Annotated in this window: 108 protein-coding genes, 2 tRNA genes and 2 pseudogenes (1 of these 112 running past the window's edge); 34 read left to right on the top strand and 78 right to left on the bottom strand. The window is 53.9% G+C overall.

The window, feature by feature from the left end:
* Positions 1–670 carry the 3' portion of a class Ia ribonucleoside-diphosphate reductase subunit beta gene (nrdB, locus tag HA51_RS11380; RefSeq protein ID WP_084934618.1) on the top strand. Its footprint begins 461 nt before the window's first position, so 670 of the gene's 1,131 nt are visible here — the last part of the coding sequence; the start codon falls outside the window, past its left edge; its stop codon occupies positions 668–670.
* A 2-nt stretch (positions 671–672) separates the two neighbouring features.
* Positions 673–933 carry a class I ribonucleotide reductase maintenance protein YfaE gene (gene yfaE, locus HA51_RS11375; RefSeq protein WP_039328349.1) on the top strand — a complete coding sequence of 87 codons (261 nt, stop codon included), beginning with the start codon at positions 673–675 and terminating at the stop codon, positions 931–933.
* Positions 934–1,005: 72 nt separating this feature from the next.
* Here the strand turns inward: yfaE and HA51_RS11370 are convergent, their stop codons facing one another.
* On the bottom strand, positions 1,006–2,202 hold the full coding sequence (locus tag HA51_RS11370) for a nicotinamide mononucleotide deamidase-related protein YfaY (RefSeq protein WP_084934617.1): 1,197 nt from the start codon (positions 2,200–2,202) through the stop codon (positions 1,006–1,008).
* A gap of 275 nt (positions 2,203–2,477) precedes the next feature.
* Positions 2,478–2,786 carry a stress response protein ElaB gene (gene elaB / locus HA51_RS11360; RefSeq protein ID WP_084934616.1) on the bottom strand — a complete coding sequence of 103 codons (309 nt, stop codon included), beginning with the start codon at positions 2,784–2,786 and terminating at the stop codon, positions 2,478–2,480.
* A 290-nt stretch (positions 2,787–3,076) separates the two neighbouring features.
* Between elaB and HA51_RS11355 the strand changes: the two genes are divergently transcribed.
* Entirely contained in the window at positions 3,077–4,735 is a 1,659-nt protein-coding gene (locus HA51_RS11355) for a glucan biosynthesis protein D (RefSeq protein WP_084934615.1), read from the top strand.
* Positions 4,736–4,763: 28 nt separating this feature from the next.
* Here the strand turns inward: HA51_RS11355 and HA51_RS11350 are convergent, their stop codons facing one another.
* The 16 genes from HA51_RS11350 to lrhA all read right to left on the bottom strand — a co-directional run bounded on the left by HA51_RS11350 (position 4,764) and on the right by lrhA (position 24,141).
* Entirely contained in the window at positions 4,764–5,222 is a 459-nt protein-coding gene (locus HA51_RS11350; RefSeq protein WP_211282928.1) for a GNAT family N-acetyltransferase, read from the bottom strand.
* A 128-nt stretch (positions 5,223–5,350) separates the two neighbouring features.
* Positions 5,351–6,697 (bottom strand): HdeD family acid-resistance protein, encoded by a 1,347-nt coding sequence (locus HA51_RS11345; protein WP_084934614.1) that lies wholly within the window; start codon positions 6,695–6,697, stop codon positions 5,351–5,353.
* A 691-nt stretch (positions 6,698–7,388) separates the two neighbouring features.
* A complete protein-coding gene (nuoN, locus tag HA51_RS11335) occupies positions 7,389–8,852 on the bottom strand; it encodes an NADH-quinone oxidoreductase subunit NuoN (protein ID WP_084934613.1) in 1,464 nt (487 codons plus the stop codon).
* A gap of 6 nt (positions 8,853–8,858) precedes the next feature.
* Positions 8,859–10,379, bottom strand: coding sequence for an NADH-quinone oxidoreductase subunit M (gene nuoM, locus HA51_RS11330; protein ID WP_084934612.1), 1,521 nt, complete (start codon positions 10,377–10,379; stop codon positions 8,859–8,861).
* A 213-nt stretch (positions 10,380–10,592) separates the two neighbouring features.
* Positions 10,593–12,428 (bottom strand): NADH-quinone oxidoreductase subunit L, encoded by a 1,836-nt coding sequence (gene nuoL / locus HA51_RS11325; RefSeq protein WP_084934611.1) that lies wholly within the window; start codon positions 12,426–12,428, stop codon positions 10,593–10,595.
* On the bottom strand, positions 12,425–12,727 hold the full coding sequence (gene nuoK, locus HA51_RS11320) for an NADH-quinone oxidoreductase subunit NuoK (RefSeq protein ID WP_034825057.1): 303 nt from the start codon (positions 12,725–12,727) through the stop codon (positions 12,425–12,427). The genes nuoL and nuoK overlap by 4 nt, the downstream gene beginning before the upstream one ends.
* Positions 12,724–13,275: an NADH-quinone oxidoreductase subunit J gene (gene nuoJ, locus HA51_RS11315; protein ID WP_084934610.1), complete on the bottom strand. Its 552-nt coding sequence runs from the start codon at positions 13,273–13,275 to the stop codon at positions 12,724–12,726. Before nuoJ ends, nuoK begins: the two co-directional genes overlap by 4 nt.
* A gap of 10 nt (positions 13,276–13,285) precedes the next feature.
* Positions 13,286–13,828 (bottom strand): NADH-quinone oxidoreductase subunit NuoI, encoded by a 543-nt coding sequence (gene nuoI, locus HA51_RS11310; protein ID WP_084934609.1) that lies wholly within the window; start codon positions 13,826–13,828, stop codon positions 13,286–13,288.
* A gap of 11 nt (positions 13,829–13,839) precedes the next feature.
* A complete protein-coding gene (nuoH, locus tag HA51_RS11305; protein WP_084934608.1) occupies positions 13,840–14,817 on the bottom strand; it encodes an NADH-quinone oxidoreductase subunit NuoH in 978 nt (325 codons plus the stop codon).
* Positions 14,814–17,537 (bottom strand): NADH-quinone oxidoreductase subunit NuoG, encoded by a 2,724-nt coding sequence (nuoG, locus tag HA51_RS11300; RefSeq protein WP_084934607.1) that lies wholly within the window; start codon positions 17,535–17,537, stop codon positions 14,814–14,816. Before nuoG ends, nuoH begins: the two co-directional genes overlap by 4 nt.
* A gap of 104 nt (positions 17,538–17,641) precedes the next feature.
* Positions 17,642–18,982, bottom strand: coding sequence for an NADH-quinone oxidoreductase subunit NuoF (gene nuoF, locus HA51_RS11295; protein WP_211282932.1), 1,341 nt, complete (start codon positions 18,980–18,982; stop codon positions 17,642–17,644).
* A gap of 2 nt (positions 18,983–18,984) precedes the next feature.
* Positions 18,985–19,500, bottom strand: coding sequence for an NADH-quinone oxidoreductase subunit NuoE (gene nuoE, locus HA51_RS11290; RefSeq protein WP_084934605.1), 516 nt, complete (start codon positions 19,498–19,500; stop codon positions 18,985–18,987).
* 2 nt (positions 19,501–19,502) lie between these two features.
* Entirely contained in the window at positions 19,503–21,302 is a 1,800-nt protein-coding gene (gene nuoC / locus HA51_RS11285) for an NADH-quinone oxidoreductase subunit C/D (protein ID WP_084934604.1), read from the bottom strand.
* 116 nt (positions 21,303–21,418) lie between these two features.
* Positions 21,419–22,099 (bottom strand): NuoB/complex I 20 kDa subunit family protein, encoded by a 681-nt coding sequence (locus tag HA51_RS11280; RefSeq protein ID WP_007889318.1) that lies wholly within the window; start codon positions 22,097–22,099, stop codon positions 21,419–21,421.
* A gap of 15 nt (positions 22,100–22,114) precedes the next feature.
* Complete coding sequence (locus HA51_RS11275) at positions 22,115–22,558, bottom strand: NADH-quinone oxidoreductase subunit A (RefSeq protein ID WP_034825074.1); 444 nt, start codon at positions 22,556–22,558, stop codon at positions 22,115–22,117.
* A gap of 659 nt (positions 22,559–23,217) precedes the next feature.
* Positions 23,218–24,141 (bottom strand): transcriptional regulator LrhA, encoded by a 924-nt coding sequence (lrhA, locus tag HA51_RS11270; protein ID WP_084934603.1) that lies wholly within the window; start codon positions 24,139–24,141, stop codon positions 23,218–23,220.
* A gap of 965 nt (positions 24,142–25,106) precedes the next feature.
* Here lrhA and HA51_RS11265 point away from each other — a divergent pair.
* Together HA51_RS11265 and yfbR are read left to right on the top strand one after the other, a co-directional pair.
* Entirely contained in the window at positions 25,107–26,324 is a 1,218-nt protein-coding gene (locus HA51_RS11265; protein ID WP_039336479.1) for a pyridoxal phosphate-dependent aminotransferase, read from the top strand.
* 69 nt (positions 26,325–26,393) lie between these two features.
* Entirely contained in the window at positions 26,394–26,993 is a 600-nt protein-coding gene (yfbR, locus tag HA51_RS11260; RefSeq protein ID WP_084934602.1) for a 5'-deoxynucleotidase, read from the top strand.
* Positions 26,994–27,019: 26 nt separating this feature from the next.
* Here the strand turns inward: yfbR and HA51_RS11255 are convergent, their stop codons facing one another.
* The 3 genes from HA51_RS11255 to yfbV form a co-directional block, all read right to left on the bottom strand.
* On the bottom strand, positions 27,020–27,679 hold the full coding sequence (locus HA51_RS11255; protein WP_084934601.1) for a sugar phosphatase: 660 nt from the start codon (positions 27,677–27,679) through the stop codon (positions 27,020–27,022).
* A 14-nt stretch (positions 27,680–27,693) separates the two neighbouring features.
* On the bottom strand, positions 27,694–28,188 hold the full coding sequence (locus tag HA51_RS11250; protein ID WP_084934600.1) for a YfbU family protein: 495 nt from the start codon (positions 28,186–28,188) through the stop codon (positions 27,694–27,696).
* A gap of 150 nt (positions 28,189–28,338) precedes the next feature.
* On the bottom strand, positions 28,339–28,791 hold the full coding sequence (gene yfbV, locus HA51_RS11245) for a terminus macrodomain insulation protein YfbV (RefSeq protein ID WP_084934599.1): 453 nt from the start codon (positions 28,789–28,791) through the stop codon (positions 28,339–28,341).
* A 339-nt stretch (positions 28,792–29,130) separates the two neighbouring features.
* Here yfbV and ackA point away from each other — a divergent pair, with 339 nt between their 5' ends.
* On the top strand, positions 29,131–30,333 hold the full coding sequence (ackA, locus tag HA51_RS11240) for an acetate kinase (RefSeq protein WP_084934598.1): 1,203 nt from the start codon (positions 29,131–29,133) through the stop codon (positions 30,331–30,333).
* 73 nt (positions 30,334–30,406) lie between these two features.
* Positions 30,407–32,551, top strand: a complete 2,145-nt coding sequence (pta, locus tag HA51_RS11235; protein WP_211282927.1) for a phosphate acetyltransferase — start codon at positions 30,407–30,409, stop codon at positions 32,549–32,551.
* A 203-nt stretch (positions 32,552–32,754) separates the two neighbouring features.
* Here pta and yfcD read toward each other — a convergent pair whose 3' ends face one another.
* Positions 32,755–33,300 carry an NUDIX hydrolase YfcD gene (gene yfcD / locus HA51_RS11230; protein ID WP_084934596.1) on the bottom strand — a complete coding sequence of 182 codons (546 nt, stop codon included), beginning with the start codon at positions 33,298–33,300 and terminating at the stop codon, positions 32,755–32,757.
* 111 nt (positions 33,301–33,411) lie between these two features.
* Positions 33,412–34,053 carry a glutathione transferase gene (yfcF, locus tag HA51_RS11225; protein WP_038645717.1) on the bottom strand — a complete coding sequence of 214 codons (642 nt, stop codon included), beginning with the start codon at positions 34,051–34,053 and terminating at the stop codon, positions 33,412–33,414.
* 202 nt (positions 34,054–34,255) lie between these two features.
* On the opposite strand from yfcF, the gene HA51_RS11220 reads away from it, so the two are divergent.
* A complete protein-coding gene (locus HA51_RS11220; RefSeq protein WP_084934595.1) occupies positions 34,256–35,152 on the top strand; it encodes a TIGR01777 family oxidoreductase in 897 nt (298 codons plus the stop codon).
* Positions 35,153–35,184: 32 nt separating this feature from the next.
* Here HA51_RS11220 and HA51_RS11215 read toward each other — a convergent pair whose 3' ends face one another.
* From HA51_RS11215 to dalD, 3 genes are read right to left on the bottom strand one after another with little or no spacing between them, the layout of a single operon-like run.
* Positions 35,185–36,465: an MFS transporter gene (locus tag HA51_RS11215; protein WP_084934594.1), complete on the bottom strand. Its 1,281-nt coding sequence runs from the start codon at positions 36,463–36,465 to the stop codon at positions 35,185–35,187.
* 27 nt (positions 36,466–36,492) lie between these two features.
* Positions 36,493–37,962, bottom strand: a complete 1,470-nt coding sequence (xylB, locus tag HA51_RS11210; RefSeq protein WP_084934593.1) for a xylulokinase — start codon at positions 37,960–37,962, stop codon at positions 36,493–36,495.
* A gap of 2 nt (positions 37,963–37,964) precedes the next feature.
* Positions 37,965–39,353, bottom strand: a complete 1,389-nt coding sequence (gene dalD / locus HA51_RS11205) for a D-arabinitol 4-dehydrogenase (RefSeq protein WP_084934592.1) — start codon at positions 39,351–39,353, stop codon at positions 37,965–37,967.
* 194 nt (positions 39,354–39,547) lie between these two features.
* Between dalD and HA51_RS11200 the strand changes: the two genes are divergently transcribed.
* Positions 39,548–40,495, top strand: coding sequence for a sugar-binding transcriptional regulator (locus tag HA51_RS11200; RefSeq protein ID WP_084934591.1), 948 nt, complete (start codon positions 39,548–39,550; stop codon positions 40,493–40,495).
* 190 nt (positions 40,496–40,685) lie between these two features.
* Here the strand turns inward: HA51_RS11200 and hisP are convergent, their stop codons facing one another.
* The 15 genes from hisP to HA51_RS11125 all read right to left on the bottom strand — a co-directional run bounded on the left by hisP (position 40,686) and on the right by HA51_RS11125 (position 54,925).
* A complete protein-coding gene (gene hisP, locus HA51_RS11195) occupies positions 40,686–41,459 on the bottom strand; it encodes a histidine ABC transporter ATP-binding protein HisP (RefSeq protein WP_084934590.1) in 774 nt (257 codons plus the stop codon).
* An 8-nt stretch (positions 41,460–41,467) separates the two neighbouring features.
* A complete protein-coding gene (locus tag HA51_RS11190) occupies positions 41,468–42,184 on the bottom strand; it encodes an ABC transporter permease (protein WP_084934589.1) in 717 nt (238 codons plus the stop codon).
* Complete coding sequence (locus HA51_RS11185) at positions 42,181–42,867, bottom strand: histidine ABC transporter permease HisQ (protein WP_084934588.1); 687 nt, start codon at positions 42,865–42,867, stop codon at positions 42,181–42,183. The genes HA51_RS11190 and HA51_RS11185 overlap by 4 nt, the downstream gene beginning before the upstream one ends.
* A 192-nt stretch (positions 42,868–43,059) precedes the next feature.
* The gene (gene argT, locus HA51_RS11180; protein WP_084934587.1) at positions 43,060–43,842 is read right to left on the bottom strand and encodes a lysine/arginine/ornithine ABC transporter substrate-binding protein ArgT; all 783 of its coding nucleotides are present in this window, start codon (positions 43,840–43,842) and stop codon (positions 43,060–43,062) included.
* A gap of 276 nt (positions 43,843–44,118) precedes the next feature.
* Entirely contained in the window at positions 44,119–44,688 is a 570-nt protein-coding gene (locus HA51_RS11175; RefSeq protein WP_084934586.1) for a UbiX family flavin prenyltransferase, read from the bottom strand.
* A 115-nt stretch (positions 44,689–44,803) separates the two neighbouring features.
* Positions 44,804–46,324: an amidophosphoribosyltransferase gene (gene purF, locus HA51_RS11170; protein WP_084934585.1), complete on the bottom strand. Its 1,521-nt coding sequence runs from the start codon at positions 46,322–46,324 to the stop codon at positions 44,804–44,806.
* A gap of 36 nt (positions 46,325–46,360) precedes the next feature.
* Positions 46,361–46,846 (bottom strand): colicin V production protein, encoded by a 486-nt coding sequence (gene cvpA / locus HA51_RS11165; RefSeq protein WP_034825265.1) that lies wholly within the window; start codon positions 46,844–46,846, stop codon positions 46,361–46,363.
* Positions 46,847–47,093: 247 nt separating this feature from the next.
* Positions 47,094–47,855 carry a cell division protein DedD gene (dedD, locus tag HA51_RS11160; RefSeq protein WP_084934584.1) on the bottom strand — a complete coding sequence of 254 codons (762 nt, stop codon included), beginning with the start codon at positions 47,853–47,855 and terminating at the stop codon, positions 47,094–47,096.
* Positions 47,845–49,113 carry a bifunctional tetrahydrofolate synthase/dihydrofolate synthase gene (folC, locus tag HA51_RS11155; protein WP_084934583.1) on the bottom strand — a complete coding sequence of 423 codons (1,269 nt, stop codon included), beginning with the start codon at positions 49,111–49,113 and terminating at the stop codon, positions 47,845–47,847. Before folC ends, dedD begins: the two co-directional genes overlap by 11 nt.
* 190 nt (positions 49,114–49,303) lie before the next feature.
* Complete coding sequence (gene accD / locus HA51_RS11150) at positions 49,304–50,212, bottom strand: acetyl-CoA carboxylase, carboxyltransferase subunit beta (RefSeq protein WP_084934582.1); 909 nt, start codon at positions 50,210–50,212, stop codon at positions 49,304–49,306.
* 132 nt (positions 50,213–50,344) lie between these two features.
* On the bottom strand, positions 50,345–51,007 hold the full coding sequence (locus tag HA51_RS11145) for a DedA family protein (protein WP_034825120.1): 663 nt from the start codon (positions 51,005–51,007) through the stop codon (positions 50,345–50,347).
* Positions 51,008–51,043: 36 nt separating this feature from the next.
* Positions 51,044–51,850: a tRNA pseudouridine(38-40) synthase TruA gene (gene truA, locus HA51_RS11140; RefSeq protein WP_139810668.1), complete on the bottom strand. Its 807-nt coding sequence runs from the start codon at positions 51,848–51,850 to the stop codon at positions 51,044–51,046.
* Positions 51,850–52,860 (bottom strand): aspartate-semialdehyde dehydrogenase, encoded by a 1,011-nt coding sequence (locus HA51_RS11135; RefSeq protein ID WP_084934581.1) that lies wholly within the window; start codon positions 52,858–52,860, stop codon positions 51,850–51,852. The genes truA and HA51_RS11135 overlap by 1 nt, the downstream gene beginning before the upstream one ends.
* A gap of 102 nt (positions 52,861–52,962) precedes the next feature.
* On the bottom strand, positions 52,963–54,087 hold the full coding sequence (gene pdxB / locus HA51_RS11130; protein ID WP_084934580.1) for a 4-phosphoerythronate dehydrogenase PdxB: 1,125 nt from the start codon (positions 54,085–54,087) through the stop codon (positions 52,963–52,965).
* A gap of 58 nt (positions 54,088–54,145) precedes the next feature.
* Positions 54,146–54,925, bottom strand: a complete 780-nt coding sequence (locus tag HA51_RS11125) for an AraC family transcriptional regulator (RefSeq protein WP_084934579.1) — start codon at positions 54,923–54,925, stop codon at positions 54,146–54,148.
* Between the two features lie 95 nt (positions 54,926–55,020).
* On the opposite strand from HA51_RS11125, the gene HA51_RS11120 reads away from it, so the two are divergent.
* On the top strand, positions 55,021–55,926 hold the full coding sequence (locus tag HA51_RS11120; RefSeq protein WP_084934578.1) for a DMT family transporter: 906 nt from the start codon (positions 55,021–55,023) through the stop codon (positions 55,924–55,926).
* A gap of 114 nt (positions 55,927–56,040) precedes the next feature.
* Positions 56,041–57,072, top strand: a complete 1,032-nt coding sequence (gene flk, locus HA51_RS11115; RefSeq protein WP_084934577.1) for a flagella biosynthesis regulator Flk — start codon at positions 56,041–56,043, stop codon at positions 57,070–57,072.
* Position 57,073: 1 nt separating this feature from the next.
* On the opposite strand, the gene HA51_RS11110 is transcribed toward flk, so the two are convergent.
* The gene (locus tag HA51_RS11110; protein ID WP_084934576.1) at positions 57,074–57,517 is read right to left on the bottom strand and encodes a rhodanese-like domain-containing protein; all 444 of its coding nucleotides are present in this window, start codon (positions 57,515–57,517) and stop codon (positions 57,074–57,076) included.
* Between the two features lie 86 nt (positions 57,518–57,603).
* On the opposite strand from HA51_RS11110, the gene pdxR reads away from it, so the two are divergent.
* Positions 57,604–59,040 carry a MocR-like pyridoxine biosynthesis transcription factor PdxR gene (pdxR, locus tag HA51_RS11105; protein WP_084934575.1) on the top strand — a complete coding sequence of 479 codons (1,437 nt, stop codon included), beginning with the start codon at positions 57,604–57,606 and terminating at the stop codon, positions 59,038–59,040.
* Here pdxR and HA51_RS11100 read toward each other — a convergent pair.
* Positions 59,003–60,184 (bottom strand): MFS transporter, encoded by a 1,182-nt coding sequence (locus HA51_RS11100; RefSeq protein WP_084934574.1) that lies wholly within the window; start codon positions 60,182–60,184, stop codon positions 59,003–59,005. The genes pdxR and HA51_RS11100 overlap by 38 nt on opposite strands.
* Positions 60,185–60,465: 281 nt before the next feature.
* A complete protein-coding gene (fabB, locus tag HA51_RS11095; protein WP_084934573.1) occupies positions 60,466–61,686 on the bottom strand; it encodes a beta-ketoacyl-ACP synthase I in 1,221 nt (406 codons plus the stop codon).
* 155 nt (positions 61,687–61,841) lie between these two features.
* On the opposite strand from fabB, the gene mnmC reads away from it, so the two are divergent.
* Positions 61,842–63,854: a bifunctional tRNA (5-methylaminomethyl-2-thiouridine)(34)-methyltransferase MnmC2/FAD-dependent 5-carboxymethylaminomethyl-2-thiouridine(34) oxidoreductase MnmC1 gene (gene mnmC, locus HA51_RS11090; RefSeq protein ID WP_084934572.1), complete on the top strand. Its 2,013-nt coding sequence runs from the start codon at positions 61,842–61,844 to the stop codon at positions 63,852–63,854.
* A gap of 29 nt (positions 63,855–63,883) precedes the next feature.
* Here the strand turns inward: mnmC and HA51_RS11085 are convergent, their stop codons facing one another.
* From HA51_RS11085 to prmB, 6 genes are all read right to left on the bottom strand, one after another.
* A complete protein-coding gene (locus HA51_RS11085; RefSeq protein WP_084934571.1) occupies positions 63,884–64,165 on the bottom strand; it encodes a YfcL family protein in 282 nt (93 codons plus the stop codon).
* Between the two features lie 31 nt (positions 64,166–64,196).
* Positions 64,197–64,742: an elongation factor P hydroxylase gene (locus tag HA51_RS11080; protein ID WP_084934570.1), complete on the bottom strand. Its 546-nt coding sequence runs from the start codon at positions 64,740–64,742 to the stop codon at positions 64,197–64,199.
* Between the two features lie 68 nt (positions 64,743–64,810).
* A complete protein-coding gene (locus HA51_RS11075) occupies positions 64,811–65,608 on the bottom strand; it encodes a sulfite exporter TauE/SafE family protein (RefSeq protein WP_084934569.1) in 798 nt (265 codons plus the stop codon).
* Positions 65,609–65,683: 75 nt separating this feature from the next.
* Entirely contained in the window at positions 65,684–66,508 is an 825-nt protein-coding gene (gene mepA / locus HA51_RS11070; protein ID WP_084934568.1) for a penicillin-insensitive murein endopeptidase, read from the bottom strand.
* A gap of 7 nt (positions 66,509–66,515) precedes the next feature.
* Positions 66,516–67,601, bottom strand: a complete 1,086-nt coding sequence (gene aroC, locus HA51_RS11065) for a chorismate synthase (RefSeq protein ID WP_084934567.1) — start codon at positions 67,599–67,601, stop codon at positions 66,516–66,518.
* Positions 67,602–67,647: 46 nt separating this feature from the next.
* Entirely contained in the window at positions 67,648–68,580 is a 933-nt protein-coding gene (prmB, locus tag HA51_RS11060) for a 50S ribosomal protein L3 N(5)-glutamine methyltransferase (protein ID WP_084934566.1), read from the bottom strand.
* A gap of 157 nt (positions 68,581–68,737) precedes the next feature.
* Between prmB and smrB the strand changes: the two genes are divergently transcribed.
* Positions 68,738–69,286 carry an endonuclease SmrB gene (gene smrB / locus HA51_RS11055; protein ID WP_084934565.1) on the top strand — a complete coding sequence of 183 codons (549 nt, stop codon included), beginning with the start codon at positions 68,738–68,740 and terminating at the stop codon, positions 69,284–69,286.
* Positions 69,287–69,467: 181 nt separating this feature from the next.
* Here smrB and sixA read toward each other — a convergent pair whose 3' ends face one another.
* The 4 genes from sixA to HA51_RS11035 all read right to left on the bottom strand — a co-directional run bounded on the left by sixA (position 69,468) and on the right by HA51_RS11035 (position 74,049).
* Positions 69,468–69,950, bottom strand: coding sequence for a phosphohistidine phosphatase SixA (gene sixA, locus HA51_RS11050; protein ID WP_084934564.1), 483 nt, complete (start codon positions 69,948–69,950; stop codon positions 69,468–69,470).
* A gap of 195 nt (positions 69,951–70,145) precedes the next feature.
* The gene (gene fadJ / locus HA51_RS11045) at positions 70,146–72,275 is read right to left on the bottom strand and encodes a fatty acid oxidation complex subunit alpha FadJ (RefSeq protein WP_084934563.1); all 2,130 of its coding nucleotides are present in this window, start codon (positions 72,273–72,275) and stop codon (positions 70,146–70,148) included.
* Positions 72,275–73,585 (bottom strand): acetyl-CoA C-acyltransferase FadI, encoded by a 1,311-nt coding sequence (fadI, locus tag HA51_RS11040; RefSeq protein ID WP_084934562.1) that lies wholly within the window; start codon positions 73,583–73,585, stop codon positions 72,275–72,277. The genes fadJ and fadI overlap by 1 nt, the downstream gene beginning before the upstream one ends.
* 167 nt (positions 73,586–73,752) lie before the next feature.
* Positions 73,753–74,049 (bottom strand): YfcZ/YiiS family protein, encoded by a 297-nt coding sequence (locus HA51_RS11035; RefSeq protein WP_084934561.1) that lies wholly within the window; start codon positions 74,047–74,049, stop codon positions 73,753–73,755.
* A 357-nt stretch (positions 74,050–74,406) separates the two neighbouring features.
* Here HA51_RS11035 and fadL point away from each other — a divergent pair, with 357 nt between their 5' ends.
* A complete protein-coding gene (gene fadL / locus HA51_RS11030; protein WP_084934560.1) occupies positions 74,407–75,690 on the top strand; it encodes a long-chain fatty acid transporter FadL in 1,284 nt (427 codons plus the stop codon).
* 44 nt (positions 75,691–75,734) lie between these two features.
* On the opposite strand, the gene HA51_RS11025 is transcribed toward fadL, so the two are convergent.
* Complete coding sequence (locus tag HA51_RS11025) at positions 75,735–76,631, bottom strand: LysR family transcriptional regulator (RefSeq protein ID WP_084934559.1); 897 nt, start codon at positions 76,629–76,631, stop codon at positions 75,735–75,737.
* A gap of 107 nt (positions 76,632–76,738) precedes the next feature.
* Here HA51_RS11025 and HA51_RS11020 point away from each other — a divergent pair, with 107 nt between their 5' ends.
* Positions 76,739–78,250 carry an MFS transporter gene (locus HA51_RS11020; protein WP_084934558.1) on the top strand — a complete coding sequence of 504 codons (1,512 nt, stop codon included), beginning with the start codon at positions 76,739–76,741 and terminating at the stop codon, positions 78,248–78,250.
* A 32-nt stretch (positions 78,251–78,282) separates the two neighbouring features.
* Here the strand turns inward: HA51_RS11020 and mlaA are convergent, their stop codons facing one another.
* The 10 genes and pseudogenes from mlaA to ccmA all read right to left on the bottom strand — a co-directional run bounded on the left by mlaA (position 78,283) and on the right by ccmA (position 86,038).
* Complete coding sequence (gene mlaA / locus HA51_RS11015) at positions 78,283–79,050, bottom strand: phospholipid-binding lipoprotein MlaA (RefSeq protein ID WP_084934557.1); 768 nt, start codon at positions 79,048–79,050, stop codon at positions 78,283–78,285.
* 35 nt (positions 79,051–79,085) lie between these two features.
* Positions 79,086–80,297, bottom strand: coding sequence for a c-type cytochrome biogenesis protein CcmI (gene ccmI / locus HA51_RS11010; RefSeq protein WP_084934556.1), 1,212 nt, complete (start codon positions 80,295–80,297; stop codon positions 79,086–79,088).
* Entirely contained in the window at positions 80,297–80,752 is a 456-nt protein-coding gene (locus tag HA51_RS11005) for a cytochrome c-type biogenesis protein (protein ID WP_084934555.1), read from the bottom strand. Before HA51_RS11005 ends, ccmI begins: the two co-directional genes overlap by 1 nt.
* A complete protein-coding gene (locus HA51_RS11000) occupies positions 80,749–81,306 on the bottom strand; it encodes a DsbE family thiol:disulfide interchange protein (protein ID WP_084934554.1) in 558 nt (185 codons plus the stop codon). Before HA51_RS11000 ends, HA51_RS11005 begins: the two co-directional genes overlap by 4 nt.
* Positions 81,303–83,260 (bottom strand): annotated as a pseudogene (locus HA51_RS10995) (heme lyase CcmF/NrfE family subunit). The gene HA51_RS11000 and the pseudogene HA51_RS10995 overlap by 4 nt, the downstream one beginning before the upstream one ends.
* The gene (gene ccmE / locus HA51_RS10990) at positions 83,257–83,742 is read right to left on the bottom strand and encodes a cytochrome c maturation protein CcmE (RefSeq protein WP_084934553.1); all 486 of its coding nucleotides are present in this window, start codon (positions 83,740–83,742) and stop codon (positions 83,257–83,259) included. Before ccmE ends, HA51_RS10995 begins: the two are co-directional and overlap by 4 nt.
* Complete coding sequence (gene ccmD, locus HA51_RS10985; protein WP_084934552.1) at positions 83,739–83,972, bottom strand: heme exporter protein CcmD; 234 nt, start codon at positions 83,970–83,972, stop codon at positions 83,739–83,741. Before ccmD ends, ccmE begins: the two co-directional genes overlap by 4 nt.
* A complete protein-coding gene (locus HA51_RS10980) occupies positions 83,969–84,709 on the bottom strand; it encodes a heme ABC transporter permease (protein ID WP_084934551.1) in 741 nt (246 codons plus the stop codon). The genes ccmD and HA51_RS10980 overlap by 4 nt, the downstream gene beginning before the upstream one ends.
* 55 nt (positions 84,710–84,764) lie before the next feature.
* On the bottom strand, positions 84,765–85,424 hold the full coding sequence (ccmB, locus tag HA51_RS10975; protein WP_084934550.1) for a heme exporter protein CcmB: 660 nt from the start codon (positions 85,422–85,424) through the stop codon (positions 84,765–84,767).
* On the bottom strand, positions 85,424–86,038 hold the full coding sequence (ccmA, locus tag HA51_RS10970) for a cytochrome c biogenesis heme-transporting ATPase CcmA (RefSeq protein ID WP_084934644.1): 615 nt from the start codon (positions 86,036–86,038) through the stop codon (positions 85,424–85,426). The genes ccmB and ccmA overlap by 1 nt, the downstream gene beginning before the upstream one ends.
* A 244-nt stretch (positions 86,039–86,282) precedes the next feature.
* On the opposite strand from ccmA, the gene HA51_RS10965 reads away from it, so the two are divergent.
* A complete protein-coding gene (locus HA51_RS10965; RefSeq protein ID WP_084934549.1) occupies positions 86,283–87,203 on the top strand; it encodes a formate/nitrite transporter family protein in 921 nt (306 codons plus the stop codon).
* Positions 87,204–87,289: 86 nt separating this feature from the next.
* Positions 87,290–87,364 (top strand) — tRNA-Arg (locus tag HA51_RS10960).
* A gap of 229 nt (positions 87,365–87,593) precedes the next feature.
* On the opposite strand, the gene HA51_RS10955 is transcribed toward HA51_RS10960, so the two are convergent.
* Complete coding sequence (locus HA51_RS10955) at positions 87,594–87,980, bottom strand: hypothetical protein (protein WP_245840201.1); 387 nt, start codon at positions 87,978–87,980, stop codon at positions 87,594–87,596.
* Positions 87,981–88,149: 169 nt separating this feature from the next.
* The gene (locus tag HA51_RS10950) at positions 88,150–89,025 is read right to left on the bottom strand and encodes an AraC family transcriptional regulator (protein WP_084934548.1); all 876 of its coding nucleotides are present in this window, start codon (positions 89,023–89,025) and stop codon (positions 88,150–88,152) included.
* Positions 89,026–89,208: 183 nt separating this feature from the next.
* Between HA51_RS10950 and HA51_RS10945 the strand changes: the two genes are divergently transcribed.
* On the top strand, positions 89,209–90,108 hold the full coding sequence (locus HA51_RS10945) for a DMT family transporter (protein ID WP_084934547.1): 900 nt from the start codon (positions 89,209–89,211) through the stop codon (positions 90,106–90,108).
* 38 nt (positions 90,109–90,146) lie between these two features.
* Here the strand turns inward: HA51_RS10945 and HA51_RS10940 are convergent, their stop codons facing one another.
* Entirely contained in the window at positions 90,147–90,386 is a 240-nt protein-coding gene (locus tag HA51_RS10940) for a hypothetical protein (protein WP_084934546.1), read from the bottom strand.
* Positions 90,387–90,669: 283 nt separating this feature from the next.
* Here HA51_RS10940 and HA51_RS27835 point away from each other — a divergent pair, with 283 nt between their 5' ends.
* The 3 genes from HA51_RS27835 to HA51_RS27200 all read left to right on the top strand — a co-directional run bounded on the left by HA51_RS27835 (position 90,670) and on the right by HA51_RS27200 (position 92,320).
* Positions 90,670–91,155, top strand: coding sequence for an MFS transporter (locus HA51_RS27835; protein ID WP_483874366.1), 486 nt, complete (start codon positions 90,670–90,672; stop codon positions 91,153–91,155).
* A 48-nt stretch (positions 91,156–91,203) separates the two neighbouring features.
* Positions 91,204–91,887 (top strand): MFS transporter, encoded by a 684-nt coding sequence (locus HA51_RS27830; protein WP_483874365.1) that lies wholly within the window; start codon positions 91,204–91,206, stop codon positions 91,885–91,887.
* Positions 91,888–92,170: 283 nt separating this feature from the next.
* Entirely contained in the window at positions 92,171–92,320 is a 150-nt protein-coding gene (locus HA51_RS27200) for a hypothetical protein (RefSeq protein ID WP_167140186.1), read from the top strand.
* 67 nt (positions 92,321–92,387) lie between these two features.
* Here the strand turns inward: HA51_RS27200 and HA51_RS10930 are convergent, their stop codons facing one another.
* The 4 genes from HA51_RS10930 to HA51_RS10915 all read right to left on the bottom strand — a co-directional run bounded on the left by HA51_RS10930 (position 92,388) and on the right by HA51_RS10915 (position 94,980).
* The gene (locus HA51_RS10930) at positions 92,388–92,669 is read right to left on the bottom strand and encodes a putative periplasmic lipoprotein (protein ID WP_084934545.1); all 282 of its coding nucleotides are present in this window, start codon (positions 92,667–92,669) and stop codon (positions 92,388–92,390) included.
* 252 nt (positions 92,670–92,921) lie between these two features.
* Positions 92,922–93,725: a hypothetical protein gene (locus HA51_RS10925; protein ID WP_084934544.1), complete on the bottom strand. Its 804-nt coding sequence runs from the start codon at positions 93,723–93,725 to the stop codon at positions 92,922–92,924.
* Between the two features lie 9 nt (positions 93,726–93,734).
* Positions 93,735–94,187 carry a universal stress protein gene (locus HA51_RS10920; protein WP_084934543.1) on the bottom strand — a complete coding sequence of 151 codons (453 nt, stop codon included), beginning with the start codon at positions 94,185–94,187 and terminating at the stop codon, positions 93,735–93,737.
* 7 nt (positions 94,188–94,194) lie between these two features.
* The gene (locus HA51_RS10915) at positions 94,195–94,980 is read right to left on the bottom strand and encodes an IclR family transcriptional regulator (protein WP_084934542.1); all 786 of its coding nucleotides are present in this window, start codon (positions 94,978–94,980) and stop codon (positions 94,195–94,197) included.
* 150 nt (positions 94,981–95,130) lie between these two features.
* Between HA51_RS10915 and HA51_RS10910 the strand changes: the two genes are divergently transcribed.
* The 3 genes from HA51_RS10910 (at position 95,131) to ypdK (ending at position 98,043) form a co-directional block, all read left to right on the top strand.
* Positions 95,131–96,732: an MFS transporter gene (locus HA51_RS10910; RefSeq protein ID WP_084934541.1), complete on the top strand. Its 1,602-nt coding sequence runs from the start codon at positions 95,131–95,133 to the stop codon at positions 96,730–96,732.
* Positions 96,733–96,737: 5 nt separating this feature from the next.
* Positions 96,738–97,766 (top strand): HlyD family secretion protein, encoded by a 1,029-nt coding sequence (locus tag HA51_RS10905; RefSeq protein ID WP_084934540.1) that lies wholly within the window; start codon positions 96,738–96,740, stop codon positions 97,764–97,766.
* Between the two features lie 202 nt (positions 97,767–97,968).
* Positions 97,969–98,043 (top strand): membrane protein YpdK, encoded by a 75-nt coding sequence (gene ypdK, locus HA51_RS27805; protein ID WP_139810671.1) that lies wholly within the window; start codon positions 97,969–97,971, stop codon positions 98,041–98,043.
* A 39-nt stretch (positions 98,044–98,082) separates the two neighbouring features.
* Here ypdK and alaC read toward each other — a convergent pair whose 3' ends face one another.
* Together alaC and HA51_RS10895 are read right to left on the bottom strand one after the other, a co-directional pair.
* Complete coding sequence (gene alaC / locus HA51_RS10900; protein ID WP_084934539.1) at positions 98,083–99,318, bottom strand: alanine transaminase; 1,236 nt, start codon at positions 99,316–99,318, stop codon at positions 98,083–98,085.
* A gap of 117 nt (positions 99,319–99,435) precedes the next feature.
* Positions 99,436–99,960: a GNAT family N-acetyltransferase gene (locus tag HA51_RS10895; protein ID WP_084934538.1), complete on the bottom strand. Its 525-nt coding sequence runs from the start codon at positions 99,958–99,960 to the stop codon at positions 99,436–99,438.
* Positions 99,961–100,519: 559 nt separating this feature from the next.
* Here HA51_RS10895 and HA51_RS10890 point away from each other — a divergent pair.
* Together HA51_RS10890 and HA51_RS10885 are read left to right on the top strand one after the other, a co-directional pair.
* Positions 100,520–102,211 carry a sensor histidine kinase gene (locus HA51_RS10890; RefSeq protein ID WP_084934537.1) on the top strand — a complete coding sequence of 564 codons (1,692 nt, stop codon included), beginning with the start codon at positions 100,520–100,522 and terminating at the stop codon, positions 102,209–102,211.
* Positions 102,208–102,933: a LytR/AlgR family response regulator transcription factor gene (locus HA51_RS10885; protein ID WP_084934536.1), complete on the top strand. Its 726-nt coding sequence runs from the start codon at positions 102,208–102,210 to the stop codon at positions 102,931–102,933. The genes HA51_RS10890 and HA51_RS10885 overlap by 4 nt, the downstream gene beginning before the upstream one ends.
* A gap of 33 nt (positions 102,934–102,966) precedes the next feature.
* Here HA51_RS10885 and glk read toward each other — a convergent pair whose 3' ends face one another.
* Positions 102,967–103,932: a glucokinase gene (gene glk, locus HA51_RS10880; protein WP_084934535.1), complete on the bottom strand. Its 966-nt coding sequence runs from the start codon at positions 103,930–103,932 to the stop codon at positions 102,967–102,969.
* A gap of 267 nt (positions 103,933–104,199) precedes the next feature.
* Entirely contained in the window at positions 104,200–105,855 is a 1,656-nt protein-coding gene (locus HA51_RS10875) for an alpha-keto acid decarboxylase family protein (protein WP_084934534.1), read from the bottom strand.
* Positions 105,856–106,068: 213 nt separating this feature from the next.
* Here HA51_RS10875 and mgrA point away from each other — a divergent pair, with 213 nt between their 5' ends.
* Both mgrA and HA51_RS10865 read left to right on the top strand, forming a co-directional pair.
* The gene (gene mgrA / locus HA51_RS10870) at positions 106,069–107,061 is read left to right on the top strand and encodes an L-glyceraldehyde 3-phosphate reductase (protein WP_084934533.1); all 993 of its coding nucleotides are present in this window, start codon (positions 106,069–106,071) and stop codon (positions 107,059–107,061) included.
* Positions 107,062–107,220: 159 nt separating this feature from the next.
* Positions 107,221–107,577, top strand: coding sequence for a DUF2502 domain-containing protein (locus HA51_RS10865; protein ID WP_084934532.1), 357 nt, complete (start codon positions 107,221–107,223; stop codon positions 107,575–107,577).
* Between the two features lie 60 nt (positions 107,578–107,637).
* On the opposite strand, the gene HA51_RS10860 is transcribed toward HA51_RS10865, so the two are convergent.
* Entirely contained in the window at positions 107,638–108,879 is a 1,242-nt protein-coding gene (locus HA51_RS10860) for an Nramp family divalent metal transporter (protein WP_084934531.1), read from the bottom strand.
* Positions 108,880–109,247: 368 nt separating this feature from the next.
* On the opposite strand from HA51_RS10860, the gene HA51_RS10855 reads away from it, so the two are divergent.
* The 5 genes and pseudogenes from HA51_RS10855 (at position 109,248) to HA51_RS10835 (ending at position 114,900) form a co-directional block, all read left to right on the top strand.
* On the top strand, positions 109,248–110,438 hold the full coding sequence (locus HA51_RS10855; protein WP_084934530.1) for a NupC/NupG family nucleoside CNT transporter: 1,191 nt from the start codon (positions 109,248–109,250) through the stop codon (positions 110,436–110,438).
* Positions 110,439–110,631: 193 nt separating this feature from the next.
* Positions 110,632–111,721, top strand: a pseudogene (locus tag HA51_RS10850) (LLM class flavin-dependent oxidoreductase).
* A complete protein-coding gene (locus tag HA51_RS10845; RefSeq protein ID WP_084934529.1) occupies positions 111,721–112,704 on the top strand; it encodes an ABC transporter substrate-binding protein in 984 nt (327 codons plus the stop codon). Before HA51_RS10850 ends, HA51_RS10845 begins: the two are co-directional and overlap by 1 nt.
* Complete coding sequence (locus HA51_RS10840; protein ID WP_084934528.1) at positions 112,701–113,291, top strand: cysteine dioxygenase family protein; 591 nt, start codon at positions 112,701–112,703, stop codon at positions 113,289–113,291. The genes HA51_RS10845 and HA51_RS10840 overlap by 4 nt, the downstream gene beginning before the upstream one ends.
* A complete protein-coding gene (locus HA51_RS10835) occupies positions 113,284–114,900 on the top strand; it encodes a rhodanese homology domain-containing protein (RefSeq protein ID WP_084934527.1) in 1,617 nt (538 codons plus the stop codon). Before HA51_RS10840 ends, HA51_RS10835 begins: the two co-directional genes overlap by 8 nt.
* Positions 114,901–115,223: 323 nt before the next feature.
* Here HA51_RS10835 and HA51_RS10830 read toward each other — a convergent pair.
* Positions 115,224–115,299, bottom strand: a tRNA-Ala gene (locus HA51_RS10830).
* Positions 115,300–115,343: the final 44 nt, after the last annotated feature.

Here is a 115,343-nt window from a genome sequence, read left to right as displayed (position 1 = left end):
CTCGAAGTATTACGATGATCTGATTGAGATGACCAGCTACTGGCATCTGCTGGGCGAAGGCACGCATCAGGTTAACGGCAAAGAAGTGACCGTCAACCTGCGCGAGCTGAAAAAGCAGCTGTATATTTGCCTGATGAGTGTTAACGCACTGGAAGCCATTCGCTTCTACGTGAGCTTCGCCTGTTCATTTGCCTTCGCCGAGCGCGAACTGATGGAAGGTAATGCCAAAATCATCAAACTGATTGCGCGCGACGAAGCGCTGCACCTGACCGGCACTCAGCACATGCTGAACCTGCTGCGCACCGGTGAGGACGATCCTGAGATGAAAGAGATCGCTGCTGAGTGTCGTGATGAGTGTTTCGACCTGTTCAAGAAAGCCGCCGAGCAAGAGAAAGAGTGGGCAGAATATCTGTTCAGCGGTGGCTCAATGATCGGTCTGAATAAAGACATTTTGTGCCAGTACATTGAGTACATCACGAATATCCGCATGCAAGCAGTGGGCCTTGATCTGCCGTTCCAGACGCGTTCGAATCCGATTCCATGGATCAACTCTTGGTTGGTGTCAGACAACGTGCAGGTGGCACCACAGGAAGTGGAAGTAAGTTCTTATCTGGTGGGTCAGATTGACTCCGAAGTGGGTGAAGACGACTTTAACGACTTCCAGCTGTAAGTATGAGTCGTTCTGTTGTTATTCTGCGCAGTTCCGGCTCTCGCCTGGAGTGCGCAGAAGATCATCCCAATCTGCTCACCACGCTGGAAGCGCATAATGTCTGCGTAGAGTTTCAGTGTCGTGAAGGCTACTGCGGTTCGTGCCGGATGCGTTTGCTGAAAGGTGAAGTGGCTTACGCGGAAACCCCGCTGGCGTTTATTCAACAGGGCGAGATTTTGCCCTGTTGTTGCCGCGCCAAGGGGGAGATTGAGATCGAGCTGTAACCGACTGGTCGCCATCAATGGCAACTTTGTGGGTTTCGTAGGGTGCGCATTCATGCGCACCTGGCCACAAATTTACTGTTTCACCGCTTCCAGCACATCAATCCAGCCGTGCCCGGTGCTCACTTCGCTACGGTGCAGCCAGCGGCGCAGCATGTTCATCGCCATCATTGCCACCACCTTCTGCCGGGTCTCAACATTGTGACGCCCATGGGTGAATTTCACACGCTGGCCCCAACTGGCTTCCGGGGTGTGCAGCGCAATGGCCACTTCGCCCTCTTCCAGATTGCCCACCGACAGCGCCAGCACCGTGCCGTGATGCGCGGCAAGTTTACGCGTACGCTCGACCTGTGCTTCCAGCGGTTCATCATGGGGTGGCAGAATCTCTGCTGCGCTCAGCGGGACTTCTGCTGAAGCCAGCTGCCAGTTCAAAAGTCCCGCAGTGTATTGTTCGCTGAGCGCCAGTCTGAAACCGCGTTCCTGCAGTTCACGCGCTAACAAAGCAGGCAAACCTCCCGTACCTTCAAAGATGGTGCATTCAGCCAACAGCAGCTTAACCTGCTGCCACACCTGCTCCATTGCCACGCGCTGGCTCGCCGGGCCGGTGAGCTTGATTTCGATAATCGGCATTGATGAGCGATAACCCATCACCACGCCTTCCGGAAGCGGCAGTGGCTCCAACTCGGCGGCGATATCGCTCTCGCCACGCCCAAAGGTCGTTAAACGCAGACACAGCGGCGGCTCTGGCAAATCAAAACGCGCCTTCAAACGCGGAATGATCTCCTGCTCGACCATGACTTTAAATTCGGACGGCACGCCCGGCGTAAAGAAAATCCAGCAGCGATTAAGTTGCAGCGCAAAGCCACACGCGGTGCCCACCGGATTATCAATCAGCTCCGCATTGGCCGGAATTTCTGCCTGTTTACGGTTGCTGGGGGCCATGATGCGTCCACGGCTGGCAAACCAGGCTTCCATTTTCTCCAGCCATTCCTGCTGGATCACCAATTTCGTGCCACAGGCGGTGGCAGCTGCGAGTGCGCTAAGATCGTCGCTGGTGGGGCCGAGGCCGCCGTTGACGATCAGCACATCGGCTATTTGGCTACGGCTCTGTAGCGCGTCCACTAAAGAGGACATCGCATCACCCACCGTGCTGCGGCTGGTCATCGGCAAACCGTGCTGGAACAGCACATCCGCCAGCCAAGCCGCATTAGTATCGACTATCTGCCCATGTAACACTTCATCGCCCGTTGAGAGCATTTCCACACGTATCACGTTGCGTTCTCCTTATCCCTGTCGCTTTAATGTAGAAAGCGCGCGCGCGAAACACAATCGCCGTTGATGCGAAACAAGGATTCGAGACAAATAAGTAGAGATTCCCTAAATAATGCAAGGTGCAGGAAGGCGGCAAGAGAGTGAATCCCCTGAAGCTGACTCAGGTTAGTGACTGGGTTGAATGAGCGCAGCCAACGCGTCTGCAACTTGAAGCATGACGGGTAAAGGCGGTAAATAAGAGGAATCGGGCGCAACTGACGTTACGCCCCGACAATTTAACGGCGGGCCAGCAATAAACCGACAAACAGGCCAGCGGCGGCACCGATGCCAATCCCCTGCCACGGTTTCTCATGCACATAATCATCGGCCTGATAGGCGACTTTTTTGGCACGATAGTAATAGCTGTCGGAGGCCTGACTCACGCGATTCTTCACGTCTTCCAGCGCCTGCTCCGCTTTAAGTTTCAGTTCGATGTACTTTTGATCGGCCGGATCGCCCGACGATTTCAGTACTTCTTCCAATGTTTCTGTCAGTAGCGCCAGGTCGTCATCCAGGCGAGTTTCGAATTGATCTGTAGATGACACGTTATACTTCCTCCATGCTCGTCACTTATCGTTGTTTAACTATAGTCATTAATTCGATATTTGCTGTGTACCCATGATTAGGATTACGCTGGGTTTTGCCCGACTCAATGCAAAGTTGCGTAATCCACGCTGTTGTCGCGCTAAATCTGCTTCGCTTATTTGATTAATCTGATAAATTTTTGTCAGACTGAATTTTTTAATTTCGCGACTGTCGTAACCCCCTGTAGCCTGACGCAAAGCGTCTTACACAGTCTCAACACACCAGAGCAGCTAAGGATTAGATTTCCGGCATGAATCGTAGAAAATTTATGAAAGCGTCCATGGCCCTCTCTGCCGTTAGCGGCATGACCGGGCTCTCCTCGCTGTTTGCACAGTCCGCCTGGGCCGATGATGGTATTGCCGACGGTACCGCGGTTCGCTTCGATTTCGACTCACTGAAAAAGAAAGCTTCCGCGCTGGCGAAACAGCCCTGGGGCGGCGCACCCGGCCCCCTGCCCGATACATTGGCCAATCTGACACCGCAGGCCTATAACGAAATTCAGTACGACGCCAACCATTCGCTGTGGAACAACATTCCCGATCGCGAATTGGATGTGCAGTTCTTCCACGTGGGGATGGGCTTCAAACGCCGTATCCGCATGTTCTCAGTGGATGCCACCAGCCGCGAAGCGCGCGAAATCCACTTCCGCCCGGAACTGTTTAACTATCACAACGCCAACGTTGATACCCAGCAGCTGGTCGGCAAAACCGATTTGGGCTTTGCTGGTTTCCGTGCGTTTAAAAAGCCTGAACTGGCGCGCCGCGACATCGTCTCGTTCTTGGGCGCAAGCTATTTCCGCGCAGTGGATGAAACCTTCCAGTACGGCCTGTCAGCACGTGGTGTGGCGGTAAATACCTTCAGCAACGGCCACGAAGAGTTTCCGGACTTCACCGCCTTCTGGTTCGAAACACCGAAAGCGGATGACACCACCTTTGTGGTCTATGCGCTGCTGGACGGCGCCAGCCTCACCGGTGCATATAAGTTCACCATCCACTGCGAAGAGAAGCGCGTAGTGATGGAAGTGGAAAACCACCTGTTTGCACGCAACGAAATTCGCCAGCTCGGTATCGCGCCGATGACCAGTATGTTCAGCTGCGGCACCAATGAACGTCGCATGTGCAATACCTACCATCCACAAATCCATGACTCCGATCGTCTGGCGATGTGGACCGGTAAAGGCGAATGGATTGCGCGCCCGCTCAATAACCCGCAGCGCTTGCAGTTCAACGCTTATGAAGATGAAAACCCGCGTGGTTTCGGCTTGCTGCAGCTCAATCACGACTTTAAGGATTATCAAGATGTGATTGGCTGGTACGACAAACGCCCAAGCTTGTGGGTGGAGCCGATTGGCAAATGGGGCAAAGGCGCCATCAACCTGATGGAGATCCCTACAACGGGCGAAACCTTGGATAACGTGGTGTGCTTCTGGCAGCCAACCGAGCCGGTTAAAGCAGGCAGTGAATTTAACTTCCAGTACAAACTCTACTGGAGCCAGCTGCCGCCCGTGCGCAGCGGTCTGGCGCGCGTGGATGCAACGCGCACCGGTATTGGTGGATTCCCGGAAGGTTGGGCACCGGGCGAGCACTTCCCGGATCAGTGGAGCCGTCGCTTTGCGATTGACTTCGTGGGTGGCGACCTGAAAGCGGCTGCACCGAAAGGTATTGAACCAGTTATTACGGTGAATTCAGGCACCATCAAACAGGTTGAGATTCTCTATGTCGAACCGATAAACGGTTACCGTATTCTGTTTGACTGGTATCCAAACAGTGACTCCACCAAACCGGTGGATATGCGCCTGTTCCTGCGTACCAAAGATGAGACCTTAAGTGAGACCTGGCTGTATCAGTATTTCCCACCACCGCCGGATCAGCGGAAATACACTGATGACCGGCAAATGACGCCGGGCTAACCATCACGGCGAGGAGCTATCCTCGCCGTTATATTTTCTGCATACCGATGTGTGGAATGTTGTCTTCCAGATAAACTTCGCCCACTGCGTTGAAACCCAGACGGCCGTAAAAACCTTCCAGATGTGCCTGCGCGGAGAGATAAATGACCCGTTGCGGCCAGTGGTTGTCACAACTCTCTAGCGCTTTTTCCATCAGCCGATAACCCAACTTCAGCCCTCGCGCCTCTTCCGAGACGATAACGCGGCCAATCAGTACCGGCGCGGTTTCCAGCGAAGGGGTGAGCACGCGCGCATAAGCCAGTAATTTGCCATCAAGAAATCCCATAATGTGGCGATTTTCAGCTTTCAAATCCTGACCATCAACATCCTGATAGGGGCATTTTTGTTCCACGATAAATACGTGATTACGTAGCGCCAGCAAGGCATACAACTGCTGAGGGCTGAGTTCTCTGTGATGGCAATCAAGCCACTGCATTTGAATATCCATGATGCTTCCTTGTCTGAGCGAAAAAAGTGAATCCTGCCAGCGTAACACAGCGAAGAGGTTTAACGCAGTGCAGAGCAGCACCGTCAACGGTGTCAGCAGAGGGAATGTGATGAACTTCGCATGCAGGATTAGTCCACCACGCTACGCGAAGGTTTCCGCTTGTCTCGTCGTAAAAGAATTCGTAGCCGCAGCCCATACCACAGCTTAAGCGGCCAGAGTTGATGGGCTTGCGGTTCAATCACCCGTTTGAGCAACTGTACATAATCCAGCGCCAAGCCGGGCGTCCAGGTCATCTCCTCGGCGCGACCGCGTACCACGCCTAATAGCCAGAAGTTGGGGTCAATAAATAGCTTCACGCCAGCATAAGGCTGTTGCGCCAGAATCCCTTCTACCGATACATCTAATGCCTGAATCATGCTGGATGAGCAGTTGCGCGCCGTGAGATTATAGGTGCTGTCTGCACGGTAACTTGCCCAGTAATTCTCTAATGCCACGCGGTTGTAACGAGGAAACAGAATCTGTTTGTCTGGCGAACACCAGGTTGCCACTTCACTCGCCAGGGAGGGTAAAAATCGGCCAGCCATATCATTGTGTTCACCTGCGCGCAGTACCGAACGAAAACTGCCGCTATCACGTGCAATATCATCCAGCGGATAGTGACTGATATAGAGATCTGGACCCGCTTCAAGAGCCGCATGCCCGGTGGAGATAACACCGTGAACGTCAACCGCCGCGATGTAGCGATCAATCAGGCGGTAACGTTCACGCACTTCACGCGATCCCACCGGTGTCCAGATGCACACGATTAAGGGCTCGCTGGCATTACCTTCTGGAAAGGGAGGATGTGAATAATGACTGCTGTGCCAGCGGCGTAGCCCGCCGGCTTTGAACACTGGCAACGCTGTCACCGTACTGTCTTCGGTGAGCAAATGAGCTTGCCGCGCCATTAATAGTAAATGTGTACCGATACTCAGTAACAGCAACGCAAAACACAGCGGCACCGCAATATGATGATGAAACGGCCAATTACTGATAATCAAAATACTCAGTACCACTTCAATCACACCGGTAAAACACTGCTTACGCCAGCGCACACCACGCAGTACCCAAGATGCAGCAATACGAAAAATACCGTCGATAAGAAACATGATGCCAAACAATGCGGCTGAGACATCATTGTTGTCACCGGGAATATTAAAAATCAGGAAAGCGACGAACAGAAACCCAACGGCTTTCAGGAGCGTTAACCACTCAATGCGCAGCTCCTTACTGATCGCCAAAAATAACTGCACCGCCCCTTCCACAATAAAGAAGATCGCCAACACATCCAGCGGCACAGACAATAAACCGTCACTGCCAATGTCATATAACATGGCGGCGGAGAGGAGGAGCAACGCGACACCGAGCAGAGCAAAGAGGTACCAACGTTGGCGCAGCACCTGCGCTCCGGTCAGCAGGAAGATCAGCTTGATCACATTGCCTCAGTACATGGGGAAACACTGCTTAAAAATTAGCAACGCGCTTGGAGATTGTCAGATTTTAGGCAAAAAAAATCCGGCCCGGGGGCCTAATGCTCGTCAGTTATGCGGCGGGTGATAACGCAGTCTGGGGCCGTTCAGGGGCTGGCGGTCCTCGCGCCGCTGCGCGGTACCTTCACTTCATTCGTCTGCCTGACGGACCGGCGGGGATGGCACATCGTGTGCCGCCCCGCCTTTCACCCGCGTCCTGCGGGCTCTCCTGGCATACTCATTCTGTTCAGCGCTGCGGATTGCGCGCCCCTGAACGGCCCCAGCCTGCTCTGAAACTTCAGTGCGTGTTGTGAAAAAGGGCACGATGGTGGAGGCCAGAGCGCCTCTGCTGCTGCAAGGGCTATCCACAGCGCTGAGGCTTTTACGTTGGGCCAGGAGCCAGGCGCAGGGATGCGACTGGCAGTTCGGGTTGGCCTAGACGGCCTTACCCGAACGGTCCGTCTGCACGACGTGGAAGTCGAAGGCACCGCGAAGCGGCGCGAGGACGGCCCGGCAGCAGCAGAGGTGCTCTGGCACGCACTCTGGCATTCTCACCCAAACGAAAAAAGCTGCCACTTTTAACAGTGACAGCTTGTACAAATATGACCTTAACTGACGAGTATTAGGCCCGGGGGCCTGATTTTTATATTATCTGAACTTACATCAGCGGCTGAGCCATCTGCACCAGCGTGATGAGTGGCTGCGGATACACACCAAGCAGCAGCACCAGTATCGCGGAAATCAGCACCACCACACCACCAGCGGTGAACGCCCAGTTGGCTGGCGTATCACGGTCACGGGTGTGCATCTCAGGCGGGCTGAGGTACAGGCTCACCGTAACGCGCAGGTAGTAGTAAAGACCAATCGCACTACCGGCAACCACCGCTGCAGTCAGCCACCACAGATGTGCATTCACACCGGAAGCGATCACATAGAACTTACCAATGAAGCCCAGGGTCATCGGAATACCGGCCAGTGACAGCATCATCACGGTCATCACCGCTGACAGAATCGGACGGTGCCAGAACAGACCACGATAAGAGTACAGCGTATCAGCATCTGGACCACGGTACGGGCTGGACATCAAGCTGACCACACCGAACGCGCCGAGACTGCTGAACAGGTAACCGGCCAGGTAAACACCGGCAGTTTCCAGCGACAGTTGATGGGTTTTCACCGCAATCAACGACACCAGCAAATAGCCAAGGTGCGCGATCGACGAGTAACCGAGCAGACGTTTGATGTTGCTCTGCGAAATCGCCATCAGGTTACCGAACAGAATCGACACGAAGGCGATGATACCGAGCACGGTACGCACGGCTTCGCTGTCGGTCACTGGCGCATACAGGAACAAACGCATCACCACGCCAAAGATGGCGATTTTGCTGGCGGTGGCCAGGAAGGTCGAAACCGGCGCTGGCGCCCCCTGATAAACGTCTGGTGTCCACAGGTGGAACGGAACCAGTGACAGCTTAAAGCCGAGGCCGATAATCATCATGCCTAAGCCGACCAGCAGCAGCGGTTGCTGCATCATGCTGTCATTCAGGCTCTTACCTAACTGTACGAAGCTCAGGCTGCCCGAATCGGCATAAATCAGTGCAATACCGAAAATCAGGAACGATGAGGCCGCCGCTGACAAGATCATGTATTTCAGCGCCGCTTCCAGCGAACGTTTCTGACGGAAGGCGTAACCGATAAGACCAAAAAGCGGCAGTGACAGCAGTTCAATACCGATAAACAGCGCCGCCAGATGGTTGGCGCTCGCCAGTACGATGCCACCCAGAGCCGCAATCAGCACCAGCAGATAGAACTCATCTTTGTTGTCCGGGAAACCGGCCAGCCAAGGATAAGCAAAAGTACAGGTTGCGAGGCTGGCCAGCAGCACCAGCGCGGTATAGAACATCGAGTAGCCGTCAACGCGCAGCAGCGGCGTGACATCCATGGCGCCTACGTGGCCGACAAACCACAGTGAAAACAGTGCCAGGTTAAGCCCAATCACGGTCAGCGTGGCATTAACAAAGTGGTTGCGTCGCCACGCAATGGACAGCATCACCACCACCACCGTCAATCCGACGATCAACAGCGGTAGCAATGCGATCAGATGTTGAGGAGTTATTGTCATGGCGAATTACGGCCTTGTAGTTGAAATTGAAGCGGTAAACCACTGCTGAATATTACTCATCGCAGCATGGGATGTGTCGAGGATCGGCTGAGGATAAATACCCAGCAGAACCAGCAGCACCACCAGTACACCAATGGTCATGAATTCACGCGGTGACATGCCCGGCAGCGGATCTTTGGATTTCGCTTCACCGTAGTAAGCACGCTGCATCATAATCAGCGAGTACACCGAGGCGAACACCAAGCCAAAGGTCGCAATCACGATGATCACCGGAACGACCTGGAAACTGCCGGTCAGAATCATGAATTCACCGACAAAGTTACCGGTGCCCGGCATACCCAAGTTGGCGACGGCGAAGAACAGTGACAGGCCTGGAATCCATTTGATACGTCCCCATAAACCGCCCATCTGACGCAGGTCACGCGTGTGCAGGCGCTCATACAGCTGGCCACACAAGATAAACAGTGCCGCGGCAGACAAGCCGTGCGCAATCATCTGAATGACCGCGCCCTGGAACGCCAGCTGGCTGCCGGTGTAGATGGCAATCAACACGAAGCCCATGTGCGAAACAGAGGTATAGGCAATCAGACGTTTGATGTCGGTTTGCGAGAAGGCCATCCAGGCACCGTAGAAGATACCCAGGATACCCAGCCACATCGCAATCGGTGCAAACTCAGCCGAGGCGTTCGGGAACAGCGGTAAGCTGAAACGCAACAAACCGTAAGCCGCGGTTTTCAGCAAGATACCTGCTAAGTCAACCGAACCGGCGGTTGGCGCCTGGCTGTGTGCGTCAGGCAACCAACCGTGTAATGGCACCACCGGCATTTTCACCGCAAACGCGATAAAGAAGCCGAGCATCAGAACGTATTCAACGGTATGCGACATTGGCGTTTTCAGCAGCTCTTCGTAGCTGAAAGTCCACACGCCCGTTGCGTTGTAGTGTACGAACACCAGCGCCAAAATCGCAATCAACATCACCAAGCCAGAAGCCTGGGTATAGATGAAGAATTTGGTCGCCGCCGAGATACGCGTTTTACCGTCAGAGGCTTTGTGACCCCAGAGCGCGATGAGGAAGTACATCGGCACCAGCATCATTTCCCAGAAGAAGAAGAACAGGAACATATCGATGGAGAGGAACACGCCAATCACACCACCGAGGATCCACATCAAGTTGAGGTGGAAGAAGCCCTGATATTTCTCAATCTCGTTCCAGGAACAGAGTACCGCCATTAAACCCAGCAGACCGGTCAGCACCACCATCAGCAGTGAAAGACCGTCGATCGCTAAATGGAAGTTAATGCCAAAGCGTGGAATCCATGGCACCGAGAAGGTTGACTGCCACTGCGGAATCCCTGCAGCCTGCGTTAATGAATAGCCTCCCTGCAACCAAAGCTGCAGGCCAAGCGCCAGCGTCAGGCCCATGGTGATCATGGCGATCCAGCGCGGTACTTTCGCACCGAGGCGTTCTGCTAGCCAGCAGAGTAAGCCCCCAACAAAGGGTATGATTATTAGCCAAGGTAATAGCACGGCATACTTCCCTATTATTCGTCTCTGTTCGAACTATCTTGCTTGCCATTTTTGTCCCCGACAGTGCTCGCAATCCTCACGTACTAAAGTACGCTCCGGTTGCTGCGCGCTGGCGGGGACAAAACTGGCTGCACCGATAACGCTCGTGCATCAGACAATTTTTAACATTCTTACTTGGGGCGCTAATTTCTCTCGCACCCCGCTCATCAATCTTTAGATCACCAGCATCAGCGCCAGCACCACCACGGCGCCAACACTCATGGAAGCCACATACCAGCGCAAGTAGCCGTTCTCGCTTACCACCAAACCTTTATTACCGATGCGCGACAGCAGCGCAGGCAGGTTCATCAGTGAGTTCAACGGATCGCGCTTCAGCAGCCAGGCAACACCGAGATAAGGTTTAACGAACACCTTGTCATACAGCCAATCGAAGCCCCATGCCGCGAACCACCAGGTGCTGAAGAAACGGCCCGGTGCGCTGTTGGCAATGCGAGTGACCAGTTGGCGTTTGCCCAACCACAGTGCGGCAGCAATCAGGATACCGACGATAGCCACCACGCCTGAAGTGATTTCCAGCGCCACTTTGCCGCCTTCACCAAACTCGTTCTGTGGCAACACGCTCGCCAACGGTGGGGTGATCATCGCACCGATAAAGGTGGAGAGTACCAGCAGCACAATCAGTGGCAGATGGTGAGTAATCCCTTTGCCCGCGTGCGCATGAATTTTCTCTTCGCCGTGGAACACGATGAAGATCATGCGGAAGGTGTAGATTGAGGTCAGGAATGCACCGACCAGACCCGCCACCATCAGATTGATGTGACCATTCGCCAGCGCACCAAACAGGATTTCATCTTTACTGTAGAAACCTGCGGTGATCAGCGGCAGTGCCGCCAGCGCTGCGCCGCCGACCAGGAAGCAGGTGTACACCAATGGGATGCTCTTACGCAGGCCGCCCATTTTGAAGATGTTCTGCTCGTGGTGGCAGGCCAGAATGACCGAACCAGAAGAAAGGAACAGCAGTGCTTTAAAGAAAGCGTGAGTCATTAAGTGGAAAATAGCCGCGTCCCACGCCTGCACACCAAGCGCGAGGAACATGTAGCCGATCTGACTCATAGTGGAGTAAGCCAACACACGTTTGATGTCGGTTTGAACCAACGCAGCAAAGCCTGCCAACACCAGGGTGATCGCACCCACAATTCCCACCAGATGCAGCACTTCCGGCGTCAACAGGAACAGGCCGTGTGAACGTGCAATCAGGTAGACACCCGCTGTCACCATAGTGGCGGCGTGGATCAGTGCTGAAACCGGTGTTGGGCCCGCCATCGCATCGGCCAACCAGGTCTGCAGTGGCAGCTGTGCAGATTTACCGACCGCACCACCCAACAGCATCAAGGTAGCCCATTGCAACATGTGGTTGTCAGCGGCGAAGTGTGCTGGAGCCAACTCCACCAGCTCGCGGAAGTTCAGCGTACCCAGTTCGTTGTAAAGAATGAACAGGGCGAAAGCCAGGAACACATCACCGACACGGGTGATGATAAAGGCTTTCATCGCTGCTTTACCGTTCTCAGGATTGCTGTAGTAGAAACCAATCAGCAAGTAGGAGCACAGGCCCACACCTTCCCAACCGAGATACATCAGCATCAGGTTGTCGGCCAACACCAACACCACCATGCTTGCGATGAACAGGTTGGTGTAAGCGAAGAAGCGTGAGTAGCCCTCTTCACCGCGCATGTACCAAGAGGCAAACATGTGGATGAAGAAACCTACGCCCGTGACCACCGACAGCATGGTCAGTGACAAACCATCCAGCACCAGATTCACTTTGATGTTGAAGGTACCGACCTGCATCCACGTCCACAGCGCTTGTGTGAAGGGCTGCTGGCCATGACTAAAGAAGTCAAAGCCGGCATACACCGTGGTCAGTGCCGCCAGACCTACCGATCCCATTCCCACCGCAGCCGACAGGTTCTCCGACCAGCGACCACGGGAAAACGCCAATAGCAGAAAGCCAATCAGCGGAAATAATACGGTTAAATAGAGAAGATTCATCCGCGCATCTCGCTCACTGTGTCAATGTTCAACGTCTGACGACGACGATAGAGCTGGAGCAGCAGTGCTAAACCGATGCTGGCTTCTGCCGCCGCGAGACTGATCGCCAGAATATACATCACCTGGCCGTCAGCTTGTCCCCAATAGCTGCCTGCTACCACCAGCGCCAGTGCAGCGGCGTTGATCATGATCTCCAGACCAATCAGCATAAACAGCAAATTGCGGCGCAGTACCAATGAAGTCAGGCCGAGAACAAACAGCACAGCAGCCAACATCAGGCCGTGTTGTAACGGGATCATGCGTGATCCTCCTTATTCGCTTGTGCATCAGCGTGGCGATTGCTCAGCACTTCGCCCTGACGCTCTTCACGTCCGATGTGGAAGGCCACCACCAGACCGGCCAGCAGCAGCATTGACGCCAGCTCAACCGCCAGTACGTAAGGACCAAACAGACTGATACCGACCGCTTTCGCATCAATGACGGTGCCATCAATACCTTGGTCATGCGCGGTGCTGATGGCATAAATCATCACCGCCAGCAGTAACAGGGAAACAATGCCTGGCCCAATCCACAGCGAAGGCTTCAGCCACTCGCGTTCTTGGTCCTGCTGGGTTTTGCCCAAGTTCAGCATCATCACCACGAACACGAACAGCACCATAATGGCACCGGCGTAGACGATAATTTCCAGCGCACCGGCAAAGTAAGCGCCCATCGAGAAGAACACGCCCGCAATAGAGAGCAGCGAAACAATCAGGTACAGCAGCGCATGTACCGGATTGGTGTGAGTGATGACGCGCAATGTCGTCAGCACCGCCACCAGTCCGCAAAGATAAAACGCAAATTCCATACCTGGCTCCTTAAGGTAACAAGCTTTTGACGTCGATTGGCTTGGCTTCGTTTTCCGCTTCGCCTTTCTCTTTCCCGTCGATCGCCATACCCGCCATGCGATAGAAGTTGTACTCCGGATATTTACCCGGACCGGAAATCAGCAGGTCCTGCTTCTCGTACACCAGATCCTGACGCTTGAACTCACCCAGCTCGAAGTCGGGGGTCAGCTGGATCGCGGTAGTTGGGCAAGCCTCCTCACACAGACCGCAAAAGATGCAGCGTGAGAAGTTGATGCGGAAGAATTCCGGATACCAACGGCCATCTTTGGTTTCGGCTTTCTGCAGCGAGATACAACCCACTGGGCAGGCTACCGCGCAAAGGTTACAGGCAACGCAACGCTCTTCACCGTCGGGATCGCGCGTCAACACGATACGACCACGGTAGCGCGGCGGCAGATAGACCGGCTCTTCTGGGTACATCTGGGTTTCGCGCTTGGCGAAGGCATGCATGCCTATCATCCAGATACTGCGCACTGTCGTGCCGAAGCCAACGACAATATCTTTTAAAGTCATCTCAGAACCCCTTACTGCGCGCTGTACAGAATCACTGCGGCGGTCGCCAGCAGGTTCAATAACGTCAACGGCAGACACACTTTCCAGCCGAACGACAGCACCTGGTCATAACGTGGACGCGGCAGCGCAGCACGAATCAGGATAAACATCACCATGAAGAACGCTGTTTTCAGCGCGAACCAGATGAATGGCGGCAGGAATGGACCGTGCCAGCCACCGAAGAACAGCGTCACAATCAGCGCTGAAACGGTGGTGATCGCCACGTATTCACCGACGAAGAACAGGCCGAACTTCATACCGGCGTATTCGATGTGGTAACCGTCAGCCAGTTCCTGTTCCGCTTCTGGTTGGTCAAACGGATGTCGGTGACACACCGCAACGCCCGCGATGCAGAAGGTGATGAAACCGAAGAACTGCGGAATGATGTTCCACAAGTGCGCCTGGCTCTCGACGATGGCGTTCATATTGAATGAACCGGCTTGCGCCACCACCCCCATCAGCGACAGGCCAAGGAACACCTCGTAGCTCAGCGTCTGCGCCGACGCACGCATCGCACCCAGCAGCGAGTATTTGTTGTTACTCGACCAACCGGCGAACAGCACGGCATAGACCGCCAGGCCCGCCATCATCAGGAAGAACAGCAGACCGATATTCAGGTCTGTGACCATCCAGGTCGGCGAAACCGGCACGATGGCAAACGCCAGCAGCAGCGAGACAAAGGCAATAACCGGTGCCAGGGTAAAGATGAAGCGATCGGTAAACGGCGGAACCCAGTCCTCTTTGAAGAACATTTTGATCATGTCAGCCGCGAGCTGCAGCGAGCCGCCCCAGCCGACACGGTTCGGACCATAACGGTTCTGCCATAAGCCGAGCAAACGACGCTCGGCGAAACTCATGAAGGCACCACAACCCACCACGACCAGCAAGATGACGATCGTTTTGAGGATTTGGAGGAGGATGTCGATAACGTCCGGTGTCAGCCAGCTCATTGCGCGGCCTCCTGCAATTTGTCAATTTGCGCACCTGAGAGGAACGGCGGCACACCCGGCATACCCAGCGGCAGACCCACCTGCCCTGCTTGCAGGGACGTTGAGAAGCGCACTGGCAGACGCAGCGTTTCACCGGCACAGACCAGTTCAACCGCAGAGCCGTTGTTGACGCCCAGTTTCTCCGCATCAGCCGGGTTAATCACCAGCGTGGCTGGCGACATACGCTTCTGGAATGTCGGTGAACGCTGTGTCATCTCTTCACTACCAAACAGCTGGTAATAAGGTGCAACACGATATTGGCTGCCTTCAACAAAGCTGTCTGGCACGACGGTGAACCACGGCAGTGATCCTTCGCTCGCTTCAAACAAACGCACACCCGGATCGCCATGACGCAGTTTGCCACCGACTTCAGCCTGGAATTTGTTCCATGCTTGCGGGGAGTTCCAGCCTGGTGCCCAGGCGAATGGAATCTGCGAACGTGGTGCATTCGGCTGGTTGTTACCTTCCATTGAGAAGGCAAACATGGTGTCTTTGTCTTGCGGCTGACGCGGTTCGTGTACGCTGATATTGGCACGCATCGCGGTACGGCCACTGTTACGGTGCGGTGAACGCGCCAGTTTCTGACCGCGAATACGGAAGCTCGCATCTGGTGCGGCATCTTTGATGCCTTTCAGCTGTGGCAGCGCCGCAACGGTGGCATCAATGACATGATCCAGCAGCGTCCAGTCGATGTGGCGGCTTTCCACGACGCTGTGCAGCGAGTGCAGCCAGCGCCAGCTCTCCAGCATCACGATGCTGTTGTCGTAGTAAGACGGATCGTAAACCTGGAAGAAACGCTGCGCACGGCCTTCCTGGTTAATTGAGGTGCCATCACTCTCTGCGAAGCTCGCAGTAGAGAGCACCAGTCCGGCTTTTTCCAGCGTCGTAGTGCGTTGATGATCAACCACAATCACGTGCGCGGTGTTATGCAGCGCCGCATCCACGGTGGCTTTCGGTGCGTGACGGTAGAGATCGTTCTCTAGCACCACCAGCGCATCCGCTTCACCTTTATCAAGCTGTTCCAGCGCGCTATCCAGCGATTGACCGCCCATCAGGCCGAGACCAAAGCTGTTGGCTGCGCCCGCAAGGAAGGTAATGCCGACATCCGCACCACGACCTTTCAGCGCTTTCGCCACGTTGGCGGCGGCTTCAATCATCGCAATGCTGCCAGAGTGAATACCGGAAATGATCAGCGGCTTTTTCGCCCCCGCCAGTGCCTGTACCACCACATCCAGTTTGCCGTTCAGTTTGCTATCGAAACCGCTGACGGCTGGAGCCGTTTCATCCAGCGCGTTAGCAATCGCAAAGCCAAGACGTGCTTGATCTTCGACCGGTGCGCGATAGCTCCACGCCGCGATATCATCAAGACGGGTTTCATCGACGTTGGTGACAAACAGAGGATGTTTAGCGTGCTGACCAATGTTGAGGATCGCCGCGATCTGCCAGTCAGCCACTTTCTGTGCCGCTGCCATTTCACGGGCTTTGCCTTTCACCGCCTGACGCACAGAAAGAGCCACACGCGCACCAACCTGAGTCAGGTCTTCACCCAGCACCAGTACCGCATCGTAGCTTTCAATTTCACGTAGCGATGGCGTATAGATACCGCCTTCCTGCAGCACTTTCAGCATCAACTCAACACGTGTCTGCTCGCTTGCAGGCATACCCGTTGAGAAATTCTCCGCGCCGACTAATTCACGCAGCGCAAAGTTGCTCTCAATGCTGGCGCGAGGAGAACCGATACCGATGACGCGCTTCGCCTGACGCAGCACGTCAGCGGCCGCATTCACCGCTTGTTCAGCATTCAGGCTGACCCAATCGTTGCCGCGCTTCTGTACCGGATGACGTGGGCGATCTTTAAGATTCACATAGCCATAACCGAAACGACCGCGGTCACACAGGAAGTAGTGGTTCACGGTGCCGTTGTAACGGTTCTCAATACGGCGCAACTCACCATAACGTTCGCCTGGACTGGTGTTACAACCCACGCTGCACTGCTGGCAGATGCTCGGCGCGAACTGCATATCCCATTTACGGTTATAACGTTCGGAGTGGGTTTTATCGGTGAACACGCCGGTTGGGCAGATTTCGACCAAGTTACCGGAGAATTCGCTCTCCAGCGTGCCATCTTCCGGACGACCGAAGTAGACGTTGTCGTGGGCACCGTAAACACCAAGATCTTTGCCGTCTGCGTAATCTTTGTAGTAACGCACGCAGCGATAGCAGGCAATACAGCGGTTCATTTCATGGGAGATGAACGGGCCGAGATCCTGATTCTGGTGGGTGCGTTTGGTAAAGCGATAACGACGGAAGCTGTGGCCCGTCATCACCGTCATATCTTGCAGATGGCAATTACCGCCCTCTTCGCACACTGGGCAATCGTGCGGATGGTTGGTCATCAGCCACTCCACCACGCTTTCACGAAACTCTTTTGCTTCGCCATCGTCGATGGAAATAAAGGTGCCGTCCGACGCCGGTGTCATGCAGGACATGACAAGGCGACCGCGGGTATCTTCGGCATTCTGGAATTGCTTCACCGCGCACTGGCGGCAGGCTCCCACGCTTCCCAGCGCCGGATGCCAGCAAAAATAAGGAATATCAAGGCCCAGAGAGAGACACGCCTGCAACAGGTTGTCCGCTCCGTTCACATCATATTCTTTACCGTCTACATGGATTGTAGCCATAGTGAACATGCTTCCGTAAGGCTCGCCCTAAGACGAGCGTTAAACATCTAATTCTGTCCCCCAAGCCGTGTCGGCTCAGGGTGAATTCCGTGTACGGCGGCTGATTACCAGCGCGCTTTCAGCAGGTTGGGCTGAATACCACCGATCGATCGGGTATTGCCAAACACCTGCGGCGCCATGCCGGCTTCAAACTCTTCACGGAAATATTTAATTGCGCTCTGCAATGGCTCTACGGCACCCGGTGCGTGGGCACAGAAAGTTTTACCTGGGCCAAGCTGACGGCAAAGCTGCAGCAGGGTTTCGATATCACCCGGCTGGCCTTTTTTCTGCTCCAGCGCACGCAGGATCTTCACGCTCCACGGCAATCCATCACGGCACGGCGTACACCAACCGCAGGATTCACGCGCAAAGAACTCTTCAAGGTTACGCACCAATGACACCATGTTGATTTCGTGATCGACCGCCATCGCCAGCGCGGTGCCTAAACGGCTACCCGCTTTACCAATGCTGGCAAATTCCATTGGCAGATCCAGATGTTGATCGGTCAGGAAGTCAGTCCCCGCGCCGCCAGGCTGCCAGGCTTTGAATTTCAGGCCATCGCGCATGCCACCGGCATAATCTTCCAAAATCTCACGCGCGGTGATGCCAAACGGCAGTTCCCACACGCCTGGATTTTTCACGCGACCAGAGAAGCCCATCATCTTGGTGCCGGTGTCTTCGCTGGTAGAGATGCTTTTGTACCAGTCAACACCGTTGAGGAGGATGGCTGGGACGTTGGACAAGGTTTCCACGTTGTTCACGCAGGTTGGCTTGCCCCATACGCCCGCACTTGCTGGGAATGGCGGCTTAGAGCGCGGGTTCGCGCGGCGGCCTTCCAGCGAGTTGATCAGCGCGGTTTCTTCACCACAGATGTAGCGGCCAGCACCGGTGTGCACGATCAGTTCAAAATCAAAACCGGTACCGAGAATGTTTTTACCGAGGTAGCCCGCGTCAGTGGCTTCTGCAATGGCACGGCGCAGGTGTACGGCCGCTTCAATGTACTCGCCACGCAAAAAGATGTAGCCGCGATAGGCTTTCAGTGCGAACGCACTGATCAGCATGCCTTCCACCAACTGGTGCGGCATTTGCTCCATCAGCAGGCGGTCTTTGTAGGTGCCCGGTTCCATCTCATCGGCGTTACACAGCAGGTAACGGATGTTCATGGATTCGTCTTTCGGCATCAGGCTCCACTTCAGGCCGGTGTTAAAACCTGCGCCGCCACGGCCTTTCAGACCGGAGTCTTTGACCAGGCCAACGATTTCGTCCTGGCTCATGCCTTTCAATGCTTTATCCGCACCGACATAACCGTTTTTACTGCGATATTCATCGAACCACACTGGCTGCTTATCGTCACGCAGACGCCAAGTCAGTGGATGGGTTTCCGCAGTACGAATGATCTGTTTAATGGTCATTGATACTGCTCCAACAGGTTGGCGATGCCTTCCGGCGTCAGATGAACATGGGTATCTTCATCCACCATCATAGTTGGGCCTTTATCACAGTTGCCCAGACAGCAGGTTGGCAACAGGGTAAAGCGGCCATCAGTGGTGGTCTGGCCCGGTTTGATGTTCAGGTTCTGCTCAAGCGCCGCCTGAATCCCCTGGAAACCGGTGATGTGGCACACCACGCTGTCGCAATAACGGATGACGTGACGGCCAACCGGCGTACGGTAGATCTGGCTGTAGAAAGTGGCGACACCCTCTACGTCACTGGCCGGGATGCCCAACACTTCAGCGATGGCATTGATGGCGCCATCTGGCACCCAGCCACGCTGCTTCTGCACGATCTTCAACGCTTCAATCGAAGCGGCGCGCGCATCTTCGTAATGGTGTTTTTCGTGCTCGATAGCGTGGTGCTCGGTCTCGCTCAGCACAAAGACCTCATCAGGGTCGATAGTGTGAATAGCAATTTTTTGATCGTGCATAATTAGCGGTCCACGTCTGACATAACAAAATCGATACTACCGAGGTACACGATCAAGTCGGATACCAGGCTGCCGCGGATCACGGATGGGATCTGCTGCAGGTGCGGGAAGCTTGGCGTACGCACACGGGTGCGGTAGCTCATGGTGCTGCCATCACTGGTCAGGTAGTAGCTGTTGATCCCTTTGGTCGCTTCAATCATCTGGAAGGATTCGTTGGCCGGCATGACTGGGCCCCACGAAACCTGCAGGAAGTGAGTGATCAGGGTTTCGATGTGTTGCAGCGTGCGCTCTTTCGGTGGCGGCGTGGTCAGCGGGTGATCCGCTTTGAACGGGCCTTCCGGCATGTTGTTCAGGCACTGTTCCAGAATGCGCAGTGACTGCCACATCTCTTCCATTTTCAGCTGAACACGGGTGTAAGCATCACTGATGCCAGCGCCAACCGGGATCTCAAAATCGAAGTTTTCGTAGCCTGAATACGGACGCCATTTACGCACATCAAAGTCGAGGCCGGTGGCACGCAGGCCAGCACCGGTGGTGCCCCATGCCAGCGCTTCATCCATGTTATATGCCGCAACGCCTTTTGAACGACCAATCAGTACGGTGTTACGCAGTGCGGCTTTGTCATACTCTTTCAGACGCTTTGGCATCCAGTCGAGGAATTCGCGCAGCAGACGCTCCCACCCTTTTGGCAGGTCGTGTGCCACACCGCCGATGCGGAACCAGGCTGGGTGCATACGGAAACCGGTGATCGCTTCAACCACGTCATAAATTTTCTGACGGTCGGTGAAGGCGAAGAACACCGGCGTCATGGCGCCAACGTCCTGAATGAAGGTGGAGATGTACAGCAAGTGGCTGTTGATACGGAACAGCTCTGACAGCATCACGCGGATCACGTTGACGCGATCCGGCACGGTGATGCCGGCTAATTTTTCCACCGCCAGCACGTAAGGCATTTCATTCACACAGCCGCCGAGATACTCGATACGGTCGGTGTATGGAATGTAGCTGTGCCAAGATTGGCGCTCGCCCATCTTCTCGGCACCACGGTGGTGATAACCGACATCCGGCACGCAATCGACGATCTCTTCGCCGTCCAACTGCAGGATGATACGGAAAGCACCGTGTGCAGACGGGTGGTTAGGACCCAGGTTGAGGAACATGAAGTCCTCATTGGTGGTGCTGCGCTTCATGCCCCAGTCTTCAGGCTTGAAGGTCAGCGCCTCCATCTCCAGATCTTCTTTCTGTTTAGTCAGTTCGAAGGGATCGAACTCGGTGGCACGCGCCGGGTAATCTTTACGAAGCGGATGGCCTTCCCAGGTCTGCGGCATCATGATGCGCGTCAGGTGCGGGTGGCCATTAAAGGTGATACCAAACATCTCCCAGGTTTCGCGCTCATACCAGTTGGCATTGGCGAACATCTTGGTGATGGTCGGCACATTCAGATCGTTTTCAGACAACGCCACCTTGAGCATGATGTCACGGTTGCGTTCAATAGAAAGCAGGTGATAGAAAACGGAAAAATCCGCGGCGGGTAAACCGGCGCGGTTAGTGCGTAAACGCTCATCAAAACCGTGTAAGTCATAGAGCATGACGTACGGCTTCGGCAGCTTACGCAGGAATTCGACAATTTCCAGTAACTGTTCACGCTTCACCCAGACAACCGGAATGCCGGTGCGGGTGGCCTGAACGGTAAAGGCATCCGGCCCAAAACGGTTACGCAGCTCGCCGACTACTGGATCATCCAGATGGTCGCGGGTTTGCCATGCAGGCTGTGCGAGATCTTGCGTGGTTAAATCTGTCATACGTTACTCACCATTCCGGCCTGTAATCAGGCACTCAAAAGAAGGCGTCAGGATGGCGGCGCACATTAAATTGTGATGTTCTGCTGCGGCCGATATGCCATCCGTGTACGGGAAGCTTAGACTTCGTCGGGTGTTCTCAGGTTAGTGACGGCAATACGCTCGCCGCGTTTTCTTTCACGCTCTGGCTGCATATTGGCGCGATAAACACCCTGATCACCGACTACCCACGAAAGCGGGCGACGCTCTTTACCAATGGATTCACGCAGCAGCAGCAGCGCTTGCATATAGGCTTCAGGGCGCGGTGGGCAGCCTGGTATATACACATCGACAGGCAGGAATTTATCTACGCCCTGCACCACTGAGTAGATGTCGTACATGCCACCCGAGTTGGCGCAGGCTCCCATCGAGATCACCCATTTCGGTTCCAGCATTTGGTCATACAAACGCTGAATGACCGGCGCCATTTTGGTAAAGGGCGTACCGGCGATCACCATGAAGTCAGCCTGACGTGGAGAGGCACGCATGACTTCCGCACCAAAACGCGCCACGTCGTGCACCGCAGTGAATGACGTGGTCATTTCCACGTAGCAACAGGAAAGACCGAAGTTATACGGCCACAGAGAGTTTTTACGACCCCAGTTCACCATGTCATGCAGGGCGTGCTCGAGCTTGCCCATGTAGACGCTGCGATGAACGTGCTGCTCCAGGGGATCGGTAACAATCTCCTGTTTCTGCAGAGGATAACGATCGTTATCACCGCCGCCGTTCGGGTCTACGCGTGTCAGCGTGTAGTCCATCTTATTGCCTCGCTTTTACTGCTTATGAGGGTTGGTGTGGTTGTGGCTGACCGGGATTGATTTGACCACTACGCGACGACGCGCAGGAGCCCAATCCAGCGCACCGATGCGCACCAGATAAACCAGGCCTGCCAATAGCACCAAAATGAAAATTGCGGCTTCGACAAAGCCGACCCAGCCGCTTTCGCGGATAGATGTCGACCATGCGTATAAATAGAGGGCTTCGACGTCGAAAATAACGAAGAACATCGCAACCAGATAGAATTTAGCGGAGAGGCGAATATGAGTATCACCGACGGATTCGATACCCGATTCAAACGGGGTATCTTTGTGGCGCGCCCGCGCACGTCCACCCAATAACCAACCGCCGGTCAACATGAAGGCACACAGGCCAAATGCGATGACAATAAAGACAATAAATGCCCAGTGGTGGGCGATCACTTCTGTGGTCGTTGACATACTCTTTGCTTACTCATCAAAAGTGGCTCTGGCATCCTGCACTGTTGCAGCAAACACACCACGTCGATTCAAGGGAAGGATAATAAACCCTATAAACTATGCTGTCTTATCGAATAAGCAGCACTTTTATGTGGTTTTTTACTCCTTTCTATAACCTTTTGTCAACTTTGACAAAAGCATTCAAACATTAATTAACACCAGCATCATATTATTAACAAATGAACCCCTTCATGCCAGCTAAATCGCTTCAGTTTGTGAGGTTAATTTTAGTGTAGCGGGTATTCACATGCATGGATCGTGCATTTAACAAACATATTTTGACAGGTCTTGCCTGGATTTCCCCCCCCTTATAGGGGGTATTTTTTGATCCAGGACACATAACGGTGTTTTTTGCTGTTAAAAACGCCAATTTCTCTTGGCAGATGCCCTGGAAAAGATGGCACGAAATGACAAAAAAGTTCCACTCTGATTAAAAATGGAACGCATTTCATTTTTCGGGAAGGTGGGAAAATTACAGGGCGTGAATGGCGTCAGAAAATGCAGAGTAAAAGGCATAAAAAAAAGCCTTAGCTTAGAATATTCAGGCTAAGGCTTATTTATCTATATTTTAACAACTGACAGGCATTCCATTTGAGAGGAATTACCCGTTAAGTTTAACCTTACTCTTCGTCATCCAGCAGCAAGCTGCCATCTGGATTTGCCGTCAGATTGTAAGGATCATTGGTCGACTGCATCGCATTAAAGATGGCGAGAGCCAATTCATTGTCGCTGTCTGGATTGCGGCACAGCAGGTACTGCGTATCTGGCAGAACCGGCAAACCTTCTGCCGCGCCCATGACACGCAATTCTGGACTCATCATCTCAACAGGACGTGCCGTCACACCTAAACCGGCCTTCACGGCAGCACGAACAGCAGCCAGTGTTGACGCGACATAGGAGATACGCCATGGAATGCCGGCTTCGTTCAGGTGATCAATCGCCATGTCACGGTAAGGGCTTGGCTCATCCAGTAGGACCAAAGGAATCGCTTCACCGCGCTGGAAGATGTAATCCGCTGCACAGTACCAAAGCGTTGGTGATGTACGCAGAACCTGATGGGTGAAATTACCCGGGCTGGACGTGGTCACTACCAGATCGACTTCACCCTGGTTCAGCATTTCCATCATGAACGGGTTACGCTTAACACGGACATCAATGGCCAACTTTGGATACACCGACGTTACGCGGTTAAGCAGGAACGGCAAGATAGTATCGGAAGTGTCATCGGAGGCGCCGATGGTCAGTACGCCCTGGATGTTGCTGTACATTAAAGAGGTGCAAGCTTCGTCGTTAAAACGAAGGATCTTCCTGGCGTAGCCCAGCAACTGGATGCCATGCTCCGTCAGCAGTTTATTACGTCCATGTCTGGCAAACAGCTCTTTACCTACCAATTGTTCCAGACGTTGCATCTGCTGACTTACTGCGGATTGCGTTCTGCATACTGCTGCAGCGGCGGCTGCGAAAGTATTAAGGTCAGCAACAGCAACAAAAGTACGCAGCAGATCGAGGTCGAGATTCAGTATCGGACGATTTGCATTAGTCATGTTTTTTCTTCACTTATAAGTTTTTTTAAAACTACTACCCTGGTGTATTACCTTAGTTATCAAATAGATAATAGGTAATGGTGCTTAATGACAGCCCTGTGTGGAGGCTGTCATAAAAAATCGTGTAAGGCGGATGCCGACGGAAACGTCGCTCTGAAATCAGAGGCGCGCCATCTATAAAAGACAGAACAACTTCGGGTCCGAAGACGTATGTCGCACAGGTGCTGGAAGCTGCGTAGTTGTCTAGTTTCCCGCGAAAAGGCCCTGCGGGTCAAAAAGAGATAACATCATGTTATGAAGATGCGAAGCGGTAAAGTGCATCAAATAATAAATTATACTTAATCATTTTTACGCTTTAAAGGGAAATGTTTTTGTTCTAAACATCGTAATTTTTGACCAAAACGCTTTTCCGGTACATCCTGCCACAACGCTGTGCAATTTTTAACCCTCCTGGTTCTGAATCCTTACAACCCGCCTAAAGTAACACTACAAATGCTATTTAACCCGGCTTTGGCGTCATAATCCTGCACTTCCAGAGACATAAATCTGCTGCCCTTTAGTGAATAAGAATGCACTGCATTCTCTGACACCACTCATTGCTTCAATAGCGCTGCACACTTATTCGGCATCTAACAAGATTCCTTTAACTATTTCATCAGGTCGCTAACCAATTTTTATAGCGGATGCCATTTCAAAACTTCTTAATCTCTTTCTTTTTCTATGGATATGAGGGTTTACACCCCAAACCATACAAAGCAGCATTAAGTACTGACAATTAAGATTTTACTGGATTTATAAACCAGATTAACTCACTAAAAATGCGTTTCCCGCCACCTCCAGCAGGAATAACTCGCTAACACGCCAAAACCTAGCGGCGCCCTTCTTTTGTTACAGTGAGAGGAGTAAATTGGGCGGGTTTGTTTTTGGTGGCAGGTTAAAGGACTCTGCCCATTAAGGCGGTAATGATGAATTTTCAAATTGATAAATCCGGCAAGCTGGAAAATGTCTGTTATGACATCCGTGGCCCGGTACTGAAAGAAGCTAAGCGTCTGGAAGAAGAAGGTAATAAAGTTCTCAAACTCAACATCGGCAACCCTGCCCCGTTTGGTTTTGAAGCCCCTGATGAAATTCTGGTCGACGTGATTCGCAACCTGCCGAGTTCGCAAGGCTATTGCGATTCAAAAGGGCTGTATTCAGCGCGTAAAGCGATTATGCAGCACTACCAGGCGCGTGATATGCGCGATGTGACCGTTGAAGACATCTATATTGGTAACGGTGTTTCTGAACTGATAGTGCAGGCGATGCAAGCATTGCTGAACAGCGGTGATGAGATGCTGGTCCCTGCGCCGGATTATCCGTTATGGACTGCAGCCGTATCGCTGTCGAGCGGTAAAGCTGTGCATTATCTGTGTGATGAGTCTGCGGGTTGGTTCCCGGATTTGGACGATATCCGCAGTAAGATTACCCCGCGCACGCGCGGCATAGTGATCATCAACCCGAACAATCCTACGGGTGCGGTTTACAGCAAAGAACTGTTGATGGAAGTGGTGGAGATTGCGCGTCAGCACAACCTGATCATTTTCGCTGATGAAATCTACGACAAGATTTTGTACGACGAAGCACAGCATCATTCGATTGCGGCACTGGCGCCGGATTTGCTAACGGTAACCTTTAATGGTTTGTCTAAGACTTACCGTGTGGCTGGTTTCCGCCAGGGCTGGATGGTGCTTAACGGTCCGAAAAAACATGCTAAAGGCTATATCGAAGGTTTGGAGATGCTGGCGTCGATGCGTTTGTGTGCCAACGTTCCTGCCCAGCATGCGATTCAAACCGCGTTGGGTGGCTATCAAAGCATCAGCGAGTTCATTGCACCTGGTGGTCGCTTGTATGAGCAGCGTCAGCGAGCTTGGGAGCTCATCAACGACATTCCCGGCGTGAGCTGCGTTAAGCCCCAAGGTGCGCTGTATATGTTCCCGCGCATCGACCCGAAGAAGTTCAATATCTTTGATGACCAAAAAATGGTGCTGGACTTCCTGCTACAGGAAAAAGTGCTGCTGGTTCAGGGTACTGCTTTCAACTGGCCATGGCCGGATCACGTGCGCATCGTAACGCTGCCGCGCGTCGATGATTTGGAAATGGCTATAAGCAAGTTTGGCCGTTTCCTGCAAGGCTATCGCCAGTAATATGTGATGCGTATACTGTTCTCATTTCGGGGAGTGTCATACTCCCCGCCGTGCGAACAGGAATCCGCCATGACTCGTAGCCACTTCTTCGCCCATCTGTCCCGTCTTAAGCTGATCAACCGCTGGCCGCTGATGCGCAATGTGCGCACCGAAAACGTCTCTGAACACAGCCTTCAGGTAGCGATGGTTGCCCATGCGCTTGCCATCATTAAAAACAAGAAGTTTAACGGTAATCTCAACGCAGAACGTATCGCGATGCTCGCGCTATACCACGATGCCAGTGAAGTATTGACGGGCGACTTACCCACGCCGGTGAAGTACTACAACGCGCAGATTGCCCATGAATATAAAAAGATCGAAAAGATTGCCCAGCATAAATTGATCGATATGCTGCCGCCTGAGTTGCAGGAGACGTATCGTCCATTGATCGATGAGCATTTGCACAGCGAAAGTGAGCAATCCGTGGTTAAACAGGCTGACGCCTTATGCGCCTACGTGAAATGTCTGGAAGAGTTGTCTGCAGGGAATAATGAGTTTTTACTGGCGAAGGCGCGCCTGGAAAAAACCCTTTCACAACGTCGTTCACCAGAAATGGATTACTTCGTAGAGGTCTTTATTCCTAGTTTTAGCCTGTCTCTGGATGAAATTTCCCAAGATACCCCATTATAAAAACGGGCCGTAAAGGCCCGCTTTAATTAGACTTTGACTGACACCGTAAATGTGCCGTTATCCGCCTGCGTCACCACCAGCGGTTCTAGCGTTTTTACCTGCCAAGCCACTTCGTTAAGGCGTGGGGCATCATGCGGCGCGTTGACAGCAACAACAGCACTGCCCGCTTCCAGTCCAGCAATGATACCTGCAGGTGCATCTTCTACGACGACGCATTCGGTCGCAGCCAGCCCGAGTCGTTCAGCTCCCAGCAGGTAGGGTTCAGGGTTCGGCTTACCGAGTTTGATGTTTTCCGCCGTGATAAACACTTCCGGCATCGGCAGACCTGCGGCTTTGTGCCGAGCATGCGCCACCGGAATCGACCCTGATGTCACAATCGCCCAGGGAATCTGCAATTCATTCAAGGTGGACAGCAACATTTTCGCGCCCGGAATCGCCTGAACGCCTTGCGTGTCTTCGGCCTCAAGACGTTCAAGCCACAGGAATTCAGCCTGAATCGCCTCTTCTGATTGCCCAGCCATAAAATGGCGTAGCGAATTGATTGCTGGCTTACCGTGTATAAAATTCAGGACCTCTTCCGCCGCGATACCCTGGCGTTCGCCCCACAATGACCATGCGCGAATCACCGCAGGCAATGAATCCACCAATGTACCGTCTAAATCAAACAGAAAACCCCTGTACTTCACACGCGACTCCTTATTCAGGCATTAAGAATCTGCGCAATTTCGTTTGCGCTGAGATGATACTGACGTGGGCAAGTGTGCCACACTGCCAGCATGCGTTGGTATTTTTCCCACATCGGGGTTTGTGCGTTGAAACCATGCGTCCCGGAATCGAACTGAGTATAGCGCCCTTCAATATTCACCATGAAGCGCACATAGCCGAGATAGCGTGCCTCGGTTGCGGCATCAAAGCCAAGAAAGGCCAGACGGCGCTCTTCAATCGCATTAGCCTCTTTGAGGTTCGACCAAGAGACATGTAACGCGTGGTGCATTTCCATAATGTCGATTAACTGGCGACACGTCGCTTCCGTCAACTCGCCAAACTCTTTATCCAGTTCGCGCAGTTGCAGGCCGTAGCCGCGTTCAATAATGGTTTGATAACGACGATAGCGTTCAGCGTTATCGGGTTCCAGCATGGCCATCATTTTGTATTGATTAGAGAGGATGAGTCGCTGTGCGTGCGTCATTTCCATGGTTTACTCCCGGGCCGGGAAGGCCGCTTAAGATTTAAACAATGAGGAAATGATTACACAAGGAAAGCGATGCGTGTATATCCGCACCACTTTTCTTTGATTTGAACCGGGATCGCGCACAAATTCTCTTCAGGAGAATAGGTGTGCCGATCAAAGATCGTCGAGGAAAGTACGATCGAGTTGTTTGAAGGCGCGCTTCAGTACATCTGCCAATGCCTGATAAGTCGGCTTGCCGTCGACCGGCGCAATGGCCTGGCCCGCTTCTTCCAGTTTCGCGCGCACTTCATGGAACCAGTGCAGCAGTGTTGGCGGCAATGGCGTCACAGAGCGCTTACCTAACCACCACAGCCCTTGCATCGGCAAACTGCAGGCAAACAACGCGGTGGCAATGGCTGGACCTAATTGCCCGCCCATGGCAATTTGCCAGGTCAGCGTGAAGATCGCCAACGGTGGCATAAAGCGAATGGCAAAGCGGGTGGCGGTGACCACACGGTTCTCAGGGAACATCGGTGCCAGGCGCTTATCGGATGGCCAGGTCTTCATGTATCGTTGACCGTTCTGAAATAAGCCGAACCAGCCTGGATTACTCGTCTCATTCGACATGATAGACCTCAACTAATTTTGTAATGTTTAAAATAAACTGATAACTACACAACTTTACGTCACATCCTTCAAAAGTTTTTGTCTTTGCGAGTGACAGTGGGTATTCTGACGCCGTTTTAACAACATTACCGGAAGCTTCAGCTCAATTAAAGAGCGGTTTAGAGCCATGTTTCGCTAAGCGGGTTTCAAAAAATCGCGTAAAATTACCTAAATTTTTTTGCATGTCGGTCTCTTTTTGACTACCGCATGATGTTAATCATTAATCTACCAGCATTCATGGGCTACGCTGTTAGTCTGATTGCGTTATTTTTAGCCACTATTTAATCAATAGGTACTTCCATGTCGACGAAGTTAGTACTGGTTCTGAACTGCGGCAGCTCCTCTCTTAAGTTTGCCATCCTTAACCCGGCCACCGGTGACGAGTATCTGTCAGGTCTGGCGGAGTGTTTCCATTTACCTGAAGCACGTATCAAGTGGAAGCTGGAAGGCAGCAAACAGGAAGCTCCACTGGGCGCGGGCGCGGCACACAGTGAAGCGCTGAACTTCATCGTTAAAACTATTCTGGCACAAAAACCAGAGCTTTCGGCACAAATTGCTGCAATTGGCCATCGCATTGTTCACGGCGGCGAGCAGCTGACAAAATCGGTCATCATCGATGAATCTGTTATTCAGGGCATTAAAGACGCGTCTTCATTTGCCCCGCTGCACAACCCAGCGCATTTGATCGGCATCGACGAAGCTTTGAAGAACTTCCCACATTTGTCGGATAAGAATGTGGCGGTTTTTGATACAGCTTTCCATCAGACAATGCCGGAAGAGTCATATCTCTATGCGCTGCCGTATAAACTGTACAAAGAGCACGGCGTTCGTCGCTATGGCGCACACGGCACCAGTCACTATTACGTGACACAGGAAGCCGCCAAAATGCTGAACAAGCCCGTTAGCGAGCTGAATATCATTACCTGCCATTTGGGTAATGGCGGTTCGGTATCCGCCATCCGTAACGGCCAGTGCGTTGATACCTCAATGGGTCTGACACCGCTGGAAGGTTTGGTCATGGGCACGCGCAGTGGCGATATCGATCCTGCTATTGTGTTCTTCCTGCACGATGCACTGGGCATGAGCGTGGATGCGATCAATAAGCTGTTGACCAAAGAGTCTGGCCTGCTGGGTCTGACTGAAGTGACCAGCGACTGCCGCTACGTTGAAGATAACTACGCGACGAAAGAAGATGCCAAACGTGCAATGGATGTGTTCTGCCACCGTCTGGCGAAATACATCGGCAGTTACACCGCGCTGATGGAAGGTCGTCTTGATGCCGTGGTGTTCACCGGTGGTATTGGTGAGAATGCCGCGATGGTGCGTGAACTGGCACTGGCGAAACTGGGTCTGTTGGGCTTCGAAGTGGATCACGATCGTAACCTGGCAGCGCGCTTCGGCAAGTCTGGCTTCATCAATAAGGAAGGCACTCGCCCAGCGGTGGTGATTCCAACCAATGAAGAGTTGGTTATCGCCCAAGACGCCGCGCGTCTCACTGCGTAAACACACTTCTCTCCGTCAGCTCAGGCTGACGGAGTTGTTTTGGCTCGTCTGCAACACCTGAGAGGTTTCTATAGTGTCACGTACAATCATGCTCATCCCCACCGGCACCAGCGTCGGCCTGACCAGCGTCAGCCTCGGCGTAATCCGTGCCATGGAGCGCAAAGGTGTTCGCCTGAGCGTGTTCAAGCCGATTGCCCAGCCCCGTGCGGGCGGCGATGCACCGGACCAGACCACCACCATCATTCGTAAGAACTCCGCGATTCCTGCCGCTGAACCGCTGCAGATGTCACGCGTTGAGTCACTGTTGGGTTCGAACCAGCAAGACGTATTGATGGAAGAGATCATTGCTAACTACCACGCCAATGCGCAAGACGCGGAAGTGGTGTTGGTGGAAGGGCTGGTGCCAACGCGTAAGCATCAGTTTGCTTCCTCGCTGAACTATGAAATCGCTAAAACCCTGAACGCTGAGATCGTTTTCGTAACGGCGCTGGGCAACGATTCACCCGCGCAGTTGAAAGAGCGCATTGAGCTGACCCAAAGCAGTTTTGGTGGCAGTAAAAACAAAAACATCACCGGCGTGATCATCAACAAACTGAATGCCCCGGTGGATGAACAAGGTCGTACGCGTCCGGACCTGTCCGAAATTTTTGATGACTCGACCAAAGCGAGCATCGCCAATATCGATCCTAAGCAGCTGTTTGCTAATAGTCCGCTGCCGATTCTCGGCTGTGTGCCGTGGAGTTTCGATCTGATCGCCACGCGTGCCATCGATATGTGCCGTCATTTGAACGCAGACATCATCAACGAGGGTGAGATTCAGACGCGCCGCGTGAAATCTGTGACATTCTGCGCACGTAGCATTCCGCACATGCTGGAGCATTTCCGTCCCGGCTCACTGCTGGTGACCTCGGCTGACCGTCCAGACGTGTTGGTTGCAGCTTGTCTCGCCGCGATGAACGGGATCGAGATTGGTGCCGTATTGCTGACCGGTGGATATCAGATTGAAGCGCCGATTGCGCGTCTGTGTGAGCGTGCCTTCCAGACTGGCCTGCCGGTATTTATGGTGAAGACCAATACCTGGCAGACCTCACTGAGCCTGCAGAGCTTCAATCTGGAAGTGCCTGCGGATGATACCCAGCGTATTGAGAAGGTGCAGGAGTATGTGGCCAGCTTTATCGACGCCGATTGGGTGGAATCACTGACTGCGACTTCCGAGCGCAGCCGTCGCCTGTCTCCACCAGCCTTCCGTTATCAGTTGACCGAGCTGGCACGTAAAGCGGGCAAACGTATCGTGCTGCCTGAAGGCGACGAGCCGCGTACGGTGAAAGCCGCTGCGATTTGCGCCGAGCGTGGCATTGCATCCTGTGTGCTATTGGGTAATCCAGACGAGATCCAGCGTGTTGCTGCCGCTCAGGGTGTGGTGTTGGGCCAGGGCATTGAGATCGTCGATCCAGAAGTGGTGCGCGAGAATTATGTGCCGCGTTTGGTTGAGCTGCGTAAGAGCAAGGGCATGACCGAAGTGGTTGCGCAGGAGCAACTGGAAGATAACGTGATGCTCGGCACCATGATGCTGGAGCGTGGCGAAGTGGATGGGTTGGTGTCGGGTGCAGTGCACACCACCGCGAATACCATTCGCCCGCCGTTACAGTTGATCAAAACTGCGCCAAACAGTTCGCTGGTGTCTTCAGTGTTCTTTATGCTGCTGCCAGAGCAGGTGCTGGTGTATGGCGACTGTGCCATCAACCCGGATCCGAATCCAGAACAGCTGGCAGAGATCGCCATTCAGTCGGCGGATTCCGCGAAGGCCTTTGGTATTGATCCACGTGTAGCAATGATCTCCTACTCAACCGGTAACTCCGGTGCGGGTAGCGATGTTGAGAAGGTACGTGAAGCCACGCGTATCGCACAGGAGAAACGTCCTGATCTGGTGATCGATGGTCCGTTGCAGTATGACGCCGCGATTATGGAAGATGTGGCGAAATCGAAAGCACCGAACTCTGCCGTTGCAGGTCGTGCTACCGTGTTTATCTTCCCAGATCTGAACACCGGTAACACCACTTACAAAGCGGTTCAGCGTTCGGCCGACCTGATTTCCATCGGACCGATGCTGCAAGGTATGCGCAAGCCGGTGAACGATTTGTCACGTGGCGCATTGGTGGATGACATTGTTTATACCATCGCACTGACAGCGATTCAGTCACAGCAGGCGGAAGGTTAAGTCCTTTTCCATCCTGCTGAACAGGGAGAGCATGAGGGTTAAACCTCGTGCTCTTTTTTTGCTTTAAGATAGGTGGGTACAATATCCGCTAGCCCTTCTCCAGCCGCAGTTCGATAAGGCACTGCCGTTGCTCAAGGCATTTTGCGTAAGCATTAGAAACAACAAAGGCGCCATGTGGCGCCTTGTTCAATCGTAGCGGGAACTCAGGATTCGCTGCTCTGTTTGCGACGGGCTGCATCACTGTTACGGCTCAGCCACAGTGATACCGCTTTGAGCGAGTCGTCAGTAAATTCATCACAGCGAGCGGTGATCTCTTCCGGCGTCATCCAGAACACTTCGTCGACTTCTTCTTCCTGCATGGCAAACGGACCATGCGACACACAGCTGAACAAGCCGCCCCAGACGCGACAGTGCTGATCTTCGAAGTAGAATTTGCCGTGTTCGGCAAACGGCACAGCAGCGATGCCTAGCTCTTCCTCCGCTTCACGGCGTGCAGATTCCAGCATGTCTTCACCACTCTGCACTACGCCACCAGCGGTTGCATCGAGCATACCCGGCATGAAGTCTTTGATTTCAGTGCGACGCTGCACCAGAATTTTGCCCATACCATCATGCACCACAATGTAGGTCGCACGATGACGCAAATTCTGCGCGCGCATCTGCGCACGGCTGGCCTGCGCAATGACTTCGTTCTCTTCACTAACGATATCAACCCACTCGATACCGCTATCTGCCGTTTGATCCACCATCCGTAACCCTTTTCTGTTTTCGGCGTGCCCAGCACGCGCCTGTTTGCGATGCTTTATTAGAATGAGCGGTAAGGTAAAGCGTTCTTTTCGCCTCCGCAAGGCTCTTCGTGCTTAGCGCGATTTGCCCGATTCAGCCAGCCACAACTGCACTGACGCGCGCTGCCACTGAAACTCGGCGTAATGCTGCAATTTCACCGGCAACGTGTCGCCATGCAGTGCCAAACGGTTAATCATCACGGCCAGATCGGTGTCGGCAATCGACCATTCGCCAAACAGGTTTTGTTGTCCATCCGGCAGTAGACGCTGAACCGCCGCAATCAACTTACTGGCGGCCTGCTCGCCTGCCGGGGTTAGTGGCGCAAAGCGCTCGCCGGCAAACAGCACTTCTGTCGGACGCTCAGCACGCAGCGCCATTAAATCACTGCGCAGCCACGCCTGCACTTCACGCGCATGTGCACGTTTTTCACGATCGCGCGGATAGAGACGCTCAAATTCAGGGGCTGGAAAGCGCTCTTCAAGGTATTCAGCAATCGCTGAAGATTCATTGAGCACCAGATCATCAATTTGCAGCGTAGGCACGCGGCACGTTAGCGACAGCGCGCGGTAGTCATCATCAAGCTGCGCGTTTTGCGCTAAGTCCACACGCTTCAGGGTGAAAGGGATGCCCTTCTCGGTGAGTGCAACGTAAACCGACATGGCGTAAGGACTGAAAAAGGATGCATCGGACCACAAGGTGATGGATGGATAGTTCATCGGCTGCCTCAATAAGCATCAGGTGTGCTTTCTATTTACCGATTTTTATTTGTTAAGGCAATGGTGTGCTGGTCGGATCTTTGACCTTGAGACCACGACAAACTTTCCCTTTTTCTTCATTAGCGTAAGCGCTGTCACGCTATCCGGGCGCTTCTCTTCTATGATCAATCTGAGCAGAAAATAAATTACAAGGAGGCTCAGCATGCACCTGCTTATAACCGGCGGCACAGGTTTGATTGGCCGACATCTGATACCGCGTCTGCTGTTACTCGGTCATCAGGTGAACGTCGTCACACGAGATGTCGCGGCTGCACGTGACAAACTGGACCCCCGCGTTTCGCTGTGGTCCGGCATCAATCAGCAACCCGATCTCAATGGCATTGATGGTGTGATCAATCTGGCGGGCGAACCGATCGCAGACAAACGCTGGACCGAACAACAGAAGCTGCGGTTATGTGAAAGTCGCTGGCAAATGACCGAACAAATCGTTTCGCTGATCCACGCTAGCAGTAACCCACCGCATTTTTTAATCTCCGGCTCCGCGACCGGCTTTTACGGTGATACCGGTGACTTGGTATTAACGGAAGACGATCCCGGCCACGATGAATTCACACATGCCCTGTGTGCACGCTGGGAACAGTTGGCGCTCAATGCACAAAGCGATCGCACCCGCGTTTGCTTGTTACGTACTGGCGTAGTGTTAGCTGAGGAAGGTGGCGCACTGGCAAAAATGAAGCTGCCGTTCAAACTGGGCGTTGGCGGTCCGATTGGCAGTGGTAAGCAGTACCTGCCGTGGATTCACATTGATGATCTGGTTAACGCCATCATCTGGCTAATTGACAATAGCGACCTGAGCGGACCGTTCAATATGGTTGCACCTTATGCGGTGCGCAATGAGCAGTTCGCCGCCACACTCGGACATGTGATGCATCGACCGGCGTTTATGCGCACGCCTGCCAGTGCGATTAAATTGATGATGGGCGAATCCGCGGTGTTGGTCCTCGGTGGACAGCACGTATTACCGAAACGACTGGAGGAGTCGGGCTTCGGTTTCCGTTGGTATGATCTACAGGAAGCGCTACAGGATGTAGCGGGATAATCAGACGGCGGCTCTGAGCCGCCGTTTTTCCATTAGCTACGCTGCTCCGCGACTCGCGATTTCACCGCTCTCTCCTCTCGGGTATGCCCTGGTTGCGGCACGCGAATAATAAAGGTGAGTACGCCCGCAAACACATACAGCGCGGTGTAAGCCCATACCACACCCACGATATCAAAGAACGGCAACATCACTGAGGCGATAGCCGGAGCCACGAAATTGCTCAGGCCCGCCGACAGGTTGTAAATCGATACGGCTGCGCCTTTGTGATGCGGCTCCAGCGTCGGAAATACCGCCGTCATCGGCACAAACGCCGCCACAAAGATCCCTAACATCACTGCCGGAATCAGCGCCACCCAGAAGTTGTGACCGGCATACAGCGGCAGGTAGTAAAACATCAGGCTGGAGATCGCCATCCCCAGACAACCGAACCAGCGCACCTGACGGATCCAGCCCAGCTTTTCGCCAGTGATACCCCAGAAGATGTTGGTGAAAATGGTGACAAAGAAGAACACCGCCCAGATTTGTAGCCATTCAGAGATGGTGAAGCCGAGACGATCGACAAACAGTAGTGGCATGACGATGGCAAAACCAAACAGCGACAGCGTGTTGATGATGCGAATCAGGCAGGCATAAAACACGTGCTGATTGGTGAACAAGATGGTCACCGCGCGCGACATCTCGGTCATCTTGTCACGCATGGGCAAATTCACACGCGAACGATCCACCGGCACATTGCGCAGGCTGAAGTACGCTAGAATCCCACCACAGGCCACCCAGATAATCGCCAGCCACAACGTTCCGGTCTCCCCCAGCATCGGGATGGTCAGACTTGGCAAATAGCTGCCAACCACGCCGATGCCGACGGAATACATTGCCCAGAACCAGCCTGTCGCCGCCGCCAACTTTTCACGCGGCAATATCTGCACCAGCATCATCATGAACGAGTAGATAAACAGCGGATAAGCCAGGCCGCGAATGCAGTAGAACAGCACCATCAGCGGATAGTTGCGCAGACCAAGCCCCAGCGACATAAACAACGTGTGCATCACGATCCACAGCACAAAGCCTATCATCATCGCGCGCTGGGGCGTGATCAGCTCTGCCACCACGCCGGACGCCCAGGCCGCCAGCGCCGCCGCTAAGCCATAGAAGGTAAACACCACCGCAGATTGCGCAGGCGTAAAGCCCATATCCGTGATATGGCGAGACAAAAACGCCATTTCAAAGCCATCACCCGCCATAAAAATCGCGATAGCGAGGAAGCCCCAGAACATCTTTTTCGGTAAGCCAAACCAGTATTCGTTCGATTGCATCACAATCACCTTCTGTTCGGTAAGCCGTTATGCAGGCAGCAAGCTGCGCACCTGTTGTTGTTGGATGTAGAGTTCGCGGAACAGACGCAGCCGCTGTTGCAGCACCGCACCGCGCGTCACATCCGGTTGATAGCGCGCCTGTACCGCCGGTTTCAGGCAGACCTCTTGCTCATTACCGCCGTCGGCCAGCCACGCTAAACGCGCAGCACCCAACGCGCCGGATGCGCTGGCCGGATGGGTGACGATAGGCAGTTGCAGCACATCGGCAATCAGCTGTGCCCACAACGTGCTGCGCGCACCGCCGCCAGTCAGGCTGCATTGCTGAATGTGATGCTGGGCGTCACCGAGCACGGCTAACCCCTCCGCCAAGCCAAATGCCACGCCTTCGATCACCGCATAGCCCAGCAAGGCACGCGGCGTTTCGTGGCGTAAATTGAAGAAAGAACCGGAAGCATCTGGGTCGTTATGCGGTGTGCGTTCACCCGACAGATAGGGCAGGAAGACCGGTGCGCTGCGCAGTTGTTCATCGCTCAGCAGTGCCATCTCCTCCATCAGTTGGCTTTCGCTAACTGACAGCAGATTGCATAGCCAGCGCAGGCAACTGGCGGCGCTGAGCATCACACTCATCTGATGCCAACGGCCCGGTAGCGCATGGCAGAAGGCATGCACACCGGATTGGGGATCGGCTTGAAGACGATCATTCACCACGAAGATCACGCCGGACGTGCCCAGTGAAATAAAAGCATCGCCCGGATTCACTGCGCCCACACCAACCGCTGAAGCGGCATTGTCACCGCCACCACCAGCCACCGTCACCGAAGTGGATAAGCCCCACTCGCTCGCCAGTGCTGGCTGCAAACGGCCACTCACCGCGCTGCCTTCCACCAGTTCGGGCATCTGGGCGCGCGTCAGCCCGGTGATGCCCAGCAGTTCATCAGACCAATCACGCTGCGCCACATCCAGCCACAAGGTGCCGGCAGCATCGGAAGGTTCACTGACAAAGCGCCCGGTAAGACGCCAGCGCAGGTAATCTTTGGGCAGCAAAACCTTATCGATGCGGCTGAAGATCTCCGGCTCATGCTCTGCTACCCAGCGCAGTTTCGGCGCGGTGAAGCCAGGCATGATCATGTTGCCGCTGATCGCCATCATCTGCGGATAGCACTTCCGTAGCACCTCACACTGCGGCGCACTGCGTGTGTCGTTCCACAAGATGCACGGGCGCAGTACCTTGCCATCCGCATCCAGCAGCACAGCACCGTGCATCTGACCGGACAAGCCGATGGCGCGAATCTCGGCCCACGCATCAGGAGATTGATGACGCAATGCCGCCAGCACCTCGGTGCAGGCTTGCCACCAGCGTTCGGGATCCTGTTCAGCCCAGTGGGGATGCGGTCGCTGCACAGCCAGCGTGGCGTGCTGAGACGCCACAATCTCGCCGTCTGTATTAACGATCAGCGCTTTAAGTTCTGAGGTTCCGATATCGATGCCGAGATACATGATTACACCGCCGCCAGTTCTGGCTGTTTCAGCCACTGCTGTAAACTCTCAACACGGCGCGTCACCAGGGCATGAAATGCCTTGTCGTTGGCCAGTTCCGCAAACAGCGCGCTGTCACTCAGGAAGGACTTCAGCGGGTCGGCACTGGCGAATTGTTTACGCAGCGCATCGGCCTGTAGCGCGCCATCCTGATAGGCGTAAGGCAGATCGTCATTGGCCCAGCGCTGCATAAACAGGAAGAACAACGCCGGAATCATCGCCGTTGCAGTGGGCTGCGCGCCGCGCTGGTAGCACTCTTGCAGGGTTGGCGTCACCATGCCGGGAATTTTGGACAGGCCATCAGCGCCCACGCGCTGATTGGTGTCTTTGATGTAAGGGTTGCTAAAGCGGGCCAGCACCACGTCGCGGTATTCGGCTAAATCAAGCGGGCTGGGTGACAGGGAGGGAATAACATCCTGAGTGACGTAATCGTGCGCCAGTTGATAAATCGCCGGATGACGCGTGCTGTCATCGATATAGTTCAAGCCAATCAGCGTGCCCGCCCAGGCAATCGCGGCATGCGTCGCATTGAGGATGCGGATTTTCGCCTCTTCCCACGGCAGCACCGATTCCACCAGCTCAACGCCGACCTTTTCCAGCGCCGGACGCCCGGCAATAAAGTCATCCTCAATCACCCACTGAATAAAGGACTCCGCCATCACCGCTGCGCTATCCTGTTTGCCGGTTGCGGCTTGCACGCGCTCCGCCACATCCGGCGTAGGGCGAGGGGTGATGCGATCGACCATGGTATTCGGCGAAGTGGTCTGCGTGCGCACCCAATGTGCCAGCGCGGTATCGCCTTTGGCCGCAAGAAAAGCAAGGAAACCCTCACGGAAACGCTCACCGTTGTGGCGCAGGTTGTCACAGTTCAGCAGCGTGACCGGCGCGCCACCGTGCGCAACACGCTGTGTCAGAATGCGACTCAGTGCGCCATAAATAGTGCGGATATCGCCGCCAAGATCGGCTTTCACGTCCGCTTGGTTAAGATCCAAGGTGAATTCAGGCGTCAGGTAGTAACCCGCTTCTGTCACGGTAAAGCCGATCACACGGGTTTGCGGATTGGCCCCCTGTTCTACCAGTGCGCTGATTTCACTATCCCACGGCAAAATTTTGCGCACTGAGGTGATAGTTTCATAGTCCCGCTCACCTTCCGGCGTGACGGTTTCCAACACATATTCACCGTTCTGTGCCGCTAACTGATTGAGCAGCGGCACTGCGTCATTGCGAATATTGCCGAGCGCGATGCCCCAGCTTTCGTCTCCCTGCTCGCGCAGTTTATGCAGATACCACGCCTGATGTGCCCGATGAAATGATCCCGCGCCGATGTGCATCCACACTGATTGATTGGTCATAGCTGCCTCAATTAAACATTTGCCACAAGAAAGGGCATTTGCCCGATGACCAGTAGCATAGTGCTCGTGACGAGGATCATTCTGCGAGCCTTATCACAAATAATACTTTTGCTCTTTTTTAGGGCTTTTGCTCAGTTAGTGCTTTTCATTAAACACGCGCTAAGATGACGCATCGATTTTGACGGAACAGCGTGATGAGCAGAGAAGAGAAAAAGCAGGAGCTGGCCGCGCGTGCCGCGTGGATGTATTACGTCGCAGGCGTAACGCAGCAGGAGATTGCGCAGGCATTGGGACTGTCACGCCAAGTGGCACAGCGACTGGTGTCCAGCGCACGTGAAATGGGCATGGTGAGCGTGAAAATCGATCATCCTGTGACGCGCTGTCTGCAACTGGCACGCGAGGTGCAGGAGAAGTATGGACTGGATCTGTGCCGCGTAGTGCCATCGGCCAATCTGAATGATGACGCCATTCAACAGATGCTGGCGGTGGAAGGCGCGGCGGTGATGTCACAGTTCATCAATGAGGAAACGCCGCAGGTCTTTGGCATTGGTTCAGGCAAAACCCTGCGCTCAATGATCGACGCATTGCCGTGGGTGGATCGCCCGCAACATCAGTGCGTTTCGATGATTGGTGCCATTGCACGCGATGATTCCGGAACCCGCTACGACGTGCCACTGAAAATGGCGGAGAAAATGCAGGGCAAGTATTACTTCATTCCTGCGCCGCTGTACGCTGACACGCCACAAGATAAAGCGATGTGGGTGCAGCATCAGGTATACCAGCGCGTCACCGATCGTGCATTACAGGCGAATGTCGCCTTCGTGGGTATTGGGGAAGTGATGCCAGGCTGTCCGCTCAATGCCGAAGGATTTATTACCGATGCGCAGGTTGAAGCGCTGAATGCGCGCGGCGTGGTGGGCGAGATGCTCGGTCATTTTTTCAATCAGCAAGGTGAGCGCGTGTGGGGCGAAACCGATGAGCTACTGACCAGCGTATTGCTGGAGAGCCAGACGCAGCGCAAGATTATTGGTTTTTCTGGCAGCGAGCGTAAGTACCCGGCGATTCGTGCCGCGTTACAGGGCGGATGGGTCTCGGGACTGGTGACCGATGAAGATACGGCGCTGAAGTTACTGCGGGATTAACACGCGCGCACCATTGCCTCATCTCGCCCGTGCGGTTATCAGCCAAGTCCGCATCGCTGCTTCATCTCGCCCGTGCGATTATCAGCCAGGTGCGCATAAATGCTTCATCTCGCCCGTGCGGTTATCAGCCAGGTGCGCATAAATGCGCACCCTACGAATGTAGGGTCGCCATTTATGGCGACCTGGTCGATTACTTCAGCGATCCCGACAGGAACTGCTGCAAACGCGGGCTTTTCGGGTTGCCAAACAGTTCATCTGGCGAGCCCTGCTCTTCAATCTTGCCCTGATGCAGGAAAATCACGTGATTGGAAACGTGACGAGCAAACTCCATCTCGTGCGTCACCACCACCATGGTTTTGCCCTCTTCCGCCAGCTTCTGCATGATGCGCAGCACTTCGCCAACTAACTCGGGATCGAGCGCCGAAGTCGGCTCATCAAACAGCAGCACTTCCGGCTCCATCGCCAGTGCACGAGCGATGGAAACGCGTTGCTGCTGACCACCAGAAAGATGCACCGGATATTTAGCCCGCGCACGTTCGTCAATCCCGACTTTATCCAGATACTTAATCGCACGCTCGCGCGCTTCTGCTTTGCTCAGCCCCAGCACCTGAATCGGCGCTTCGGTGACGTTGTCCAGCACCGTCATGTGGCTCCACAAATTGAAGTGCTGGAACACCATAGTCAGACGTGTGCGCAGTGAGCGCAACTGCTCTTTATTGGCGACTTTCAGCTGGCCATCGGTGTCGCGCACCAATGAGATCTGCTCGTTGTTCACCGAGATGGTGCCTTCACTCGGTTTTTCGAGGAAGTTAATGCAGCGTAAGAAGGTACTTTTCCCGGAACCGGACGAGCCAATAATGCTGATCACATCGCCGGCATTGGCCTGCAGTGATACACCTTTCAGAACTTCGTGTTCACCGTAACGCTTATGCAGTTCGGTAACGCTTAATTTGTTGTCAGCCATAGTGATACTCAATGCGATGAAGAAGGTTTCACGTGCGCCAGGAAGCGGCGTTCCGCTTTGCGGAACAGGCTAATCAGCACGTAAGAGATAATCAGATACAGCACTGCAGCGATGCCAAACGCGGTAAACGGCTGATAGGTCGCCGAGTTGATATCACGCGCGATTTTCAACAGATCCGGCACCGTGGCGGTAAACGCCAATGCCGTAGAGTGCAGCATCAGGATCACTTCATTACTGTAGGCCGGCAGCGCGGTACGCAACGCCGAGGGCAAAATGATGCAGCGATACAGTTTGAATGGCGAGAAACCATAAGCACGTGCGGCTTCAATCTCACCATGCGGCACCGCGCGAATCGCGCCAGCGAAGATTTCCGTGGTGTAAGCACAGGTATTCAAGGTGAAGGCCAGCAGCGTACAGTTAAGGCCACTGCGGAAGAAGGCGTTCAGCAGCTCCGATCCTTTCACCACTTCCAGCGTGTACATGCCGGAGTAGAACACCAGCAGCTGCACATACAGCGGTGTACCACGGAACACATAGGTGAACAGCCAGACGGGCGTGGAAATGTAGCGATTTGGCGATACGCGCGCAATCGCCAGCAACACCGCCATACATCCGCCGATTACCACAGAAAGAATCAATAACCACAACGTAATGGCGACGCCGGTAAAACGATAACCATCGGTCCAGAGCAGCTGTTTCCAATACTCCTGAATAATTTCGATCATAGCTCTGCCCTTTTCACACCCACCGTGTAGCGGCGTTCAAGCCACCACAGCACGCCGTTCGACAGCGTGGTAAACACCAGATAAATCACCCCCGCGACAATCGCGAAGTAGAACGGCTGCCAGGTACTTTTACCTGCCAACTGCGTGGCTTTCACCACGTCTTCCAGCCCCAGCAGCGACACCAGCGCCGTGGCTTTGAGAATCACCTGCCAGTTATTACCAATGCCAGGCAACGCAAAACGCATCATCGCCGGGAACAGGATACGGCGGAAAGTTTGCGAACCGGTGAAGCCGAAAGCGGTCGCCGCTTCGATTTGCCCTTTTGGTACGGCAAGGAAAGCACCACGGAAGGTTTCGGTGAAGTACGCGCCATAGATGAAACCGAGCGTAATGATACCGGCCACCATCGGATCGATGTCGAATTGGGCGACACCCAACGCATCGGTCACGGTATTGAGGGCAATTTGCAAACCGTAGAAGATCAGCAACATCAGGACTAAGTCAGGCACACCGCGGATTAAGGTGGTGTAGCCTTCAGAAATCATCACCAACATGCGGCTGCGTGAGAGTTTGGCGCCAGCGCCCATCAAGCCAAGCACTAACGCGAGTACCACCGAGCTAAGTGCCAGCTCAAGGGTCACCAGAGTGCCTTTGAGGATTACTTCAGAATAGCCATACAGCATGGGTTCGATCCTGTCGTGAAGGAAAATAACAAACGCTGCCCAACTAACGGACAGTCCTGACCAGGATTTGAATCACAGGGTAGATGGCGGCAAGCGTATGAACCCCGGGAGTTTACATAAGTAAGCGCCCGGAGTGAATAGTTATGACCAACCCTGCTGCAAATCAATCATCAAGGTCAGAAAACAGGACAATTAATCGCCGTACACGTTGAAATCAAAGTACTTCTTCGCAATCTTGTCGTAAGTGCCATCTTTACGCATTTCGCTGAACGCTTTGTCGATGGCTGCTTTCAGATCGGCATCATCTTTACGTAAGCCCATACCGGTGCCGACACCAAAGATTTTGTCGTCTTTCACCGCAGGACCCGCAAACACATAACCTTTGCCGACCGGCTGCTTCAGGAAGCCCTCGCTTGCCTGCACTTCGTCCTGGAATGCCGCATCGATACGACCTGCATTTAGGTCTTGATAGACCAAGTCCTGATTGGCATACGGTGTAACGGTCACACCTTTTGGACGCCAGTTTTCATTGGCGTAGGTTTCCTGAGTGGTGCCCTGCAGCAGACCGATGTTTTTACCTTTCAGCGATTCAATGGTCGGTTGCAGCGTTGAGCCTTTTTTCGCCACTAAACGTGCATTGGCCGCGTAGAGTTTTTCAGAGAAGGCGATCTCTTCCTGACGCTTCTCGGTAATGGAGAGAGAAGAGATGATGGCGTCGATCTTCTTCGCTTTCAGCGACGGGATCAGCGCATCAAAATCACTTTCCACGAAAGTACATTTGGTCTCGATACGCTTACAGATTTCGTTCGCCAAATCGATGTCAAAACCCACTAACTGGCCTTGCGCATTCTTGGATTCAAACGGCGGGTATGTCGGGTCTGTCCCGATGCGCAGCGTTTTTGGTACCGCAGCGAACACGCTCGCAGCGCTGGTCATTGCCAGCAATAGGGAAAGAGCCAAAACTCGCTTTTTCATAGGTAACCCTCAAGTGAAGTGCTTATTGTTATATGGTGCGTGATGTGTGTTTGCGCTGAATGATTTGCAGGTTTCATGCCAGTTATGCAAAACGGCGAAAGCGTGCTCAGGCGCACTAAATACCGCGCGTCTTACGGGCGCAAGCACTTAGTTTGTGAGGGGAATATAGCAGCGGTGTTAGGAAGAAAAAGCGACATTGTTAACTTTTGGTGCACAAGATGCACGAAGAGTGATCGGGCGCGCGATTTTGCACACAATGAGTGCACTTTTGCACCATTATGCGCCATGCCAGCGGGTGAACAGGTCTTCAGGCAGCGCTATATCAAACTGATCGATGACACGATTGACCGTTTGATCGATTAAATCCTCAATCCGCTGCGGACGATGATAGAACGCCGGGACAGGTGGCATGATGATCGCGCCCAGCTCGGCCGCGGTGGTCATCATGCGCAAATGCCCCAGATGCAGTGGCGTTTCACGCACGCACAGCACCAGCTTACGCTGCTCTTTTAGCACCACATCCGCCGCACGTGTCAGCAGACTATCACTGTAGCTGTGCACAATGCCGGAGAGGGTTTTCATTGAACAGGGCAATATCGCCATACCCAGAGTCTTGAACGAACCCGATGAAATACTGGCGGCAATGTCACGCACATCGTGCACCACATCGGCTAGCGCTTGCACATCGCGCAGGCTGTAATCGGTTTCCAGCGCCAGCGTCTGGCGTGCCGCAGGGCTCATCACCAAGTGGGTTTCCACATCGGCTAACGGTTGCAAGACTTGCAACATGCGCACGCCGTAAATCGCGCCGCTGGCGCCGGAAATTCCAATGATGAGTCGTTTCATAATTCAGCCTTGCCCGTTCAGATTGCGGCAATGATAGCTGCTCACTGAACAAAAATACAAAAACAAACAGGGCGGGATTGCGCCCGCCCTGTCTTATATTGCCACCACGAGAAGATTAACCCTCTTCGTTGTGCAACTCCAAGCCTTCAACATCATTCTGACGCTGAATCGCTTTGGCATCGTCATTACGCAGAGACTGCAAATATTCAAGATACTCTTGATCGACATCTTTGGTCACATAGATGCCGTTGAATACGGAGCACTCAAACTGGGCAATGTCCGGATTCTCTTCACGCACCGCTTCGATCAGATCGTCGAGGTCTTGGAAAATCAGTGCATCTGCTTTGATCAGCTGACGAATTTCTTCAACTTCACGACCATGCGCAATCAGTTCGGTCGCGCTCGGCATGTCGATGCCATACACGTTCGGGAAACGAATTTCAGGCGCCGCAGAGGCTAAATACACGCGCTTCGCACCCGCTTCGCGCGCCATCTCGATGATCTGCTCGGAAGTTGTGCCACGCACAATCGAGTCATCGATCAACAGCACGTTCTTACCCCGGAACTCAGCACGGTTTGCATTCAGCTTGCGACGGATCGCGCTGCGACGCATATGTTGGCCTGGCATAATAAAGGTGCGGCCCACATAGCGGTTTTTCACAAACCCCTGACGATAGGGTTTGTTAAGAATGCGAGCGATTTCCAGCGCAGAATCGGTGGAGGTTTCCGGAATCGGAATGACCACGTCGATGTCCAAATCTTCCCACTCACGGGCAATTTTTTCGCCCAGCTTGGTGCCCATGCGCACACGTGCGCTGTAGACAGAAACCTTATCAAGGAAAGAATCCGGACGTGCGAAGTAAACGTATTCGAACAAGCACGGGTTGGTTTTTGGATTTTCCGCGCACTGGCGCGTTGAGAGCTGGCCCTGCTCGGTGATGTACACCGCTTCGCCTGGTGCGACATCGCGAATGAATTCAAAGCCTAAGGTATCCAGTGCCACGCTTTCAGAAGCCACCATGTACTCGGTGCGGCCATCTTCAATCACGCGCTTACCCAACACCAGTGGGCGAATACCGTTAGGATCGCGGAACGCCACCATACCGTGTCCGATAATCATCGAAACCACTGCGTAAGCACCGCGCACCTGTTGGTGCACTGCCGCCACCGCAGCAAAAATGTTGTCAGCTTCCAGCGGGTCATGCTGGAAACGGTCAAGTTCCTGCGCAAAGATGTTCAGCAGGATTTCAGAATCAGAGGTGGTGTTAACGTGACGGCGGCCAACTTCGAACAGATGCTTACGCAGCTCGTGCGCATTGGTCAGGTTGCCGTTGTGCGCCAGCGTAATGCCATAAGGGGAGTTAACATAGAATGGCTGCGCTTCAGAAGCGCTGGAGCTGCCCGCTGTTGGATAGCGAACATGACCAATCCCGATATTTCCCTGTAAACGCTGCATGTGGCGTGCTTCGAACACATCGCTCACCAAGCCGTTTGCTTTACGCAGGCGGAAGCAGTTAAGCGCATCGATGGTACAAATGCCGGCGGCATCTTGCCCGCGGTGCTGCAGCACCGTTAACGCGTCATAGATCGACTGGTTTACTGGCATAAAACCGGTGATACCAACAATACCGCACATGTTGTCATTTCCTCATTAGCCGCACTCCCGATGGTGTCACCGGGGTATAAAACTGGACGTGCTTTTCAGGTAATCGAAAAACCACCTGATGATGTAACTGAACTGGGGAATAAGTTGAGACTGTTGCCAGTCCGGGCTTTTCGAAAAGCCGGTGAATGTATCGAGGAAGAAGAGCATAGCGGAAACAATCAGCACGCCACGCAACGCCCCGAAACAGACCCCCAACACCCTGTCGGTTCCCGACAAGCCGGTTTTTTCTACCAGCGAGCCGATCACATAGTTCACGATGGCACCCACAATCAAGGTGGCAACGAACAACACCGCAATCGCGATGCCATTACGAACCAGTTCGTCGTCAAAACCTGTAAACCAGACTGCAAGGTAGGTGTAGTAATGACTGGCGACAAAAAACGCGCATCCCCAGGTAACAAGAGATAAGGCTTCCCGGACAAACCCTCGAATCAGGCTGACCAGAGCCGAAAAACCAACTACCGCAATAATGACGTAATCAATCCAGATCATGAACGCTTCCAACCCAGTGCCAAGCACCCCTGCATCCAGTTCGGGGCGCATTCTAACAGAAAAAGAAAACGTTTGCGTAGGGTTTCCGGTTCTGCATCCATAAAAAGGGCGATGAAAAAACTTTCCTCGCCCTGAGTATCACCAGCAACTTAACATGATGATATAAAACCATTTTTTCATAACAATTTGATGAACAGCTTGTGCTGTGCCGCGCCTTTTTCTGCCATCGGCGCGGCTTATCAACTTGTTAACGTGTACCGTAAGGTTTTATCACCCCGCCGAGGCCAGAAATGCTTTGCAGCTCGCTGAGTGAACTTTGCAGCTTCGCTTTTGACGCATCCGGTCCGACATAAATACGGGTGATTTGCCCCTGCACCGGCGTCGACGGCACGGTAAAGGCGCGATAGCCTGAAAGACGCAACTGGGCCACAATTTCATTGACCTTAGCAGCATTTTTGAGCGCCCCTAGTTGCACCACATAAGCCTGCCCCGTAGGTGCTGATTCAGGTTCACTCTGCTTCGGCGCTTCTGCGGCTTTAGGCTGCTCAACCTCTCTCTCTTTCGGCTGTTCCACCGGCTTCGGTTTAGGTTGCTCTACTGGTTTCGGCTTCGGCTGCTCCACCGGTTTCGGTTTGGGCTGCTCGACAGGCTTCGGCTTCGGTTGCTCAACCGGTTTCACCTGCTGATGTACTGGCGGCGGTGTCACCAACGTTGGTTCGTTGTTCTGAGCAGGTTGCGCGCTGCCACTGCTAGCACTGCCCGTCCCTTTACCATTGTCTTGATTCTGCGCAGCATTGGCCCCTTCAGGCGGTTGCGCGGGCAAAGGCTGCGTGACCGGTGGCACCGTTTCGCTATCCTGCTGATCATCCGGCTTCGGCACCAGCGGGATCGCAGCGAACTCTTCTTTATAGTGCTTCTTCTTGCCGTCCAATAAACCCGGCAATACGATGACGCCAATCGCCACCAGAATGACGGTACCGACTAAGCGATTTTGAAACTTACTTGCCACTGCCGTTCTCCGCTGCCATCGATTCCATAACCTGTGCGACGGTGTGGAAAGAACCGCACACCAGAATCACATCCTCAGGCGCTGCCTGTTGACGCGCTGCCTGCCATGCCGCATCGACATGTGCATAGGCATTGGCGCCATCAAGATGCGCGATTAACTCATCGGCTGTGGCGCCACGTGGGCCATCCAGCGGCGCGCAGTACCAGTAATCCACCTGTGGCGACAATGCCGCCAGGGTACCAGCGATATCTTTGTCATGCAGCATACCCACCACCGCATGGACGCTACCCTTATTGGGCAGCTCAGCCAGTCGTGAAGCCAGATAATTCGCGGCATGAGGATTGTGCGCGACATCCAGAATCACACGCGGACTGTCACTGACCGTTTGGAAGCGGCCAGGCAAAATCGCCAGAGGCAGATGTTCACGAATGATCGCTTCACTAACGTTAAGACCGGAAGCACGCAGTGCAGTCAGTGCAGTCGCCGCATTGGGCTGCGGGACTTGCGGCAACGGGAGGTCGCGTAGCTCGCCATGGGCATCTTGCAACGTCCAACTGCTCTCCTGCTTCTTCCATTGCCAGTCACGATTGATCTGCAACAGTTGTGCGCCCTTCTCTGCCGCGACCTCCGCAATAGTGTGCGGCATATCCGCTTCGCCGACGACCGCAGGCTTGCCCGGGCGGAATACACCGGCTTTTTCACGCCCAATGCTTTCGCGGTCCGGGCCGAGCCAGTCGGTATGATCCAACGCAATGCTGGTGATGACTGCCACATCCGCATCCACAATATTGGTGGCATCAAGACGACCGCCAAGGCCCACTTCAAGGATCACCACATCTAAATTGGCATCGCGGAACAGATTAAGTGCCGAGAGCGTACCAAATTCAAAATAGGTCAGAGAGATGTCACCGCGTCCGGCTTCAATGCTGGCGAAACTTCCGCTATGCATCGCTTCATCCAACTCCGCACCCTGCACGCGAACACGTTCGGTGTAACGAACCAAATGCGGCGAGCTGTAGACACCCACGCGATAGCCTGCGGCCATCAATAGCGTTTCAAGGGTACGACAGGTGGTGCCTTTGCCGTTAGTACCGGCGACGGTAAAGATAAACGGAGCGGGCTTGAGCAGATCGAGGCGTGCAGCGACGCGTTGAATACGATCCAGGCCCAGTTCAATGGGCTGAGAATGCAAGTGCTCAAGATAATGAAGCCACGTGGCCAAAGGCGACGTGGCTTGAGGAAGATGAAGAGTGTCCATGTGTCCCGTTTTCTCATCTTACACATCATCATTCAAGCTGCAGCGGCGTTAGCTGCACTCAATCATCCCAATCACTTATCGGTGTAAGCGCCCTGGGATTCATTCGTTTGCCGCCTTGCTGCAACTCGAATGATGTCGTGTTTACGGTTCATTGGTGAAAAGCGTTTAAAAAACCGCTTTTCGTTGCCTGTCAGGCCTCGTTGCTCTCCGGCTCAGCCGTAGAAGGCTGATCACCATCCTGCAGCGGCGCTGGCAGGTTCATCATTTTCGCCAGCAGACTTGCCAGCTTATAGCGCATTTCCGGACGACGGATGATCATGTCGATCGCGCCTTTTTGAATCAGAAATTCACTGCGCTGGAAGCCTGGTGGCAGTTTTTCACGCACGGTCTGTTCGATAACGCGTGGGCCAGCAAAGCCGATCAGCGCTTTCGGTTCCGCCACGTTCAAATCGCCCAGCATGGCAAAACTGGCAGATACGCCGCCCATGGTTGGGTCAGTCAGCACAGAGATGTACGGCAAGCCGCGCTCTTGCATCTTCGCCAAAGCTGCACTGGTTTTTGCCATCTGCATCAGCGACTGTAGCGCTTCCTGCATACGGGCACCGCCACTGGCAGAGAAACAGATCAGCGGGCAGTTATCTTCCAGTGCCTGCTCAACGCCGCGTACGAAACGCGCGCCAACCACAGAACCCATTGAGCCACCCATAAAGGAGAACTCAAAGGCCACAGCAACCACTGGCATACCATGCAGCGTGCCTTTCATGGCGATCAATGCATCTTTCTCACCGGTATCTTTCTGCGCGGCAACCAGACGATCTTTGTACTTCTTAGAATCGCGGAATTTCAGCAGATCCTTGGGTTCCAACTCGCTGCCTAATTCAACCAGAGAACCTTCATCCAGCATGCTGTGCAGACGCTCACGGGCGTGCATGCGCATGTGGTGGTCGCACTTCGGGCAGACCTCAAGGTTACGCTCCAGTTCGGCGCGGTACAGCACCTGACCGCAGCTATCGCACTTGGTCCAGACCCCTTCCGGGATACTGGCTTTGCGCGTTGGCGTGGTGGTGCTTTTATTCAGTATGCGTTCAATCCAGCTCATTGATGACCTTTCTGTTTAATGCTGACCTGGTCCAGTCTTCTTGTGGCTGCTGAAATCACCTCCAGCAGGCCGTAAATGTCGCTCATTAAACCACAACCCGTTCTCGCTGTGGATAAAAATCTGGTTATGGGTTTACTGTGGCTTTTGCTGACGTGCCTGACGGCGATGACGCCATACTTCAATCACGCCGGGCAGTATTGAGACCACAATAATGCCAACGATCAGCAATTTCAGGTTCTCCTGCACTACCGGTAAGTCGCCAAACAAGTAGCCCGCGTAAGAGAATAGCAACACCCATAACAGCGCACCCGTCACGTTGAAGAGCGCGAAGTGGCGATAAGACATATGTCCCATTCCCGCCACAAAGGGGGCAAAGGTTCGCACGATTGGTACAAAGCGCGCAAGTATAATGGTTTTGCCACCGTGGCGATCGTAAAACGCGTGGGTTTTATCCAGATAGCTGCGGCGGAATATTTTCGAGTTCGGGTTGCTGAACAGTTTCTCACCGAACAACCGACCAATAGTGTAGTTCACCGCATCACCAAGGATAGCGGCAATCACCAGCAGCGTGACCATGAGATGCACGTTGAGATCGTTCCCCGGCAGTGCCGCCAGCGCACCGGCAACAAACAGCAGCGAATCCCCTGGCAGGAAAGGTGTGACAACCAGGCCCGTTTCACAAAACAGGATTAGGAACAGAATGGCGTAAATCCACACGCCGTACTGCGCCACCAGTTCGGCTAAATGCACATCAATATGGAGGATAAAGTCGATCAAAAAGTGGATGAATTCCATAATGTTCCGGCTCCCAAACATCCTTACTCATTTAAATTAATCTGCGAGGAACAAAGGTCCCAGCGCAGGCTGAGGTAACGCAAAGTGAGATGGGTAATCCACCGCCACCAAATACAACCCCTCGGCTTTAGCGGTCGCTGCCGCCAGAGTACGATCTTTTGCCGCCAGCAAATCAGCCATCCAGCTTTCTGGCTTATTGCCACAGCCAATTTCCATCAGGCTGCCGACAATGTTGCGCACCATGTGGTGCACAAAGGCGTTGGCCTTGATATCGACAATCACATAAGGCCCCTGACGCGTCACGTTCAGGTGCATCACATTGCGCCATGGCGTACGTGACTGGCACTGCACCGCGCGGAATGAGGTGAAATCGTTCTCGCCGATCAAACACTGTCCGGCGCGCTGCATTTTTTCGGCATCCAGTGGATGATAAAAATGGGTGATGCCGTTGCCGAGAATCGCCGGTCGAAGCCGCTGATTGAAGATCACATAGCGATAACGACGCGCCGTGGCGCTAAAGCGGGCATGAAATTCATCCGGCACCGCTTTCACCCAACGCACCGCAATATCGTCAGGTAAATTGGCGTTAACACCCAAGGTCCAGGCGCTGTCGGCGCGCTGAGAGGTGGTTTCAAAATGCACCACCTGCCCCGTACCGTGCACGCCGGCATCGGTACGTCCCGCACAGAACACCACCACAGGATGATTTGCCACTTTCGAGAGCGCTTTTTCCAGTTTTTCCTGCACGCTGCGCACTTCATTTTGTCGCTGCCAGCCGTAGTAACGGCTGCCGTCGTACTCAATACCTAACGCCAGCTTAAATGTCGTAGCTTCAGACAACATTAATAGAAGTACTCCTGCACCAATTTCTCGGCGGTTTTCACTGCCATCAGCGCACCGCCAAAGCGGATGTTGTCAGCGACTGACCAGAACTGCAGTAGCTCCGGTACGCCATAATCGTTACGCACGCAGCCGATGCTCAGCATGTCGTTGCCGGAAGCATCCGTCACCTGCGTGGGGAACTCGCCCTCTTCGCTCAGATTGATGTCTTCAGCACGCGCCAGTTCATCACGCGCTTCTTCTGCTGATAGCGGACGCAAATTCTCGATATGGACGATCTGCGCATTGCCGTAGAACACTGGCGCTTGCACGCTGCTGACCGCCAGCGGTAAACCTTCGTCCTGCAACACTTTGCGCACCTGCTCAACCAAGCGTCGTTCACTTTCCACGCTGCCTTGCGCATCAACTATTTGCGGCAACATGTTGAACGCCAGTTGGCGGCCAAAATAGTGCTCATCGGCGGGCACGCCGTTCAGCAAACGCGCACTTTCACCAGCTAAACCGTCAACCGCCGCTTTGCCTTGGTTGGAAACCGACAGCAAGTTGGTCACCTGCAAACGGCTCAAACCAGCGGTATCGACCAGCGGTTTGATGGCACACAGCAGTTGGCTCACCAGGCTATCGGCAACGGTAATAATGTTGCGGTTGCGATAATCCGCCATCACTTGTGGATTAACATCCGGCACCACCAGCGGCACATCCGGCTCCAGCGCGAAAAGGTCGCTGCTGTCGATCACCAAACAGCCTTGGCTGGCGGCTTCTTCGGCGTAGCGTGCAGACGCTTCACGTCCGGCGGCGAAAAACGCCAGCTGCGCTTGCGTCCAGTCAAATTCGGCGGCGTCCTGCACCAGCACTGTGCGACCTTCAAAGCGCTTGTTTTCACCGGCACCGTTTTCACTCGCCAGCAGATACAATTCACCAACCGGGAACTGGCGTTCCGCCAGCAATTCCAGTACAGCGTTCCCTACTGCGCCTGTTGCGCCCAATAACGCAATATTCCAGCCGTCAGACATGTTGGTTTACTCCAGACAATGACATAAAAAAGAGAGGCGGTGATTACACCGCCTGACATTTAAGACTTTTCCCGCGCTAAATCGCAGGGGATTGATTTAACTTTACAAACTGGCGCGAAAACCGAGTTTTTCCAGCATTATAGCCGCCTCGGCATCATCACATTTCACCTGCAAAGATGACCATTCACGACGCTCTTCATACTGCTTGCGCAGGCGGTCAAATTCACCCGGCTGGGCGGCCACTTTACGCAGTGGCGCGTCATCGCGGCGCACATCATACACCAGGTGTACCAGTCGTTTCAGCGTCGGCTGATCGAGCTTGCCGTGCAGCGTGATGGTGCCAAATTCCGGCGCAGGCAGCAGACTTTCCAGCGCGACCTGTTGCGGCTGGCCGATAAACTCACACCAGGCTTCAAAGACCTGCGTGGTGCCGCGCGCTTTGCCTTCCAGCGTATAGCCCGCAATGTGTGCAGTGGCGATATCCACTTTATCCAACAAATCGAGGTTCAGATCCGGCTCTGGCTCCCATACATCCAGCACCACGCTAAGATCGCTGCGCATTCTCAACACTTCTAGCAGCGCGGCGTTATCCACCACCGGGCCTCGGCAGGCATTGATCAGGATAGTATTGGGTTTCAGTGCCATCATTAGCGCCATGTCGGCCAGATGCCAGCTTTTATACGGCCCGTCTTTAAACAGCGGCGTGTGAAACGTCAGAATATCGGCCTGTGCGACCAGCTCATCGAGCGAGCGAAAATCTTCCTGATCGCCACGATCGGCACGCGGCGGATCACACAGCAGGGTTTTCACGCCCCACGCTTCAAGACGCTTTTGCAAACGACCGCCGACATTGCCGACACCGACAATCCCCACGGTACGATCGCGTAACGCGAAGCCATCGCGCTCGGCTAACAGCAGTAATGATGAGAACACATACTCCACCACGGCAATGGCGTTACAACCCGGTGCCGCAGAGAAGGCAATACCGGCCGCCGCCAGCGATGCGTCATCAACATGATCGGTGCCTGCGGTTGCGGTACCAACAAACTTCACCGGCGTACCGGCCAGCAGCGCTGCATTTACCTTGGTAACCGAACGCACCATTAATCCGCTGGCATCCTGTAGCTCGGCTTCCGGTAACGGACGGCCAGGCACCGCCAGCACGTCTCCGGTGCGGCTGAACAGTTCGCGGGCATAAGGCATATTTTCATCGACGAGAATTTTCACTGCGGCGGTCCTGTCATCTGAAGATTTTGAGGCGCGTATTCTGACATAAAGCCGGGGATTAACCTAACCGACTGCGATAGCGATCCGGCGTGGTGCCCGCCTGCTGTTGAAACATCACAATCAGGGCCGATGCCGAGCTGTAGCCGAGTTCATACGCAATAGACTGCACGCTACAGCCCTGCTCCAGCAGCGCAATTGTGCGCAGAAAACGTAGGCGCTGCCGCCATTCGCTGAAGGACATTTGTAACAACTGCTGGCAACGTCGCGCTAGCGTACGCTCAGTGGTAAACACGCGCTTCGCCCATTGTGCCAGCGTGGTGTTGTCGCCAGGGTTCTCTTCCAACGCTCGCAAGATCGGCGCGAGAAATTTGTCATCCGACATCGGCAAATAGCTGGTATGTACCGGCGCCAGGCGCAAACGATCAATCAACACCTCACACAAACGCCAGTCAGATTCACTGATGGGTTGTTCCACAGTACGGCGTGCAAAATCATTCATGATGGCATGCACAATCGCATCAACGTGCAGTAAACACGCTTTCTTCGGCATGCCGACACAGAGATCTGCGGCGATATTTAGCGTGCGAAATCGTGCGTGGCCGTGGTTGTAGCTGCCGTGACGATGCGAGGCGGGGATCCAAACAGGCATATCAGAAGGCGCTAACAGGCGCTCACCTTCGACTTCCATTTCAAGTACGTGGCTGGTGACAAAAATCACCTGTCCCCAATCGTGGGCATGCGACAGATATTCGGTTTTCGCGTTGGCTTCGTCGTAACGCATAAAGAAGCGCAGCAGCGGCGCATCAATGGGTGCCTGATACTCGACTTGTAGATTCATTCTGTCCGGTGGCTAACGAATATTGTCCGATTTTAACTATCTGGTTTAAACCGGTCAAACGTAAACTGTTCGCAATTAACTTCAGGAGCCGTACGATGTATTTACTGTTTCCGCTCATCGCAGTGATGATCTGGTCGATCAACACTATCGTCAGCAAACTCTCTGCTGGGAGCATCGATCCTGCCGCCATTTCCTTTTATCGCTGGTTGCTGGCGTTAGTGATGCTGGCGCCGTTCTGCTTGCCCGGCGTGTGGCGGCATCGGCATACCATCCGCGCGAATTTATGGCGATTGCTGATCCTGGGTCTGCTGGGCATGGTGCTGTATCAAAGTCTTGCTTACTATGCGGCGCACAGCGTGTCGGCGGTAATGATGGGCATTCTCGGCGCGACGATTCCGCTGCTGACCATTCTACTCAGCCTGTTCGTACTGCGATTGGCACCCACTCGCGGAATTTTGATTGGTGGCCTGCTGTCGTTTGCCGGTTTGGTGTGGCTGGTCAGTGAAGGCAACCCGGCTCAGTTGCTGAATCAGCGTTTGGGCAATGGAGAATTGATGATGCTGGCAGCGTCCACGTCTTACGCACTCTACGGCGTACTTACTAAACGCTGGGCGATTCCCCTGCCAACGTGGCAGAGCCTGTACGTGCAAATTTTCTTCGGTGTTCTGCTGCTACTGCCCGGTTTCCTGCGTGCGCCGGATGTCTCACTTAATATGCATAATATCCCGCTGGTGCTGTTTGCTGGACTGTTTGCTTCGATTGTCGCGCCTTTTTTGTGGATCCTTGGCGTGCAGCGACTTGGGGCCAGCACCACCAGTATTTTTATGAATTTCGTACCGGCGTTTACTGCCATTATCGCGGTGATGTTCCTGCATGAGCAGTTGCATGCTTATCACTGGATTGGTGGCGGGATGACCTTAGTCGGTGTAATTCTGGCGCAACGTATGAAAACCCCGCTGCGTAAACCGCGTGAGACCAACGTTCCCGATCCTGCGGCCTGATTTTATTGCCCTGAAAGCCCCCAGCCCCCGTGGATTTCCTGGGGGCTTTTGCTATCATATGTCCTCGTTTTTCCGGCGCACCCGGATCTGACCTCGTTTCTCAAGGATTCCGCCATGCAACCTCTTAGCGGTCCCGGTGTGCCCGCGGGCGATCGTTCAACGCTCACTAACGCGACTGGCCCTACTCGTCCCGGCGGACCGGCAGGTGAACAGCCGTTATCCCCTGCGCAGCGCACCACGCTCGAACGCTTGATTGTACGCATCATGTCACTCAGCACACTGAAAGCCCCTGAACTCTGGGCCGGGGTTCGCCATGAAGTGGGTGTTAAGAATGATGCGGAGCTGCAATCACGACATTTCCCTGTCGCCGAACAGCATTTGAATGGTCGATTGACGCAGGTACAAAATAGCCTTGCGACGCGCCAGTTATTACAGCAACTGTTAGAAAAATTGCCGCAGGGCAACAATCGCCAAGCCGTGAGCGACTTTATCCGTCAGCAATTTAACCAAACCGTATTGAGCGCGCTGTCGCAAGATCAGTTACGCCAGGTGCTGACGATGCTGCAAAATGGACAGATGGCGATCCCCCAGCCGCAACAGACGCGCGTTTCCGACCGCACATTGCTCCCTGCCGAGCAGCAGTCGCTCAATCAACAAGTGACACGCCTTGCTGCAATGACAGGGGAATCGCCGGTTAAACTGCTGACCGATACGCTGAAACTGGTCAATTTGAAAAGTGGCGATCCGATTCCTTCACGCCACTTCCCACTGCTGACGCAATATCTTCAGGTACGCCAGACGTTGGCCCAACACAGTGCGCCAACGTTGCAAATGCTGGAAAGTTCCCTGAAACAGCCGCTGACACACAACGAACAGCGACTGCTGGAGGATTACAGCCAGCAACGTTTCCAGGCTACACCGCAAACGGTACTGACCCCTGCGCAAACGCAAGATCTGCTTAATCTGCTGTTCAGTCGTCGCGTCGAGAAAAATCATGAGCAACCGCATGCTGCCAGCGAATTGCGCCCGCAGCCCATCTGGTCGCCATGGGTTGAGATTTTGCCGCGCCCGCTGGCGCAGCGTCCTGCCTTAACGCTAATCCTCGGTTTGGCGGCGTTCTTCTTCTTATTGTGGCTGTTTCTGTAGCTTAACAACCACAATGAGCACCGGAGGTGGCTTGTGGCCATTCTCCCGGTGCCTCGCCCCACGTCAGCGGATGACCATCTCGCTTCCAGAAATCCAACCCGCCAATCAGCTCTTTCACCTGGAAACCCAGCGAGGCCAGCTTCAATGCCGCTTTGGTTGAGCCGTTGCAGCCAATACCATCGCAATAGGTGATGTACACTTTGCCGCGATCCAACGGTGCAGTGGACTCAGCATTCATGGTGCGATGAGGGAATGAGATCGCGCCGGTGATGTGCCCCGCTTGGTACACCTCGCTGGCACGTGCGTCGATCACCACAATCGCATTCATACCCTGTGCCAGATCTTCAGCCAAGTCCCAGGCATCGGTGTAATAACTGAGTTTGTGCTGCAAATAGGCCAGGCTCTCTTGTGGGCTGGCTGCGGGGAAACGTAACACTGATGACATGGCATTCTCCTGTTGTGATTGGGACTCAGTTTACGGCAAAGTGGTCTTTAACCTGATACCACTTTCTCCAAGATGATAAGACCACCATGAGCCCCCACTTTTTGGCCCTGTTTAACCACCAACCCAAAGGCGGATTGCGTGAACGCCTGTGCATGATGTTACGCCAGGCCATCACGCAAGGTCATTTGCTTCATCATGCGCGACTGCCCTCCAGCCGCCAGATGGCAGCCGACTTATCCTTATCGCGCGTGACGGTGGAAGCGGCGTATGCGCAGTTAGAGAGCGAAGGCTATCTGGAAAGACGAGCCGGACGCGGCACCTTTGTGTCGATTGCTATACCACAGCGTCTTGCATCCAGTGCCAGCCAAGATTCTCCCCCTTTCTCCCGCAGGGGCGAACAGGTTCTGGCCACCGGCGGCTGTCAGGATCCGCCGTTTCCCCACGCCTTCGCGGCGGGTTCACCAGAATTACGCGCCTTTCCGCATGAACAGTGGCGCCGCATCAGCAACAGTGTTCAACGTCGCTTAGGCAGCCAGGTGATGGGTTATGGCGATCCGCTGGGCTATCGGCCACTGCGTCAGGCTGTGGCCGATTATCTGGCGTTGTCGCGTGGTGTGAGGTGTTCAGCTGAACAAGTGGTGATACTGACCAGCTCACAGCAAGCGTTGCAGCTGCTGGCGCTGATGTTTCTCGATAACGACGATGAGGTATGGCTCGAAGAACCTGGCTATCCCGGCGCGCGCAACGCCTTTCTCGCTGCAGGTGCGCGCTGTCGGGTAATGCCACTGGATAGCGAAGGCGCCATACCCTTAAGTGGACGCGCCAAGCTGGTCTATATGACACCCGCGCACCACTACCCCACAGGCATTCCGATGAGCCTGGCGCGCCGTTTACACTGGCTTGCCTGGGCACGTGAACAGCAGAGTTGGCTGATTGAGGACGATTACGACAGTGAGTTTCATTATGACGATCGTCCCGCCCCAGCGCTTCAGGGGTTGGAAAACGACAGTCGGGTCATTTGCCTTGGCACTTTCTCTAAAATGTTGTTTCCCTCGCTGCGGCTGGCGTGGATGGTGGTGCCGCCACAGCTGGTTGATGCCCTGGGCCGCGCGCGCAGTGTGATGGATGGTCATAGCGCGTTGCTGCCCCAGGCGATGACCGCCGAGTTTATGCAGCAGGGCTATTTTGCCAGCCACTTGCGCTTGATGCGTCAGCTTTATCATAGCCGTCGCGATCGGTTGCTGGAGCAAATCAACACGCGCATGCAGCCGTGGCTAAAGCCGCTACATGCTGCGGGCGGGTTGCAGTTGACGGTTTGTCTAAAGCAGGGTGAAGAAGCACCATTGACTCAGCAAGCCGCAGAGATGGGTCTGCTGCTGCCCCGCCTTTCGCCGCTTTATGCTGGAAACACATCGCAGAAAGGCTGGATACTGGGCTTCGCTGCACTGACGCCCGGTGAGATCGTCAGTGCCTGCGATAAGCTGGTTATGCTGTTGTCGCGCTACGCGCAAACGACCAGGTAACCAATATGCCCAGTGCGGCACAGCACGCGCCCGCAATATAGACCGAGCCATAACCTAAAGCCGTCGCCAGCAGGCCGGTCAGCGGTCCGCTGGCACCGTAAGCAATATCCTGGAAGGCGGAGAAGCCGCCCAGCGCCGTCCCCCGAATCTGCGGTGACACGCGTTTAATCACTTCTACACCCAATGCCGGGAAGATCAGTGAACAACCGCAGCCCGTCAGTGCGGCCCCAATCAGCGCCATCCCGCCCGATGTCGCACCCGCCAGCAGCAGCAAACCCGCCGTCTCCACCAGCAGAGAAACCAACGCCACCCGTACACCGCCGTGACGATCGGGTAAACCACCAAAGAACACTCGCACCAAGACAAAAGCACAGCCAAATGCTGTCAGGGCAAAACCGGCATTCCCCCAGTTTTCAGCGGCAAAATAGAGGGACGTAAAGGTGCCAATAACCGCGAATCCCGTCCCTTGAAGTGCCAGCGCCATACCCGGCTGGAAAATGGTTTTTACCACGCTAAACAGTGAGGGACGCTCCCCGCCGACCACCGGTACTTTGTTAACCCAGCTGTTGATGGCCAGCGACAACAACGGAAGCAGCAGCGCTACCATGCCCAAGGCGGCGAATCCACCATGTTGGTTGATCAGCAGACCGAGCGGAGCCCCTGCCGCCAGCGATCCATAGATCGCCATACCGTTCCACGACATCACCAGCCCAGAACGTTTGCTTCCTACCAACCCCATGCCCCAGGTCAGATTGCCGGTGAGCAGTAGACTTTCACCAAATCCCAGCAGTAAGCGCCCTATCGCCAGTAAACCGAACTTGGCCCATGGCGACACCGGCAGTAATGCCGCAGCCAGATACGCCACGCCCACCAAGGCGATTGCGAGCATCCCATGTTGGGTCGTGAGTTTAGCACCGTGCTGATCGGCACGACGTCCAGCGAAACTGCGCGTCAGCAGCGTGGCAAAAAATTGAATCCCCACTGCGATGCCCACCATCAGATTGCTCATCCCTAATTCTTGATGCACATACAGCGGGATAACCGGCAACGCGAGGCCAGCGGTGAGGTAGGTGAGAAAGACCGCAAATGAGATACAGCCCAAGGGCAGCACAGATTGCGTCTGCGTATCGGCAGCCGTGGTCATGATGGTAGGAACTCCTTGTTCAGGGCATGCGCAATACGCTCATTTGCTGCACAAGGCAGAAATGGGTGATTTGATTCACAAATTGCGCAAACGATTATTTTGTTTCATTGAGGCGACGGGAAGAGTGTAGGCAAGCGGCGGGGCAAATGTCAAAAACAACAAGAGCCGGATTAACCGGCCCTTAGAACAACGCTATCAACTACCCCATAGCATTCAATTTGCATCCCCGGTAGCTGACTGAAATCAGTGACCGGGTCTACATGTTGAAGTATGACGGGAACTTAAGCTGGAAGCTTACGCATGGTCAAGGTGGCGTTAGTGCCGCCGAAACCAAAGCTGTTCGACATCACGGTGGTCAGCGCTTTTTCAGTCGGCTTGGTCACGATGTTGAGGCCTTTACCGGCTTCATCCAGCTCTTCGATGTTGATGCTTGGCGCGATGAAGCTGTGCTCCAGCATTAACAGCGTATAGATCGCTTCCTGCACGCCTGCTGCACCCAGTGAGTGACCGGTCATGGCTTTGGTCGCAGAGATGAACGGTGAATTGTCACCGAACACTTCCTGAATTGCGCCCAGCTCTTTCACATCGCCGACTGGCGTTGAAGTGCCGTGGGTGTTGAGGTAATCGATTGGGGTATCCACGCCCTGCATAGCCATTTTCATGCAACGCACTGCGCCTTCACCTGATGGCGCTACCATATCTGCACCGTCAGAAGTCGCACCGTAGCCCACGATTTCTGCGTAGATGTGCGCGCCACGAGCCAGAGCATGTTCCAGCTCTTCAACCACTACCATACCGCCGCCGCCTGCGATCACGAAACCATCACGGTTTGCATCGTAAGTACGTGAAGCTTTTTCTGGCGTTTCGTTGTATTTGGTGGACAGTGCGCCCATCGCATCGAACTCACAGGCCATTTCCCAGCTCAGCTCTTCGCCGCCGCCAGCAAACACGATGTCCTGTTTGCCCAACTGAATCTGCTCAACCGCATTACCGATGCAGTGTGCAGAAGTCGCGCAAGCGGAGCTGATAGAGTAGTTCACACCGTGGATTTTAAACGGCGTTGCCAGGCAGGCAGACACGCCTGAACCCATGGCTTTGGTCACAACATAAGGACCGACCGCTTTCAGACCACGTGGGCCACGCATCGCATCGGCACCAAATACCTGATAACGTGGCGAGCCACCGCCTGAACCGGCAATCAGACCCACACGTGGGTTGTTCTGATACTGCTCGTCAGTCAGACCTGAATCCTGAATCGCTTCCGCCATTGACAGGTAAGCGTAGATTGAAGCATCACTCATGAAACGCACGATTTTGCGATCGATGAGCCCGTTGGTATCCAGTTTGACGTTGCCCCAGACGTGGCTGCGCATGCCGATATCTCTCATCTCTTCAGAGAAGGTGATCCCGGAACGGCCTTCACGCAGAGAAGCCAGCACTTCTTGCTGGTTATTACCAATGCTGGAAACGATACCCAGGCCAGTAATCACTGCACGTTTCATTCAATAGTCCTCATTCCACTTCTTTTGGATTGACGTGCACTCTAGCTTACAGTTGTAAGCCGAACAAGTCCGATCAGCCATTTCCTTTTGTAAATTTGCGTCATGTGACGGCACTCGCTAAAATCGCGCCACTGCCTGAAAAATGAGCCTTTCCCGTGAAATCATCCCCGGTTGAACACGCGCAATTAAATTGGAATGATCAGGGTACACCTGTTTCCCGAGCATTCGACGACGTCTACTTCTCCAACGACAATGGACTGGAAGAGACGCGCTATGTCTTCCTCAATGGCAACCAAATTCCGGTCCGCTTTGCCGAACATTCGCGCGATCTTTTTATCGTCGCGGAAAGCGGTTTTGGGACTGGTCTTAACTTTCTTACCCTGTGGCAAGCGTTTGATGACTTCTGCAATGCGCATCCGCACGCCACACTTAAGCGCCTGCACTTTATTAGCTGCGAAAAATTCCCACTGACGCAAACCGACTTGGTGGCAGCCCATGCTCACTGGCCAGAGTTGGCGCCCTGGGCAGAGCAGTTACAGCAACAGTGGCCACAAGCGCTACCGGGTTGCCAGCGTTTACTGTTTAACGGCGGTAAAGTCACGCTCGATCTCTGGCTTGGAGATATTAACGCGCTAATTAATACCTTTGATGACAGTCTTCACGCCCAAGTTGATGCGTGGTTTTTAGACGGTTTCGCACCCGCGAAAAATCCGGAAATGTGGACACCTGAACTGTTCGCCGCCATGGCACGTCTGGCCCGACCGGGCGGGACGCTGGCCACTTTTACCGCCGCCGGTTTTGTCCGTCGCGGATTGCAAGAAGCGGGTTTCACCGTGGCGAAGCGTAAAGGGTTCGGCCACAAGCGTGAAATGTTAACAGGCGTGATGGAACAGACGATTGATCTGCCTCATAGCCAGCCTTGGTATGCGCGACCCGCCACCAGTAGCCAAGACGTCGCGCTGGTTGGCGGTGGCTTAGCCAGTGCCGTTCTGGCGCTGGCGCTGCTACGCCGAGGCTGGAAGGTATCCCTTTATTGTGCAGATGCAGCACCGGCATTGGGTGCTTCAGGTAATCGTCAGGGTGCGCTTTATCCACTGCTCAACCAACACGATCCGGCGCTCGCCACCTTTTTCCCAGCAGCGTTCACCTTTGCCCGTCGTTTATACGATCAACTGCCCGTGATGTTTGAGCATGACTGGAGCGGCGTTTTACAACTTGGCTGGGACAGTAAAAGCGCCGAGAAGATCACCCAGATGCTGAACATGGGACTGCCGCATGATATCGCCTACGGCGTTGATCAAGCACAAGCGCAGCAGTTGGCGGGGGTCGATACGCGATGGGGTGGGATTTTCTATCCTCATGGGGGGTGGCTCTCCCCTTCGCAACTCACCAGCAATCTGCTGGAGTACGCGCAAACACTGGGCTTACGCGTCCACTGGTTGCATCGCGTTACGCAACTGGAACGTCGCGATGATAGCTGGACACTGCAATTCAGCGACCAGCCAGCCGTGCAACATGCACAGGTGGTACTTGCCAATGGTCATGCGCTGCTGGAGATCCAACAGAGCAAAGATCTACCGGTTTATCCGGTCGCCGGTCAGGTCAGCCATGTCCCCACCACACCGATGCTGGGCACCCTGAAAACGGTACTCTGCTACGACGGATATCTCACCCCGGTTAGCCCAACGTTCAATACGCATTGTGTTGGTGCCAGCTACCACCGTGGTGATACCGCCACCGCTTTCCGCATTGACGATCAGCAGGAAAACCGCCAGCGGCTCATTGATTGCTTACCCGATGCGGAATGGCCGTTACAGGTGGATGTCAGCGATAATGAAGCGCGTAATGGGGTCCGCTGCGCAACGCGCGATCATTTACCGATGAGCGGCAGCGCGCCAGATTATGAGGCAACACTGGCACAATATGCGGATTTACCGGAACAACGTGTGCGTGGCGAAAACATTACCGAGGCTCCTACTTATAGCGGCTTGTTTGTGTTGGGTGCGCTGGGCTCGCGCGGCTTGTGCAGTGCGCCATTGGCGGCAGAAGTGTTAGCAGCGCAGATGAGCGGTGAACCACAACCGTTGGACACCACGACGTTATCGGCCATGAATCCAAACCGCTACTGGATAAGAAAATTGCTGAAGGGGAAGAAAGCCGGACGGTAAAACAAGGGGCGAGAAAACGCCCCATGTTGTTATGCGGGCTGACGAGCCTGAAGGAACAAGTTATCCCACATGCCAATCACCAAGGCTTGATCGCGTGGCGACAGTTCACCCGCAGCAATGGCTTTTTGCAGACTATTGGTAACGTGAATCTGCAGCGCTTCAGGCGTGTGTTCACCGCTGATTTCAATCTCAGCCACCGCCAGGGTCAGATGACCACGCAGATAGCCACCGGCAAATAGCTCGTCGTCACTGGCGTGATCAACCATATCGTCAATCAAAGCCAGGATGCGTGTTTCAAATTCTACGATCATCTCTTCTATCCTTTAATTATGGGCTGGCGAATCACAGATCTTCCGGCCACGGAAAATGTGCCGCCGTCAGCGCAGGTGTACCGTAATAGTTTGTTAACGCATCGATAAATCGAGCGGGACGAGCCGGAATGCCCTGCTCAAAATGGGCCATCACTTGAGCATGGACCTTGCGCTGGAATGCGATACGATCTGGCTCACATTCTCCTTCGAGGTTGTCGCAGCTGACATTGAAGGGGAAGCCTGCCGCAACACAAAACATCCATTCCAGTGCCTGTGGCTTCACCTCTACCGACTCGAACTGGCTTTGCGTTTGCGCATCGCGTCCATCCGGGCAATACCAGTAACCAAAATCCACCAACTTGCGGCGTGCTTCACCCGCAATGCACCAGTGGGAAATCTCATGCAGTGCGCTGGCATAAAAACCATGAGCAAACACCACACGGTTCCACGGCGATTCCTCATCCGCTGGAAGATAGATAGGTTCATCGTCGCCTTTAATTAGACGGGTCTGAAAGTCGTCAACAAAGCAGCCATCAAAAATGTCTACCAGCTGCTGGTAATGATGTTCTGTACTCATAATATTTTAATCTTTAAAAAAAATTATTGCCATTGTCGCACTGGTCGCCCGTCTTGACGAGTATTGGTTTACAGGGTGGCCATCCACGCCAGTATCGCGCTGCCGTGACTATCCCATAACAATTTGGCGCTCATGACCGCTGAGACCGTTACCACCATCGGGCGAATCAGCTTCTGACCGCGGCTTAGCACCAGTCTTGCACCCAGGCGTGCACCTAAAAATGCACCGATCAGCATAATCACGCCAGTGCCCCAAACCACCTTTCCACCAAACATAAAGAACAGCAGGCTACTGAAGTTAGAGGTGAAATTTAGGACTTTGGCGTGGGCCGTCGCTTTGGCCAGATTGAATCCACACAGCGTAACAAATGCCAGCGCATAGAATGAACCGGCACCCGGTCCAAAAAAGCCATCATAGAAACCAACGCAGCCGCCGCCCACCAATGCATAGGCCAACCCTTGCAGGCGATGTTCGCGATCTGCTTCACCCAGACGTGGCATCAGCAGGAACCATAAACCAATGCTGATCAGCAATATTGGCAGGATCTGACGCAGCACATCGGCCTGAATATGCTGGATCAATACGGTGCCGCATACTCCACCAATAAAGGTCATCGCGATATTGAGCCGCTGTTCACGCAATTTCACCGCACCGCGCCGAACAAAGTAGAGGCTAGCGGAGAAGGATCCCCCCACCGACTGGAGCTTATTCGTGGCTAGGGCCTGTGCGGGGGAAAGCCCAGCGGCGAGTAAAGAAGGCACGGTAAGTAAACCGCCACCGCCTGCGATGGAGTCGATAAACGCCGCCAGTACCGCAACCAGAAACAGCACGCAGAGAATCCACGGGCTGACAACAAACCACTCCATGATAATCCTTAAAATACAGCGTAGAGGGGCCTTAAAGCCACCAGCTGGCGCACCCAAGCGCGCCTCTACAAATTGTTATAATAAATGGCGATCTAACAGTGCCTGACAAGATGGTGGCAACGGCGGCGGCGCTTTCTTCACTGGCGGAGTGCTGCCTGGTTTTTTGGGCAAGAACCAGCTGTCGAGTTCAGCACCACAGCCATCACCTGGCGGCGGAGCGGCCTGATCTTCGCACTCCAGACTGCCCGCCGGACAGCGCAAACGCACATGCATATGTGCACGGTGCGCGAACCAGGGGCGGACCTTATTCAACCATGCACGATCGCTACCCGCATCGGCACATAATTGCTTTTTAATCGCTGGATTGACGAAGATGCGTGTCACTTCATCATCTTTGGCTGCCAACTTAATCAGACTATCGATTTGCGGCTGCCAGTGACGCGCAATGACTTGCTTATCGTCTGCTGCCACCAGATCCAGCGGCTGCGGCTTCAGCAGTTGCTGCGACGTCCAGCGCGTTTGCGGCAGTTGCAGCCAGATATCAACATCCAGCCCGGTTTGATGACTGGCATGACCACTGCTAAAGCGCCCACCGGCCGCCATGCCCATATCACCAATCAAAACCTGCCCTAACTGCAGCTGATGCACCTGCGTACTCAGGCGTTGAATAAAAGCAATAAGATCGGGATGGCCGAAGTAGCGCCGTTGATCCTGGCGCATCACTTGATAGTTTGGCGAGTTGAGCGGCAATTGCTGCGCACCCACGATACAGCCATTGGCGAAACCACCAATCGACTGTGGGCTGCCCGCAATGGGCTGATGGATTTGCTGCCACGGCGTGGCGGCAAAGGCGGCCGCACTGCACAACAGCGCGGCAACGGTGGTGAGCAGGCGGCGCATCAGTGGCTTACCAGCGCGGTACGTTGCTGTTGACGTCACCGTTTTGCGCACGCTGGCGCAGCAGGTGGTCCATCAACACAATCGCCATCATCGCTTCGGCAATCGGTACCGCACGAATACCGACACAAGGATCGTGGCGACCTTTGGTGATCATTTCCACTTCCTCGCCATCACGGGTGATGGTTTTACCCGGCACGGTGATGCTGGAAGTCGGCTTCATGGCCAGATTCGCGCTGATAGTCTGACCGCTGCTGATTCCGCCCAAAATGCCACCCGCATGGTTGCTCTGAAAACCGTCGGCACGAATTTCATCACGATGCTGGCTACCGCGTTGGCTCACAACGGCAAATCCGTCGCCGATTTCAATGCCTTTTACCGCATTGATGCTCATCAAGGCATGCGCCAGATCGGCATCGAGACGATCAAATACCGGCTCGCCCAGACCAGGCGGCACGTTTTCGGCCATCACGGTCACTTTCGCGCCGATTGAGTCGCCTTCTTTCTTCAGGCCACGCATCAGTTCGTCCAGTGCTTCCAACTTTGACGCATCCGGGCAGAAGAACGGATTCTCTTCGACAATGCTCCAGTCTTTCAGCTCGCAGGCGACATCACCAATCTGCGCCAGATAGCCACGCACCTGGATGCCATGCTTCATCTGCAAATATTTCTTAGCGATTGCACCTGCGGCAACACGCATCGCGGTTTCACGTGCGGATGAACGACCGCCGCCGCGATAGTCACGCAGGCCGTATTTCTGCTCGTAGGTGTAATCCGCATGACCTGGACGGAACAGATCTTTGATTGCGCCGTAGTCCTGCGAACGCTGATCGGTATTTTCAATCAGCAGGCCGATAGAGGTCCCCGTGGTGACGCCCTCAAACACGCCAGACAAAATTTTCACCTGATCCGGTTCACGGCGCTGTGTGGTATAGCGCGACGTGCCAGGACGGCGGCGATCGAGATCGTGCTGAATATCCGCTTCCGTCAGGGGAATGCCGGGTGGCACGCCATCAACAATGCAGCCCAGCGCAATACCGTGCGACTCGCCAAAGGTGGTTACGCGAAAAACTTGTCCGATGCTGTTTCCGGCCATTGTGGTTCCTTGTTGCGATGTTGCGGGCGAGCGCTCGCCCCGATTTTTAGTCTTTATAGAAAGAGAAATGATGCTGCGCCGCGACAATCTGTTCGCGCGTCAGCATGAATACGCCGTCACCACCGTTATCAAACTCCAGCCAGGTGAATGGCACATCCGGATACTGCTCAATCATGTGCACCATGCTGTTGCCCACTTCGCAAATCAGCACGCCCTGCTCGCTCAGATAATCTGGCGCGCAGGACAGAATACGGCGCACCAGTTTCAGGCCATCACTGCCCGCTGCTAAGCCAAGTTCTGGCTCATGGCGATATTCGTTTGGCAGATCGTCCATATCTTCCGCATCAACATACGGTGGATTGGTGACGATCAGGTCATATTTCACCTGCGGCAGACCACGGAACAGATCGGCGCGAATCGGCGTGACGTGGTTCATCAAACCATGTTCTTCGATGTTTTGCTCAGCCACCGCCAGCGCATCGGTAGAAATATCAACCGCATCCACTTCGGCTTCTGGGAAGGCGTAAGCGCAGGCAATGGCAATACAGCCGCTGCCAGTGCACATGTCGAGAATATGATGGGGTTGTTCGCCAATCAGACCGGCAAAGCGGTTTTCGATCAGCTCGCCGATCGGTGAACGCGGCACTAACACGCGTTCGTCGACATAGAACTCATGACCGCAGAACCAAGCTTTATTGGTGAGATAGGCCACCGGAATGCGCTCGTTGACGCGGCGAATTACGCGTTCAACAATACGGTGACGCTCACTGGCAGTAAGGCGCGCATGGCGCATATCTTCGGGAATATCCAGCGGCAACCAAAGCGTAGGCAGAACCAGTTGAACGGCTTCGTCCCAAGGATTGTCCGTGCCGTGCCCGTACCAAATGCCTGCCGCCGAAAAACGGCTGACAGCCCAGCGCAGCATATCCTGAATGGTGTGCAGTTCACTCACTGCCTCATCGACGAAAATCTTGTCCACGTAGCCCTCCGCAGGCCTTAAAATCAATCGGCCGATAGTTTGCCACGAAGCCGGGCAGAATTCAGCGCAGCAAGGCGAAAAAGCTGACATTTGTTAACGGCCCGCGTTAAGGTATGTCACCGGTTGATGACCAGCCTTTTAACCCTATTATCGAGCCATGAGTAAGAAAACGCCGCTAAGCCAGGACGATCAGTCACTGTTCCGCGAATTAATGAGCGGGACGCGCAAGCTGAAACAAGACACTATCGTGCATAAATCGGTAGTGAAAACACGCGAAGTACCGCTTAAAAGACTGCTTTCCGAGCAGGCTGATAACAGCCATTACTTCTCCGATGAATTTCAGCCGCTGCTCTCCAGTGACGGCCCGATGCGTTACGTGCGCGCTGATGTCAGCCACTACGAATTAAAGAAATTACGTCGGGGCGATTACACCCCAGAGATTTTTTTGGATTTACACGGGTTAAGACAGCAACAGGCGAAACAGGAGTTAGGTGCGCTGATTGCTGCCTGCCGCCGCGAACACTTGTTCTGTGCCAGTGTGATGACTGGCCACGGCAAGCATATCCTCAAGCAGCAAACACCGCTGTGGCTGGCGCAACATCCGCATGTGATGGCGTTCCATCAGGCACCAAAACTGTTTGGTGGCGATGCCGCATTGCTGGTGCTGATTGAAGTGGAAGAGTGGCAACCGCCAGAACTGCCCTAAATAAACACCCAGCACTTTTAACCGCAGTTATTCAAACGGTAATAAGGCGGTAAGCGGATTCGTATCGGTGAGCTTACAGGCGTAAGTCACTGGGGTGGATGTAGCAGCCAATAGTGTTGCTGCTCGAAGTATGACGCGGAAAAGGAAAGGGCCGCTGCTGCGGCCCATAGAACGGGCGAATTTACATCGCTTTGGCCAATTTAGACGGGCTGACCTGCCACTCCAGTTTGCCTTCGCAGGCTTCTGCATCAAAGTTCACATAGGCGATAGCCGAGGTCGCGAACATCGGTGGCGCTTCCTGCGGGCAAAGTTCTGAAACCAGATAGCCCACCAGCGGCAGATGTGAAATAACCAACGCCGATTTTACACCCTTCTGTGCCAGTGCCTGGAGATAACAGGCCACCATGCCAGGATCACCACCCGGCGTGAGTTCAGGCAGCACATCCTGCCCTTCCGGTAATTTCAGGGCTTCGCGCACCGTCGCGAGTGTCTGCTCAGCACGCAAATAAGGGCTCACTAACACCCGTTCGATATCCAGCGCCTGGCCATTCAGCCAACTCGCCATCTGACGCGATTCGTCACAACCACAGATCGTTAAAGGGCGAACCGAATCACTCGCTGCTTCCAGAGCTGCGTCGCCATGACGCATGATAAAAACTTGCATAAAGCACCGCTGTTGTTTGTCGATATCGTCGGGTACCACAGCACCAGACGCGTCATTCTACGAATGAACGCTGTGTTTTACCCCAATGGCTTCAGTATAGTCAACCGGTTGTTTATTAAATAAGCATATCTCAGAATGGCGCCGAAGCACCTACTCCATCACGCCATAACTAACCCGCTGAATCTGTGCGCCTATTCATGATTGTGCAGAAGTGTAAAAATTCGTTTGCGCTTCTGACATTGTCATCAAAGCTTCACAGGGCACAAAACGTTCACCCTGTTGCTGCATTAATGCGCGTAATGTGTTGACGATGTCAAGCCCCCCACGTTGATCCATATAGTGGAATGGACCACCCAAGAATGGGGGAAAACCGATGCCAAACACGGCGGCAATATCACCATCGCGCGCACTGCGAATCACGCCCTCATCGAGGCAACGTGCCGCTTCGTTTAGCATCATCAGCACACAACGCTCTGCAATCTGCTTTTCACTCTGTTTAGCCAGGGGTTTGATATTCAGCAACGTATAGAGGCTGTCATCAACTTTGCGCTGACCCGGCCAACGCGAACGGGTGTAAAGGTAGAAACCTTTTTTGTTTTTACGCCCTTTTCTGCCGTCGGCGAGGATGGCGTTCACCGCCTCCGGCGCGCTAAATCGCTCACCATAAGCTTGCTTTAAGATGGGACTGATTTTGCTGCCGACATCAATACCCACTTCATCCAATAACTGTAACGGTCCAACCGGGAAACCGAATTTAACCAGCGCGCGGTCAATATGCTCAACCGGTTCACCTTCCAAAAGACAGCGCATGGCTTCATTTATATAGGGTGCGAGAATACGGTTGACGTAGAAACCAGGCCGATCGGCCACCACTATCGCTGTTTTTCCCTGCTGACGCGCCAGTTTTACGGTGGTTGCCAGAGTTGCGGCTGAGGTCCCCGCATGGGGAATCACCTCCACCAGCGGCATCTTGTCGACGGGACTAAAATAATGCAGACCAATCACATTCTCTGGTCGCTGCGCATTGGCTGCGATATCCCCGATCGGCAACGATGAGGTGTTAGAAGCAAAAATCGTCTGCGGCTGGCAGTGATTCTCGACCTCCGCCACCATCTGCTGTTTGAGCGCTAAATCTTCAAATACGGCTTCAACCACAACATCGCGATGACTAAACCCCTGATAATCAGTCCCGCCGCTGATGCGAGCCATCTGTTGTTGCCGTTCAGCGGGTTTCATCTGGCGTCGCTTAACCTTTTGGCTCAGCAGATCCCAACTGTACTGCAACGCATGATTCACGCCGTTGAGATCGACGTCTTTAATACGCACCGGTGAACCGGCTTTCAGTGCAGTGACGCTGGCTATGCCTCCGCCCATCAGCCCACCACCCAGCACACCAATGTGTTTCAGTGGCCGTGGTTCTGCGTCTGCCATCGCCTCTTTCTTGATGGCGGTCGATGCAAAAAACAGACTACGCAGTGCGGCTGATTCTGGCGTCATCGCCAACTGACCAAAAGCGCGCGCCTCGGCGGCGTGCCCGGCGTTGCTGCCCTGCTCCAGTCCTATGCGAACGACCTGCAGGATGCGATCTGTTGCTGGATAATTGCCCTGGGTTTTGCTGTCGGTCTGACGTTTTGCCATCGCAAATAATAAGGAACGCACCATGGGAGCCTGCATGATGCGATCGCGAAGCGTCAGCTCACGCCGTAATACCTTTCCTTTATGTACCTGTGCAATTGCTGTCTCAAGCAGAATGGATAGCGGAACTGCATCGTCAACCACACCGAGCTTCAACGCCTGTTTGGCACGCAGCTGTTTGCCACTGAGTATTAACGGTAACGCCTGCGGCACGCCGATCAGTTTTGGCAGCCTTTGGGTGCCGCCAGAACCCGGCAATAAACCTAACTGCACCTCTGGCAGTCCTAGCCGGGTTTTCTCATCCAGCGAGCAGATACGAGCGCTACAGGCGAGCGCCAGTTCAAGACCCCCACCGAGGCAAGCGCCATGAATGGCCGCCACCACCGGGAAGGGTAACGCGGCAATTTCCGCCATCACTTCCTGTCCCTGGCGCGCCAATGCTTCGGCTTCCTCTGCGGTCTGGCATTTGGCTATCATGCTGATATCAGCACCCGCCACAAAGTTATCGCTCTTACCCGAAATCAACACTAATCCTGCCAATTGTGGGTTACTACGCGCTTCGGCCAGCACCGCTTTAATTTGTGATACAAACTCGGCCCTGAGCGTGTTCATCTTCTCGCCAGGCACATCGATGGTGATGACACCGACATGATCGAGGCGCATCTGTAAATGGAATGCGGATGGACTCATTACTCAGCCTCCAGAACCATTGCGGTGCCTAAACCACCCGCTGCACAGGCGGTGACCAATCCCAGTCCTCCACCGCGTCGCCGCAGTTCCTGCAGTGTTTGGGTGATCATACGCGCGCCCGTCGCGGCAAATGGGTGGCCATAAGCAATCGAACCGCCCAGGACATTGAAACGCTCTTCATTGACTTCACCCAGCGCATGCGGCCGATTGAGCACGTCGCGGGCGAAGCGTTCATCGCGGAACATTTTCAAATTAGCCAGGGTTTGGGCAGCAAAAGCCTCATGCATATCAATCAACGTCAACTCGTTAAGGGTGATCCCCGCACGTTCCAGCGCCAGCGGTGAGGCATAAGCGGGACCGAGCAGCATGTCCTGCCAGACATCGATTGCGGTGAAGGCGTAGCTACGTAGATAGCCAAGCGGAGTGATGCCCAGCTCACGTGCGCGCCCTTCACGCATTAATATCACCGCCGCTGCCCCATCAGTGAGTGGCGTGCTGTTAGCGGCAGTGACTGAACCATGGCGACGATCAAATGCCGGGCGAAGTTTGGCGTAATCACTGGCGCTGGCGTTGAAGCGGATATTGTTATCCTGCTCAATCGGCGCTTTCCACGGTGGCACAAACGCGGGCATCACTTCTTGCGCCAATACGCCGGACTGCCAGGCGCGTGCAGCATGTTGATGCGAGCGCAGCGCCAGCGCATCTTGCTGCTCGCGCGTGATGCCATGCGTTTTTGCCATCTGCTCGGCGGTATCTCCCATGCGTAATCCGGTAGAAAACTCCGCCACCGCCGGTGGCACCGGCAACAGATCGCGCGGACGCAAGCGGCGTAAAATTTGCAGTTTTTTGCTGAAGGTCCGTGCTTTGTTGAGATCGACCAATGCGCGTGCCAGCGTTTTGCTGACGCCAATCGGCAGTACCGAAGAGGAATCGGCTCCCCCTGCAATGCCGGCATTGATGGTGCCGGCCATCAGGCTCTCCGCTACATTGGCCACCGCCTGAAAACTGGTGGCGCACGCGCGGCTGACACTGTAGGCATCAGTGTGCACACTCAAACCACTACTGAGGACGATTTCGCGCGCAATATTCGGCGCTTCCGGCATCTGCACCACTTGACCAAATACCAGTTGATCGATCACCTCAAAAGGTAATTCGCTACGTGCCATTAGCTCAGACACCACCATGCGCCCTAACTCTAGCGCCGGAATGCCGTGAAAATCACTCGCCTGCCGTGCGAAAGGTGTGCGTAATCCGTGGGTTATGGCGATACGTTCGCCCTGACGCGTCAGCAGCGGCTGCGCTTTGCTCATTGCACTCACCTGTAATTTACGACCCTGGCATCATTGCCAAACAGGTCTGACCTGATCATCAGTGTTAACCAGGTGTCGCTAAGTCGCCAATAACAGAAGAAAAAAAGTGCGAGGGAAGACACGAAAAAGAGAAAACGCTGCCGAAAGGGCTTCCGGCAGCAGCAGGATTAGCGTAAGCCGAGCTGGAAAATCAGGGTTTCAGCCTGGCAAGCAAAAGTGAAATCAACATTGAGACGCACACCAGCCGCTTCCTCGATAAAAGCGGAGCGAATATCGCAGGGATCGGATTCCACCTGACGTGCTTTGTCACTCAGGTGCGCCAGCATCACCTCCGCAGCATGGCGATCGGCAAATACACCAGACCAACTGGCGGTACAATCGGTATTGTCCATCACTGTGCCCACATCCACACAGCAACAGGCTGCGGTTTCGTTGGCACTGCATTTTTTAATGGCATCAGTCATAGCTCTCTCCTGACGAAAAATCGATACAAGCGGATCATTTCTAACGCAAATTGTACGCCCCATGCGCCCTGCCATCTATCTCCCTGCCGCTAAGTGACGAATATCACACTAAAAATTGATCCAGAACAAATTTGACCGCTATGCTGAATGGGCATCAATACGATTTTGTTAAGCAGATCTGATTTTGTCGATCAAATTGGAAATATTTAAAAAACAATATTGCAACAAATACACAGGTCGGACCTATACTCGTCGCACTGGTCTGATATGTGTCTTTGTCATCAGTCCCTACAATCCGCCGTCCTTTGTTACGCGACGTAACAACGTTTAATAATAAATCTAGATGAGGTTGTGGTCATGAACCATAAGAACCTGTTTGCAAAGTCAGCTGTGGCAGCTGCTGTGGCGCTTATTTCTTCCCAAGTTTACGCCGCAGGCTTTCAACTTAATGAATTCTCAGCAATTGGTTTAGGTCGTGCATATTCGGGTGAAGGTGCGATGGGCGATACCGCCGCATCCGCCAGCCGCAACCCCGCGACCATGGCATTGATGGATCGTCCATCGTTCTCTATCGGTGCTGTTTATATTGATCCTGATGTGAATATCACGGGTCAAAGTCCTACCGGGCGCAGCCTGAATGCCAGCAATATTGCGCCGAATCAGTGGGTGCCCAATATTCATTACGTCCAACCGATTAATGATCAATGGTGGGTTGGTGCATCTGTTACGTCGAACTATGGTCTGGCAACAGAGTTTAATGATGGCTACACCGCAGGCGGATATGGCGGTAAAACCGATCTGCAGACCGGTAACTTTAATATCAGTACAGCTTATCGTTTGAACGAACATTTCAGTTTCGGCCTTGGATTTGATGCGGTTTACGCCAAAGCTAAAATCGAACGTTATGCAGGTGAAGCCGGCTCTGCATTGGGCCTACCCGCTGACACAAAAGTGGCACACCTGAACGGTAATAAATGGGGATACGGCTGGAACGCAGGGATTTTATATGAAGTGGACAAAAACAACCGCTTCGGCTTTACCTACCGTTCTGAGGTAAAAATCGATTTCGACGGCAACTACCGCAGCGACTTACCTACCTTTGTTAACTCCTTACCGCAAGCGCAGTTGTTAGGGCTGCCTTATGGTACAGGCGGCGCGACGATTCCGGGATCGTTGACGCTCAATCTGCCAGAAATGTGGGAAGTGTCAGGCTGGCATAAAGTGGCGCCACAGTGGGCGGTACACTACAGCATGGCCTACACCAGCTGGAGCCAGTTCCAAGAGCTGAAGGCCACGGGCAGTAATGGCCAAACGTTGTTCTATAAGGATGAAGGCTACCACGATGCCTACCGCATCGCTTTGGGTACCACCTACTTCTACGACGATAACTGGACCTTCCGTACCGGTATTGCGTTTGATGACAGCCCGGTGCCAGCGGATAAACGCTCAATCTCTATCCCAGATCAGGATCGCCTGTGGCTGAGCGCCGGTGCATCTTATGCCTTCAATGAAGATGCCTCTATTGATTTGGGTATTTCCTATATGCACGGCCAGAAAGTCACCATCAAAGAAGGTTCATATACCTTTAACTCCGATGGTAAAGCCTGGCTGTACGGCGCGGGCTTTAACTACAAGTTCTGATGCCAACGACGGTGTGTACAACGGCGACAGCGATGTCGCCGTTTTTATTGGCGACGGGATACTGGCCAGTGCTCGGCCAGATAATCAATAAAGCAGCGAACGCGTGGTGGCAGATAGCGCCCCGGCCAGATCGCCGAAAAACCACTTTCTCGAATACAACTCCCCGGCAGCACTTCTATTAACTTGCCCTGTTCCAGCACTTCGCGCACCACAAAATCAGGGATATAGCTGATCCCCATACCGGCTAACGTGCTCTGCACCATCGCTTCGATATTATTCACCGTCAGTGATTTAGCGGGCTGGAAATCTCCGGTGACGCGAAGATCCGCCAGTTCCCAGTGTTGAATCAACCCTGTTGCGGGAAAACGAAAGAAAATGCAGTGATGCTGTGCCAAGTCAGCACTCGCCGTTGGCGTCCCCCTTGCCGCGAGGTAGTCTGGACTGGCGCAAAGCACAAAACGAAAAGGTCCTAGCGTACGCGCCTGTAACCGCGAATCCTGCATCTCGCCGCTGCGGATAGCGACATCAAACCCCTCATCAATCACGTTGACCAGTCGGTCACTAAAATCAAAATCTAATTCAACGTCAGGATAGAGCTGATGAAATTGCGGGAGCAGTGGCGTAATCAATCGATACCCCACCACCGGTAGTGACACACGCAGTTTGCCACTTGGATGGGCAACGGCTTGGGTGATCTCCGCTTCCACATCACGCAGTTGCTCAAGGATGGGACGTGTTCGTGCCAGTAACAATGCCCCTTCGGCTGTCAGACTCACACTGCGTGTGCTGCGATTGAACAGTCTTACCCCAAGCTGTTGTTCAAGCCGAGCCACATTTTTACCCACTGCAGAAGCAGAAATGCCCAGCAGCTGTGCCGCCTGCACAAAGCTGAGTGTTTCAGCCGTGCGCACAAAAGCGCTCAATGAGGTAAGACTGTCCATGATAATAAACCTTATGTCCGCAAAGAGTGGAGTTACACCCCGTTTATCCTCTTTTATATCCACAATAGTCTGTTACGTCATCTACTCCATTCTGTACGAGATACGCAATGACGGAAATCAGCAGCACATCCTCTTCAGGCGTCAATATCAGTGCGACCTTAGCGATTTTACTGGCGGCGTTATTACTCCCTTTGAGTTTTACCGGCGGCGTGGTGACCACAGCCGCAATTAGCAGGGATCTTCACGGTGGGCCACTGTCGCTCGCCTGGCTAACCAATGGCTTCATGCTGACCTTTGGCAGTGGCTTATTGGCGGCGGGCGTGGCGGCCGACAAGCTTCGACATAAGCGCGTATTCATCGCCGGACTGGCGCTATTCGCTGTCAGTTCCCTGCTGATTGCTCTCACCAGTAGCACATTAACGCTCGGCGTTTATCGCGCCTTGCAGGGTATTGCCGCCGCGTTGACGCTGGCGGGGGGTGCCACGGCGCTGGCGCATCTCTACAATGGGCCAGCACGCACGCGGGTTTTCAGTTTACTGGGTACTTTATTCGGCGTTGGCTTGGCATTCGGTCCCTTAGTGATGGGCATCATCACCGACGCGCTCAGCTGGCGTTGGGTGTATGCGCTGTTGGCTGCCATGGCAATGGTAATCGGACTGGCGGGACAACTCAGTATCACCGCCATGAAGACCCCGCCATCCGTCCCGGCAGACATACACGGAACGGCCCTGTTTAGCCTCGCCCTCCTCGCCTTCACCACTACGCTGATCCTGCTACCGCAATACGGAGCATTGTCATTGACGGTGTTCATCGGGTTGGCCATGACTCTGCTGGCAGGCGCATTGTTTGTCCGCCACACGCAGCGTATCGCCCATCCGGTTTTCACTCTGGCACTGCTGCGTCAGCCGCATTTTGCCGGCGTGCTGCTGTTGCCGGTGGCAACCTGCTACTGCTACGTGGTGCTGTTGATTGTTGTCCCGCTATTTTTAATGGGCGCGCGTAACTTTAGCGAAACACAAAGCGCGGTCATTTTGCTGGCCCTCACTGCTCCGATGTTGATTTTTCCTGGCATCGCGGCCTGGCTAACACGTTGGTTTAATCCGGGGAACATCTCAGTGGCAGGCTTGCTGCTAGCAACGCTGGGTTTAATCGGCATGGCGCATGCGATAAAAACGGATGGACTCGTTGCACTCACTTGCTCGATGTTTGTGACCGGCATGGGTGCCGCATTGCCATGGGGATTAATGGACGGGCTGGCCGTGTCGGCGGTATCGGTAGAACGTGCAGGAATGGCGGCAGGTTTGTTTAATACTGTGCGTGTGGCGGGTGAAGGGATTGCTTTGGCGATAGTGATGGCGCTACTGGCGTTGCTCAATCAGCTGGGCCTTCAAGAAAGCTTCCCCACTCTGGATATCGCGTCACGTGATAAAGCTGCGGTGTGGTTATCAGGTAGTCACGTTCTTCAAGCACATGAACTGCTGCCGCAGATTTCGGCCCCCTTGCTGATGAGCAATGTGGAGCATGCGTATTTTATCCTGCTCAACGGATTGGCTGCGATAACGCTTGGGTGCGCAGTGTGGGTGGGCATACTCCTCAGGCAGCCCGTAAAGCAGACATAAAAAAATGGCGACTGTGAAAGTCGCCATTATTTTTACTGTGAATCGATATCTTTTAAATCATCCTGAATCGCGCTGGCGTTCGGATTCTCTTCCGGCTTCAACTTGCCGCCATTGGCGAGGAAGTCATTACGCTGGAAATAGGCATTACGTATAAAGGCATACGGATCTTGCTGTTGCTTAAGGATGGCATCTGAATCCAACAGCTGTGCACGCGTTTCCACGCCTTCCAGTGTCCATTTGCCAATCGACATTGGCCAGGTGAGCCAGCTCAGCACAGGGTAGAGTGTATCGACATAGTCGCCACCATCCTGACGCACCGTGAAGCTACCGTAACCCGGCAACACCACGTATGGACCGTAGCCCGCACCGTAACGACCCAGAGTGCTACCAAAATGGTGCGGCACTTCACGCGCCAACTCTGTATTCGCTTTGCCTGCTACATCGATAAATCCGCCCAACCCTAACACGGTATTGAGGAAGAAACGCGTAAAGTGGATCCCCGCCTGACGCGGCTCTCCCACCAGAATCGAGTTCAGCATGCTGGCGGGTTCATCCAGGTTTCCCAGGAAATTACTTAAACCACTGCGCGCAGGCACAGGCACGTAATCGCGCCATGCAACCGCAACCGGACGCACGACATAAGGATCCAGCACGTTGTAGTTGAAGTTAAACATCGTGCGGTTAAAGCCTTCGAGCGGATCGCTGCGCTGCGCAGGCTGCGTTGGATCCGCCGGTTTTGAACTGGCACATCCCACGAGCAGCAAGCTGGCCAGCGCCATACCGGTCAGGCGGTTATTCATTCTTATCTCCCTGTGCGGTTGAAAAATGTATCGCTTCAGGGCTGCTGTTGATTAATTTCCACAGCCATTTGCTGATGACCATCCCAAGGGGTAACCGCGCTTAAACCAAACCAGTCCCCAGATTGAGGATTGGCACTACCATCGCGCGAGATACGCACCCGGACCTGCACCTGATGCTGCGCCGAAAGTAGGCGGTCTTGCATCATGGCGTTACTGTCATCAAGCGTGAGCGATAACGGGAAGTGGCTCAGCGGTAAACGCTTCACAGCCACAGGCACCGGTGAAGCACCGTCAGACACAGAAATATACATCACTCCGCCTTGCGGTAACATTTTTTCTGCCTGCGGAGCTAAACTCACCGTCAATGCCAGGTGACTATTTTGCTGTCCTGCATCCGTTTTCGCTTGTTCAATGCTGCGCTGAATCATAGTGATACGCTTATCGCCTGCGGGTAACACCTTCAGCATCACCTGCCACGTGCTTATCGCCTCATCATATTGCTGCTGTTGAAAAGCATTAAATGCCAACAGGCTCAGCGTGCGCACGTTGTTACGATCGTGGTTTAACAGATCTTTCAGCAAGACATTCGCCTGACGGTTATCCTGCGGATCGCTGGAGCGTGTCAGAACCTCCGCGTAATCTTGCTGCAGTTCCAGATTGTTTGGCGCCAGTTGCAGCGCACGCTGGAAAGCCTGACTCGCACTGGTGGCATTATTTAGTACCATGCCCAGACGGCCTAGCATCGTCCAGTCGTTGAGATTCTGAGGATCGTTCTGCAAAGAACTACGCAATCCCAACTGTAAACGGGCCAGCTCTTCCATTGTCAAAGGGGTTGCTTTTGGGTCCATTAAACGGGCGCGCAGTTCAGGGTATTCCTGTTGCACACTCACCCAACCTGCCAGTTGTCCCAATCCGCCGGTTTTCAGATAGAAACCTACCGACACCAGCAGTAGCACCACCACACCCGGCAATAAAACCCAGCGGCTGCTGTGATGAATGCGCGCAGCGTGCTCAGTAGGCACATCGGTCAGCAAGGTTTGCTGCAGTTCGCGTACCATCTCAGGGCGCTCTGCCACGACGCCCTCTTCTTCATCGCGCTCCAATTCACGCAGACGCTGCTGATAAAAATCGGTGTTCAGACGATCGCGATCGCCACTGCTGGCTTCACGCTGACGCCAGCCTGCGCTGACAAACAGCACTGACGCCGCCACCAGCAAGATAATCAGGGTAATCCAAAATCCAGTCATTACGGCTTCCCGTCACGCTTTAGAATCGCCGCAAGGCGTTGTTGTTCATCGTCATCGAGATCGCTACGCGATTTACCGCGGCGATTGCGCAGAATAATTATTAACCCGCCGAGCACCACAAACAGCGCTGGCCCTACCCACAGAATCAGCGTCGAGGGGGTGACCGGCGGTTCATAGGTCACGAAGTTGCCATAACGTGCCACCATGTAATGAATGATCTGCTGGCGACTCTGGCCTTGCTTCATCAGCTCATACACTTTCAGGCGCATATCGGCGGCTATCATTGCATTGGAATCGGCAATGCTGTTGTTTTGGCACTTAGGACAGCGCAGCGATCCGGTGAGATCGCGATATTGCTCTTCCTGCTGCACCGAATCGAATTGATAGGTATCGATGGCCGCCCACAGGCTGGTGCTGAGCATCAAGCCCACGAATAACAGAAGCAGCCGTTTCACGCGCCCGCTCCTTTGCTGTATTTATCCCACAGCGGTTTCACTTCTTCATTCCATACGCGGTCATTCATATCGCCCGCATGGCGATAACGGATAATGCCGTGACCATCGATAAGAAAGGTTTCCGGTGCGCCGTATACGCCAAGATCCAGGCCCAGCATCCCATCACCATCATACAAACTGAGCGCGTAAGGGTTGCCTAACGTATTCAGCCAGGTGACCGCTTTTGTGCGATCGTCTTTGTAATTCAGCCCCACCACACGCACACCTTTTTCGGCCAGCGTATTCAGGTATTGATGCTCGGCGCGGCAGGTTGGACACCAGGTGGCCCAAACATTTAGCAGAATCGGTTTACCGTCGGTAAGGACCTGCTGATCGTAGATTTTTCCCGGTTTATCGAGCGCTTCAAGCTTAAACACGGGTACGGGTTTGCCAATCAAGGCAGATTCCAACAGGGTCGGATCGTCACCGTTGGCGTTACGTGACAGCTGCCACATTAACGCTGCCGCTAAGAACAGGAACAACACTAGCGGGATAAACAGTATTTTCTTATTCATGCCAGCTCCTCCCGCTGCGCTTTTTTGCGCGAGCGGTAGCGCGGGTCGAACAGACAGAACAGGCCGCCCACCGCCATAAAGACCCCGCCGAACCATATCCAGCGAACAAACGGTTTATAGTAAATGCGCACGGCCCATGAACCATCATCCAGCTCTTCACCGAGCGCTGCGTAGAGATCTCGGGTGAATCCGCCACTGATCGCCGCTTCTGTCATCATGGTACGCGCCGCGGTGTAGAAGCGTTTTTCTGCATGCAGTACCGCTTCAGGTTTACCGTTGCGGGTGACGTCGATAATCGCTACACCGCCGCTGTAGTTGGGCCCTTGCAGGTTATGGACATCACGGAAAATGAAATGATAGTTGTGGATGTCAACGGTATCGCCCGACTTCATACGCACATCGCGCTCTACACTGTATTGTGTGCTAAAGGCGATGCCGACCACGGTCACGGCCACACCGAGATGCCCCAGCACCATGCCCCAGTGGCTGCGCGTCAGATGGCGCAGACCTTTAAAGAAACTATGACGATGCGTGGCGCGTTCGTGCAGTTCCATCAGCGTCAACAGAATCACCCAAATCGCCATCAGCAGACCGATGACCGTCATCGCCTCAATGCGATCCTGCAGCAGCCAAGGCAGCGCGATTGACAGGATCAAAGTGACCAGCAGGCCCACGCCAAGACGTTTCCACAATTTTTGTGGCTCATCACGACGCCAGCGCACCAGCGGTCCAATGCCCAGCATCAGGCAAAAGGTGCCATTAACCAAGTAAACATGGTGTTGAAGAACGGTTCACCGACTGAAATGCTACCCAGTCCAAGCTGCTTGTGAACCAGTGGCAACAACGTCCCGAGCAACACCACCAACATCGCAGCAATCAGCAGAACATTGTTGCCCAGCAGGAAGGATTCGCGCGACCAGATTTCGCTTTGTACTCGGCTGCGCACCTTGCCGCCTTTCAGGGCGTAGAGCAGCAACGAGCTACCAATCACAATCACCAGGAAGGCAAGGATGAACATGCCACGTGCCGGGTCGGAGGCAAATGAGTGCACAGAGACCAGCACGCCGGAACGCACCAGGAAGGTGCCCAACAGGCTGAGCGAGAAGGCCGTAATCGCCAGCAGTACCGTCCAGGATTTGAAACTGCCGCGTTTTTCCGTCACGGCCAGCGAGTGCATCAGCGCCGTACCGGCCAGCCATGGCATGAAGGACGCATTTTCGACCGGATCCCAGAACCACCAGCCACCCCAGCCAAGTTCGTAATAGGCCCAAGCCGAGCCGAGCACGATACCAATCGTCAGGAACACCCATGCAGCAGTGGTCCAGGGGCGTGACCAGCGGGCCCACGCGGTATCCAGACGTCCCGCCATCAATGACGCAATGGCAAAGGCGAACGCGACCGAGAAACCAACGTATCCCATATACAGCAAAGGTGGATGGAAAATCAGACCAATATCCTGCAGCATCGGATTCAGGTCGCTACCATCAATCGGGAAGTTGGGCAGAGTGCGAGTGAATGGATTTGAAGTCAGGACGATAAACAGCAAGAAGCCAAGGTTAATCATCCCCATTACAGCTAACACCCGTGCCAACGCATCTTGCGGCATACTGCGACTGAAAATCGCTACCGCCACTGTCCAGGTGCTGAGCAGCAGCACCCACAGCAGCAATGAACCCTCGTGTGCGCCCCAGGTTGCTGCAATACGGTAGTAAACCGGCAGCAGAGTGTTGGAGTTAGTGGCGACGTAGCCCACGGTGAAGTCGTTGACGATAAAGGCATGGACTAACACCAGGAAAGCGGCGGCGATACAGGCAAACATGCCCCACGCCAGCGGACGTGCCATTGCCATCAAACGTGCATCCTGACGGGCTGCGCCCCACAGCGGGTAGACACTTAACAGCAGCGACAATCCCAGCGCCAGACACAATAAAAAGCTACCAATTTCTGGAATCATGATTGTGCACCTGCCTGCTGATAAGCGGCTGCAGGTCCTTTATGGTTTTGCTTCATCGCATCTTCAATTTCTGGCGGCGTGTATTTTTCATCATGCTTGGCCAGCACTTCTTTGGCGTTCACCAGGTTACCGTCTTCCAGTACGCCTTGCGCGACAACGCCCTGCCCTTCACGGAACAGGTCCGGCAGGATGCCTTCATAACTCACGCTGATCACGCCATTGGCATCATACAATTTGAAAGATACTGCCAAGGTTTTCGGATCACGCTTCACGCTGCCCGGCATGACCATGCCGCCAACGCGCAAACGCTGCCCGGTTTCAGGCATCTGATGCGCCTCGCCTTTGCCGTAAAGAATTTCACTCGGGGTGTAAAACAGATCGATGTTGGAACGCAGTGCGTACATCACCAGCGTTGTGGCCAAGCCTAAGCCGACCAAAATCGCTACCACCACATACAGGCGGTTACGACGACGAATATTCACACAGATTCTCCTGCTGCTTCACTGGCAGCTTTTTTCGATTTCGCGTCGCGAATGCGGCGCTCCCTGGATTGGCGTTGGCGAATTTCGGCCAGCAAGCGGCGACGAAACAGCACGGTGTGCAGCACCAGACCGATCAATGGAATCAACGTGAGGATAACGGCGAGCCAGACATAGAAGGCATAGCCGCCCATAGCGAAGAAATCGCTCCACGACGAGAAGGCTGGCGTCATGCTTTGCGCCCTCCCTGAGCCACATCAATTGCCCAAGGGCGATGACGTTCAGTGAACAAGATCAGGTTTCGCAGACGCATCAGCGTCAGCGCAACGAACACCAGCAGATAGCCGAGGATGGCCCAACGCAGCGGGGTACGCATACTTGGCGCGATCGCCTGCTGCAGAATGCCGGAAGACCCCTGATGCAGCGTGTTCCACCACTGAACCGAGAAGTGAATAATTGGCAGGTTAACCACGCCGACGAGAATCAAGATACCGGCGGCACGCCCTGCCGTACGGCGATCGTCGAAGGAGTGATAGAGCGCAATCACGCCCATATAAAGAAAGAGCAGCACCAGCTCAGAGGTCAACCGGGCATCCCAGATCCACCAGGTACCCCACATCGGTTTACCCCATGCGGAACCGGTGATCAGGGCGATAAAGGTAAACACCGCCCCCACTGGAGCCATCGCTGCTGATACCAAATCCGCTGTCTTCATCTGCCAGACCAGGCCAATGAACGCCGCAATCGCCATCGAGGCATAGACGCCCATTGACCACATCGCCGCAGGCACGTGAATGTACATAATTCGGAAGCTGTCGCCTTGCTGATAATCAGCCGGTGCGAAGCCGAAACCCCACACCCAACCGAGTAGCAGCGTCGCCACGCCAAGCACCGCGAACCACGGAATCAAGCGACCGCATAGTTGGTAAAGCCGCTCAGGCTTTCCCCACTGGTGTAACCATTTCCACATTTGCATAGCTCACATTTAAAGAATTAAAAATCCTGCTGCTCTGGGGCCGCAAGGATTAGTGCAGACTAATACGCAGAGCCGCAGCAGTTGCAAACGGCGAAAGTGTTGCGCTCACTGCCAGCATCGCGCCAAGAATTGCCAGATAACCTCCGATCGGCAACCCTTGGCCGGCGGCATCAATCGCCGCGCTAGCAAAAATTAAAACCGGTATCGACAAGGGCAATACCAGTAAACTCAGTAATACGCCGCCACGCCGCAGCCCGACCGTCAGACCTGTGCCAATTGCACCTAAGAAACTCAGGGTTGGCGTACCCAGCAATAACGTCAGCGCCATGGCACGCCAGCCGGAAAAATCCAGTGATAGCAGCAGTGCCGCTAGCGGCGATAACAAAATCAGCGGTAGACCGGTAATCAGCCAGTGAGCAATCACTTTTCCCAATACCGTCACAGGAAGTGGCGTGGGCAGCAAAAGTAATTGCTCGAGTGAACCATCCAGAAAATCGTCACGGAACAGACGTTCCAGCGCCAGCAGCGACGCTAATAAGGCGGCGACCCATGCCACGCCTGGCGCAATGCGCGCCAGCTGCTGCGGATCCGGACCGATACCTAACGGAAACAGCGTGATAACAATCAGGAAGAACCACAGCGGATTGATCACCTCTGCGCCGCTGCGGAAAGCGATCTTTAATTCGCGCTGAATCACCCGACCTAACATCAAGCCCACTCCGAAGTCAGACGAATTTTACGCACACGTTCAGCGTCACCAGGCAAATCCTGATGCGTCGTCAAAATGACTGCGCCACCGTTATCGGCATGTTCTGCGAAGCGGGCCATTAATTTCTCCACGCCGCCTTTATCGATAGCCGTGAGGGGTTCATCCAGAATCCATACTTTTGCCGGGCTAAGCCACAGGCGTGCCAGCGCAACACGACGTTGCTGTCCGGCTGACAATTGCGCGACAGGCACTTCTTCATACCCCAACAAATTGACCTGCTCCAGAGCATCAAAAATCGCCTCTTCATCATGGTTTCCATGCCAGAAATGCAGGTTTTCCAAGGGAGAGAGTACCGACTTAACGCCGGGATGATGGCCAAGATAAAGCAGGTTTTGATGCCACATCTCACGCTGTTGATGAATCGGCTGCGATTGCCACATTACCTCACCTTCCTCTGCCCGGCTTAACCCGGCCAGCAGACGCAGTAGTGAGGTTTTTCCTGCCCCGTTAGGACCTTCAATTTGCACAATGTCACCCGGTTGTACATGGAAGCTCAGCCCATGAAACAGGGTTCGCTCATCGCGAACGCATGAGAGATTAATGACTTTGAGCATGAAAGAGGGAATCGCAGCTGTGAAATAAGGCGGCGATAATACCACAATGAATCTGTGGGCCGAAGTCTGTGAGTTAGCTCTCACTTCCCTAAAAGGGGGGATTCGTGCGCATCATCTCAGATATCTGCTCAAAAAATCGCCTCAGTTAAAATCTTGTTACTCTTAATTTGAATCTAAGTAACATTTCGCCCTTGATAAAACCGTCTACGCTTATTACGCATTGGCATTATCACTCGGGGAAAACATGAAGCCATCACAATCCATTTCAGAACATGACAACGATGTTGAGAGTGAGGAAAAAGAGCAAGGGAAAGAGATTGAGGTGGATGAAGAAGCCCTGCCATCGCGGGCTGCTGCTATCCATGAAGAGATCCGGCAGGACGGAGAGAAAGAGCTAGAACGCGACGGCATGGCATTGCTTTGGTCTGCCGTAGCCGCTGGGCTTTCCATGAGTGCCTCGCTGATGGCTAAAGGGATTTTCCACGTGCATTTGGCTGAAGTGCCGGGCGGTTTTTTACTCGAGAATCTAGGGTACACCTTTGGGTTTGTCATCGTGATCATGGCGCGCCAACAGTTGTTTACTGAAAACACGGTCACGGCAGTACTGCCCGTGATGCACAAGCCCACAGGTGGGAATGTTTTATTGCTGATGCGTCTTTGGGGAGTCGTACTGGCGGGTAATCTGATTGGTACTGCACTCGGCGCGCTGGCATTTAATCATATGCCGATCTTTGACGATGCCACACGCCAAGCCTTTACCTCGATCAGCGAAAAAGTGATGGCCAATCCACCGCACGAGATGTTCGCCAACGCGGTCATTTCTGGCTGGATTATTGCCACCATGGTGTGGATGTTTCCCTATGCAGGCGCGGCGAAAATTGTGGTCATCGTGATGATGACGTGGCTGGTCGCGCTGGGCGATTTGGCGCATATCGTGGTGGGATCGGTTGAGGTGTTATATCTGGTATTTGCCGGCACGCTTCCTTGGTATGAGTTCTTCTGGCCCTTTGCTCTGCCGACTTTGCTGGGCAATATTACCGGCGGCACGCTCATTTTTGCCTTGATCAGCCATGCGCAAATACGTAATGACATGAGCGAAGCGGCGAAGGCCAAAGCGAAGGCAGAGCAGAAGCGCAAAGAGAAAGCGCAGAAGAAACAACAGTGATTTACGGCACGACATTGCTGATAGATTGAGCAAACAGGATTTACACGGTTAAATTTTGCTGGTTGGTACGCTATACTGCGCGCCGCGTCTCCTTAGTTAAATGGATATAACGAGCCCCTCCTAAGGGCTAGTTGCAGGTTCGATTCCTGCAGGGGACACCATATAGCCTTCCTTCATCCTCCCTTCGTTCGTAAAATTCTCTTAGTTTCAGTTATGCGCATAATAATCCTCTCGTAACATCGTTAACGGTCAGATAATCGTCCAAGTCATTGATTCTCGCCGTCCCGGGTTACTCCGCCCACACTCAAACAAATTGAATAATCAAAATCGCTCGCAAGGATGTTCGATAACTGGCGAAGAGATTAGCTAAGCCCGGACAGTTCCGGGGCTTCAAGAGAAATAGAAATGCGCTATCAACTTGTAGACTGCGCTGCCAATAGCGATTAAGGCTGGAACACCCAGTAAAATAGCGAGCTTGGCTTCAGAGATCCTCTTGTCGACGGTATCTGTTGAGGGCTTTTTAGCGAGCGACTCTTTGATGCAGTCCAGTTTCGCAAGCATGGTAACCATGTTTCTATCAATGGATTTTACATCGGCCTTTAACTCATCGACATCACGTTTGATGTATTTGACATCAGATTCAATTTTTACAACGCGTGCTTCAAGCATGTTTCCTCCCTCTCCATCACCATACTTAGGACAATGGGACACGCCATCCTCAGAAAAAAATCTCCCCCTATTTAACAGGGTGTCACACCGCACCTTCAAAACAGCCATTACCTCTCCATATAAGCTGAAACCGTAATTAATACAATGATAACAATACCTTAATGAACAACATTGTACATGAGGCGAAAAAGAAATCAGCATATTAAAAGCATAGATGATGAAATGTGGGACGATTCTCGCAGGTGGAATCTGGCTGTTTCAGTCAATTACAGCGAAATTAAACCTGATGCGCGCTTTGACGCCACACCGAAGGTGTAACGCCGTGGAGTTGGCGAAAACGGTTACTGAAGTGGCTTGAGGAGTGGAAGCCGCAACGTAGTGCGATCTCCGTTAAAGGCAAGGTGCTGAACTTCAACAGCTGCAATGCGGTATCCATGCGGCGGCGCATCACATATTGATGCGGTGCTTCACCCACACTACAACGGAACATGCGTGCAAAGTGATATTCACTCAAGGCGGCTTCGGCAGCTAATTGCGCCAGCGTTAGGGGTTGGTCCAGTTGAGCATCGATACAAGCCAGCACGCGACGCAGCACCGCTGGAGCTAAGCCGCCACGCACTTGCGGAGCCTGCCACTGGACTTCGCTATAACGCTGAAGCAGATGCGTCATCAATAGCGTTGAGGCGCTGCTCAGCATCAGTTGGTTGGCCGGTTGCTGCCAGTCAACACTTAACAAGAAATGCCGATAGAGCTGCGTAATGCGGTCATCCTCGGAAAAGATCTTCTCGTGCAGATTGAGTTGCGCGGGGCTGCGATCCCAAATTTGTTCACTCAGATGGCGCAAGTGTTCTTCGGTGCAGTAAAGATGCACGAATGACAAATCTGAACGCAGATCCCAGGTCGATTCCACGCCCGAAGGCATCAGACAGAAACGATCCGGTCCCCCACCGTTGCGCCACCCGTGTGGGGTTTTATGCCAGGTATCATAGCCGTCCGCCGTATAGAGACTCAGCGTATGGTGATTACTGAGATTAGTGACGCGATCGCCACTGTTAAACCAAGCCGCCAGCTTAATGCCGCTCGTCAACTGCACGCTATCGCGCAGTTGCGCTTTATGGCGCTGCAACATGTGGAAGGTCTGGTAATCGGGCATGGAAACTATTCACTCGCGGTTCAATTGCTTTCAGTGTACGTATCTCGCGGGACAGAAGACAGATCAGCGCAGGACATCTTGGGAAAAATGCGCAAGATTTTGCAATTCACACGCAAAGGCATGCAAGCGGCAGTCCAGCAGGTCGGACACACTACGGGGCATGATTGTGCTGGAGAGCCTGTAATGAACATAGTGTTATACCTCGCGGTGGTGTTAATTTGGGGCACCACATGGATTGCCATTTTTTTGCAACAAGAAGCAGGCAGCACACCGGTGCTGGTCGCGGTATTCTGGCGTTTCTTGCTGGCATCGGTGTTGATGCTGGTGATACTCAAAGTTATAAAACGCCTGCGCCCGTTAGATAAGCAAGATCACTTATTCTGCCTGCTTCAAGGCTGTTGTGTATTTGGCTTTAATTTTGTCTGCTTCTACCATGCAGCGGCATGGATCAGTAGTGGATTGGAGTCCGTCATTTTCTCCATGGCAGTGCTGTATAACGCGCTGAATAGCTGGATATTCTTTCGTCAACGACCATCATTTCGCTTGTTGCCAGCGGCTATTCTGGGGCTTGGCGGCATCGTTGCCCTGTTCTGGAATGATATTCAGGCGGCGCATCCGGCTCCACAGTTATTGTGGGGTATCGGTCTCAGCGCGCTAGGTACACTGGGCTTTTCACTGGGCAATATGATCTCTACGCGTCATCAACGTCGCCAGCGTGATGTGCTCACCACCAACAGCTATGCCATGCTGTATGGCGCGATCATGATGGCGATGCTGGCACTGCTAAACGGCGATTCACTGGCCCCAGCCCTCAATTTGCAGTGGATGGGTGCAATGAGTTATCTGGCCATCTTTGGTTCGGTGCTGGGCTTTGGTGCCTATTTCACCTTAGTCGGTCGTATCGGCGCCAGCCAGGCTGCGTATAGCACACTGCTTTTCCCGCTGGTCGCCCTGACACTGTCTACCTTTTATGAAGGTTACCAATGGCATAGCAATGCGATTATCGGGCTGGTGATGATTCTGGCAGGGAATATGGTGATGTTTGTGCGTTGGCCGACTGCGCGGAAGTTACGCTTGGCTTAGAAATGCGAGAGCGGGCATTGCGCCCGCTCTTTTTTCCTCTATCGCCAGCCCTGAACACCGATATTGAGCTGGTGAGGTTGATTGATGGCTTTTCTGGCAATCCAATAAAGCAGGACGCGTTCATCATCTCTGTCGCGATCGGCCATAGCCAGTAATTTCAGCGACAGCGTGGATTTATTCACAGGCTGATGCTCATCGCTTAACTCGATCACCGCCTGACCGATGATGCAGCAAACTTCATCCTCATTGGATGCGGATTCATATGCTCGGTCTTTCATATTTCCTCCCGTTGAGTGAGTTTTAATCCTGGCAAAAATCTGCAATCTTGCAGAGAAATGGCCCTGGATATCATACTTAGTTACACATGTTTACGCATGGCAACCGCTACGCTTAAAATGACATCTGTCACTGCGCTGATATCCCATCACGCAATGCTATTCATACCCGTTTCGCTGCATTTCATTCCATCGTCCCGGCTATTCACGCCCTCTCCCACCCTGCACGCGCGTGAGGCACATATGATTGCTGCAGATTCCGCATTCCCTGAGGGGAGAGATAAAAATGAAAACAGCAACCACTGCGCAGTATCAGCGTACCCGCATGCTTACGCTTATCGGCACCATTATCACCCAATTTGCACTGGGTTCGGTTTACACCTGGAGCCTGTTTAATGGCCAGCTGGCGCACAAACTTGATGCGCCGATCAGTCAGGTCGCTTTCTCTTTTGGCTTGCTCAGCTTAGGGTTGGCGATTGCCTCCTCATTGGCAGGTAAGTTGCAGGAACGTTTTGGCGTCCGTAACGTCACAATGGGTGCGGGCGTGTTAATGGCTGTCGGCTTCTGGCTTACCGCTCACGCCGATAATCTGATGATGCTTTACCTCAGCGCTGGGATTTTGGTCGGCCTGGCAGACGGTGCGGGTTATCTGATGACGCTGTCAAACTGCGTGAAATGGTTCCCGGAGCGCAAGGGGCTGATATCAGCCTGTTCATTGGTGCGTACGGTTTGGGCAGCCTCGGCTTTAAGTTTATCTGTGGGGCACTGCTGACGAATTATGGTCTGGAAAACACCTTTATGATCTGGGGGCGTTCTGGCGATGACGATGATCATCGTGGGTGCGCTGATGATGCGAGACGCGCCAGTACAGCAAGCCGGTGGCGACTTGCAGGCACAGGCGAAAGATTACACCCTGGCGCAGTCGGTGCGTTTGCCACAGTATTGGATGTTGGCGCTGATGTTCCTTACCGCCTGTATGAGTGGTTTGTATGTGATTGGAGTGGCAAAGGATATCGGCGAAGGCATGGTGCATCTGTCAACGCAAACCGCCGCGAACGCCGTTACCATCATTGCGATTGCAAACCTCAGTGGTCGTCTGATTCTGGGCGTGCTGTCAGATAAGATGGCGCGCATTCGCGTGATTTCACTGGCACAGGTCGTCTCGCTGGTCGGGATGAGCATTTTGTTGTTCACCCGGATGAATGAAACCTCCTTCTTCCTGTCGCTGGCCTGCGTCGCCTTCAGCTTCGGCGGCACGATCACCGTGTTCCCTTCACTGGTGAGTGACTTCTTTGGGCTCAACAATCTCACTAAAAATTATGGCCTGATTTACCTGGGTTTCGGCATTGGCAGCGTCATGGGTTCGTTGGTGGCTTCAGTATTCGGCGGGTTTACCGTCACCTTCAGTCTGATAATGACGTTGCTGGTGATTTCTCTGGTGCTGTCACTCAGCATTCGTCTGCCAAATCGTCAAAACGTCAGCGAGCCTTTGCTGCATAATTAAGTCTGTTGGATGCCGTGGGAAAAGCGGCATCCACTTTCTCCACGGTTTCTGCATAAATAGACTCTTATTGAGAATGACTGTTATTTAACATTGCATTTCAGATTATTCGCGGTATTATCAACAGGCATTCAGCTTTATCCGATTGGTTTATTTTCCCTCCTGAATTTTTTAGCCTTTAATTGACATATCTGGTAATAGATCCAGAAATAACTCTACATTCACTGCATCTTCACTCCACTTTTCCACAGTAATCTGAGTTCATTGGAAAAGAGGAGGACTCTCCATGAATAAGTTAATTAAGGTTGCTTCGGTTGTTGCCATCATGACCATGTTGAGTGGCTGTATTGTTCATGATGGATATGGACGCGGCCCCGGCTGGGGCCACGGTGGCGGCTGGCATCACGACCGCGGCTACCACGGACGTCACTGGTAATTGGGCAAAGCACACACAGCAAATAATAAGAAATAAAAAGGGCGGGAAATTATCCCGCCCTATTTTTTTAGCTTTTCACTGCATAATTACATTGGTACCAGGCTTTCTTTAATCCTGGCAAATGGCTGTCCTGGGCCGGGAGCGATTCCACTTTATCAAATCCACGCTGATTACAATAACTCGCCAAATCAATTTCCATCGCATCTTTATTCAACTTCTGCGGATCATAGCGATACTGCACGGTATTTGAGCTGGTATCTTCATCAACACGTTCAAATCCGCCGGGTTTGCTGACGCCACAACCGGCCAGCATAAAAAGCGCTATTGCGCTAATAAGCATTTTCTTCATTAGGGTGTCCTCATTAGATGCTGCAGTCTAAAAGGCAGCATCATGCGCATCTATAGGAAACAGGCGCGAAATACGCAAACATGCAAAGTTTTTACCAATCAAATTGATAAAACCAAACGGTTTTTCTTATCTAAGTGGTAATGAGATGATTCATTCAGACGAAACGATGTCTGCACCACACCAGGTGATACCCAGAAGAAAAAAACTGATAGTGACCTTTGTGCCCGCGCTGAGCGGGCTTTTTTTTGCCGGCTAGCCGGTTAAGCTGACCATCTTACGTAAAAGATTGGCCGCTTGTTTGGCAGGCAATGCGAGAATACCGCTGTAGAGGTCAATAGACATGGCGCACATCGCACTGCGATCCACGGCGGTATCCGCTGGCATGTTGAGTTGCTGCAGCTTGTCCCCCCATTTGCCGTAGAGCTTTTCGACAATACTTTGCAAATCGCGCTGTGCCAGAGCCTGATCGATCGGCACATCGTTGCCGGTGCTTTGTTGTAACAACTGATCAAGCGCCTGCGCATCGCGCTGGTAAAGTTCAGGCGACAGCACCTGTTGCAAGTTAATGCCGCCATTAACCTGAGGATAGAGGAAGCGGAAACAGCGCTGGGGTTCAGGCTGCTTCAATGCCTGCATTTCCTCAACGGAAACACGCAGATAATTCACCAGCGTCTCATCATCGGCACGCGCCATACGTTGGTTGACTAAATCCATCAACCAACCCCGCATTTCCCCCAAGGCCTGGTCAGCGGGCACACCTTCCATGCGCTTGTGGAGCAATTCACGATTGAGGAGTTGCCACAGGGCCGGCTCTTGAATTTTCAACAGGCGGTAACCCGGTGCGAGACTCAACTGGGTCGTGACTTCCTGCGCCAGCGCTTGTCGCTCCTGGCGAGGGTGCAGCCAGCTGAACCACAGAAAGTTGGCCAACACTAACGGCAACAGAAAGAGAATAACGCCCTGCCATAAGCGCAATGACGTAGTCCGGACCAGCACAATAATGATGATCGCCAGCAGCACAAAGGCCGCTAGCGTAATAGGGAAAAGCGAGAGCATGGAGCGTTATTAATCCTTGCGAACGTCAATCAATACAGGGCAGTTGGCGCGCTCAATCACTGCTGCGCTGACCGAGCCTTTCAGCAGCCGATTAAAAGGCGACAGGTGGCGGCGCCCCATGATTATCATGCTGGCTTTGAGCACATTAGACTGCGCCACGATGGTTTCCGCAGCTTCACCGGCGAGAATCAAACCTCTCGCCGTGACGCCAGCACGTAAAATGGGCGCCAGCGCATGGCGCACTACCATTTCAGCCGTATTTTGCTCATCTTTAGCGGCCACGAAATCGTCAGGATCTTCTCCCGCATCAATTTCGATCGGTTGATTGCAGGATGAATAGGCCGGGTCGACACAGCACAATACCGTCACCTGTGCCTGTTGTGCTAATGCTTGTTCAATCGTTAATGCGATCACTTTTTCTGCCACCGGAGAGTTATCAATGGCCATCAGCAGGGTTTTCATCAGTTGGTTATCCTTCCACAGCGGTCATTTTGCCAATTTCGCGAATCAGCGCCTCTTTGCACTTCAAGATTTCCTCACGATAGTGCGCTTCCTGTTTATGGAAACGCGCGGTCGGCACCAACAGCGAAATAGAGAATCGACCAAACAAGGTGTCGATCGCCACCGCCATGGTGGAAATACCTTCCAGGGTTTCACCGCGATCAATAGCCAGACCGCTGACGCGCACTTCAGCAATCAGCTCTAGCAGCTGCGGCAGCGTTTTCACCGTCATTTCGGTCAGCTCTTTATAAGCTTCACCCACCATCACTCGCACATCATCATCACTTTCCAGCGCCAACAGTGCGCGGCCGCCCGACGTACTGTAAAGCGGTAGATTCAACCCAATGCGCGGCACAACGCGTAATTCACGCGACGCCACCACGTAATGCACAATCGCTAATTGTGTCCCACTGGCGCGCGCCAGAGAGACCGTCTCATTGATATCTACAGAGAGTTGTTCAAGGAAAGGACGCACGATCTCAACCACATCACTGTGCACGCTTGAGATCAACTTCAGCAGTGCCGGGCCGAGCCGTAAACCGCCTGCGCCAGTGCTGCGCACCAGTTGAGCGCTGTCCAGCGCGGCGATAATGCGCTGCACGGTTGAACGAGGCAAATCCACCACTTGGGCAATTTCACCCAAACTCATACCACCCGGATGTTCACCCAGTGCATTCAGAATTTTTGCCGCACGCGCGATGACTTGGATGCCACCCGCTTTTTCATCCTCACGGCTTGAGGGAAGTTCAACCATTGTGCGTTCCTTTTTGGCCTGCCCTACTTTAGCGCGAATGACAGCACTTTTGCACCCTGTATCACATTGCAATACATCATACCGAGATGTAAGATGCGACATGTATCACATCGCAATACACTGCATCAATATTAAAACGAGAAGCCTGCTATGAACGCCCAGCCAGTTGCGGCTCCGGCACCCCATCCGTTTACTCTGCGCCTCGCGCTGGGGTTGGTTGGCGTGCTGATTGCTGCGCTCACCTCCGGATTAAATGACCGCGTAACCGATATCGCGCTAGCGGATATTCGTGCCGCCATCGGCATCAGCTACGATCAGGGCAGTTGGATCATTTCCGCCTATCAAGCCGCGGAAGTGGCCGCCATGATGATCGCGCCTTGGTTTGCCGTGACCTTTTCTCTGCGCCGCTTTGCCCTCGCGGTTTCGGCCGGTTTTATGCTGAGCGGCCTGTTGCTGCCGCTGTTACCCAATGCGCCACTGTTTATTGCGCTGCGGGTGATTCAGGGCCTGTTCGGTGGCGCTTTACCGCCGCTGCTGATGACGGTCGCCCTGCGTTTTCTACCACCGCCGATCAAACTATATGGCTTAGGTGCCTACGCGCTGACCGCCACTTTTGGTCCCAATCTTGCCGCGACACTGGCCGCATTCTGGACCGATGAAGTCAGTTGGATGTTTGTATTTTGGCAAGTTATCCCCGCCATGCTGATCGCTATGCTGCTGATTGGCTGGGGCCTGCCACAAGATCCCCTGCGCTTCGAACGCTTTAAGCAAATTGACCTGTTTGGCATGTTGACCGGTTGCTCTGGTATGGCGCTGATGATTCTGGCGCTGACGCAAGGTGAACGCCTTGACTGGCTCAGCTCACCGCTGTTTGCCGCGCTATTATTCAGTGCTCTCGCATTGCTGACTGTGTTCTTTATTAATGAATGGTTTCACCCGTTGCCGCTGTTCAAATTACAGATGCTGCGTCGGCATAATTTGACACACGGTTTACTGGCACTGGCGGGCGTATTGATTCTGGCCCTGTCCGGCTCGGCGCTGCCGTCCGCGTACCTCGGTCAGGTTGAGGGATTCCGCACGTTGCAATTTGCGCCGCTGGCCTTGACCATCGGCTTGCCGCAATTATTGATCGCCCCGCTGGTCGCTGCGCTGCTGAATCTTCGCTGGATAGATTGCCGCTGGATGTTGACCGCAGGCGTGATGCTACTGGTCATCTCGTGCTTGATGGGGATGCAGATCACCACTGATTGGGCACGGCAAAACTTCTGGCTGATCCAGATTTTGCAGGCGTTTGGTCAGCCGATGGTGATTTTGCCGGTGTTGATGAGTGCCACCAGCGTGGTGGCGCCCCCCGAAGGCCCCTTCGCCTCAGCGATGTTTAACACGGTTCGCGGATTTTCCAGTATTGCCGCCAGCACCTTGGTGGGGTGGTTTATCAGCCACCGCGAACAGTTCCACTCCAATATTCTGGTGGGGAGTGCCGCCAGCCGCCCATGGCTGATGACCGCCCCCAGCAGCGCACAATCCAGCAGCAGTTTCCCTTTATTGCCTGACGGCAGTGCCAGCAGCGCGGAAAATCTCAGCGGTTTCGCCACCTTACTGAAACATCAGGCGATGGTGCTGAGCTTGAGTGATTGCTATCAGATGCTGATCGCTTTCGCCGCCCTACTGCTTTTGCTGACGGCCTGGCTGCCGAAACGTGTTTGGCCGCCACAAACCCTGATTCAACCTGTTACGACGACATCGAGATAATTGATATGCAAGCTTTTGCTCTTAAAAGAACGGTGCTGCTGAGCGCCCTATTAATCGTGTTGCTGGCAATGGCCTTTTTTGTTTGGTCATCAATGACCGGCAATGACCATCGCACGGATGATGCCTATGTCAACGCGGACTATACTTTGGTCGCCCCGAAAGTCTCCGGCTATGTGGCCAGTGTCAATGTGCAAGATAACCAGCGTGTAAAAGCCGGCGAACTGCTGGCCACGCTGGATGACCGCGATTACCGTGTCGCGCTGGAAACCGCACTGGCGAATCTGCAAGTGAGTGATGCCAAACGGTTGAGCAGTGTGGCCCAATTGGAACAGCAGCAATCCACCATTGATGAAGCGAAGGCGACCCTCGCGGCCAGCCAGGCTTCGGCACAATACGCAGGTCAGAGCGCGGCGCGTTACAACCAACTGTATAAAAGTGGCACCATTGCCGCCGATGAACAGCAGAAAGCGAGTTCAACCCAGCGCTCAGCCTCTGCGGCAGTGCGTCAGAGTGAAGCGGCAGTGGCGGCAGCGATGAAGCAGGTAGGTGTGTTGCAGGCGGCAGTGCGTCAGGCAGAAGCCGATGTGACCGCAGCACAAGCCAGTGTGGATCAGGCCAAACTGAACCTGTCTTATACGCGCATTGTTGCGCCCGTGGATGGCATGGTCGGACAACGTTCGGTGCGCCTGGGTGCCTATGTCAGCGCGGGTACACGTTTACTGGCGGTAGTGCCATTGCAGCAGACCTATATCACGGCCAATTATCTTGAGACACAACTGGCGGATGTTCAGCCAGGGCAGAAAGCGGTGGTAAGAGTGGATGCGTTGCCCGGCAAGACCTTTACCGGTCGTGTTGATAGCATTGCACCAGCCACTGGAGCGACTTTTTCAGCCATTTCTCCGGACAATGCCACCGGGAATTACACCAAAGTGGTCCAGCGTCTACCGGTGAAAATCGTGCTGGATGCCAATCAGCCAGACGTCGCCCAACTCCGCGTAGGTATGTCCGCGATACCGGAAATTGAAGCGCGCTGAAAATGTGAGCAATCTCTCAGAAGTGGCCTATTTATTTTCGGATCGATTGCGCGTAAATTAGCGCTCGATCCTGTTCTGAGTTCGCTTGGAACCACCTGAGAAGAAAGCGTGCAGCGGTTATGAACTTCACCTTTCTCTTATTCTGTTCGGGTTACGCTGGACTGGGATCACCAGCATGGTAACCGCTCAGAGGAGTTGTTTTGTGAGATACGCTTTCATGGGAGTTTCTTTCTTCCTGTTGATCTGGGTTGGCACCTTCGTGCTGATGCTCAAATAATCATGCCAGGCGGGGCGACCCACGTCGCCCTTCTTAGTTTTACTCTTCTTCTTCCTGCGCTTTTACCGTTCCCGGCAAAATACCATCCGCACGGAACATGGCTTTAATACCACGCACCGCTTGGCGGATACGATCGCCGTTTTCAATCAGGGCAAATCGCACGTGGGTGTCACCGTAATCACCAAAGCCAATGCCCGGTGAGACGCAGACTTTGGCTTCTTGCAGCAGCAGCTTAGCAAACTCCAATGAACCGAGATGCGCGTAGTGATCGGGAATTTTTGCCCAGACGTACATTGACGCTTTAGGCAGATCGACCATCCATCCTGCTTCATGCAAACCTTTCACCAACACATCGCGGCGGCGTTTGTACTGCTCTGCAATATCGCGCACGCATTGTTGGTCGCCTTCCAGTGCCGCAATCGCCGCGACCTGCAGCGGTGTGAAGGTGCCGTAATCGTGATAACTTTTGATGCGTGCCAGTGCAGCCACCAGCTCTTTGTTACCCACCATAAAGCCGATACGCCAACCCGCCATGTTGTAGCTTTTCGACAGGGTGAAGAATTCTACGGCCACGTCGCGCGCGCCTGGCACCTGCATAATCGACGGCGCTTTCCAGCCATCGTAGGTGATGTCGGCGTAAGCGAGATCGTGGATTACCAGCACGTTGTACTGTTTAGCCAGCGCAATCACGCGCTCAAAAAAGTCCAGTTCAACACACTGTGAAGTTGGGTTCGAAGGGAAGCCGAGGATCATCATCTTCGGTTTCGGATAGCTTTCGCGGATGGCGCGTTCCAACTCATTGAAGAAATCCACGCCCGCCACCAGCGGTACCGAACGCACCTGAGCACCGGCAATCACCGCACCGTAGATGTGAATCGGATAGCTTGGGTTTGGCACCAGTACGGTGTCACCGTGATCCAGCGTGGCCAGCATCAAGTGCGCCAAACCTTCTTTGGAACCGATAGTGACAATGGCTTCCGATTCCGGGTCGATATCCACCTGATAGCGATCTGCGTACCAGCGTGAGATAGCGCGACGCAGACGAGGAATGCCTTTAGAGGTTGAATAGCCGTGCGTGTCTTCGCGCTGTGCCACCTGGCAGAGTTTTTCCACGATGTGTGGCGGCGTTGGGCCATCCGGGTTCCCCATCGAAAAATCGATGATGTCTTCGCCGCGCCGACGCGCAGCCATCTTCAATTCAGCGGTAATGTTAAATACATAAGGGGGAAGGCGTTCAATACGCGAGAAACGACGGGGTGTGCTGTTATCAGCCATGATGTCCTCTGGTTTACGTAGGCGCCCGGACCGTCCGAGCGACGCTGGTCACTGCGGTGACCGAAGAAGAACATAACGCGCTGATAACAGAGTTGTCGAGAGCAACAGAAAATTTTTTTAATTTTGCGGATTCAGGCGGCCAAACACCCAATCGTTCACCCATTGGTCGTTTAGCAGATAATTATCCCGTAGCGTACCCTCTAACGTGAAACCATTCTTTTCCAGAATGCTTCGGGACGGCCAATTCCCCTCGATGACCAGCGCTTTGAGCTTATGAAATTCTGCTTGTAGCAAGAAGTCGCACAGTGCCCTGAGCGCTTCACTGCCGTAGCCGTTTCCGGTGTAGCGATGGCAAAGCATGTAACCGACTTCTGCCTGACGATAAGGTTGCCACTCGGCGCTGCAACCAAACAGGCCAATGGGTTCATTGGTTTCACGCAGACGTGCTACCAGGCAGAGCATATGAAAACTGGTGACCTGCCACGGGGCGAGACGCTCGGTAAAGCGTTGGCGAATGTCGTTTTCGTCAGGAATTTCACTCACCCAGGTCATGGTGCCGGGATCTTCGTGTACCGCTTTAAAGATTTGCCAGTCTTCGGCTTGTAAGCGTGTCAGGGTTAACCGAGGGGTGAGAAGTTGCATTAATGCGCTCCGCGAATTTACTTAGGGCAACATAGCAAACCGGGCCATAGACAACCAGCGCTCAGCACACGGATTTATTAATCCTCTTTTTGTTAGTCAAGCTTTCCTCTTTTTCGTGCGTTAGGGGGTTGGGAGTTGGATTGATTGTCGCTGTGGGTTGGGTGCCAGGGCCAGAACGGGCCAGCCCGATCGCAAAGGTAAAACGCATCCATGCAGATCGGCCGCGCCATCCTTGGCGCGGACGCTTTGCTCTTCGGGCAGGCCCGTTCTGGCCTTGAGCTGCATGCGTTGCTGTTTTAAAAAACGCACGGAGCACGTCCTGGAGATTGACAGACCATCGGGGCGCTTTGATTGTTGGAATGGCCCGTACTGACTTGTAATTGAATTCATTGCTGTTTTAAATTCGTGCGGTGTGTGATGGAGAAATTGGCAGGAAAATTGATCTAAACCATGAGAAACGTTTTGCGGGTGTCGCGGCGCTGGTAGATCTTGATCACATTTTTTATCATAGTCCCATCCTAGCTCTGCCTGAGAGATGCCCTTGCCCTCCCACTTCGACATGCTGCTGGCGGTTTTTGACCGCGCTGCGCTGATGCTGATTTGCCTGTTCTTTCTCACCCGCACCCGGGTGTTTCGTCAGCTGTTGCAAAAAGATGAGCATTCGATAAAAGAAAAGGTGGTGGTGACGGCAATTTTCTCGCTGTTTGCCCTGTTCAGCACCTGGTCTGGCATCAACGTTGATGGCTCGCTGTTGAATGTCCGAGTGATTGCTGTGATGTCCGGCGGCATTCTGTTTGGTCCCTGGGTGGGGATTGCCACTGGCGTGATTGCCGGGGTCCACCGTTATCTGATCGATATGGATGGCGTCACCGCTGTGCCTTGTTTGATCACTAGCATCATCGCCGGGGTCGCGTCTGGCGTCATTAACCGCCGCGTCAGCAAAGAGCAGCGTTGGCGTGCCGGTATTTTGGGCGGCATGCTGTGCGAAACCTTGACCATGGTGCTGATTGTACTGTGGGCAAAGCCGATGGCGCTGGGCTTTTCCATTGTTTCCGAGATTGCCCTGCCTATGATCCTTGGCGCTTCCAGTATCGGCTTGATTGTACTGCTGGTGCAGAGCGTGGAGGGCGAAAAAGAAGCGATTGCCGCACGCCAGGCCAAGCTGGCACTGGAAATAGCCAATAAAACCCTGCCGCTATTTCGCCAGGTAAATAGCCAGTCACTGCGCCAGGTATGCGCGATTATTCGTAGCGATATTCATGCCGATGCCGTGGCCATCACCAATACCAAGCAGATTCTGGCGTACGTTGGTTACGGTGAGCACAACTACCAGAATGGCGATGACGGCATCAGTCCTACCACTGCGCAGTCCATCGCCAGCGGCAAAATCATCATTAAGAATAACGATGAAGCGCATCGCACCAAAGATATTCACTCGATGCTGGTTATTCCCCTTTGGGAAAAAGGGGAAGTAACGGGCACGCTAAAAATCTATTATCGTCGCGCGCATCGCATTACCGGATCGCTAAAAGAGATGGCGATTGGTTTGTCGCAAATTATCTCCACACAACTGGAGGTGTCACGCGCGGAGCAATTACGTGAAATGGCGAACAAAGCTGAATTGCGCGCGTTGCAAAGCAAAATTAACCCGCACTTCCTGTTTAACGCACTGAATGCCATCTCCTCTTCCATTCGTCTCAATCCGGATACGGCACGCCAGCTGGTGATTAATCTTTCGCGCTATCTACGCTATAACCTCGAACTCAACGACGATGAACTCATCGACATCAAAAAAGAGCTGTGGCAGGTGAAGGATTACATCGCGATTGAACAAGCTCGTTTTGGCGACAAGCTGTCGATGATTTATGACATTGATGAAGATCTGCACTTCACTTTGCCAAGTTTGCTGATTCAGCCTCTGGTGGAAAATGCCATTGTGCACGGGATTCAGCCCTGCCGTGGCAAAGGGGTGGTGACATTGAGTGTGAAAGACCTTGGTGACTGTGTACGCGTCGCAGTGCGCGACACGGGCGCGGGCATCAGCGAAGAGGTGATTGGACGTGTAGCGCGTGATGAGATGCCGGGCAATAAAATCGGGCTGCTTAACGTGCATCATCGGGTGAAACTGCTTTCCGGTCAGGGGCTGAGTATCACTCGTCATCATCCGGGGACGGAAATCGCCTTCACCCTCAACAAGAATGGTCAGCGTCTGGCTGCACCGCTCAGCCATATCACGGAACCCACCACGTGAAAGCCATCATCGTCGAAGACGAATTTCTCGCTCAGCAAGAATTGAGCTGGATGATCCAACAGCATAGCCAGATCAGCATTGAAGCCTGCTTTGATGATGGGCTAGAGGTACTGAAGTATCTGCAAAATCATCGCGTTGACGTCATTTTCCTCGACATCAACATTCCCTCACTGGATGGCATGCTGCTGGCGCAGAACATCAATCAGTTTGCGCACAAGCCATTGATTGTGTTTATCACTGCGTGGAAAGAACACGCGGTTGATGCCTTTGAACTGGATGCGTTTGACTACATCCTCAAGCCCTACCATGAGTCGCGCATTATCACCATGTTGAATAAACTGGAAGCCAGCGCGCAGCAGCAACTGGCTCAACCGCAAACGCAACAAAACGCCCCGCAAACGGTGAATTTGGTGAAAGATGAGCGCATTATCGTGACGGATATCAACGATATCTATTACGTTGAGGCGCACGAAAAACTGACGTTTGTTTATACGCGGCGCGAAGCTTATGTCATGTCCGTGGCCATTACGGAATTTTGCAACCGCCTGCCCGAGCAGCTGTTCTTCCGCTGCCATCGTTCCTATTGCGTCAACCTCAGCAAAATTCGTGAGATCGAGCCGTGGTTTAACAATACCTATCTGGTGAAATTGCGCGATTTGGATGTGCAGGTGCCGGTGAGCCGCAGTAAGGTGAAGGCGTTTCGCCAGTTGATGAGGTTGTAAAGCGAGCAGCAGGATGCTGCTCGCTTGAACAGATTACAGTACGCGACCCAGCGTTTGGCGCAAATGCGCGCCCGCGCCCAGCAGGCCAGGCTGATCGTGCGTGATCATATACACCGGGATATCGACCAGATAATCACGGAAACGGCCTTTATCTTCAAACGCGGCACGGAAGCCGGAAGCTTTGAAGAAGTCGAGGAAGCGCGGCACAATTCCCCCTGCGATGTACACGCCACCAAAGGTGCCGAGATTGAGCGCCAGGTTGCCACCGAAACGCCCCATAATCACGCAGAACAGCGAAAGTGCACGACGGCAATCGATACAGCTGTCTTTCAATGCGCGCTCGGTCACGTCTTTTGGCTTCAGGTTTTCAGGCTCGCGCTGGTCAGATTTGACGATGGCACGGTACAGATTGACCAAGCCGGAACCTGACAGCACGCGCTCCGCCGACACATGGCCGAGTTCTGCGCGCAGCACTTCGAGGATTTCGCCCTCTTCTTCGCTGTTCGGGGCGAAGTCAACGTGCCCACCTTCTCCCGGCAGGCTGACCCAGCGTTTATCAACGTGTACCAAATGGCTGACGCCCAATCCGGTGCCGGCGCCATAAATGGCAATCGGTTTGCCTTCTACCGGCGATTTGCCACCAAACTGAATCACTTCATTGTCGGTCAGCATCGGGATTGCCATCGACACGGCGGTGAAATCATTGATGATTTCGAGACTGTCGAATGCCAGATGTTCTTTCATCTCACGCGTTGAAAATGCCCAATCGTGGTTGGTCATCTCCACCCAATCACCGGTGATAGGACAGGCGATGGCGATACAGGCATGCTTAATGTCCAGCTTTTGTTCGTCGAGATAAGCACGAATCACCGCTTCGAGATTGTCGTAGTCTGATGTTGAGAATGTTTTGGCCTGGGAGATGGCGCCGGTTTCCACCTCACACAGGGCGAGGCGGGCGTTGGTGCCGCCTACATCGCCGACCAGGGCGTATTTTGTCATTCTTCTGCTGCTCCGCTTGGGTCATAAACAATTGCAGGACACTATATAAGAGCCTGCCAATAAAACAATAACGCCCACCAGCACGATGAGCGTAAAGCGTTCTGGTGCGTGGCACAGCCTGACAATCAGCGGCTTAACTGTATAGAGGCAACTTTCCGAAACTGTCGCCCCCAAGCCATCGGACTGCACGGAGAAACCGGAACGTACAAGCAGTACTTCAGGATTCTCAGGCATCACCGGGTCCAACGTGGCGAGCGCAAAACGCCTCTAGCCACCGTTGCGCTGATGCAATGACGCGGTGACCTTGCGCAGCAGCGGCGGCAAATCCTGTTTCTCCATCACCACTTCCACCAGCGTCAGGCGACGATTAAGCATTAATTGCTCCATCACCGCCGTTAACTGCACCGTTTCGCTCACGCGCCAACTTTGTGCCGCACACTCGACGCTCATCGCATGGGGCAGCGCGGTCCAGTTCCACTGTGCGATGTCGTTGTAGCGCTGTTCAGCGCCGTGAATCGCCCGCTCAACCGTGTATCCATCATTATTGATCAGGAAGATAATGGGTTGCTGCCCGTCCCGCTGCATGGAACCCAGTTCCTGGATCGTCAGTTGCGCGGAACCGTCACCGATAATCAAAATGACGCGACGGTCGGGTTGTGCCGTTTGTGCACCAAAGGTCGCCGGTAGAGTATAGCCAATCGATCCCCATAACGGTTGCACCAGCAATTGTGCTGCCGACGGTAAACGCAGCGCGGCGGCCCCGAAGGCGGCAGTGCCCTGATCGGCCAGGATAATATCACCCGGTTGCAGGAAGCGCTGCATCGCCTGCCAGAATGCGCGCTGACTGATTATCGCATCATCGTTTTGCTCAATTTCTTCGCAAGAGGCGGTGTCAGCAAGCGCCCAATGTGCGCAGTGACGTTGATAAACAGGCAACAATGCGGAGAGCGCCTGCGCCATGCTGAGCGGTGCAAAGCATTCCCCTCCTACCGTGGCATGAAACGGTTGCAGGTCGATCACACGCTCTGCGGGTAACTGCTGGGTGAAACCGGCGGTCAAGGTATCGGTGAAACGCACGCCCACGCACAGCGTGACATCGGTCTCTTCAATAGCTCGACGTACCCGATCGCTGCTGCCCTCGGCGGCATAAGTACCCACATAGCCAGGCTGTTGCTCATCGAGCACGCCTTTGCCCATCAGTAATGTGGCGGCGGGGATACCGCGCAATTGCCGGAGTGCAAACAGCGGCGATTGCAATTGCCAACGCGAAGCGAGGAAATCGGCCAGTAACGCAACGCGCTGTGCAGGAGCCAGTAAGCGTTCGGCGGCAGCAGCAAATACTGCCGCAACTGCGGTGTCCTGATGGACAGGCACACCAGGCTGAACATCAGGTATCGCAATCTCCGTCGCCGCGACATCCACCGCCAGCAGTAAGTAGCCAGGCCGGTGCTGGTGAAGCGCCTCCTCTATCACACGGTCAATTTCTTCAACCGCATTCTCCGCTGTCAGCACCGCGCTGGCGGTACTCACCTCTTGCGCCATGCGCAGGAAGTGATGGAAGTCGCCGTCCCCCAGAGAATGGTGCACGCAATCACCTTGCTGTTGTGCGCGACTGGCAGGCGCGCCGACAATATGAATCACCGGAACATATTCTGCATAGCTACCTGCAATCCCATTGATCGCGCTGAGTTCGCCCACGCCAAACGTGGTGAGCAACGCAGCAGCACCGTTGCAACGGCCATAACCATCCGCTGCGTAGGCCGCATTTAACTCATTGGCACAACCGACCCAGGCAATCTCAGGGTGGGCGATGACGCTGTCGAGAAATTGCAGGTTGTAATCACCTGGCACGCCGAACAGATGACGAATGCCAGCTTGCTCTAAACGGTGCAGTAAATAGTCGCCAACGTTGAGGGGTTTCATCGACAGCTCCTTCTTAAGGGGATGATCGAAGTATCAGCGATGTGGCTGAATGGGCGAGATTTTCATCATCAGCGCATGGGAATTTGTGGCAAGCAATCGTTACGACGACAGAAAATTCTGTAAGTTGGGATCTTCGGCGCGTTTCAGCTTAGTGTAAACGCATACACTGCTATGCTGATGTCACTTTCTCCCCTTTTGAGACAGGAACGCTGCATGAGTGTTTTTCCCCATCCCGAACGTTATCAACAGATGCAATATCGTCGCAGTGGCCGAAGCGGCCTGAAATTACCCGCGATTTCACTCGGTCTCTGGCATAACTTTGGTGACAGTACACGTGTCGATAATAGCCGTGAATTACTGCGCCATGCCTTTGATCGTGGCATCACGCACTTCGACCTTGCCAACAACTATGGGCCACCACCAGGTTCCGCAGAATCCAATTTTGGCCGTATTCTGCGTGAAGACTTTGCCGGACTGCGCGATGAGCTGATCATCTCCACCAAAGCCGGTTACACCATGTGGGACGGTCCTTACGGCGACTGGGGTTCACGCAAGTATCTGATTTCCAGTCTGGATCAGAGCCTGAAGCGCATGGGTGTGGAGTATGTTGATATCTTCTATCACCACCGTCCCGATCCGGAAACGCCGCTGGAAGAGACCATGCGTGCGCTGGATCAGGTGGTGCGCCAGGGTAAAGCGCTGTACGCCGCGATTTCCAACTATCCGGCAGATAAAGCAGCCGAGGCGATTGCCATTCTGCGCGATTTAGGCACGCCATGCCTGATTCATCAGCCTAAATACTCCATGTTCGAACGTGCACCGGAAGAGCAGGGTTTACTGGATGTACTGGGTGATAATGGCGTTGGCTGCATCGCCTTCTCTCCGCTGGCAGGCGGCGTGCTGACTGACCGCTATCTGCAAGGTATTCCTGAGGATTCGCGCGCGGCCAGTGGCAGCCAGTTCCTGAATGAAAGCCAACTAACCCAAGAGAAGATGGAAAAAGTGCGCAAGCTGCAGGCCATCGCGCAACAGCGTGGGCAAAAGCTGGCGCAAATGGCGCTGAGCTGGGTGCTGCGCGATGCGCGCGTCACATCGGTCCTGATTGGTGCGAGTAAAACCGCGCAAATCGATGATGCGGTGGAGATGTTAAGCCAACCCGTGCTGACAGCTGAAGAGATCGACGCGATTCATCACATTTTGGTGTAAACGTTTACCCACCCGGCTCAGGCCGGGTGTTTTCCGCAGCAGAAAATTCTCAATTCAGATTTCCCTCAGCGTTTTCAGACTCACTCTCAAGGCAACACTGGACCGATGTGGCACACTAGCGCAACGGTGGCAGTGATAAGCCACTGAAAAGGAGAAGTTATGAAACGTGCAATTTTGTTTGCCGCCTTGCTGGCAACACTCTCACCCCTGGCGATGCACACAGCAGAAGCCAATAGTGCCACCATCAATTTGGGTCCAGGCGTTACGCTGCATCTCGGCGATCGCGATCGCCACGGCAATTATTGGGACGGTGGTCGCTGGCGTGAACCACGTTGGTGGAACGATCGCTATCAATATAATGATCGCCGCTGGTGGCGTCATGAAGAGTGGCGTCGTCATCAGGCTTACGAACGTGAGCGTGAACGCCGTTGGCATGAGCGGGAACGCCGTGACCATTGGCGTCATGACCATCGCCACGATGATCGCCGCGACCATCACGATCACCATCATCATTAATACAAAAATCCCGGCCTAATAGCCGGGATTTTCTTTTCTTCATGCTGACCAACCGAATAGTTACCAGCCGAGCGCTTCACCCACCAGCAAATAGAGATTTAGCGCCACCACCAACACCACAATCAGACGACCGGCGTTCTGCATCAGGCGTGAATTCACCATCTCATCGCCCATCAATTCACGATTGCCGGTAAAGGCAAGCAACGGAATCAACGCCAGCGCGATACCAAAGCTGAGTAGCACCTGGCTCATCACCAGAATGCGCGTCGGATCCCAACCGGCCCAGATCACGATAAAGGAAGGCAGCATAGTGATGGTGCGACGCAGCCACAGCGGGATATGGAAGCGAATAAAGCCCTGCATCACCACCTGCCCTGCCAAAGTACCGACTACGGTAGATGACAAACCTGCGGCAACGAGGCTCAAACCAAACACGATTGCTGCCGCATGGCCGAGTAGCGGTTGCAGCGTCAAATAAGCCTGATCGAGATCCACAATGCTGGTATGACCGCTAAAGTGGAAAGCCGCCGCCGCCGTCGCCATCATCGCCAAATTCACAAAACCCGCGATGGTCATGGCAATCGCCACATCCAGTTTGGTAGATGAATAGCGATCCGCTTTGCTGCCAATGTTGCCGTGTTGCGTCAACGCTGAGTGCAGGTAAATCACATGCGGCATAATGGTGGCACCCAGTACACCGGCAGCCAGAAACACCGCATCTGATGAAGGCAGTGAAGGCAGCGCCATGCCAGTGACCAGTTCACTCACTTTTGGCTGTGAGAAAAACAGCTCAACAATATAGGCTGCCGCCACAAACAGCAGTAGCCCACCGATCACCAGCTCCAACGGTTTCTGCCCGCGGTTTTGCAACATCAAAATCAGGTAAGTGGCTACCCCAGTTAACACTGCACCTTGTAGCAGCGATATGCCGAGCAACAACTTGAACCCCAGCGCCGCACCAATGAATTCAGCGAGATCGGTCGCCATAGCAATGATTTCAGCCTGCACCCAATAGAACCATACGGCAGGACGTGGAAAACGATCGCGGATATGCTCGGCAAGATTTTTGCCGGTAGCAATCCCTAGTTTGGCGGACATGAGCTGAATCAGCATCGCCATCACGTTGGCCCAGACCACCACCCAAAGCAGCTTGTAGCCGTAGGCCGCACCTGCCTGAATATTGGTGGCAAAGTTACCGGGATCGATGTAGCCAATCGCCGCGATGAAGGCAGGGCCGAGCAGCGCGAGTTTAATCTTTCTGGCTCCGCGAGCGGCGCGCTCAGCGGTGCGGCTTTCTGACATAGTGTGGACCCTGTCCTAACGCTTGTTGACCCGTACAGAATACAGAGCCACCAAGGCAAGTGAATTCGATTTTAGTTATCGTATTAATAGATGGTGCTATGAAGTATAGCCATTGCTATATCTTGCGGTAAAGCCAGATCTTGCCAAAATGTTTGCAACAGGAATCACTCTACTCTTGGGTTATTTTATAGACAATGTTTTTGTGGATATTTCTTGTGAAGAGTTTGTGAACAGGTTGTGAGCGGTAAGACTTTTCTTAGAAATTAGTCGATATCGAATACTTATAATGTGGTTTTGATCTCGTTTTTAAGTAACGCGTTACATAGAATACGCAACAAAATACAACCCTCCTCAAATTTGGAGCCGACATGTCCCATATTTTGCACTTTCTTTTGGCATTAGTGGTGGTAGCCGCACTGGCCTTACTGGTCAGTCACGATCGTAAAAGCATTCGCATTCGCTATATCGTCCAGCTTCTGGTGATTGAAGTTCTGCTGGCGTGGTTCTTCCTTAACTCTGAAGCGGGCCTCGGCTTCGTGAAAGGGTTTGCGGGGGTGTTTGACCATCTGCTCAAGTACGCCGCCGAAGGCACCAACTTCGTGTTTGGCAACATGAGTGAGAAAGGCCTGGCCTTCTTCTTCCTTAATGTTCTGTGCCCGATTGTGTTCATCTCGGCCCTGATCGGTATTTTGCAGCATTTCCGTATCCTGCCTTGGGTTATCCGCGGCATCGGTACCGTGCTGTCAAAAGTGAACGGAATGGGCAAGCTGGAATCCTTTAATGCCGTGAGCTCTCTGATTTTGGGACAGTCAGAAAACTTCATCGCGTATAAAGATATTCTCGGCAAAATGTCTCAGCGTCGTATGTACACCATGGCCGCTACGGCGATGTCGACGGTTTCGATGTCCATCGTGGGCGCCTATATGACCATGCTGCAACCGAAGTACGTGGTGGCTGCGCTGGTATTGAACATGTTCAGCACCTTTATCGTGTTGTCACTGATTAACCCTTACCGCGTCGATAGCGAAGAAGATCTGCAGTTGCAGGATCTGCACAAGGGTCAGAGCTTCTTCGAAATGCTGGGTGAATACATCCTCGCCGGTTTCAAAGTGGCGATCATTGTTGCCGCTATGCTGATTGGTTTTATCGCCTTGATTTCCGGCCTGAATGCGCTGTTTGACCTGATCTTCGGCATCAGCTTCCAGGGTGTGCTCGGTTATGTGTTCTATCCGTTTGCGTGGGTGATGGGCGTACCGTCCAGCGAAGCGCTGCAGGTGGGCAGTATCATGGCGACCAAGCTGGTTTCAAACGAATTCGTGGCGATGATGGACCTGCAGAAAATTGCCGGTCAGCTCTCTCCACATGCGGAAGGTATCCTGTCTGTGTTCCTCGTCTCTTTCGCGAACTTCTCTTCAATCGGGATTGTGGCAGGTGCGATTAAGGGCTTGAACGAAGAACAGGGTAACGTGGTTTCGCGCTTCGGCCTGAAACTGCTGTACGGTTCAACCCTGGTGAGCGTGCTCTCTGCTGCTATCGCCGGTCTGGTTCTGGCCTTCTGATGTACCGGGCGAGCTGCGGCTCGCCCTTCTCTTCTTATTTATGCCTTTCTGTTCTATCTCGCGTTCAACCCCATAGTTCCCCCGTCATCCGCTGCTTCCCCAACATTCGCAAAACCTTTGCACAATATTGAATTTCCGTCACGGTTGCCTGCGCCCGTAGTTTTTCTCCATAACGTCACATCTGGAGAATCGTATGAGCATTCAATTTCTTGGCATGATTGGCCACCGTCTGGCTTCCGAGATTATCCCGGCTAGCGGTCCGCTGTTCGATAAAGACTACATCGCGCGTTTTTTCCCGCGCCCATGAAGAAGCGGGATTTGACCGCATTCTGGTGGGTTATTGGTCCGATCAGCCGGATGGATTCCTGGTCACCGCGCATGCGGCGGCACACACTTCCAAACTGAAATTCCTGCTGGCACACCGTCCAGGCTTTGTCTCCCCTACGCTGGCAGCACGCAAGCTGGCCTCACTCGATCATCTCACCGACGGTCGTCTGGCGGTGCATATCATCAGTGGTGGCAGCGATGTCGAGCAGCGCCGCGATGGCGATTTCCTCAATAAGGCTGAACGCTACGCGCGCAGCGACGAATTCCTCACCGTGCTCAGGCAGAGTCTGGAATCCAGCCAGCCTTATGATCATAAGGGAAACTTTTACCAGGCTGAGCAGGCGTTTTCTGCCATCAAGCCCGTACAGAACAAACTGCCGGTCTATTTTGGCGGATCGTCACAGGAAGCGATTGATGTGGCTGCCCGTCATGCCGATGTGTTTGCTTTGTGGGGCGAACCGCTGAAAGGCGCGGAAGAGACGGTGCGCAACGTGCGAGCCGCTGCGGCTCAGCACGGGCGTGAAATTGATTTCAATATCTCGTTCCGTCCGATCATCGGTAAAACCGAGAAAGAAGCTTGGGAGCGCGCCGAGCACATCCGTGAACTGGCCGAAAAGCAACTGCAAGAGACCGGTTTTGCTTTTGGCAAACCCAAGCCGCAAAGCGTCGGAGCGCAGCGTCTGCTGGCGGCCGCCAATGAAGGCGATCGTTTGGACAAAGTGTTATGGACCGGTGTCGCTAAGCTGGTGCAAGGCGGCTACAACTCCACCGCGCTAGTAGGAACCGCCGACCAGGTTTCCGACGCGCTGTTGGAATACTATCGCCTCGGCATTCACAGCGTATTGATTCGCGGCTTCGATCCGCTGAATGATGCGGTGGAATATGGTCAGGAGCTGATCCCACTGACGCGTGAAAAAGTGGCTGCGCTGGACGTCACTGAAAAAAGGAGCGCCTGATGCGTCTGGCTGCACTGTTTACCGGTGTTGCGCTGGCGCTCTCCACGCTCAATCCGCTTTTTGCCGCCGATAAAGTCACGCTGCGTTTGGGCGATGTTAAAGGCGATCGTTTTGCTGCATTAAAGGCCTCTGGCGAACTTAACAACCTGCCTTACGATCTCAAACTCACTGCATTTGACTCAGGTGCACCTGTGCAAGAGGCGTTAAATGCCGGTGCGCTCGACGTTGGCTTCACGGGCGATCTGCCATTCCTGTTTGTATTTGCTGCTGGCGCCCCCGTCAAGGCCGTGGGGGCTTGGCAGAATAACCCTGACAGTATTGCCCTGCTCACGCGGCCCAACGCTGGTATTCATCGTTTGCAAGATTTGAAAGGCAAGCAGATCGCGGTGAATAGAGGTGGCTGGGGACATTATCTGCTGCTAGGTCTGCTGGAACGCGCCGGGTTAAAGCCTGATGACGTCACAATGCGCTTCCTGGGCCCGGTGGATGGCCATGCCGCGCTAACGTCAGGAGCGGTATCCGCTTGGGCACCTTGGGAGCCCTACATCGCTACCTCTACCGCAGTGGATGGCACGGTGCGCGTCCCGGACGGCGGTGGCAAAGGCATTATGTCCGGTTATTCGTATGCGCTGGCACGTGACGAGGCGTTGAGTGATGCCGGTAAACGTAAAGCCATTGCCGACCTGTTAGCACGCCTGGCGAAAGCACAAATATGGGCGCAGCAACATCCACAGGAATTTGCCAGCGTGTTAGGCAAGACACTGAATATGCCTACCAACATCACCAGTAGCTGGATTGCCGATGCACGCATTCGTCCGCTGGTGTTTGATGCCAACCTGATCCCTACGCTGCAAAAATCTGCCGACTTCTTCCATCGCTATCAGGTATTGCCAAAGGCGATTGATGTCAGCAAAGCCTTTGATTTTAGTTTGTCTGCTCAGGCCAATCAGGTCGCCAAAAGCGCGCCGGGAGATAAATCATGAGTGTCTATCAGCATCAGCGTTTACGCGATTTTGTCGCTAATCTGGCTACGTTACTCGACAAGAATCCCGATGAAGCGACTGTTTTAGAACAGGGCAGTGCTTGGCTGGCCGACTTGATCCAGTATGACGACTGGCTCGATGAAGCCTATACCCAGCCGCACCCCGAACATTATCAACAATATCTGCTTTACGCCGATGCCCAGCAGCGCTTTTCCGTAGTGAGCTTCGTTTGGGGGCCGGGCCAGCAAACGCCGATTCACGACCATCGCGTGTGGGGTTTGATTGGCATGTTGCGCGGGGCGGAAATATCACAATCCTGGCAGCCGGGGCCGCACGGCCTGCAGCCGGAAGGCGCTCCGGTGCGTCTCGATCCCGGCAGCGTTGAAGCCGTCTCGCCCACCGTCGGCGATATCCATCGTGTCAGCAATGCCTATGACGATCGCGTCTCGATCAGCATCCACGTGTATGGCGCCAATATTGGCGCGGTAAAACGCGCGGTGTATCGCGAAGACGGCAGTGAAAAACAGTTTATCTCCGGTTACAGCAACCGTTACTTACCGAACATTTGGGATCTATCACATGAGTAAACCCGTTTTCCCTTTCCGCCAGGCTGCGGACATTCTTGAGGCACTGCGTCAGCAGCAGGAAGTGGCCATTGTTGATGTGCGTGACGAAGCGTTGTTTGCCACCGGCCATCCGTTGTTTGCGGTCAATATTCCACTTTCTAAACTGGAGCTGGAGCTGCTGGATCGCATCCCTCAGCAGAGCACAGCGATCACGATCTATGACAATGACGAAGGGTTAGCGCAGGCTGCTTCAGAGCGTTTCGCTGCACTCGGCTACCGCAATGTCGCGCTGCTGAAAGATGACTTAACCGGTTGGCAAGCAGCAGGTGGCGAACTGTTTATTGATGTGAATTCACCGAGCAAAGCCTTTGGTGAATTGGTTGAACATCACAATCACACCCCTTCACTGTCCGCCGATGAAGTGCAGCATCTCATCAACAGTGACGCAAACGTGGTAGTACTGGATGCCCGCCGTTTTGATGAGTACCAGACCATGAGCATTCCAAGTGCCACCAGTGTACCCGGTGGTGAATTGGTATTGCGCGTGCGTGACCTTGCCCCCTCGCCAGAAACCACCGTGATTGTGAACTGCGCAGGACGGACGCGCAGCATTATCGGTACGCAATCGCTGGTGAATGCCGGGATTCGCAACCCGGTTTTTGCCCTGCGCAACGGCACTATTGGCTGGACGCTGGCGGGCCACCCGTTGGACCATGGCCAGTCACGTCGCTACGGTGAAACCAGTGAAACGGCGCAGCGCCAGGCGGCCAATAATGCACGCAACATCGCCGATCGTGCTGGTGTGGAGCGTATTCCATTGGCAACCCTGAAACGCTGGCAGCAGGAGCCGCGCACTACCTATCTGTTTGATGTGCGGGATGCCGAAGAGTACGTCGCGGGTCAGTTGCCAGGCAGCCGTCACGTACCCGGCGGACAGCTGGTACAGGAAACCGACCACTACGCCAGCGTACGCGGCGCACGTATTGTGCTAGTGGATGACGATGGCGTGCGCGCCAACATGACAGCTTCCTGGCTGGCCCAGTTGGGCTGGCAGGTTTCGGTGTTAGAAGAGTTACAGTTGGGTGACTTCAGTGCAACCGGCAACTGGAAAGCCAAGGTGCCCCCGGTTGCACAGCCGGAATTTATCTCACCACAGCAGCTCGCAGAATGGCTGGCGGAGGGACAGACGCAAGTGCTGGACTTTACGACTCGAGCCAACCACCTCAACAACCATATTCCCGGCGCGGGTTGGTTGTTGCGCTCAACGTTGCAACAGCAAGGTAAAGCCGTACTGCCTGAAGCGCGACGCTATGTGCTGACCTGTGGGAGTAGCCTGCTGGCCGGTTATGCCGTGGAGCAGGTGGCGGAGCTTACCGGTAAACCGGTATTTGTGCTAGAAGGTGGTAATGCTGCCTGGCGCGCGGCTAAGCTGCCAACTGAGCAAGGCGAACAACAGTTGCTGTCACCTGCGATTGACCGTTATCGCCGCCCCTATGAAGGCACAGATATCGAACCCGGTGTGATGCAAGCCTATCTGGATTGGGAATATGGTTTGGTGGCGCAGTTGGATCGCGATGGAACCCATGGTTTCCGCGTGCTGCCTGCGCAAGTGCCAACCGCAATGGCTTGAGTGCTGCTCAGTGCGCAATAAATTGCGCCGTTACAAGCTTGTGCGGGTTTGACAATCGTGCGCACAGAGCGGTAGCGGCGCGATTCATCGCGCAATTAAGCACGTGAGGCGGGGTATCTCGATGGAATAAGCACTCTCAGCGCGCACGAAGCGGTAGCGGCGCGATTCATCGCGCAATTAAGCACGTGAGGCGGGGTATCTCGACGGAATAAGCACTCTCAGCGCGCACGAAGCGGTAATGGCGCGATTCATCACGCAATGCGGAATATCTCGATATCTTTCGGGTTTTGAATTTTTACTATTGTTCAGGATGAACAGAGATTTGGTGGAGATAAGCGGGATCGAACCGCTGACCTCTTGCATGCCATGCAAGCGCTCTCCCAGCTGAGCTATACCCCCACATCTGGAAATCATTCTTCAGTGCCTATCGTATGAAACGATTT

Origin of the sequence: Pantoea rwandensis (assembly GCF_002095475.1) — a bacterium.
Taxonomy (GTDB): Bacteria; Pseudomonadota; Gammaproteobacteria; order Enterobacterales; family Enterobacteriaceae; genus Pantoea; species Pantoea rwandensis.
Note: the sequence above shows the minus strand (reverse complement) of the source record. Positions and strands in the feature narration are given on the sequence as shown.

Coding starts and splice junctions, on each gene's coding strand:
- yfaE (WP_039328349.1), top strand. CDS start 673: ATGAGTCGTTCTGTTGTTATTCTGCGCAGTTCCGGCTCTCGCCTGGAG.
- HA51_RS11355 (WP_084934615.1), top strand. CDS start 3,077: ATGAATCGTAGAAAATTTATGAAAGCGTCCATGGCCCTCTCTGCCGTT.
- HA51_RS11350 (WP_211282928.1), bottom strand. CDS start 5,222: ATGGATATTCAAATGCAGTGGCTTGATTGCCATCACAGAGAACTCAGC.
- nuoN (WP_084934613.1), bottom strand. CDS start 8,852: ATGACAATAACTCCTCAACATCTGATCGCATTGCTACCGCTGTTGATC.
- nuoL (WP_084934611.1), bottom strand. CDS start 12,428: ATGAATCTTCTCTATTTAACCGTATTATTTCCGCTGATTGGCTTTCTG.
- nuoK (WP_034825057.1), bottom strand. CDS start 12,727: ATGATCCCGTTACAACACGGCCTGATGTTGGCTGCTGTGCTGTTTGTT.
- nuoJ (WP_084934610.1), bottom strand. CDS start 13,275: ATGGAATTTGCGTTTTATCTTTGCGGACTGGTGGCGGTGCTGACGACA.
- nuoI (WP_084934609.1), bottom strand. CDS start 13,828: ATGACTTTAAAAGATATTGTCGTTGGCTTCGGCACGACAGTGCGCAGT.
- nuoH (WP_084934608.1), bottom strand. CDS start 14,817: ATGAGCTGGCTGACACCGGACGTTATCGACATCCTCCTCCAAATCCTC.
- nuoG (WP_084934607.1), bottom strand. CDS start 17,537: ATGGCTACAATCCATGTAGACGGTAAAGAATATGATGTGAACGGAGCG.
- nuoE (WP_084934605.1), bottom strand. CDS start 19,500: ATGCACGATCAAAAAATTGCTATTCACACTATCGACCCTGATGAGGTC.
- nuoC (WP_084934604.1), bottom strand. CDS start 21,302: ATGACAGATTTAACCACGCAAGATCTCGCACAGCCTGCATGGCAAACC.
- HA51_RS11280 (WP_007889318.1), bottom strand. CDS start 22,099: ATGGACTACACGCTGACACGCGTAGACCCGAACGGCGGCGGTGATAAC.
- HA51_RS11275 (WP_034825074.1), bottom strand. CDS start 22,558: ATGTCAACGACCACAGAAGTGATCGCCCACCACTGGGCATTTATTGTC.
- lrhA (WP_084934603.1), bottom strand. CDS start 24,141: ATGACTAATGCAAATCGTCCGATACTGAATCTCGACCTCGATCTGCTG.
- HA51_RS11265 (WP_039336479.1), top strand. CDS start 25,107: ATGAATTTTCAAATTGATAAATCCGGCAAGCTGGAAAATGTCTGTTAT.
- yfbR (WP_084934602.1), top strand. CDS start 26,394: ATGACTCGTAGCCACTTCTTCGCCCATCTGTCCCGTCTTAAGCTGATC.
- HA51_RS11250 (WP_084934600.1), bottom strand. CDS start 28,188: ATGGAAATGACGCACGCACAGCGACTCATCCTCTCTAATCAATACAAA.
- yfbV (WP_084934599.1), bottom strand. CDS start 28,791: ATGTCGAATGAGACGAGTAATCCAGGCTGGTTCGGCTTATTTCAGAAC.
- ackA (WP_084934598.1), top strand. CDS start 29,131: ATGTCGACGAAGTTAGTACTGGTTCTGAACTGCGGCAGCTCCTCTCTT.
- yfcD (WP_084934596.1), bottom strand. CDS start 33,300: ATGGTGGATCAAACGGCAGATAGCGGTATCGAGTGGGTTGATATCGTT.
- yfcF (WP_038645717.1), bottom strand. CDS start 34,053: ATGAACTATCCATCCATCACCTTGTGGTCCGATGCATCCTTTTTCAGT.
- HA51_RS11220 (WP_084934595.1), top strand. CDS start 34,256: ATGCACCTGCTTATAACCGGCGGCACAGGTTTGATTGGCCGACATCTG.
- HA51_RS11215 (WP_084934594.1), bottom strand. CDS start 36,465: ATGCAATCGAACGAATACTGGTTTGGCTTACCGAAAAAGATGTTCTGG.
- xylB (WP_084934593.1), bottom strand. CDS start 37,962: ATGTATCTCGGCATCGATATCGGAACCTCAGAACTTAAAGCGCTGATC.
- dalD (WP_084934592.1), bottom strand. CDS start 39,353: ATGACCAATCAATCAGTGTGGATGCACATCGGCGCGGGATCATTTCAT.
- HA51_RS11200 (WP_084934591.1), top strand. CDS start 39,548: ATGAGCAGAGAAGAGAAAAAGCAGGAGCTGGCCGCGCGTGCCGCGTGG.
- hisP (WP_084934590.1), bottom strand. CDS start 41,459: ATGGCTGACAACAAATTAAGCGTTACCGAACTGCATAAGCGTTACGGT.
- HA51_RS11190 (WP_084934589.1), bottom strand. CDS start 42,184: ATGATCGAAATTATTCAGGAGTATTGGAAACAGCTGCTCTGGACCGAT.
- HA51_RS11185 (WP_084934588.1), bottom strand. CDS start 42,867: ATGCTGTATGGCTATTCTGAAGTAATCCTCAAAGGCACTCTGGTGACC.
- argT (WP_084934587.1), bottom strand. CDS start 43,842: ATGAAAAAGCGAGTTTTGGCTCTTTCCCTATTGCTGGCAATGACCAGC.
- HA51_RS11175 (WP_084934586.1), bottom strand. CDS start 44,688: ATGAAACGACTCATCATTGGAATTTCCGGCGCCAGCGGCGCGATTTAC.
- purF (WP_084934585.1), bottom strand. CDS start 46,324: ATGTGCGGTATTGTTGGTATCACCGGTTTTATGCCAGTAAACCAGTCG.
- cvpA (WP_034825265.1), bottom strand. CDS start 46,846: ATGATCTGGATTGATTACGTCATTATTGCGGTAGTTGGTTTTTCGGCT.
- folC (WP_084934583.1), bottom strand. CDS start 49,113: ATGGACACTCTTCATCTTCCTCAAGCCACGTCGCCTTTGGCCACGTGG.
- accD (WP_084934582.1), bottom strand. CDS start 50,212: ATGAGCTGGATTGAACGCATACTGAATAAAAGCACCACCACGCCAACG.
- HA51_RS11145 (WP_034825120.1), bottom strand. CDS start 51,007: ATGGAATTCATCCACTTTTTGATCGACTTTATCCTCCATATTGATGTG.
- truA (WP_139810668.1), bottom strand. CDS start 51,850: ATGTTGTCTGAAGCTACGACATTTAAGCTGGCGTTAGGTATTGAGTAC.
- HA51_RS11135 (WP_084934581.1), bottom strand. CDS start 52,860: ATGTCTGACGGCTGGAATATTGCGTTATTGGGCGCAACAGGCGCAGTA.
- HA51_RS11125 (WP_084934579.1), bottom strand. CDS start 54,925: ATGAATCTACAAGTCGAGTATCAGGCACCCATTGATGCGCCGCTGCTG.
- HA51_RS11120 (WP_084934578.1), top strand. CDS start 55,021: ATGTATTTACTGTTTCCGCTCATCGCAGTGATGATCTGGTCGATCAAC.
- flk (WP_084934577.1), top strand. CDS start 56,041: ATGCAACCTCTTAGCGGTCCCGGTGTGCCCGCGGGCGATCGTTCAACG.
- HA51_RS11110 (WP_084934576.1), bottom strand. CDS start 57,517: ATGTCATCAGTGTTACGTTTCCCCGCAGCCAGCCCACAAGAGAGCCTG.
- pdxR (WP_084934575.1), top strand. CDS start 57,604: ATGAGCCCCCACTTTTTGGCCCTGTTTAACCACCAACCCAAAGGCGGA.
- HA51_RS11100 (WP_084934574.1), bottom strand. CDS start 60,184: ATGACCACGGCTGCCGATACGCAGACGCAATCTGTGCTGCCCTTGGGC.
- fabB (WP_084934573.1), bottom strand. CDS start 61,686: ATGAAACGTGCAGTGATTACTGGCCTGGGTATCGTTTCCAGCATTGGT.
- HA51_RS11085 (WP_084934571.1), bottom strand. CDS start 64,165: ATGATCGTAGAATTTGAAACACGCATCCTGGCTTTGATTGACGATATG.
- HA51_RS11080 (WP_084934570.1), bottom strand. CDS start 64,742: ATGAGTACAGAACATCATTACCAGCAGCTGGTAGACATTTTTGATGGC.
- HA51_RS11075 (WP_084934569.1), bottom strand. CDS start 65,608: ATGGAGTGGTTTGTTGTCAGCCCGTGGATTCTCTGCGTGCTGTTTCTG.
- mepA (WP_084934568.1), bottom strand. CDS start 66,508: ATGCGCCGCCTGCTCACCACCGTTGCCGCGCTGTTGTGCAGTGCGGCC.
- aroC (WP_084934567.1), bottom strand. CDS start 67,601: ATGGCCGGAAACAGCATCGGACAAGTTTTTCGCGTAACCACCTTTGGC.
- smrB (WP_084934565.1), top strand. CDS start 68,738: ATGAGTAAGAAAACGCCGCTAAGCCAGGACGATCAGTCACTGTTCCGC.
- sixA (WP_084934564.1), bottom strand. CDS start 69,950: ATGCAAGTTTTTATCATGCGTCATGGCGACGCAGCTCTGGAAGCAGCG.
- fadJ (WP_084934563.1), bottom strand. CDS start 72,275: ATGAGTCCATCCGCATTCCATTTACAGATGCGCCTCGATCATGTCGGT.
- fadI (WP_084934562.1), bottom strand. CDS start 73,585: ATGAGCAAAGCGCAGCCGCTGCTGACGCGTCAGGGCGAACGTATCGCC.
- HA51_RS11035 (WP_084934561.1), bottom strand. CDS start 74,049: ATGACTGATGCCATTAAAAAATGCAGTGCCAACGAAACCGCAGCCTGT.
- fadL (WP_084934560.1), top strand. CDS start 74,407: ATGAACCATAAGAACCTGTTTGCAAAGTCAGCTGTGGCAGCTGCTGTG.
- HA51_RS11025 (WP_084934559.1), bottom strand. CDS start 76,631: ATGGACAGTCTTACCTCATTGAGCGCTTTTGTGCGCACGGCTGAAACA.
- HA51_RS11020 (WP_084934558.1), top strand. CDS start 76,739: ATGACGGAAATCAGCAGCACATCCTCTTCAGGCGTCAATATCAGTGCG.
- mlaA (WP_084934557.1), bottom strand. CDS start 79,050: ATGAATAACCGCCTGACCGGTATGGCGCTGGCCAGCTTGCTGCTCGTG.
- ccmI (WP_084934556.1), bottom strand. CDS start 80,297: ATGACTGGATTTTGGATTACCCTGATTATCTTGCTGGTGGCGGCGTCA.
- HA51_RS11000 (WP_084934554.1), bottom strand. CDS start 81,306: ATGAATAAGAAAATACTGTTTATCCCGCTAGTGTTGTTCCTGTTCTTA.
- ccmD (WP_084934552.1), bottom strand. CDS start 83,972: ATGACGCCAGCCTTCTCGTCGTGGAGCGATTTCTTCGCTATGGGCGGC.
- HA51_RS10980 (WP_084934551.1), bottom strand. CDS start 84,709: ATGTGGAAATGGTTACACCAGTGGGGAAAGCCTGAGCGGCTTTACCAA.
- ccmB (WP_084934550.1), bottom strand. CDS start 85,424: ATGTTAGGTCGGGTGATTCAGCGCGAATTAAAGATCGCTTTCCGCAGC.
- ccmA (WP_084934644.1), bottom strand. CDS start 86,038: ATGCTCAAAGTCATTAATCTCTCATGCGTTCGCGATGAGCGAACCCTG.
- HA51_RS10965 (WP_084934549.1), top strand. CDS start 86,283: ATGAAGCCATCACAATCCATTTCAGAACATGACAACGATGTTGAGAGT.
- HA51_RS10955 (WP_245840201.1), bottom strand. CDS start 87,980: ATGGCTGTTTTGAAGGTGCGGTGTGACACCCTGTTAAATAGGGGGAGA.
- HA51_RS10950 (WP_084934548.1), bottom strand. CDS start 89,025: ATGCCCGATTACCAGACCTTCCACATGTTGCAGCGCCATAAAGCGCAA.
- HA51_RS10945 (WP_084934547.1), top strand. CDS start 89,209: ATGAACATAGTGTTATACCTCGCGGTGGTGTTAATTTGGGGCACCACA.
- HA51_RS10940 (WP_084934546.1), bottom strand. CDS start 90,386: ATGAAAGACCGAGCATATGAATCCGCATCCAATGAGGATGAAGTTTGC.
- HA51_RS27835 (WP_483874366.1), top strand. CDS start 90,670: ATGAAAACAGCAACCACTGCGCAGTATCAGCGTACCCGCATGCTTACG.
- HA51_RS27830 (WP_483874365.1), top strand. CDS start 91,204: ATGACGATGATCATCGTGGGTGCGCTGATGATGCGAGACGCGCCAGTA.
- HA51_RS27200 (WP_167140186.1), top strand. CDS start 92,171: ATGAATAAGTTAATTAAGGTTGCTTCGGTTGTTGCCATCATGACCATG.
- HA51_RS10930 (WP_084934545.1), bottom strand. CDS start 92,669: ATGAAGAAAATGCTTATTAGCGCAATAGCGCTTTTTATGCTGGCCGGT.
- HA51_RS10925 (WP_084934544.1), bottom strand. CDS start 93,725: ATGCTCTCGCTTTTCCCTATTACGCTAGCGGCCTTTGTGCTGCTGGCG.
- HA51_RS10920 (WP_084934543.1), bottom strand. CDS start 94,187: ATGAAAACCCTGCTGATGGCCATTGATAACTCTCCGGTGGCAGAAAAA.
- HA51_RS10915 (WP_084934542.1), bottom strand. CDS start 94,980: ATGGTTGAACTTCCCTCAAGCCGTGAGGATGAAAAAGCGGGTGGCATC.
- HA51_RS10910 (WP_084934541.1), top strand. CDS start 95,131: ATGAACGCCCAGCCAGTTGCGGCTCCGGCACCCCATCCGTTTACTCTG.
- HA51_RS10905 (WP_084934540.1), top strand. CDS start 96,738: ATGCAAGCTTTTGCTCTTAAAAGAACGGTGCTGCTGAGCGCCCTATTA.
- alaC (WP_084934539.1), bottom strand. CDS start 99,318: ATGGCTGATAACAGCACACCCCGTCGTTTCTCGCGTATTGAACGCCTT.
- HA51_RS10895 (WP_084934538.1), bottom strand. CDS start 99,960: ATGCAACTTCTCACCCCTCGGTTAACCCTGACACGCTTACAAGCCGAA.
- HA51_RS10890 (WP_084934537.1), top strand. CDS start 100,520: ATGCTGCTGGCGGTTTTTGACCGCGCTGCGCTGATGCTGATTTGCCTG.
- glk (WP_084934535.1), bottom strand. CDS start 103,932: ATGACAAAATACGCCCTGGTCGGCGATGTAGGCGGCACCAACGCCCGC.
- HA51_RS10875 (WP_084934534.1), bottom strand. CDS start 105,855: ATGAAACCCCTCAACGTTGGCGACTATTTACTGCACCGTTTAGAGCAA.
- mgrA (WP_084934533.1), top strand. CDS start 106,069: ATGAGTGTTTTTCCCCATCCCGAACGTTATCAACAGATGCAATATCGT.
- HA51_RS10865 (WP_084934532.1), top strand. CDS start 107,221: ATGAAACGTGCAATTTTGTTTGCCGCCTTGCTGGCAACACTCTCACCC.
- HA51_RS10860 (WP_084934531.1), bottom strand. CDS start 108,879: ATGTCAGAAAGCCGCACCGCTGAGCGCGCCGCTCGCGGAGCCAGAAAG.
- HA51_RS10855 (WP_084934530.1), top strand. CDS start 109,248: ATGTCCCATATTTTGCACTTTCTTTTGGCATTAGTGGTGGTAGCCGCA.
- HA51_RS10845 (WP_084934529.1), top strand. CDS start 111,721: ATGCGTCTGGCTGCACTGTTTACCGGTGTTGCGCTGGCGCTCTCCACG.
- HA51_RS10840 (WP_084934528.1), top strand. CDS start 112,701: ATGAGTGTCTATCAGCATCAGCGTTTACGCGATTTTGTCGCTAATCTG.
- HA51_RS10835 (WP_084934527.1), top strand. CDS start 113,284: ATGAGTAAACCCGTTTTCCCTTTCCGCCAGGCTGCGGACATTCTTGAG.